Source organism: Pseudomonas sp. GW821-FHT11G12 (genome assembly GCF_058808055.1).
The window spans coordinates 113,472-225,518 of record NZ_JBXARH010000009.1 but is presented as its reverse complement, the minus strand read 5'-3'; the positions used below and the strand labels follow the sequence as shown (position 1 = coordinate 225,518).

At 61.0% G+C, this 112,047-nt stretch carries 110 protein-coding genes, 1 tRNA gene and 1 pseudogene (2 of these 112 running past the window's edge); 50 read left to right on the top strand and 62 right to left on the bottom strand.

Annotated elements, in window-relative coordinates; genetic code table 11:
* Positions 1–5, top strand: partial view of a peroxiredoxin gene (locus tag AC1RR7_RS24280; protein ID WP_096819409.1) — the 3' portion only. It extends 469 nt beyond the left edge of the window; only the last 5 of its 474 coding nucleotides appear in the window; the start codon falls outside the window, past its left edge; it ends in the stop codon at positions 3–5.
* A 34-nt stretch (positions 6–39) separates the two neighbouring features.
* Here AC1RR7_RS24280 and AC1RR7_RS24275 read toward each other — a convergent pair whose 3' ends face one another.
* Positions 40–1,110, bottom strand: coding sequence for an AI-2E family transporter (locus AC1RR7_RS24275; protein WP_096819410.1), 1,071 nt, complete (start codon positions 1,108–1,110; stop codon positions 40–42).
* A gap of 32 nt (positions 1,111–1,142) precedes the next feature.
* Positions 1,143–1,382 carry a sulfurtransferase TusA family protein gene (locus AC1RR7_RS24270; RefSeq protein WP_007963279.1) on the bottom strand — a complete coding sequence of 80 codons (240 nt, stop codon included), beginning with the start codon at positions 1,380–1,382 and terminating at the stop codon, positions 1,143–1,145.
* 97 nt (positions 1,383–1,479) lie between these two features.
* On the opposite strand from AC1RR7_RS24270, the gene AC1RR7_RS24265 reads away from it, so the two are divergent.
* Positions 1,480–2,913, top strand: a complete 1,434-nt coding sequence (locus tag AC1RR7_RS24265; protein ID WP_493158598.1) for a M48 family metalloprotease — start codon at positions 1,480–1,482, stop codon at positions 2,911–2,913.
* Positions 2,914–2,992: 79 nt separating this feature from the next.
* On the opposite strand, the gene AC1RR7_RS24260 is transcribed toward AC1RR7_RS24265, so the two are convergent.
* From AC1RR7_RS24260 to rpoE, 4 genes are all read right to left on the bottom strand, one after another.
* The gene (locus AC1RR7_RS24260; RefSeq protein WP_102622210.1) at positions 2,993–4,441 is read right to left on the bottom strand and encodes a DegQ family serine endoprotease; all 1,449 of its coding nucleotides are present in this window, start codon (positions 4,439–4,441) and stop codon (positions 2,993–2,995) included.
* Between the two features lie 207 nt (positions 4,442–4,648).
* Positions 4,649–5,611, bottom strand: coding sequence for a MucB/RseB C-terminal domain-containing protein (locus tag AC1RR7_RS24255; protein ID WP_102622209.1), 963 nt, complete (start codon positions 5,609–5,611; stop codon positions 4,649–4,651).
* A gap of 8 nt (positions 5,612–5,619) precedes the next feature.
* Complete coding sequence (locus AC1RR7_RS24250) at positions 5,620–6,207, bottom strand: sigma-E factor negative regulatory protein (RefSeq protein ID WP_096819414.1); 588 nt, start codon at positions 6,205–6,207, stop codon at positions 5,620–5,622.
* Between the two features lie 31 nt (positions 6,208–6,238).
* The gene (gene rpoE / locus AC1RR7_RS24245) at positions 6,239–6,820 is read right to left on the bottom strand and encodes an RNA polymerase sigma factor RpoE/AlgU (protein WP_003172477.1); all 582 of its coding nucleotides are present in this window, start codon (positions 6,818–6,820) and stop codon (positions 6,239–6,241) included.
* Between the two features lie 558 nt (positions 6,821–7,378).
* On the opposite strand from rpoE, the gene nadB reads away from it, so the two are divergent.
* Entirely contained in the window at positions 7,379–8,995 is a 1,617-nt protein-coding gene (gene nadB, locus AC1RR7_RS24240) for an L-aspartate oxidase (RefSeq protein ID WP_493158597.1), read from the top strand.
* Here nadB and AC1RR7_RS24235 read toward each other — a convergent pair.
* Positions 8,964–9,416 carry a protein YgfX gene (locus AC1RR7_RS24235; protein ID WP_096819416.1) on the bottom strand — a complete coding sequence of 151 codons (453 nt, stop codon included), beginning with the start codon at positions 9,414–9,416 and terminating at the stop codon, positions 8,964–8,966. The genes nadB and AC1RR7_RS24235 overlap by 32 nt on opposite strands.
* Positions 9,400–9,654 (bottom strand): FAD assembly factor SdhE, encoded by a 255-nt coding sequence (locus AC1RR7_RS24230; RefSeq protein ID WP_007957989.1) that lies wholly within the window; start codon positions 9,652–9,654, stop codon positions 9,400–9,402. Before AC1RR7_RS24230 ends, AC1RR7_RS24235 begins: the two co-directional genes overlap by 17 nt.
* 149 nt (positions 9,655–9,803) lie before the next feature.
* Between AC1RR7_RS24230 and ygfZ the strand changes: the two genes are divergently transcribed.
* The gene (ygfZ, locus tag AC1RR7_RS24225) at positions 9,804–10,745 is read left to right on the top strand and encodes a CAF17-like 4Fe-4S cluster assembly/insertion protein YgfZ (protein ID WP_493158596.1); all 942 of its coding nucleotides are present in this window, start codon (positions 9,804–9,806) and stop codon (positions 10,743–10,745) included.
* 34 nt (positions 10,746–10,779) lie between these two features.
* The gene (locus AC1RR7_RS24220) at positions 10,780–11,601 is read left to right on the top strand and encodes an HDOD domain-containing protein (protein ID WP_096819418.1); all 822 of its coding nucleotides are present in this window, start codon (positions 10,780–10,782) and stop codon (positions 11,599–11,601) included.
* A gap of 3 nt (positions 11,602–11,604) precedes the next feature.
* On the opposite strand, the gene AC1RR7_RS24215 is transcribed toward AC1RR7_RS24220, so the two are convergent.
* Positions 11,605–12,990, bottom strand: coding sequence for a sensor histidine kinase (locus AC1RR7_RS24215; protein ID WP_493158594.1), 1,386 nt, complete (start codon positions 12,988–12,990; stop codon positions 11,605–11,607).
* Positions 12,983–13,654: a response regulator gene (locus tag AC1RR7_RS24210; RefSeq protein WP_192560019.1), complete on the bottom strand. Its 672-nt coding sequence runs from the start codon at positions 13,652–13,654 to the stop codon at positions 12,983–12,985. Before AC1RR7_RS24210 ends, AC1RR7_RS24215 begins: the two co-directional genes overlap by 8 nt.
* A 237-nt stretch (positions 13,655–13,891) precedes the next feature.
* Between AC1RR7_RS24210 and AC1RR7_RS24205 the strand changes: the two genes are divergently transcribed.
* Genes AC1RR7_RS24205 through AC1RR7_RS24185 form a run of 5 tightly spaced genes read left to right on the top strand, consistent with a single transcriptional unit; the run spans position 13,892 to position 19,261 of the window.
* On the top strand, positions 13,892–15,184 hold the full coding sequence (locus AC1RR7_RS24205) for an OprD family porin (RefSeq protein ID WP_493158592.1): 1,293 nt from the start codon (positions 13,892–13,894) through the stop codon (positions 15,182–15,184).
* Between the two features lie 39 nt (positions 15,185–15,223).
* On the top strand, positions 15,224–16,201 hold the full coding sequence (locus tag AC1RR7_RS24200; RefSeq protein ID WP_096819422.1) for a Bug family tripartite tricarboxylate transporter substrate binding protein: 978 nt from the start codon (positions 15,224–15,226) through the stop codon (positions 16,199–16,201).
* A 58-nt stretch (positions 16,202–16,259) separates the two neighbouring features.
* Positions 16,260–16,718: a tripartite tricarboxylate transporter TctB family protein gene (locus AC1RR7_RS24195; protein WP_273539142.1), complete on the top strand. Its 459-nt coding sequence runs from the start codon at positions 16,260–16,262 to the stop codon at positions 16,716–16,718.
* 1 nt (position 16,719) lies between these two features.
* Positions 16,720–18,234, top strand: coding sequence for a tripartite tricarboxylate transporter permease (locus AC1RR7_RS24190; protein WP_102622204.1), 1,515 nt, complete (start codon positions 16,720–16,722; stop codon positions 18,232–18,234).
* Complete coding sequence (locus AC1RR7_RS24185) at positions 18,227–19,261, top strand: AbrB family transcriptional regulator (RefSeq protein WP_493158591.1); 1,035 nt, start codon at positions 18,227–18,229, stop codon at positions 19,259–19,261. The genes AC1RR7_RS24190 and AC1RR7_RS24185 overlap by 8 nt, the downstream gene beginning before the upstream one ends.
* A gap of 136 nt (positions 19,262–19,397) precedes the next feature.
* On the opposite strand, the gene ung is transcribed toward AC1RR7_RS24185, so the two are convergent.
* Positions 19,398–20,093 carry a uracil-DNA glycosylase gene (ung, locus tag AC1RR7_RS24180; RefSeq protein ID WP_085605867.1) on the bottom strand — a complete coding sequence of 232 codons (696 nt, stop codon included), beginning with the start codon at positions 20,091–20,093 and terminating at the stop codon, positions 19,398–19,400.
* A gap of 132 nt (positions 20,094–20,225) precedes the next feature.
* Between ung and dspII the strand changes: the two genes are divergently transcribed.
* Positions 20,226–21,338 (top strand): enoyl-CoA hydratase/isomerase DspII, encoded by a 1,113-nt coding sequence (dspII, locus tag AC1RR7_RS24175; protein ID WP_493158590.1) that lies wholly within the window; start codon positions 20,226–20,228, stop codon positions 21,336–21,338.
* Between the two features lie 51 nt (positions 21,339–21,389).
* On the opposite strand, the gene AC1RR7_RS24170 is transcribed toward dspII, so the two are convergent.
* The gene (locus AC1RR7_RS24170; protein WP_096819427.1) at positions 21,390–21,791 is read right to left on the bottom strand and encodes a hypothetical protein; all 402 of its coding nucleotides are present in this window, start codon (positions 21,789–21,791) and stop codon (positions 21,390–21,392) included.
* Between the two features lie 177 nt (positions 21,792–21,968).
* Positions 21,969–22,232 carry a hypothetical protein gene (locus AC1RR7_RS24165; protein ID WP_493158589.1) on the bottom strand — a complete coding sequence of 88 codons (264 nt, stop codon included), beginning with the start codon at positions 22,230–22,232 and terminating at the stop codon, positions 21,969–21,971.
* A 207-nt stretch (positions 22,233–22,439) separates the two neighbouring features.
* On the opposite strand from AC1RR7_RS24165, the gene AC1RR7_RS24160 reads away from it, so the two are divergent.
* The 8 genes from AC1RR7_RS24160 (at position 22,440) to AC1RR7_RS24125 (ending at position 28,348) form a co-directional block, all read left to right on the top strand.
* Positions 22,440–23,927 carry a sensor domain-containing diguanylate cyclase gene (locus AC1RR7_RS24160; protein WP_096819429.1) on the top strand — a complete coding sequence of 496 codons (1,488 nt, stop codon included), beginning with the start codon at positions 22,440–22,442 and terminating at the stop codon, positions 23,925–23,927.
* Positions 23,928–23,931: 4 nt separating this feature from the next.
* Positions 23,932–24,150: a cysteine-rich CWC family protein gene (locus AC1RR7_RS24155; RefSeq protein WP_493158588.1), complete on the top strand. Its 219-nt coding sequence runs from the start codon at positions 23,932–23,934 to the stop codon at positions 24,148–24,150.
* Between the two features lie 33 nt (positions 24,151–24,183).
* Complete coding sequence (locus AC1RR7_RS24150) at positions 24,184–24,876, top strand: pseudouridine synthase (RefSeq protein ID WP_096819430.1); 693 nt, start codon at positions 24,184–24,186, stop codon at positions 24,874–24,876.
* Between the two features lie 315 nt (positions 24,877–25,191).
* Positions 25,192–26,076, top strand: a complete 885-nt coding sequence (locus tag AC1RR7_RS24145; protein WP_192560012.1) for an alpha/beta fold hydrolase — start codon at positions 25,192–25,194, stop codon at positions 26,074–26,076.
* A 169-nt stretch (positions 26,077–26,245) separates the two neighbouring features.
* Positions 26,246–26,319 (top strand) — tRNA-Gly (locus tag AC1RR7_RS24140).
* A 441-nt stretch (positions 26,320–26,760) separates the two neighbouring features.
* Positions 26,761–26,940 (top strand): type II toxin-antitoxin system HicA family toxin, encoded by a 180-nt coding sequence (locus AC1RR7_RS24135; RefSeq protein WP_095049193.1) that lies wholly within the window; start codon positions 26,761–26,763, stop codon positions 26,938–26,940.
* 36 nt (positions 26,941–26,976) lie between these two features.
* Positions 26,977–27,384, top strand: coding sequence for a type II toxin-antitoxin system HicB family antitoxin (locus tag AC1RR7_RS24130; RefSeq protein WP_493065433.1), 408 nt, complete (start codon positions 26,977–26,979; stop codon positions 27,382–27,384).
* Positions 27,385–27,619: 235 nt separating this feature from the next.
* Positions 27,620–28,348, top strand: a complete 729-nt coding sequence (locus AC1RR7_RS24125; RefSeq protein WP_493158587.1) for a class I SAM-dependent methyltransferase — start codon at positions 27,620–27,622, stop codon at positions 28,346–28,348.
* A 40-nt stretch (positions 28,349–28,388) separates the two neighbouring features.
* On the opposite strand, the gene tam is transcribed toward AC1RR7_RS24125, so the two are convergent.
* Complete coding sequence (gene tam, locus AC1RR7_RS24120) at positions 28,389–29,159, bottom strand: trans-aconitate 2-methyltransferase (protein WP_493158586.1); 771 nt, start codon at positions 29,157–29,159, stop codon at positions 28,389–28,391.
* A gap of 372 nt (positions 29,160–29,531) precedes the next feature.
* Between tam and AC1RR7_RS24115 the strand changes: the two genes are divergently transcribed.
* Both AC1RR7_RS24115 and AC1RR7_RS24110 read left to right on the top strand, forming a co-directional pair.
* Positions 29,532–30,035 carry an inclusion body family protein gene (locus AC1RR7_RS24115; protein ID WP_007957947.1) on the top strand — a complete coding sequence of 168 codons (504 nt, stop codon included), beginning with the start codon at positions 29,532–29,534 and terminating at the stop codon, positions 30,033–30,035.
* 123 nt (positions 30,036–30,158) lie between these two features.
* Positions 30,159–30,698: an AidA/PixA family protein gene (locus tag AC1RR7_RS24110; RefSeq protein WP_493158584.1), complete on the top strand. Its 540-nt coding sequence runs from the start codon at positions 30,159–30,161 to the stop codon at positions 30,696–30,698.
* A 36-nt stretch (positions 30,699–30,734) separates the two neighbouring features.
* Here AC1RR7_RS24110 and AC1RR7_RS24105 read toward each other — a convergent pair whose 3' ends face one another.
* Entirely contained in the window at positions 30,735–31,820 is a 1,086-nt protein-coding gene (locus AC1RR7_RS24105) for a type I restriction endonuclease (RefSeq protein WP_192560006.1), read from the bottom strand.
* 214 nt (positions 31,821–32,034) lie between these two features.
* Between AC1RR7_RS24105 and AC1RR7_RS24100 the strand changes: the two genes are divergently transcribed.
* Entirely contained in the window at positions 32,035–32,445 is a 411-nt protein-coding gene (locus tag AC1RR7_RS24100; protein ID WP_493158582.1) for a low affinity iron permease family protein, read from the top strand.
* 44 nt (positions 32,446–32,489) lie between these two features.
* Here the strand turns inward: AC1RR7_RS24100 and AC1RR7_RS24095 are convergent, their stop codons facing one another.
* The 8 genes from AC1RR7_RS24095 to AC1RR7_RS24060 all read right to left on the bottom strand — a co-directional run bounded on the left by AC1RR7_RS24095 (position 32,490) and on the right by AC1RR7_RS24060 (position 38,312).
* Positions 32,490–32,993 carry a DUF4142 domain-containing protein gene (locus AC1RR7_RS24095; RefSeq protein ID WP_493158581.1) on the bottom strand — a complete coding sequence of 168 codons (504 nt, stop codon included), beginning with the start codon at positions 32,991–32,993 and terminating at the stop codon, positions 32,490–32,492.
* Positions 32,994–33,068: 75 nt separating this feature from the next.
* Positions 33,069–33,224, bottom strand: coding sequence for a KGG domain-containing protein (locus tag AC1RR7_RS24090; RefSeq protein ID WP_077045875.1), 156 nt, complete (start codon positions 33,222–33,224; stop codon positions 33,069–33,071).
* 116 nt (positions 33,225–33,340) lie between these two features.
* The gene (locus AC1RR7_RS24085) at positions 33,341–34,690 is read right to left on the bottom strand and encodes a sensor domain-containing protein (protein WP_493158579.1); all 1,350 of its coding nucleotides are present in this window, start codon (positions 34,688–34,690) and stop codon (positions 33,341–33,343) included.
* A gap of 77 nt (positions 34,691–34,767) precedes the next feature.
* On the bottom strand, positions 34,768–35,406 hold the full coding sequence (locus AC1RR7_RS24080) for a LysE family translocator (protein WP_096819439.1): 639 nt from the start codon (positions 35,404–35,406) through the stop codon (positions 34,768–34,770).
* Between the two features lie 60 nt (positions 35,407–35,466).
* Positions 35,467–35,883 (bottom strand): fosfomycin resistance glutathione transferase, encoded by a 417-nt coding sequence (fos, locus tag AC1RR7_RS24075; RefSeq protein ID WP_102622190.1) that lies wholly within the window; start codon positions 35,881–35,883, stop codon positions 35,467–35,469.
* A gap of 4 nt (positions 35,884–35,887) precedes the next feature.
* Positions 35,888–36,607, bottom strand: coding sequence for a PA3715 family protein (locus AC1RR7_RS24070; RefSeq protein WP_493158578.1), 720 nt, complete (start codon positions 36,605–36,607; stop codon positions 35,888–35,890).
* Positions 36,608–36,642: 35 nt separating this feature from the next.
* Positions 36,643–37,380, bottom strand: coding sequence for a PA3715 family protein (locus AC1RR7_RS24065; protein WP_493158577.1), 738 nt, complete (start codon positions 37,378–37,380; stop codon positions 36,643–36,645).
* Between the two features lie 20 nt (positions 37,381–37,400).
* Positions 37,401–38,312: a LysR family transcriptional regulator gene (locus AC1RR7_RS24060; RefSeq protein ID WP_493158576.1), complete on the bottom strand. Its 912-nt coding sequence runs from the start codon at positions 38,310–38,312 to the stop codon at positions 37,401–37,403.
* Positions 38,313–38,390: 78 nt separating this feature from the next.
* Between AC1RR7_RS24060 and AC1RR7_RS24055 the strand changes: the two genes are divergently transcribed.
* From AC1RR7_RS24055 to AC1RR7_RS24045, 3 genes and pseudogenes are all read left to right on the top strand, one after another.
* A complete protein-coding gene (locus AC1RR7_RS24055) occupies positions 38,391–38,879 on the top strand; it encodes a DMT family transporter (RefSeq protein ID WP_493158574.1) in 489 nt (162 codons plus the stop codon).
* Between the two features lie 179 nt (positions 38,880–39,058).
* Positions 39,059–40,322: pseudogene (locus AC1RR7_RS24050) on the top strand (aminotransferase class I/II-fold pyridoxal phosphate-dependent enzyme).
* Positions 40,323–40,339: 17 nt separating this feature from the next.
* A complete protein-coding gene (locus AC1RR7_RS24045; protein WP_493158572.1) occupies positions 40,340–41,506 on the top strand; it encodes an MFS transporter in 1,167 nt (388 codons plus the stop codon).
* On the opposite strand, the gene yiaY is transcribed toward AC1RR7_RS24045, so the two are convergent.
* Positions 41,503–42,651: an L-threonine dehydrogenase gene (yiaY, locus tag AC1RR7_RS24040; RefSeq protein ID WP_096819447.1), complete on the bottom strand. Its 1,149-nt coding sequence runs from the start codon at positions 42,649–42,651 to the stop codon at positions 41,503–41,505. The genes AC1RR7_RS24045 and yiaY overlap by 4 nt on opposite strands.
* A 155-nt stretch (positions 42,652–42,806) precedes the next feature.
* On the opposite strand from yiaY, the gene AC1RR7_RS24035 reads away from it, so the two are divergent.
* The gene (locus AC1RR7_RS24035; protein ID WP_493158571.1) at positions 42,807–43,826 is read left to right on the top strand and encodes a DUF4917 family protein; all 1,020 of its coding nucleotides are present in this window, start codon (positions 42,807–42,809) and stop codon (positions 43,824–43,826) included.
* On the opposite strand, the gene AC1RR7_RS24030 is transcribed toward AC1RR7_RS24035, so the two are convergent.
* On the bottom strand, positions 43,827–44,369 hold the full coding sequence (locus AC1RR7_RS24030; RefSeq protein WP_085747256.1) for a helix-turn-helix domain-containing protein: 543 nt from the start codon (positions 44,367–44,369) through the stop codon (positions 43,827–43,829).
* Between the two features lie 108 nt (positions 44,370–44,477).
* On the opposite strand from AC1RR7_RS24030, the gene AC1RR7_RS24025 reads away from it, so the two are divergent.
* Both AC1RR7_RS24025 and AC1RR7_RS24020 read left to right on the top strand, forming a co-directional pair.
* Positions 44,478–45,260: an aldolase gene (locus tag AC1RR7_RS24025; protein WP_102622181.1), complete on the top strand. Its 783-nt coding sequence runs from the start codon at positions 44,478–44,480 to the stop codon at positions 45,258–45,260.
* A 26-nt stretch (positions 45,261–45,286) separates the two neighbouring features.
* Positions 45,287–46,168 carry a dihydrodipicolinate synthase family protein gene (locus AC1RR7_RS24020; RefSeq protein WP_102622180.1) on the top strand — a complete coding sequence of 294 codons (882 nt, stop codon included), beginning with the start codon at positions 45,287–45,289 and terminating at the stop codon, positions 46,166–46,168.
* A 73-nt stretch (positions 46,169–46,241) separates the two neighbouring features.
* On the opposite strand, the gene AC1RR7_RS24015 is transcribed toward AC1RR7_RS24020, so the two are convergent.
* Positions 46,242–46,586 carry a YegP family protein gene (locus AC1RR7_RS24015; protein ID WP_096819450.1) on the bottom strand — a complete coding sequence of 115 codons (345 nt, stop codon included), beginning with the start codon at positions 46,584–46,586 and terminating at the stop codon, positions 46,242–46,244.
* Positions 46,587–46,742: 156 nt separating this feature from the next.
* Here AC1RR7_RS24015 and AC1RR7_RS24010 point away from each other — a divergent pair, with 156 nt between their 5' ends.
* From AC1RR7_RS24010 to AC1RR7_RS24000, 3 genes are all read left to right on the top strand, one after another.
* Positions 46,743–47,279, top strand: a complete 537-nt coding sequence (locus AC1RR7_RS24010; protein WP_493158570.1) for an RNA polymerase sigma factor — start codon at positions 46,743–46,745, stop codon at positions 47,277–47,279.
* Positions 47,276–48,235 (top strand): FecR family protein, encoded by a 960-nt coding sequence (locus AC1RR7_RS24005; RefSeq protein ID WP_493158569.1) that lies wholly within the window; start codon positions 47,276–47,278, stop codon positions 48,233–48,235. The genes AC1RR7_RS24010 and AC1RR7_RS24005 overlap by 4 nt, the downstream gene beginning before the upstream one ends.
* Positions 48,236–48,357: 122 nt before the next feature.
* The gene (locus tag AC1RR7_RS24000) at positions 48,358–50,916 is read left to right on the top strand and encodes a TonB-dependent receptor (protein ID WP_096819453.1); all 2,559 of its coding nucleotides are present in this window, start codon (positions 48,358–48,360) and stop codon (positions 50,914–50,916) included.
* Positions 50,917–50,964: 48 nt separating this feature from the next.
* Here the strand turns inward: AC1RR7_RS24000 and AC1RR7_RS23995 are convergent, their stop codons facing one another.
* Entirely contained in the window at positions 50,965–51,546 is a 582-nt protein-coding gene (locus AC1RR7_RS23995; protein WP_493158568.1) for a DJ-1/PfpI family protein, read from the bottom strand.
* Between the two features lie 169 nt (positions 51,547–51,715).
* On the opposite strand from AC1RR7_RS23995, the gene AC1RR7_RS23990 reads away from it, so the two are divergent.
* On the top strand, positions 51,716–52,630 hold the full coding sequence (locus AC1RR7_RS23990; protein ID WP_493158567.1) for a DMT family transporter: 915 nt from the start codon (positions 51,716–51,718) through the stop codon (positions 52,628–52,630).
* Here AC1RR7_RS23990 and AC1RR7_RS23985 read toward each other — a convergent pair.
* The 4 genes from AC1RR7_RS23985 to AC1RR7_RS23970 all read right to left on the bottom strand — a co-directional run bounded on the left by AC1RR7_RS23985 (position 52,620) and on the right by AC1RR7_RS23970 (position 56,178).
* A complete protein-coding gene (locus AC1RR7_RS23985; RefSeq protein ID WP_493158566.1) occupies positions 52,620–53,846 on the bottom strand; it encodes a class I SAM-dependent methyltransferase in 1,227 nt (408 codons plus the stop codon). The genes AC1RR7_RS23990 and AC1RR7_RS23985 overlap by 11 nt on opposite strands.
* A 311-nt stretch (positions 53,847–54,157) precedes the next feature.
* Positions 54,158–54,775: a TPM domain-containing protein gene (locus AC1RR7_RS23980; protein ID WP_493158564.1), complete on the bottom strand. Its 618-nt coding sequence runs from the start codon at positions 54,773–54,775 to the stop codon at positions 54,158–54,160.
* A 28-nt stretch (positions 54,776–54,803) separates the two neighbouring features.
* On the bottom strand, positions 54,804–55,556 hold the full coding sequence (locus tag AC1RR7_RS23975; protein WP_493065417.1) for a TPM domain-containing protein: 753 nt from the start codon (positions 55,554–55,556) through the stop codon (positions 54,804–54,806).
* Between the two features lie 13 nt (positions 55,557–55,569).
* A complete protein-coding gene (locus tag AC1RR7_RS23970) occupies positions 55,570–56,178 on the bottom strand; it encodes a LemA family protein (protein WP_096819459.1) in 609 nt (202 codons plus the stop codon).
* Positions 56,179–56,438: 260 nt separating this feature from the next.
* Between AC1RR7_RS23970 and bglX the strand changes: the two genes are divergently transcribed.
* Positions 56,439–58,730: a beta-glucosidase BglX gene (gene bglX / locus AC1RR7_RS23965; RefSeq protein ID WP_192559986.1), complete on the top strand. Its 2,292-nt coding sequence runs from the start codon at positions 56,439–56,441 to the stop codon at positions 58,728–58,730.
* A 62-nt stretch (positions 58,731–58,792) separates the two neighbouring features.
* On the opposite strand, the gene AC1RR7_RS23960 is transcribed toward bglX, so the two are convergent.
* The 9 genes from AC1RR7_RS23960 to AC1RR7_RS23920 form a co-directional block, all read right to left on the bottom strand.
* The gene (locus tag AC1RR7_RS23960; RefSeq protein WP_493158562.1) at positions 58,793–59,950 is read right to left on the bottom strand and encodes a phospholipase D-like domain-containing protein; all 1,158 of its coding nucleotides are present in this window, start codon (positions 59,948–59,950) and stop codon (positions 58,793–58,795) included.
* A gap of 1 nt (position 59,951) precedes the next feature.
* Positions 59,952–60,542 carry a YceI family protein gene (locus AC1RR7_RS23955; RefSeq protein WP_273540071.1) on the bottom strand — a complete coding sequence of 197 codons (591 nt, stop codon included), beginning with the start codon at positions 60,540–60,542 and terminating at the stop codon, positions 59,952–59,954.
* A gap of 81 nt (positions 60,543–60,623) precedes the next feature.
* Positions 60,624–61,394, bottom strand: a complete 771-nt coding sequence (locus AC1RR7_RS23950; protein ID WP_102621458.1) for an IclR family transcriptional regulator — start codon at positions 61,392–61,394, stop codon at positions 60,624–60,626.
* A gap of 59 nt (positions 61,395–61,453) precedes the next feature.
* Positions 61,454–62,911 (bottom strand): amidase, encoded by a 1,458-nt coding sequence (locus AC1RR7_RS23945; protein WP_273539164.1) that lies wholly within the window; start codon positions 62,909–62,911, stop codon positions 61,454–61,456.
* Positions 62,908–64,218, bottom strand: a complete 1,311-nt coding sequence (locus AC1RR7_RS23940) for a citrate-proton symporter (protein ID WP_493158559.1) — start codon at positions 64,216–64,218, stop codon at positions 62,908–62,910. Before AC1RR7_RS23940 ends, AC1RR7_RS23945 begins: the two co-directional genes overlap by 4 nt.
* Before the next feature lie 79 nt (positions 64,219–64,297).
* Positions 64,298–65,473, bottom strand: coding sequence for a M20 aminoacylase family protein (locus tag AC1RR7_RS23935; RefSeq protein WP_493158557.1), 1,176 nt, complete (start codon positions 65,471–65,473; stop codon positions 64,298–64,300).
* Positions 65,474–65,617: 144 nt separating this feature from the next.
* A complete protein-coding gene (locus AC1RR7_RS23930) occupies positions 65,618–65,920 on the bottom strand; it encodes an amidase (RefSeq protein WP_096819467.1) in 303 nt (100 codons plus the stop codon).
* Positions 65,917–66,996 (bottom strand): serine hydrolase domain-containing protein, encoded by a 1,080-nt coding sequence (locus tag AC1RR7_RS23925; RefSeq protein ID WP_102621462.1) that lies wholly within the window; start codon positions 66,994–66,996, stop codon positions 65,917–65,919. Before AC1RR7_RS23925 ends, AC1RR7_RS23930 begins: the two co-directional genes overlap by 4 nt.
* Positions 66,997–67,027: 31 nt before the next feature.
* Positions 67,028–67,933, bottom strand: coding sequence for an acyl-CoA dehydrogenase middle domain-containing protein (locus AC1RR7_RS23920; RefSeq protein ID WP_493158555.1), 906 nt, complete (start codon positions 67,931–67,933; stop codon positions 67,028–67,030).
* 153 nt (positions 67,934–68,086) lie between these two features.
* Between AC1RR7_RS23920 and olsB the strand changes: the two genes are divergently transcribed.
* Both olsB and AC1RR7_RS23910 read left to right on the top strand, forming a co-directional pair.
* Positions 68,087–68,842: an L-ornithine N(alpha)-acyltransferase gene (gene olsB / locus AC1RR7_RS23915; RefSeq protein WP_493158553.1), complete on the top strand. Its 756-nt coding sequence runs from the start codon at positions 68,087–68,089 to the stop codon at positions 68,840–68,842.
* Complete coding sequence (locus AC1RR7_RS23910; RefSeq protein WP_096819471.1) at positions 68,842–69,636, top strand: lysophospholipid acyltransferase family protein; 795 nt, start codon at positions 68,842–68,844, stop codon at positions 69,634–69,636. The genes olsB and AC1RR7_RS23910 overlap by 1 nt, the downstream gene beginning before the upstream one ends.
* Positions 69,637–69,650: 14 nt before the next feature.
* Here the strand turns inward: AC1RR7_RS23910 and AC1RR7_RS23905 are convergent, their stop codons facing one another.
* Positions 69,651–70,223 carry an acyl carrier protein phosphodiesterase gene (locus AC1RR7_RS23905; RefSeq protein ID WP_096819472.1) on the bottom strand — a complete coding sequence of 191 codons (573 nt, stop codon included), beginning with the start codon at positions 70,221–70,223 and terminating at the stop codon, positions 69,651–69,653.
* A gap of 171 nt (positions 70,224–70,394) precedes the next feature.
* Here AC1RR7_RS23905 and AC1RR7_RS23900 point away from each other — a divergent pair, with 171 nt between their 5' ends.
* From AC1RR7_RS23900 to AC1RR7_RS23890, 3 genes are read left to right on the top strand one after another with little or no spacing between them, the layout of a single operon-like run.
* The gene (locus AC1RR7_RS23900; protein ID WP_007957866.1) at positions 70,395–70,697 is read left to right on the top strand and encodes an ArsR/SmtB family transcription factor; all 303 of its coding nucleotides are present in this window, start codon (positions 70,395–70,397) and stop codon (positions 70,695–70,697) included.
* A gap of 33 nt (positions 70,698–70,730) precedes the next feature.
* On the top strand, positions 70,731–71,894 hold the full coding sequence (locus AC1RR7_RS23895) for an MFS transporter (RefSeq protein WP_096819473.1): 1,164 nt from the start codon (positions 70,731–70,733) through the stop codon (positions 71,892–71,894).
* 32 nt (positions 71,895–71,926) lie between these two features.
* Positions 71,927–72,976 carry an alkene reductase gene (locus AC1RR7_RS23890; protein WP_493158552.1) on the top strand — a complete coding sequence of 350 codons (1,050 nt, stop codon included), beginning with the start codon at positions 71,927–71,929 and terminating at the stop codon, positions 72,974–72,976.
* Between the two features lie 251 nt (positions 72,977–73,227).
* Here AC1RR7_RS23890 and emhR read toward each other — a convergent pair whose 3' ends face one another.
* Positions 73,228–73,860, bottom strand: coding sequence for an efflux system transcriptional repressor EmhR (emhR, locus tag AC1RR7_RS23885; RefSeq protein ID WP_102621467.1), 633 nt, complete (start codon positions 73,858–73,860; stop codon positions 73,228–73,230).
* A 267-nt stretch (positions 73,861–74,127) separates the two neighbouring features.
* On the opposite strand from emhR, the gene emhA reads away from it, so the two are divergent.
* From emhA to emhC, 3 genes are read left to right on the top strand one after another with little or no spacing between them, the layout of a single operon-like run.
* Positions 74,128–75,282: an efflux RND transporter periplasmic adaptor subunit EmhA gene (emhA, locus tag AC1RR7_RS23880; RefSeq protein ID WP_085712979.1), complete on the top strand. Its 1,155-nt coding sequence runs from the start codon at positions 74,128–74,130 to the stop codon at positions 75,280–75,282.
* 3 nt (positions 75,283–75,285) lie between these two features.
* Complete coding sequence (gene emhB / locus AC1RR7_RS23875; RefSeq protein ID WP_102621468.1) at positions 75,286–78,435, top strand: efflux RND transporter permease subunit EmhB; 3,150 nt, start codon at positions 75,286–75,288, stop codon at positions 78,433–78,435.
* Entirely contained in the window at positions 78,432–79,892 is a 1,461-nt protein-coding gene (gene emhC, locus AC1RR7_RS23870) for an efflux RND transporter outer membrane subunit EmhC (protein WP_102621469.1), read from the top strand. Before emhB ends, emhC begins: the two co-directional genes overlap by 4 nt.
* Positions 79,893–79,954: 62 nt before the next feature.
* On the opposite strand, the gene AC1RR7_RS23865 is transcribed toward emhC, so the two are convergent.
* The 4 genes from AC1RR7_RS23865 to AC1RR7_RS23850 form a co-directional block, all read right to left on the bottom strand.
* Positions 79,955–81,904: a multinuclear nonheme iron-dependent oxidase gene (locus AC1RR7_RS23865; protein WP_493158550.1), complete on the bottom strand. Its 1,950-nt coding sequence runs from the start codon at positions 81,902–81,904 to the stop codon at positions 79,955–79,957.
* Positions 81,905–81,919: 15 nt separating this feature from the next.
* On the bottom strand, positions 81,920–83,080 hold the full coding sequence (locus tag AC1RR7_RS23860) for an aKG-HExxH-type peptide beta-hydroxylase (protein WP_493158548.1): 1,161 nt from the start codon (positions 83,078–83,080) through the stop codon (positions 81,920–81,922).
* A 15-nt stretch (positions 83,081–83,095) separates the two neighbouring features.
* Positions 83,096–83,572, bottom strand: a complete 477-nt coding sequence (locus tag AC1RR7_RS23855) for a GNAT family N-acetyltransferase (RefSeq protein ID WP_493158547.1) — start codon at positions 83,570–83,572, stop codon at positions 83,096–83,098.
* A gap of 99 nt (positions 83,573–83,671) precedes the next feature.
* Positions 83,672–83,932 (bottom strand): Os1348 family RiPP precursor, encoded by a 261-nt coding sequence (locus tag AC1RR7_RS23850; RefSeq protein WP_096819482.1) that lies wholly within the window; start codon positions 83,930–83,932, stop codon positions 83,672–83,674.
* 586 nt (positions 83,933–84,518) lie between these two features.
* Here AC1RR7_RS23850 and AC1RR7_RS23845 point away from each other — a divergent pair.
* On the top strand, positions 84,519–85,775 hold the full coding sequence (locus tag AC1RR7_RS23845; protein ID WP_493158545.1) for an OprD family porin: 1,257 nt from the start codon (positions 84,519–84,521) through the stop codon (positions 85,773–85,775).
* A gap of 167 nt (positions 85,776–85,942) precedes the next feature.
* Here AC1RR7_RS23845 and pcaC read toward each other — a convergent pair whose 3' ends face one another.
* The 11 genes from pcaC to pcaR all read right to left on the bottom strand — a co-directional run bounded on the left by pcaC (position 85,943) and on the right by pcaR (position 97,012).
* The gene (gene pcaC, locus AC1RR7_RS23840) at positions 85,943–86,335 is read right to left on the bottom strand and encodes a 4-carboxymuconolactone decarboxylase (protein ID WP_025110738.1); all 393 of its coding nucleotides are present in this window, start codon (positions 86,333–86,335) and stop codon (positions 85,943–85,945) included.
* 10 nt (positions 86,336–86,345) lie between these two features.
* A complete protein-coding gene (gene pcaD, locus AC1RR7_RS23835) occupies positions 86,346–87,137 on the bottom strand; it encodes a 3-oxoadipate enol-lactonase (RefSeq protein ID WP_493158544.1) in 792 nt (263 codons plus the stop codon).
* 11 nt (positions 87,138–87,148) lie between these two features.
* Positions 87,149–88,513 carry a 3-carboxy-cis,cis-muconate cycloisomerase gene (locus AC1RR7_RS23830; protein WP_493158543.1) on the bottom strand — a complete coding sequence of 455 codons (1,365 nt, stop codon included), beginning with the start codon at positions 88,511–88,513 and terminating at the stop codon, positions 87,149–87,151.
* Positions 88,514–88,559: 46 nt separating this feature from the next.
* Positions 88,560–89,855 (bottom strand): MFS family transporter, encoded by a 1,296-nt coding sequence (locus tag AC1RR7_RS23825; RefSeq protein ID WP_096819486.1) that lies wholly within the window; start codon positions 89,853–89,855, stop codon positions 88,560–88,562.
* 244 nt (positions 89,856–90,099) lie between these two features.
* On the bottom strand, positions 90,100–90,666 hold the full coding sequence (gene pcaG, locus AC1RR7_RS23820) for a protocatechuate 3,4-dioxygenase subunit alpha (protein WP_493158541.1): 567 nt from the start codon (positions 90,664–90,666) through the stop codon (positions 90,100–90,102).
* 1 nt (position 90,667) lies between these two features.
* Complete coding sequence (pcaH, locus tag AC1RR7_RS23815; protein WP_493158539.1) at positions 90,668–91,372, bottom strand: protocatechuate 3,4-dioxygenase subunit beta; 705 nt, start codon at positions 91,370–91,372, stop codon at positions 90,668–90,670.
* Between the two features lie 36 nt (positions 91,373–91,408).
* Complete coding sequence (gene pcaF, locus AC1RR7_RS23810) at positions 91,409–92,614, bottom strand: 3-oxoadipyl-CoA thiolase (RefSeq protein WP_493158537.1); 1,206 nt, start codon at positions 92,612–92,614, stop codon at positions 91,409–91,411.
* Entirely contained in the window at positions 92,611–93,393 is a 783-nt protein-coding gene (locus tag AC1RR7_RS23805) for a CoA-transferase subunit beta (RefSeq protein ID WP_493158634.1), read from the bottom strand. The genes pcaF and AC1RR7_RS23805 overlap by 4 nt, the downstream gene beginning before the upstream one ends.
* Positions 93,390–94,247: a CoA transferase subunit A gene (locus AC1RR7_RS23800; RefSeq protein ID WP_003222404.1), complete on the bottom strand. Its 858-nt coding sequence runs from the start codon at positions 94,245–94,247 to the stop codon at positions 93,390–93,392. The genes AC1RR7_RS23805 and AC1RR7_RS23800 overlap by 4 nt, the downstream gene beginning before the upstream one ends.
* 281 nt (positions 94,248–94,528) lie before the next feature.
* Positions 94,529–95,875, bottom strand: a complete 1,347-nt coding sequence (pcaK, locus tag AC1RR7_RS23795) for a 4-hydroxybenzoate transporter PcaK (protein WP_096819490.1) — start codon at positions 95,873–95,875, stop codon at positions 94,529–94,531.
* A gap of 294 nt (positions 95,876–96,169) precedes the next feature.
* Positions 96,170–97,012, bottom strand: coding sequence for a pca regulon transcriptional regulator PcaR (pcaR, locus tag AC1RR7_RS23790; protein ID WP_096819491.1), 843 nt, complete (start codon positions 97,010–97,012; stop codon positions 96,170–96,172).
* A gap of 642 nt (positions 97,013–97,654) precedes the next feature.
* On the opposite strand from pcaR, the gene AC1RR7_RS23785 reads away from it, so the two are divergent.
* Entirely contained in the window at positions 97,655–97,855 is a 201-nt protein-coding gene (locus tag AC1RR7_RS23785; protein WP_007957826.1) for a hypothetical protein, read from the top strand.
* Positions 97,856–98,230: 375 nt separating this feature from the next.
* On the top strand, positions 98,231–99,706 hold the full coding sequence (locus AC1RR7_RS23780) for an inorganic phosphate transporter (protein ID WP_096819492.1): 1,476 nt from the start codon (positions 98,231–98,233) through the stop codon (positions 99,704–99,706).
* A 562-nt stretch (positions 99,707–100,268) separates the two neighbouring features.
* Here the strand turns inward: AC1RR7_RS23780 and ccoM are convergent.
* Both ccoM and AC1RR7_RS23770 read right to left on the bottom strand, forming a co-directional pair.
* Positions 100,269–100,382, bottom strand: a complete 114-nt coding sequence (gene ccoM / locus AC1RR7_RS23775; RefSeq protein ID WP_003222396.1) for a cytochrome c oxidase subunit CcoM — start codon at positions 100,380–100,382, stop codon at positions 100,269–100,271.
* A gap of 145 nt (positions 100,383–100,527) precedes the next feature.
* Positions 100,528–100,689, bottom strand: coding sequence for a hypothetical protein (locus AC1RR7_RS23770; RefSeq protein ID WP_096819493.1), 162 nt, complete (start codon positions 100,687–100,689; stop codon positions 100,528–100,530).
* Positions 100,690–100,872: 183 nt separating this feature from the next.
* Between AC1RR7_RS23770 and AC1RR7_RS23765 the strand changes: the two genes are divergently transcribed.
* The 3 genes from AC1RR7_RS23765 to AC1RR7_RS23755 all read left to right on the top strand — a co-directional run bounded on the left by AC1RR7_RS23765 (position 100,873) and on the right by AC1RR7_RS23755 (position 103,507).
* A complete protein-coding gene (locus AC1RR7_RS23765) occupies positions 100,873–101,739 on the top strand; it encodes a LysR substrate-binding domain-containing protein (RefSeq protein WP_102621480.1) in 867 nt (288 codons plus the stop codon).
* Between the two features lie 89 nt (positions 101,740–101,828).
* The gene (locus AC1RR7_RS23760; RefSeq protein ID WP_102621481.1) at positions 101,829–102,299 is read left to right on the top strand and encodes a RidA family protein; all 471 of its coding nucleotides are present in this window, start codon (positions 101,829–101,831) and stop codon (positions 102,297–102,299) included.
* Positions 102,296–103,507, top strand: coding sequence for an aminotransferase class V-fold PLP-dependent enzyme (locus tag AC1RR7_RS23755; protein WP_493158536.1), 1,212 nt, complete (start codon positions 102,296–102,298; stop codon positions 103,505–103,507). The genes AC1RR7_RS23760 and AC1RR7_RS23755 overlap by 4 nt, the downstream gene beginning before the upstream one ends.
* On the opposite strand, the gene AC1RR7_RS23750 is transcribed toward AC1RR7_RS23755, so the two are convergent.
* Entirely contained in the window at positions 103,477–103,818 is a 342-nt protein-coding gene (locus tag AC1RR7_RS23750) for an aspartate-semialdehyde dehydrogenase (RefSeq protein ID WP_096819497.1), read from the bottom strand. The two genes, AC1RR7_RS23755 and AC1RR7_RS23750, sit on opposite strands and share 31 nt — an antisense overlap.
* A 241-nt stretch (positions 103,819–104,059) precedes the next feature.
* Between AC1RR7_RS23750 and rapA the strand changes: the two genes are divergently transcribed.
* Positions 104,060–106,906 (top strand): RNA polymerase-associated protein RapA, encoded by a 2,847-nt coding sequence (rapA, locus tag AC1RR7_RS23745; RefSeq protein ID WP_096819498.1) that lies wholly within the window; start codon positions 104,060–104,062, stop codon positions 106,904–106,906.
* A gap of 101 nt (positions 106,907–107,007) precedes the next feature.
* Here the strand turns inward: rapA and AC1RR7_RS23740 are convergent, their stop codons facing one another.
* A complete protein-coding gene (locus tag AC1RR7_RS23740) occupies positions 107,008–108,357 on the bottom strand; it encodes a spinster family MFS transporter (protein ID WP_192559965.1) in 1,350 nt (449 codons plus the stop codon).
* A gap of 302 nt (positions 108,358–108,659) precedes the next feature.
* Here AC1RR7_RS23740 and AC1RR7_RS23735 point away from each other — a divergent pair, with 302 nt between their 5' ends.
* Both AC1RR7_RS23735 and AC1RR7_RS23730 read left to right on the top strand, forming a co-directional pair.
* Positions 108,660–109,013 carry a YkgJ family cysteine cluster protein gene (locus tag AC1RR7_RS23735; RefSeq protein ID WP_102621484.1) on the top strand — a complete coding sequence of 118 codons (354 nt, stop codon included), beginning with the start codon at positions 108,660–108,662 and terminating at the stop codon, positions 109,011–109,013.
* Between the two features lie 164 nt (positions 109,014–109,177).
* Entirely contained in the window at positions 109,178–111,460 is a 2,283-nt protein-coding gene (locus AC1RR7_RS23730; protein ID WP_493158535.1) for a putative bifunctional diguanylate cyclase/phosphodiesterase, read from the top strand.
* Here the strand turns inward: AC1RR7_RS23730 and AC1RR7_RS23725 are convergent.
* Positions 111,351–112,047, bottom strand: the 3' portion of a protein-coding gene (locus tag AC1RR7_RS23725; protein WP_273537273.1) for an NAD(P)-dependent oxidoreductase. 200 nt of this gene lie beyond the right edge of the window; the window shows 697 of its 897 coding nt (coding positions 201–897); its start codon lies beyond the right edge, outside the window — the gene reads right to left on this strand; its stop codon occupies positions 111,351–111,353. The two genes, AC1RR7_RS23730 and AC1RR7_RS23725, sit on opposite strands and share 110 nt — an antisense overlap.

The window sequence follows — 112,047 nt, the reverse complement described above, 5'->3', positions numbered from 1 at the left end:
CCTGATCCTTTCGGCGCCCTGGCGGGCGCCGAATCGCTTTCAAAGCAGTGGCGCCACCACCGGCTCCTTGCGCGGCCACGCATCAAGCACAGCCTTGAACAGCGTCGCCAGCGGAATCGCGAAGAACACGCCCCAGAAGCCCCACAACCCGCCGAACAACAGCACCGCGCAGATGATCGCCACCGGGTGCAGATTGACCGCTTCGGAAAACAGCAACGGCACCAGCACGTTGCCGTCCAGCGTCTGGATGATCCCGTAGACTGCCATCAGATAGATGAACTGATCGCTCCAGCCCCACTGGAACAGTGCAATCAGCATCACCGGCACAGTCACCACCACCGCCCCGACATACGGCACCACCACCGACACGCCCACCAGCAACGCCAGCAGCGCCGCGTAGTTCAGCCCGAGGGCGACGAAGGCGATGTAGGTCACCCCGCCACAGATCACGATCTCGATGACCTTGCCACGAATGTAGTTGGCGATCTGCCGGTTCATTTCCTCGGCAACCCGAGTGATCAGCGCCCGCTCACGCGGCAAATAGCCGCGCACCCACTCGCCGATCATCACCCGATCCTTGAGGAAGAAGAACACCAGGATCGGCACCAGGACCAGGTAAATCATGATGTTCACCAGCAGCGGCAGGCTCGACAACGAGAATGTCAGTGCCCACTGGCCGAATTTGCCGATTTCCCCGCGCGCGGCTTCGATGGCTTGCAGCACCTGCTCGTCGGACACCAGATGGGGATAGCGCTCCGGCAGCAGCAACAGCAGCGATTGCCACTTGGCGAGCATGCCGGGCAACTCATTGAACAGTGTGATCAATTGATGCCAGAGCAGCGGCAGTACGACGACGATGAACAGCATCAGCACGCCCATGAACAGCGCAAACACCAGCCCCACCGCTGCGCCACCGGGCATGCGCAGACGCTCCAAGGTAACCACCAGCCCCTGCATCAGGTACGCCAGCACCATCCCCGCCAGCACGGGCGCGAGCATTCCACCAAGGGTAAGCACGGCGGTGAAGGCGAGAAACAACAGCACCGCCAGCACCACGGCTTCCTCATCGGAAAAGTAGCGCTGAATCCAGTCGCGTAACACTTTGAACATCAATAATCCTTAGGTCTTTTACGCTGTCGGTTTCAGGCTTTTTTCAACCAGTAACGGTAGACGCCCGCCTCGTCTTCTTCACGCAGCAGCGTATGACCGGCCAACCGGGCAAAGGTGCGAAAGTCGCGTTGCGAGCCGGCGTCAGTGGCGATCACCTTGAGTACCGCGCCGCTGGGCAGCTTGTTCAATTCCATCTTGGCCTTGAGCAACGGCAACGGGCAATTCAGGCCGCTGGCGTCCAGTTCACAGTCATGGGCTACAGCGTCGGTCATGCGTTACTCCGGTTCAGAGGGTCAGGCTGCCTAGAATATCTGGTCGCAAGCCCGGTGTCCGGCTACAGTAAGGTCTTTGTCGACTAAGGCTTTGTGCATGACATTTTTGCGCCCTACCCTGCTGACGCTCGCTTGCCTGCTCGCCTCACCGGGCTTTGCCGACGACCTGCCGTCACTCGGTGACGCCAGTTCTGCCATCGTCTCGCCACAACAGGAATACCAACTGGGCCGCGCGTGGTTGGCGCTGCTGCGCAGCCAGGTTTCACAGCTCAACGATCCACAGCTCAAGGACTACGTCGAGTCCAGCGTCTATAAACTGGTGGAAACCAGCCAGGTCAACGACCGACGCCTGGAATTCATCCTGATCAACAGCCCGCAGCTAAACGCCTTCGCGGCACCGGGCGGGATTGTCGGGGTCAACGGCGGTCTGTTCCTCAATGCCCAGACCGAAGGTGAATATGCCTCGGTACTGGCTCACGAACTGGCTCACTTGTCCCAGCGCCACTTCGCCCGAGGCGTCGAGGCGTCCCAGCGGATGCAGGTGCCGATGATGGCCGCGTTGCTGGCCGGGATCGTCATTGCGGCCGCCGGTGGCGGCGAGGCCGGGATCGCGACCATCGCAGGTACCCAGGCGGCGGCGATCCAGTCGCAACGGACGTTCTCGCGCCAGAACGAACAGGAAGCCGACCGCATCGGCATCCTCAACCTGGAGAAGGCCGGTTACGACCCACGTTCCATGCCGACCATGTTCGAACGCCTGATGCGCCAGTACCGCTACGACGCCAAGCCGCCGGAATTCCTGCTGACTCACCCGGTGACCGAATCGCGGATTGCCGACACCCGCAACCGTGCCGAGCAGGCCAAACCCGGCGGGATCGAAGACAGCGTGCGCTATCAACTGATTCGCGCGCGGGTGCAACTGATCTACGAGGAAACCCCGGGGTTGGGCGCGAAGCGTTTCCGTGCACAGCTGGATGAAAACCCGAAAAACGACGTGGCCCGTTATGGTCTGGCGATTGCCCAGATCAAGGGTGGCCAGTTGAATGAGGCGCGGGAGAATCTCAAGCAACTGCTGGAGAGATCGCCAAACGAGATCATCTTCAATCTCGCGCAGGTCGATCTGGATATCACCAACAATCACCTGGCGGAGGCGCAGTCGCGGGTCGACCGCATGCTGACGCAGTATCCGGGCAACTACCCGTTGAATCAGGTGCGAGTCGATCTGTTACTGAAACAGAATCGCACCGCCGATGCGGAAAAAGCCCTCGAAGGTCTGCTCAAATCACGCCCGGACGATCCGGACGTCTGGTATCAGGTGGCTGAAACGCGCGGTCTGTCGGGCAATATCATCGGTCTGCATCAAGCTCGCGCCGAGTACTTCGCGCTGGTTGGCGACTATCGTCAGGCCATCCAGCAACTGGACTTCGCCAAACGCAAGGCTGGCAGCAACTTCCCGCTTTCGTCGCGTATCGATGCGCGTCAGCGCGAGCTGATGGAGCAGGAACGCATGATCAAGGACATGATGGGATAAGCCTGATCCAGGAAAAACGCCGGACACAAAAAAAACCGCCTCTTTCGAGGCGGTTTTCTTTTACTCAACCGCTATTGAATCATTCAGCCAGCTTGAACGTGATGAAGCTGGCACGACCCTGACGCAGAACCCGCATCGACACGGAGCGATTCTTCGGCAGTGCCTTGGCGATCTCGGAGAACTCCTTGGCCGAACCAATGGCCTGGTTGTTCAGGTGAGTGATGATATCGCCTGGCTGCAGGCCGATCAGGGCGGCAGGACCGTCCTGCACCTCCTTGATCACCACACCACCCTTGAGGTCGTAGGTTTTCTTCTGCTCGGCAGACAGCTCAGCGACCGAAACACCCAGACGATTGCTGTTGGTCTCGACACCGGACTTCGGCAGGGCATCCAGCTCCTTGTCTTCGTCAGGAATCGCGCCGACGGTCAGCTCGACATTCTTGCGCTTGCCTTCACGAATCACTTCCAGGTTGGCCTTGGCGCCAGCCTTCAGCGCGCCGACCAGATGAGGCAGGTCAGCGGACATGACAATCGGCTGACCGTTCATGCTCAGGATCACGTCACCTACTTGCAGGCCGCCCTTGGCTGCCGGACCGTCATCCTGGATCTGCGCCACCAGCGCACCGGCCGGTTTTTCCAGACCGAACGACTCGGCCAGATCCTTGTTCACTTCCTGAATGACCACACCCAGCCAGCCACGGCTGACCTTGCCACCGCTTTTCAGCTGGTTGGATACGTCCATGGCAACGTCGATCGGAATGGCGAACGAAACGCCCATGAAGCCACCGGAACGGGTGTAGATCTGCGAGTTGATCCCCACCACTTCACCGTTCAGGTTGAACAGCGGACCACCGGAGTTGCCCGGGTTGATCGGCACGTCGGTCTGAATGAACGGCACATAGTTTTCGTTTGGCAGGCTGCGGCCAACGGCGCTGACGATGCCTTGGGTCACCGTGTGATCGAAGCCGAACGGCGAGCCGATCGCCACGACCCACTGGCCTGCTTTCAGATCCTGGGATTTGCCGAGTTTGAGTACTGGCAGATCCTTGCCTTCGATTTTCAGCAGGGCCACGTCGGAGCGTGGGTCGGTGCCGATCAGCTTGGCTTTCATTTCACTGCGATCCGCCAGACGAACGAGGATTTCGTCGGCGTCGGCAATCACGTGGTTGTTGGTCAGGATGTAGCCATCCGGCGAGATGATGAAGCCCGATCCCAACGATTGAGCTTCACGCTGGCGATCACCCCGGGGAGAACGCTGTTGCGGCGGCATCCCGCGCTCGAAGAACTCGCGCAGCATCGGCGGCAAGCCTTCCAGGTCCGGCATCTGCTGGTTCACTTTGCGATCCGGCAGCTTTTGCGTGGTACTGATGTTCACCACCGCAGGCGAGGCCTGTTCGACCAACTGGGTGAAATCCGGCAGGTTGGCCGGGCTGGCCGCTTCAGCCGCCTGGGCTGCAGGAACAGCCTGACCGAGCACCAGCACGGTGGCGACGATGGAGAGATAAGACTTCAAGCTTGGTATCGACATACAGCTCCCGTTACGACGAGCAGGGTTAAGCGATATGGAGCAAGGAACACCGGGAACTACAGGCCGGCATTTTTGTTCCGGGAACAACAAAACAAGGCCAGAGCCGTGAGGCTCTGACCTATAAAAAATTTTCGGATTATTTGCAAATGAAAATGCTCAGCAAACATTTCACGTCTCGAAAACGAGGTGGAAACAGCTGGAATCAGCTCACTGCTTGCTGGTTGCAGCGCCATCATTGCGTATCGACAAGGCAATCCGCTCAGCGGTGCCGATTGGAATCTCGCCGACAACCGTCACCATCACTTCACCTTGAGGCGTGGTCAAGCGACGGGATACGGCAACGGTAGGGCCCAACTGAGTCCGGGTATCGGTGACGGTTGCACCGTTCAGCGGCTCGAGGAATACAGAGAAACGCGCCAGACCATCGTCATACAGCAGGCTGTTGACCTGCGTCTTGGTCTCGGGATCCTTGTGCGAAGAACTGCTGGTGAGTTCAAAGCCAGGAGGCAGCCAGTCAGAGCGCCAGACCTGAGCGGTCTTGACGGCAGAAGCCTTGTCGCCTTCAAGGTTCACAGGCTTGCAATCGGAATCGGCCTGGAGATCCTTGTCGGACGGAACCTCAGAAGTCTCCAGTCGAGTGAACTGGAACCTTTCAAGCAATTGCCCGTTGTCGTTGAGCAGCAATGACTTGAGCGGCAAGCCCGTTTCCTTGTCCAGATGCAGCTCGAATCCATAGCGATGCTGATCGCGTGGCGTCAGCGACACGATCACCGCCTCACGCCCGGCCACACGCGACTTGCCGATGACGGCAAGGTCATACCAATTCTTCAGCTTTTGAGGATCAAGAGGACGAGCGGCAGAGCTGGGAGAGTCCCCCAGTCCCGCAATCAGGGTGCCGCTGACGCATTGAGTATGCCCATCAACGCGCACGACTTCCTGAGCCGAGCCGTCGAGCTGAAGCAAACGCTCGCGGACCTGACCATTCTGGACACGATGCCAGATGTTATGGGTAGAGAAACTACCGTTACGCTCGTAAACGAATGTGCCGTGAAAGCTTTGCTGCTGCTCGGCCTGGCCCAGACGGGTGAGCCAATCCTGGGCCTCATCGGCGTGGGCTGGAACGATGAACCAGCCACTGAGCAGAAGCGAAAGTAGAGGTATGGCGCGCATGATCCTCCTTAACGGTTTTCCAGGCTTGCTGCACGCGCGTAAGGCAATGCGCTTTCAGTACCTTTCAGCGCAGCTTGTTGAGCGTGTTGGCGCAGGTAACCTGGTAGACGCTGATCGTGCCAGCCTGGCTGGCCTTGCAGCACACCATTGGCCATAGGGCCGGTGGCTTCCGAACTCTCATTGTAGCCTGCCAATACAGCCGGGCCTTTGACTTGAGGAACGGCCAATGCAGGCTGATTGGATTGCTGCGCCAGTTCAACACCGGCAATTTCGTCGTGGTTGTACAGACGAACACCCGCCAGAACGGCAACGGTCACCGAGGCTGCAACGGCCAGACGACCCAGGCTGCGCCATGGACCGCGGGACACTTTGGCTGGAGTGGCTTCGTCTTCCAGCGCAGCAGACACTGCCGCAGCGAGATCCAGGCGTGGAAGCAGCAGATCCTTGTGCATGGCTGCCCGAGCGATCTGATAACGAGCCCAGGTTTCACGGGTTTCAACATCGTCCAGTGCATTGAGCACCCGACGCAATTCCAGTTCGTCCGCTTCGTTATCCATCACTGCGGACAGCGATTCCTGCAGGGCTTCACGACTCATGGCGTTCCTCTCTTGGCTGTCGCCGCTGTCTTTAGTTTTCCTGCAACAACGGCTGCAGGGCTTTATCGATGGCCTCCCGGGCGCGGAAAATCCGGGAGCGCACGGTACCAACCGGACATTGCATGACGCTCGCGATGTCCTCGTAACTCAGACCGTCGAATTCGCGCAAAGTTAAAGCCGTGCGCAAATCCTCTGGCAGTTGCTGAATGGTTCGATGGACGGTGCCTTCGATCTCATCCCGCAGCAATGCGCGTTCAGGAGATTCGAGATCCTTCAGGCCGTGATCGCCGTCATAGAACTCTGCATCTTCGGAACTGACATCGCTATCCGGCGGCCGGCGGCCGCGTGAAACCAGATAGTTTTTCGCCGTGTTGATGGCGATGCGGTAAAGCCACGTATAAAACGCACTGTCTCCGCGGAAATTTCCTAGTGCCCGGTAAGCCTTGATAAAGGCTTCTTGAGCAACATCCTGGGCTTCATGGGTGTCGTGCACGAAACGCACGATCAACCCGAGAATTTTGTGTTGATACTTCAACACGAGCAGATCGAAAGCTCGCTTGTCACCGCGCTGAACGCGCTCGACCAGCTGCTGATCCTCTTCCTGGGTTAGCATGAACACTCCTCGATAAACTCGGAGGAAGCTTGCATGACTAAACGACCGGACTTGCAAACATAGACTCGGGCTTTTCGCAAAAGTTCTCCCCCTCCAAGCAAGTTTCCTGCGGGCTCTGATTTGGCACGCACGAAAAACGCAGCGCGGGATAAACCGGCTGCGCGAATAATCTTTTAATCGGCTCGCCGGCTAGAACCCAACCGCAGGTTCCGCATTGAAGCCGACACTGTCCCTTGTTTCGGGCAACTGTCTATTGATCTTGGCCCTCTGGCAAAAGTTCCAAATATTTATAGACGCGCCACGCCGACATTGGGCAACCGTGAGCGGAAAAAGCGTGTTTCATCTGCGATACAGTCGCTTTTTCCCAAAACCGGCGAAAAAAACATCCGACAAAGCGTCCGTATTTTTCCGTCACGGTAGTTTCACAATGCCATATCGGCCCGGCTATTGTGCCGCCCCACCCCTCTATATACTAGTGGGCTGTGTGGCTGTCTCGACTCGCCCATCCGCCTGTCTTGCGCCAACCCCGACCCGGGTCGCTTTGAGCGGAATCCTGAAATGAGCCAACAGTTTCAACACGATGTTCTGGTGATTGGCAGCGGCGCTGCCGGTTTGAGTCTCGCGCTGACCCTGCCCGGTCACTTGCGCATCGCCGTATTGAGCAAGGGCGATCTCGCCAACGGTTCGACCTATTGGGCCCAGGGTGGCGTCGCGGCCGTGCTGGATGACACCGACACTGTCGAATCCCATGTCGACGACACGCTCAATGCCGGTGGCGGCCTGTGCCATGAAGATGCGGTACGTTTCACTGTCGAGCACAGCAAAGAGGCGATCCAGTGGCTGATTGACCAGGGCGTGCCGTTCACCCGAGATGAGCAGTCCGGCACAGAAGATGGCGGCTTCGAGTTCCATCTCACCCGCGAAGGCGGCCACAGCCACCGCCGCATCATTCACGCCGCCGATGCCACCGGTGCTGCGATCTTCACAACCTTGCTGACCCAAGCCAAACAACGCCCGAACATCGAGCTGCTGGAACAGCGCGTCGCCGTCGATCTGATCACCGAACGACGCCTGGGACTGGACGGCGACCGCTGCCTCGGCGCCTACGTGCTCAACCGCAAGACCGGCGAAGTCGACACCTACGGCGCCCGGTTCGTGATTCTGGCTTCTGGCGGCGCCGCCAAGGTCTACCTCTATACCAGCAACCCCGACGGCGCCTGCGGTGATGGCATCGCCATGGCCTGGCGTTCGGGCTGCCGGGTGGCGAACCTGGAGTTCAATCAGTTCCACCCCACTTGCCTGTATCACCCGCAGGCCAAGAGTTTCCTGATCACCGAAGCCCTGCGCGGCGAAGGCGCGCATTTGAAACTGCCGAACGGCGAGCGCTTCATGCAGCGTTTCGACCCGCGCGCCGAACTGGCACCACGGGACATCGTCGCTCGGGCCATCGACCATGAGATGAAGCGCCTGGGTGTCGATTGCGTGTATCTCGACATCAGCCACAAACCCGAAGCCTTCATCAAATCGCACTTTCCGACCGTCTACGAGCGCTGCCTCGGATTCGGCATCGACATCACCAAGCAACCGATCCCGGTCGTCCCGGCGGCGCACTACACCTGCGGCGGCGTCATGGTGGACCAACAGGGTCGCACCGACGTGCCCGGGCTGTACGCCATCGGCGAAACCAGCTTCACCGGCCTGCACGGCGCCAACCGCATGGCCAGCAACTCGCTGCTGGAATGCTTCGTCTATGCCCGTTCCGCAGCCGCGGACATTCTCGAGCAGTTGTCCGATATCGGCATCCCCCGCGCCCTACCCGCCTGGGACGCAAGTCAGGTGACCGACTCCGACGAAGACGTGATCATCGCGCACAACTGGGACGAGCTACGGCGCTTCATGTGGGACTACGTCGGCATCGTGCGCACCAACAAACGCCTGCAACGCGCACAACATCGCGTGCGTCTGTTGCTGGACGAAATCGACGAGTTCTACAGCAACTATAAAGTCAGTCGCGACCTGATCGAGCTGCGCAACCTGGCGCAAGTGGCGGAATTGATGATCCGCTCAGCCATGGAGCGCAAAGAGAGCCGAGGCCTGCATTACACCCTCGACTACCCGGATCTGCTGCCCGAAGCCCTCGACACTATTCTGGTGCCGCCCACCTACGCCGGCTGAACTTGAGGCGTACTCGCAGGCGTCGATGCAAATCCGCCGCCTGCGAGTCCCGGGGCACGCAGATCGACCTGACCCGCCACTCCCCACGCAATCGAAAGCGCAAAACCACGATCAATGGCAGCGCCAGACTGTCCGGGCGCAACTGCACCGGCTGCCAGCCATCGGCCTGATTCCACAACTGCCAGCCATCGGCGTCACGACGCAATCCGCAGAATGCATCGGGATGACTCAACAGAATCTGGCGGGGCAACACCCATGCAGCATGGCTCAGACAGGCTACCGCACCAAGCAGACTGACCCAGAAAGGCAGGACAAGCAGAAACAGAGCGCACAGGGCGAACGCCTGGGCCAGGAGATACGCCGCCAGCAATTGCCGTGAGGCCTGCCAGCGGCATTCGAACGTGTTACTTGGGCTGGACACGATCCAGAATCATGCGAACCATGCGTTGCAGCTCGGGGTCTTCAGACTCGCTGCGCTCCATGAACCAGCCGAACATGTCCTGATCCTCGCACTCGAGCAGGCGGACATACAGCGCGCGATCCACCTCGTTCAGATTCGCGTAGACCTCTTTCACGAACGGCACCAGCAGCACGTCAAGTTCAAGCATGCCGCGACGGCTGTGCCAAAAGAGGCGATTCAGTTCAACTTGTTCGACCATGGAGCCCTCCTCAAATAGGCGGCAAGTATACAGGCCCGACACGGGGCGAACAGTCGGCTTTGGTCGGGCACCACCGATCCTTTATGAACTACCCATTTCAACACCACCCCCTTATGATGTGCCCCAGTCTATTTACCCTGCGATGACCCATGGCCGATTCTGCTTTTTTCTGCACCCTGTCTCATGAAGGCGTTCTCGCGGTTCGCGGCGCGGATGCCGGCAAATTCCTGCAAGGCCAGCTGACCTGCAACATCAATTACTTGAATGATACCCAGGCCAGCCTCGGTGCCCGCTGCACGCAGAAAGGCCGGATGCAGTCGAGTTTCCGCATCGTGCTTGAAGGCGACGGCGTGCTGCTGGCCATGGCCGGTGAGCTGCTGGAGCCGCAACTGGCGGATCTGAAAAAGTACGCGGTGTTCTCCAAATCGAAACTGACCGACGAAAGCGCCTCCTGGGTGCGCTTCGGCCTCGATCATGGCGATGCTGCCCTGAGCAGCCTGGGTCTGGAACTGCCGGCAGAAACCGACAGCGTGGCCCGCCACGAAAGCCTGATCGCCATTCGCGTCTCCCCGAACCGTGCCGAACTCTGGGTGCCGGCCGATCAGTCCGACAGCATCAAAGGCAAGCTGTCCGCACAACTGAGCGAAGCCGAACTCAATCAATGGCTGCTGGGCCAGATCCGCGCCGGTATCGGTCAAGTCATGCCGAGCACCCGTGAGCTGTTCATCCCGCAGATGCTCAACCTGCAAGCCGTCGGCGGCGTGAGTTTCAAGAAAGGCTGCTACACCGGCCAGGAAATCGTCGCGCGCATGCAATACCTGGGCAAGCTCAAGCGTCGCCTGTACCGCGTGCAACTGGACGCCAGCGAATTGCCGGAGCCGGGCACCCCGCTGTTCGCCCCGAGCCACGGCAGCTCCATCGGCGAAGTGGTGCTGGCCGCCCGTACCGAAAAGAATATTGAACTGCTGGCGGTGTTGCAGGCCGAAGCTGCCGAAGCGGGCGATTTGCATCTGGGCACGGCCGAAGGTCCGACGCTGCACTTGCTCGACCTGCCTTACGAACTGGATCGCGACCGCGAAATCCAGCGTTGATCGCAGTATTTGTGCAACACCCTAGAGAAACGACATGAGTGAGCTGGCGGATAAGGTCCAACAGGATTTGGTTGAGGCCATCGATAACGATGACCTGGTTCTGCCAACGTTACCGGAAGTGGCCCTGCAGATTCGCAAGGCCGCTGAAGACCCGGATATCAGCGTCAGCGACCTGAGCAAAGTGATCGGCCGTGACACGGCGCTGTCGGCGCGGCTGATCAAAGTGGTCAACAGCCCGTTGCTGCGCGCGACCCAGGAAGTCACCGACCTGCACACCGCGATCACCCGGCTGGGCGTCAACTACAGCAGCAACCTGGCGATCGGTCTGGTGATGGAGCAGATCTTCCACGCCCGTTCCGACGTGGTCGAACAGAAGATGCGCGAAGTCTGGCGCAAGAGCCTGGAAATCGCCGGGGTCAGCTACGCACTGTGCCGCCGCTATACCCAGCTCAAACCCGACCAGGCCGCGCTGGGCGGACTGGTGCACCAGATCGGTGTGCTGCCAATCCTGACCTATGCCGAAGACCACTACGAATTGCTGTCCGACCCGGTCAGCCTCAACCATGTGATCGACCACATTCATCCGCTGCTGGGCGACAAATTGCTGCGGGTCTGGGAATTCCCCGAGCGGCTGGTGGAGTTGCCGGGGCTGTATCAGGATCTGAAACGCGATTCGTCGCAGATCGATTACGTGGATCTGGTGCAAGTGGCCAGCCTGTATTGCCACAAGGACACTGACCACCCCCTCGCCCGCATCGACCCTTTCAGTGTGCCGGCCTTCCGCAAACTGGGGATCGATCCGGACAACAAAGTGCTGTGTGCCGATCTGGAAGAATCGCGGTCGATGTTTTACTGATTCTTAGCCGGCAATAAAGCTCACCCGCACCTTCAACCCCGCCTGCTCGCCGTCGTGTAGCGTGATCTGCGCCAGATGCGCGCGGCAGATTTCCCCGACAATCGCCAGCCCCAGCCCGGAACCGGCGACCTGCTGGTTGCGTCGGTAGAAACGCTCGAACACCCGGTCACGCTCATCCTGCGGAATGCCCGGACCGTCGTCTTCAACCTCCAGCACTGCCGGCGACAGCACCCGCAAGATCACGTTACCGCCCGACGGCGTGTGCGCCAGCGCGTTGTCCACCAGATTGCTCAGCAGTTCGTTGAGCAATGTCGGCTCGCCGCGCAGCCAGACCGGTTCGTCCGCTTCCAGCGCCAACGCCACGCCGCGAGCATGGGCCAGCGGCGCCATGGCCATGCCCAGCTCCCGGGCCAATTGGCTCAGATCAAGCAACTGCGCGCCGCCTTCGGCAATCGCCCGGGCGCCGTTTTCCACCCGGGCCAGCGACAGTAACTGGTTGGCCAGATGGGTCAGCCGATCGGTGCTTTGCGCCGAAGATTCCAGAGTGTCACGCCAAGTCTGCGGCTCGCTTGAGCGCAGGCCCAACTCAAGTCGCGCCTTGAGCGCCGCCAGCGGCGTGCGCAGTTCGTGGGCCGCATCGGCGATGAATTGCGCCTGACGCTCGAACTGCCCGCGCAAGCGCTCGGTGAAGTGATTGAGCGCCCGCACCAACGGCCACAGTTCGTGCTGCACCTCCACCAACGGCAAGGGCCGCAGATCGTCGGGCTGACGCTCTTCGACCGCGGTGCGCAAACGCTCGATCGGACGCAACGCCGCGCTGACCGCAAACCACACCAGCAACAATGCGCCAATCGCCAACATGCCCAATCGCAGCAAGGTGTCGGCCGCCAGACTGCGGGCCATGCTGACGCGTGCTTCGTCGGTTTCGGCGACACGGATTTCCGCCATGCCGTTCATGTTCGGCTCGGTCACGGCTTTCAACAGACTGACGACGCGCACGTTCTGGCCCTGATACGTGGCGTTGTAAAAACGCGCGAGCGCCGGGTAGCTGTCGGTTCTCGGTGTTCCCGGCGGTGGGCCCGGCAGGTTTTCGTAACCGGAAATCAGCTTCTGATGGATGTCGTTGACCTGGTAATAGATGCGTCCCGCGCTGTCGTAGGCGAAGGTGTCGAGGGCCACGTAAGGCACGTCGGCGCTGAGGCTGCCGTCTCGCTGCGAGAGGCCGGCGGCGATGGTCCGCGCCGACGCCAGCAAGGTGCGGTCATAAGCGGTGTCGGCAGCTTCGCGACCGTTCCAGTAAGCGCTCAAGCCGCTGGCCAGCATCAACACCACCAGCAACAGCGCAAGGTTCCACAACAACCGCCAGCGCAGGCTGCTGGGCTTATGCATCACGGCTTTCCAGCAGGTAGCCGAGGCCACGGAAGGTCACGATGGCCACCGCATGGCCGTCGAGCTTCTTGCGCAGACGATGCACGTAGATTTCGATGGCGTCGGGGCTGGCCTCTTCGTCGAGACCGAACACTTGCGACGCCAGTTGTTCCTTGCTCATCACCCGGCCCGGGCGCGCGATCAGCGCTTCAAGCACCGCTTGCTCGCGGGAGGTCAGCGTCAGCAGTTCTTCGCCGAGAGTGAAGCGTCGGGTATCCAGATCGTAAGCCAGCACACCACAACGCTGCTGCCGTTCGCCGCCGAGCACACTGCGGCGCAGCAGGGCTTTGACCCGCGCCTCAAGCTCGGTCAGTTCGAACGGTTTGGCCAGATAATCGTCAGCACCGAGGTTGAGCCCATGGACCCGATCCTTGACGTCGCTGCGGGCCGTGAGCATCAGCACCGGCAGGTTCTTGCCCCGGGCCCGCAGACGCGCCAGCACTTCAAATCCGTCCATGCGCGGCAGGCCGACATCGAGAATCGCCATCGCGTACTCCTCGCTGCCCAAGGCCAGGTCAGCGGCCACGCCGTCGTGCAACACGTCCACGGTCAGACCGGTGCTCTTGAGCGCCTGGGCGACACTTTCGGCCAGTGGCAAATGGTCTTCGACGAGCAGAACACGCATGGATCTCTACCTCATTCAGGGATGGCCGACGCCATTCTTTGCCGCGGAGTTTACAGCCGCAACCGCCGCTGTGAAGCCCGAAATCCGGGAAAGTCAGCTGAAAGGTTAGCGAAAGGTTAGGCCGTTAGAGTCGGCCCACGGACAGTTCCGACTGCCGTCGCTGATGCCACACAGCGATAAGAAAAACGCCTCGAAGCGTTTTCGACCAATAAGAACAATAAACGGAGTACACCTCGCATGCCGTCCTTGCAGACCAAGGCTCTTACGCCTGTTCGTCCTTCCCGTTTCAGCCACACCGCCATTGCCAGTGCCGCCGCCCTCGCCGGTTTCGCGCCGATGAGCTACGCCGATTTCATCGAAGACAGTTCCGCCACCTTCGAAACCCGCAACATGTATTTCAACCGCGACTTTCGCGACGGCACCAGTGCCCAACAGTCCAATCGCGACGAGTGGGCACAGGGGTTCATGCTCAACCTGCAATCGGGTTACACCGACGGCACCGTGGGGTTCGGTGTCGATGCGCTGGGGATGCTGGGGGTCAAGCTCGATTCGAGCCCGGACCGCACCGGCACCGGCCTGCTGCCGACCCACGATGACGGGCGCGCGGCGGACGAATACTCCAAGGTCGGCCTGACCGGCAAAGTGAAGATCTCCGCCACCGAACTGAAGATCGGCAGCCTGATTCCGGAACTGCCGATCCTCAAGCCGAACGACGGGCGCATCCTGCCGCAGACCTTCGAAGGCGGCTTGCTGACCTCCAAAGAGATCAAGAACCTGACCTTCACCGGCGGGCGCCTGGACAAGGCCAAGGACCGCGACAGCACCGATTTCGAGGACATTGCCCTCAACAACAAGAACGGCCGTTTTGCTGGCACCGTTGCCGGCAAGCACTTCGATTTTGCCGGCGTGGACTACAAGTTCACCGACAAGATCACCGGCAGTTACCACTTCGCGCAACTCGACGAAGTCTACAACCAGCACTTCTTCGGACTGGTCGCTTCGCGGCCGATGGGCCCGGGCACTTTCGCCACCGACCTGCGCTTCGCCGTCAGTGACGATCAGGGCGCTGCCCGTGGCGGCGAGATCGACAACCGCTCGCTCAACGGTCTGGTCAGCTATGCCCTGAGCGGCCACAAGTTCACCGCCGGTTATCAGCACATGTCCGGCGACAGCGCGTTCCCGTATGTCGATGGCAGCGACCCGTACCTGGTCAACTTCGTCCAGATCAACGACTTCGCCGGCGCCGAAGAACGCTCCTGGCAGGCGCGCTACGACTTCGACTTCGCCAAACTCGGCATCCCCGGCCTGAGCTTCATGAGCCGTTACTTGAGCGGTGACAACATCAAGCTCAAGAACGGTGACGAAGGCAAAGAGTGGGAGCGCAACACCGAGATCAAATATGTAGTACAAAGCGGCGCCCTGAAGGACGTTGCCGTGCGTTTGCGTAATGCCACTTACCGTTCCAACTACTCCGCTCGCGATGCCGATGAAGTGCGTCTGCTGGTGAGCTATAGCGTTGCCCTTTGGTAATTCAGTACGTCCATAACAACAACTCCCAAGGAGACATAGATGAACTTATCACTGCGTAAAGTTGCTCTAGCCGCTGGCGTCATGCTGTTCGCCGGCCAACTGATGGCCGAACCCAAGCGCCCGGAATGCATCGCCCCGGCCTCCCCCGGCGGCGGTTTCGACCTGACCTGCAAACTGGCGCAAAGCGCGCTGGTCAACGAAAAACTGCTGACCAAACCGATGCGCGTGACTTACATGCCCGGCGGTGTCGGCGCAGTGGCGTACAACGCGGTGGTGGCCCAGCGTCCGGCGGATGCGGGCACGCTGGTGGCGTGGTCCAGCGGTTCACTGCTGAACCTGGCGCAAGGCAAGTTCGGCCGCTTCGATGAAAGCAACGTGCGCTGGCTCGCGGCGGTCGGCACCAGTTACGGTGCCATCGCGGTGAAAAGCGATTCGCCCTACAAGAACCTCGACGATCTGGTACAGGCGCTGAAGAAAGATCCGAGCAAAGTGGTGATCGGTTCCGGCGGCACCGTTGGTAGCCAGGACTGGATGCAGACGGCACTGATCGCAAAAGCCGCCGGGATCAACCCGCGCGACTTGCGCTACGTCGCCCTCGAAGGTGGCGGCGAGATTGCCACCGCCCTGCTCGGTGGCCACATCCAGGTTGGCAGCACCGACATCTCCGACTCCATGCCGCACATCCAGAGCGGTGACATGCGCCTGCTGGCAGTCTTCGCCGAAAACCGCCTCGACGAACCGGAAATGAAAGGCATCCCGACCGCCAGGGAACAAGGCTACGACATCGTCTGGCCGGTGGTTCGCGGTTTCTACCTCGGGCCGAAAGTCAGCGACGAAGACTACGCCTGGTGGAAGGACGCCTTCGACAAACTGCTGGCCTCCGAGGACTTCGCCAAGCTGCGTGATCAGCGTGAACTCTTCCCGTTCGCCATGACCGGCCCGGAGCTGGACACCTACGTGAAGAAGCAAGTCGCGGACTACAAAGTGCTGGCCAAAGAGTTCGGCCTGATCCAGTGATCGTCTCTGTCTAGCGGTCATGGCCTCGCGCATCGAGGTCATGGCCCAGGAGTTCCTCATGCTGATTCAACGCATTTTTGCCTCGGTGTTGCTGCTGGCCTGTGCCGGCCTGGCACTGATGGCCTGGCCTTATCAGGCTGCGTTTTCCTACGAACCGGTCGGCCCGCGGGCATTTCCTCTGCTGATGCTCGGCCTGATGAGCCTGGCGCTGCTGTACATGGTGTTTCGCCCGGCACCGATCAAACACAGTGAAGACGAGCCACCGCTGGACCGCGAAACCCTGACCAAGATCGGCACCTGCGTGCTGTTGCTGCTGGTGTTCGCCGGTCTGTTCGAGCCGCTGGGTTTCATCCTCAGCAGTTGCCTGATCGGCATCCCGATGGCGCGCCTGTACGGCGGCCGCTGGTTGCCCAGCATCGTGGTGACCACGCTGATGGCCATCGGTCTGTACCTGCTGTTCGACCGTCTGATGGACGTACCGCTGCCCCTCGGCCTGCTCGACGTTCTGGAGAACTGATATGGATACGCTCGGATATTTGGGACAGGGCTTCGGCGTCGCGCTGAGCCCGTACAACCTGGTCACGGCGCTGACCGGCACGCTGATCGGCACCGTGGTCGGGCTGTTGCCGGGCCTGGGCCCGATCAACGGTGTGGCACTGCTGATTCCGATCGCCTTCGCCCTGGGTCTGCCGCCGGAGTCAGCGCTGATCCTGCTGGCGGCGGTGTACCTGGGCTGCGAATATGGCGGCCGGATCAGTTCGATCCTGCTGAACATTCCCGGCGAAGCCTCCACCGTGATGACCACCCTCGACGGCTACCCGATGGCGCGCCAGGGTCTGGCCGGGGTCGCGTTGTCGCTGTCGGCATGGAGCTCGTTCATCGGTGCATTCATCGCCACCTGCGGCATGGTGCTGTTCGCCCCGTTACTGGCGAAATGGGCGATTGCCTTCGGGCCCGCGGAATATTTCGTACTGATGGTGTTCGCAATTGTCTGCCTGGGCGGCATGGCCGGTGACCGACCGCTGAAGACGTTTATTGCGGCGTTGATCGGTCTGTTCCTGTCCAGCGTCGGCATCGACGCCAACAGCGGTGTGTACCGTTTTACCGGCGACAACATTCACCTGACTGACGGCATTCAGTTCGTGGTGCTGGTGCTGGGCCTGTTCTCGATCAGCGAAATCCTTCTGCTGCTGGAGAAAACCCATCGCGGCCAGGAAGCGGTGAAAGCCACCGGGCGGATGATGTTCAACTTCAAGGAAGCGGCGTCGGTGTTCGTGGTGAACATCCGTTGCGGCCTGCTCGGCTTCATCATGGGCGTATTGCCGGGCGCCGGCGCGACGTTGGCCAGTGCCGTGGCCTACATGACCGAGAAGCGCATCGCCGGTGCCGACGGCAAATTCGGTGAAGGTGACAAGCGCGGTCTCGCCGCCCCGGAAACCGCCATCGGCGCATCCGCTTGCGGCGCGCTGGTGCCGATGCTCACCCTCGGCGTACCGGGCTCGGGCACCACGGCGGTGATGATCGGCGCGCTGTCGCTGTACAACATCACCCCGGGCCCGCTGTTGTTCCAGCAACAACCGGACATCGTCTGGGGGCTGATCGCCTCACTGTTCATCGCCAACATCATGCTGGTGATCCTGAACATCCCGATGATCCGCATCTTCACCCGCATCCTCGCCGTGCCGAACTGGGCGCTGGTGCCGGTGATCGCGATCATTACCGGGATTGGCGTGTACGCGGTGCATGCAACCACGTTCGACCTGTTCCTGATGGTCGGCATCGGCATCTTCGGCTACATCCTGCGCAAGCTGGACTTCCCGCTGTCGCCGGTGCTGCTGGGGTTCATCCTCGGTGGTCTGATGGAGCAGAACCTGCGCCGTGCGCTGTCGATCTCCAACGGTGCGCTGGAAATCCTCTGGTCGAGCCCGATCACCTTCGGCGTCTGGGTGCTGACCGCGATCATGTTGCTGATGCCGCTGCTGCGTATCTGGCGCAAACGTTCGGTCGCGCGGCGTGCTGTGGCCGATGTTTGATCGGTCTTTCAAAACCTGGTGGGGAACCCCGCTGGTCGGTCTGCTTGGCGGTTTCATCGCCAGCCAGATCGGCTGGCCGCTGCCGTGGATGGTCGGCTCGTTGCTGGCGATCATCCTGGTGCGCTGCCTGACCCCGTGGCAATTGACGGAAATCCCTGGCGGCCGCAAGTGCGGCCAGTGGATCGTAGGGATCGGCATCGGCCTGCACTTCACCCCGCTGGTGATGGAGCAGGTGCTGAGTCATTTTGGCCTGATCTTCTTCGGGGCGCTGGTCACCAGCCTGTCGGCGGTGGTCGGCGTGTGGCTGATGCGCCGCACCGGCGAAGACCGCGCCACAGCGTTTTTCTCCAGCATGCCCGGCGGCTCCGGCGAGATGGTCAACCTCGGCGCACGCAACGGCGCGATGCTCAGCCATGTCGCGGCCGGGCAAAGCTTGCGAGTGCTGGTGGTGGTGCTGTGTGTGCCGGCGGCGTTCAAATATCTGCTGGGCGATGACAATCCGATTTCTCACGCTGGCAGCGTCGACTGGCGCTGGCTGGCGATTCTGTTTCCAGCGGGCGGCTTGCTCGCGTGGCTCTGGCAACGCCTGCGTCAACCCAATCCATGGCTGTTCGGGCCGTTGCTGGTCAGCGCGGCGGTGAGTATCGGTTGGGATCTGCACATCGGTCTGCCCAATGGTGGCAGTCAGATTGGCCAGTGGCTGATCGGCAGCGGTCTGGGTTGTCACTTCAACCGGCAGTTCTTCCGCCGCGCGCCGTCGTTCATGGGGCGTACGTTGATCGGCACGGCGCTGACCATGTTGATCGCAACGCTGGCGGCGTTGGGACTGAGTGCAATGACGCATTTGGATCTGCGATCGTTGACGCTGGGCATGATGCCCGGCGGGATCGCAGAGATGAGCCTGACGGCGGAAACCCTGCAACTGTCGGTGCCGCTGGTGACGGCGATGCAGGTGATGCGGCTGTTGTTTGTGTTGTTTCTGGCGGAACCGTTGTTCAAATACTGGAACCGTAATCCCGAAGCCTGATCCGGTTACTGATCGTTCCCACGCTCTGCGTGGGAATGCAGCCCGGGACGCTCCGCGTCCCAAAGCGGACGCAGAGCGTCCATAGAGGCGTTCCCACGCGGAGCGTGGGAACGAGATTAGCCGCCACCCCAGAGCATCAGACCACCGACGGCAAACGCCACTCGATCGGCGCTTCGCCATTCTGCTCAAGGAACTTGTTGGTACGGCTGAAGTGCCCGCAGCCAAGGAAACCGCGATAGGCCGACAGCGGCGACGGGTGCACCGACGTCAGCACCAGATGCTTGGTGGCATCGATCAGCTTCTGCTTGCTCTGTGCATGCGCGCCCCAAAGCATGAACACCAGATGCGGTTGCTGCTGGCTGACCACCTCGATGATCCGGTCCGTAAAGAACTGCCAGCCCTTGTCCTTGTGCGCATTGGCGTTGGCACGCTCGACGGTCATGGTGGTGTTGAGCATCAACACGCCCTGATCGGCCCAGCTCTGCAAGTAGCCGTGGTTGGGAATGTCGATGTTCAGGTCGCGTTTCAACTCTTTATAGATGTTGACCAGCGACGGCGGCGCCGGCACGCCCGGTTGCACCGAGAAGCACAAGCCGTGGGCCTGGCCCGGGCCGTGGTAAGGGTCCTGGCCGAGGATGACCACTTTCACCTTGTCCAGCGGCGTCGAGTTCAGCGCGTTGAAAATCATCGGGCCCGGCGGATAGATTTCCTTGCCGGCCGCCCGCTCCTGCTGCAGAAAAGTGCGCAACTCTGCCATGTAGGGCTGGTCGAATTCGGCACGCAGTGCCTCCTTCCAGCTCGGTTCGAGTTTGATACGGTCGTCAGCAGTCATGGTCATACCCGGCAAAAACAATGGGGCGAACCCTAGGAAAGCCGACCACGCTTGTCAATTGATCTGACGCAGATCCGGCACTTTCCCACACAGCGATCATACTGATCGTTCAAATTCCCGATCGAGGTCACGATGAATCTGCACTTCGAAGAACTCACCGGCACCGACGGCGCGCGCATCGGCGTGGCCAGTCTGGATGCCGAAAAGTCGCTCAATGCGCTGTCCCTGCCAATGATCCATGCCCTGAGCGACAAACTGAACGCCTGGGCCAAGGATCCGCAAATCGTCTGCGTGCTGCTGCGCGGCAATGGCGCCAAGGCCTTCTGTGCCGGTGGCGAGGTGCGCAGCCTGGTGGAGGCCTGTCGCGCACACCCCGGCGAAGTGCCGCCGCTGGCCGCACAGTTTTTCAACGCTGAATACCGTCTGGACTACAGCCTGCACACCTACCCGAAACCGTTGATCTGCTGGGGTCACGGTTATGTGCTCGGCGGCGGCATGGGCCTCTTGCAGGGCGCGAGCATCCGGATCGTCACGCCAAGCAGTCGTCTGGCCATGCCGGAGATCAGCATCGGCCTGTACCCGGATGTCGGCGCCAGCTGGTTTCTGTCACGCCTGCCGGGCAAGCTCGGTTTGTTCCTCGGCTTGACCGGCGCACACATGAACGGTCGCGATGCGATCGATCTGGATCTGGCCGACCGCTTCCTGCTCGAAGAACAGCAGCAGGAACTGATCGATGGCCTGCTGCAACTGAACTGGCAGGAACAGACCGCCATGCAACTCAACAGCCTGCTCAAGGCGTTGCAGCAGGAAGCGGTGGCGCAGATGCCGGAAGCGCAGTGGTTGCCGCGCCGTCGGCAGATCGATGAACTGCTGGATGTCAGCGACGTGACCTGCGCCTGGAAAGCCATCAGCCTGCAACGGGACAGCAACGATCTGTTGATTGCCCGGGCGGCGAAAACCATGAGCGAAGGCTCGCCGCTGACCGCGCATCTGGTCTGGGAGCAGATTGTCCGCGCCCGCCACTTGTCGCTGGCCGAAGTCTTTCAGATGGAATACACCTTGAGCCTCAATTGCTGCCGGCATCCGGAGTTCAGCGAAGGGGTTCGGTCGCGTTTGATCGACAAGGATCACAAACCGCACTGGCATTGGCCGGACATCACACGGGTGCCGGATGCGGTGGTCGAGGCGCACTTTCACAAGGTCTGGGAGGGGCGGCACCCGTTGGCGGACCTCTCCAGTTACTGAAATCCGGGCACAAAAAAAGCGGCGCTCAATGCGCCGCTTTTTTGCGGGTAGTTACCAGCGGTTACCGCGCCAATGGTCGCCGCGTCCGCTATGGCGGTCATAGTCGCCACGACCCCGGTGGTCGTCCCAACCACCGCGACGGTGGCCATCCCAGCGTCCGCGATCATCGCCATGCCAGCGGCGGCTCTCATAATAGCGCGGGGCCGGTTGGTAGTAACGAGGCGCCGAGTAATAACGTGGAGCCGGTTGGTAATAGCGTGGCGCTGGCTGGTAGTAACGCGGGGCCGAATAGTAGGTGCTGCCGCCGCTGTAATAAGTGCCACCGCTGTTGTAGTACGAAGGAGACTGGGAGGTGTAGACCTCTGAGGTGTAGTAGCCATCTCCATAGGAATAAGGGACGCAACCGCCAATCGAAAAAAGCATCACGGCAAGCAGAAGAATTCGGCGATACATGGCGGCCTCCTGGACCGCGGGTAGCCACACCAGCGACGCTGGCAGGCGTCAGTCTTTCATTCGGCGACTGACGAAATATCTGACAGCGTTTTCCGAATCTGGTGCGTTTCAGTAACAACTTGATACAAGTGATTCATGAAATCTTGTTCATCCGCAACGCCGCCATTCAGCCGCTGATTAGTGGTGGCCGCCGTGGTATCCACCGCCGTGATAACCCCGTCCGTAACCGCCGCGATAGCCATAGCCGCCGTAGTAATAGCGGCCGCCACCGTAGTTGCGCGGCCCGTAATAGCCACCGTAGTAATAGGGCGAGTAGTAACCGGGGTAGTAGTAAGGCGGGGAGTAAACATCGTAGCCGCCACCGTAGTAGTAACAACCGGACAGCCCAAGACCGAGCACTGCTCCCAGCAGCACCCGACGCAGCCATTTTGAAATACGCATGACGGCCTCCTGAAAGACCTGCGACAGCAGTCGGCACAGACCGGCTGACAAGAGTTTTGACTGGCAAACCGCTACCGAGTGCCAACTTCCAGCGCCCTTCGGATCAGCGGCGCAACAGGCGGCTCATTTCAGACCAATATGCCGCAACCTTTTCCCCGTCACTGCCACTAGAATGCTGCCATCGGGCCACCGTCGACGGAATTGCCAATGCCGCTCAGATCTGCGTTTTACTCCCAACGTTCGCTGGTACTGACGCTGGTCGCCCTCCTCGGCGCAGGCTTCCTCGCCACCTCGCTGCTCAGCTACTACGCCTCGCGGGCGTCGATCCGCGACAACATCGTCAACACCGAACTGCCGCTGACGTCCGATACGGTGTATTCGGAAATCCAGAAAGACCTCGTCAGACCGATCCTTATTTCCTCGATGATGTCCCGCGACACCTTCATGCGCGACTGGGTGGTGAACGGCGAGAAAGACAGCGACCAGATGACCCGCTATCTCGACGAGGTCATGACCCATTACGGCGCCTACACGGCGTTCTTCGTCTCCAACAGCAGCCACACCTACTACCACGCCAAGGGTGTGCTCAAGCAGGTGAAAATCGACGAGCCGCGCGACGCCTGGTACTTCCGTGTGCGCGACATGAAGGATCCGTACGAGATCAACGTCGACCCGGACCTGGCCAACAAAGACAACATGACCTTCTTCATCAACTACAAGGTCTACGACTACAACGATCGCTTCATCGGCGCCGCCGGCGTGGGGCTGACCGTGGATGCGGTCATCAAGCTGATCGACAAGTACCAGCAGCGCTATCAACGCAGCGTTTACTTCGTCGACACCTTCGGCCGACTGGTACTGACCGGCGCCGAGGGCGGGCCGGAAGGTGCGCGGGTCGGGAAAAGCCTGACGGATCTCGACAGCATGAAAAGCCTGGTCGCCCAGTTGCCCAAACCTCACAGCGGCAGCTACGAATATTCCGCCCACGGCCAGGGACATTTCCTCAACGTGCGGTTCATCCCGGAGTTGAACTGGTACCTGTTCGTCGATAAACGCGAAGACGGCGCGCTCAGTGAAATCCGCCAGTCGCTGTACCTCAATCTGCTGATCTGCCTGCTGGTGACGCTGATCGTGCTGGCCCTGGTCAACCGGTTGATCCGGCGCTATCAGGAAAAGATCCAGGCCCAGGCCACCCTCGACAGCCTGACCGAACTGCCCAACCGGCGCGGCTTCGACCTGCTAGCCGTGCAAGCTCTGCACGAAGCTCACCGCGAGCCGAAACCATTGACGGCGTTGCTGCTGGATCTCGATCACTTCAAGGTGTTGAACGACACCTACGGGCACATGGCCGGCGATCAGGTTTTGATCGGTTTTGCCCGGGACCTGCAAAGCTGCCTGCGCCATTCCGACATCGTCTGCCGTTGGGGCGGTGAGGAATTTATCGTTCTGCTGAAGGACACCGACGGCGAGACCGGTCAGAAGATTGCCGAGAAGATCCGTCAACACGTCGAACAGCAGGACTATGCCTACAACGGTCACACCCTGAATCTGACGGTCAGCATCGGCGCCACCACCCTGCAACGGGATGACACCTTGCACAGCCTGCTGTCCCGGGCCGATCATGCGATGTACCGGGCCAAACAGACCGGCCGCAACCGCACCTGCGTGGAAATGCACCAATCGACCTATGCCTGACAACATGAGCAAACCTGACCTCTGCCCGGCCTGCGGCGCCCGCAACGACTGCACCCTGGCCGACCCGCGCACCGCCGACCGTGCCTGCTGGTGCTACGGCGTGAGCATCGACCCGGCAGTGCTCGAAGCCCTGCCGCCGGAACTGCGCGACCAATCCTGCCTGTGCCCGCGTTGCGCCCAGGTCGAGGCGCAACTGCAAGCGGCCAGGCCGTCGATCCCGTAAGATGCGCGCCCCGCTACCTGCCGATTCCTGATCATGCGCGTCGACCGTTTCCTCAGTAACCTGCCCCGCTACAACCGCAAGCAGGTTCGCCTGTTGCTGGTGGAAAAGCGCGTGCGCATCGACGGAAAAGTCGTCAGCGACCCTCACAGCGAAGTCCTGGAATTCAGCCGCGTCGAAGTCGACGACGAAGTGCTGCAAAGCGGCAAACCGGCGCGCTATTTCATGTTGTACAAACCGCAGGGCTGCGTCAGCGCCACACGCGATCCCGAGCACCCGACCGTCCTCGACCTGATCCACGAACCGGACAAGGACGACCTGCACATCGCCGGGCGCCTGGACTTCAACACCACCGGCCTGATGCTGATCACCAACGACGGCACCTGGTCCCGGCGCCTGACCCAGCCGCAGACCAAACTGCCGAAGGTCTATTACGTCGAGACCGAACAGGACATCGGCCCGGAATATGCGATCAAGTTCGCCGAGGGGATCTACTTCGCCTTCGAGGACCTGACCACCCAACCGGCGCAGTTGGAGCTGCTCGGCCCGCGAACGGCGCGACTGAGCATCGTCGAGGGACGCTACCACCAGGTGAAGCGCATGTTCGGCCACTTCAACAACAAAGTGCTGCGCCTGCACCGCGAATCCATGGGCCCGCTGCCGCTGGATCACGCGCTAAAACCGGGCGAGTACCGCGCCTTGCGCACCGAAGAGATTCATTTGTTCTAAGCAGCCGACCGCTCAGCAGAAGTTGTCGAACAATTTACCAACGGCACTTGCGCGATCCGGATCCCCCTGCTTGAATCAGGACGTCGGCCAAATTGTGACCGATGAGTCACACATAACTTCTAAGAAACTTTTTGTCGGTAGAGAGCCTCAAGGCTCCGCCTCAGCCGACAGACTGCCCGCCAATAACAATACCCGTCGACCTGCCGTAACGGATCGACATGGGCTCCAAAATTCCAGGCGTATGCCTACCTGTCACAAAGCTCGTGCAATCTCTATTTGCGCGCATACCCGCTTGCTTGCCAGGAGTCTTATGACATGAGGCCAGAAATCGCTGTGCTGGATATACAGGGTCAGTATCGGGTTTACACGGAGTTCTATCGCGCAGACGCCGCAGAAAAGACCATCATCCTGGTCAACGGCTCGATGGCCACGACTGCGTCGTTTGCACAAACCGTGAAAAATCTGCACCCGCAATTCAACGTGGTCTGCTACGACCAGCCCTACGCGGGCAAGTCGAAAGTCCACAACCGCCACGAGAAACATCTGACGAAAGAAGTCGAAGGTCTGATCCTGCTGGAGCTGATCGACCACTTCGCGGCCGAACATGTGCTGTCGTTTTCCTGGGGTGGCGCCGCGACCATGGTCGCCCTTGCGCACCAACCCCGGCGCATCGAAAAAGCCGTGATCAGCTCGTTCTCTCCGGTGGTCAACGCGCACATGCTCGATTACCTTGAGCGCGGCGTCGAATGCCTCGGTAAACGCGACGGCGACCGGGTTGGCCATTTGGTCAACAACACCATCGGCAAACACCTGCCGTCGCTGTTCAAGCGCTTCAACTATCGCCATGTCAGCAGCCTCGCCGAGCACGAATACGGGCAGATGCACTTTCACATCAGCAACGTGCTGCACAGTGATCGCCAGTGCTATTTGAACGCGGCGAAGAAAATCAACGTACCGGTGCTGTTCATGAACGGCGAATGGGACGAATACACCGCCGCCGAAGATGCGCGCCTGTTCGGCAACCATGTGGCGCAAAGTACCTTCACCACCCTGCAAGCCACTGGTCACTTCCTCGACATGGAACACAAGTCAGCCTGCCGTGACAGCCAGAACGCCCTGCTCGGTTTCCTGAAACCGGCGCAACAGGCCAGCCGAACGCGTTACCCGTTAGTCCAGGATCACCATGCATTGGCCATTTGAAACAGTGTCGTCGCGAGCAAGCCTGCGAGGCTGAGATTCAGCCGTCCTCCAGCCCGTAGCGCTTGCCCGCGATTGACCGATCTGGCTCTGATTCAGGCTTTTCCGCTCGCCACACGCAAAGAAAACTTCAAATCCGTGGCCGAGTCTGGTACAAAGTCAGCCGCTCTGAGCGGGTGTCGTATAATGGCATTACTCCAGCTTCCCAAGCTGATAACGAGGGTTCGATTCCCTTCACCCGCTCCAATCGAATTTATGTCCTGCGTCGTGGTTTGACGGGGGATGCGGAAACAGAAAAAACCGGCCTTGATGGCCGGTTTTTTTGTGTCTGGGATTTGGAGCGAATCCCCCCAATACGCCGGGGGCGGACATTACTTCGACTGCTTAACTCCATTTAACTGTGGGTTATCGCGCCCAAATCGGGATAAGCCCCAAAATATTGGAGTTAGAACCTGCCTCAAAAATTTACTTTGATCAGGGACCCACGTCTGTTCAGCCTCAACACCAACCCATTGGATTTCATGGAAACGGCCCGCAATACACTCCCAATCCTGCTGAAGTATCCCCGCCTAGACTCCTTCGTGAACACCAGCTCCATCAAAGGATGATGACCGCTCGGTGGTTATAGTGTTGATCGAGAAAAAATCGTGGGTATAGTACCCACCAAGCACACCACAAGGAGGTGTTGTGAATAGCCGTTTTCTAATTGGCCAACTCGTCGCAGACGGTTGGTATCTGGTGCGGATCAAGGGTAGTCATCATCACTTCAAGCATCCGACCAAACCTGGTCTGGTTACGGTGCCTCACCCGAAGAAAGATCTGCTCAAGAAAACGGCCATCAGTATTTTGCAGCAGGCGTTGCTTTGACTCGCTCGGTCAGCAGCGTCCAGGAGGACAACACATATGCTTTATCCGATCGCGATTTCAATGGGTGATGAAGGACATGCCTGGGGAGTGGAGGTGCCGGATATTCCGGGCTGCTTCTCCGCTGGAGATGATCTGGACGACGCAATGGCCATGGCCCGAGAAGCCATCGAAGGCCACTTCGAGATTCTGGCCGAAGACGGTTCACCGATCCCGCCCGCCAATAAGGTCACGCTGCATGCTGCCAACCCTAAATACGCCGGCTGCACTTGGGCGGTGGTGGATATCGATGTGACCAAATACCTGGGCAAAGCTCAGAAACTCAACATCACATTGCCGGGATATTTGCTCAACCGTATCGATGAGTACGTGTTGCACCATCCGGAGGAAAAAAGCCGCTCCGGGTTCTTGGCTTCGGCGGCGCTCAAGGTGTTGCAGCAGAGTTGATCTGAATACTGAAAGCCGGTCTTGATGACCGGTTTCTTGCTTCTACGAAAAACCGCGATTACAGATCCCCAACACTCCGCCTGTTCTCACCCTCACTACGACCCGCTAGCATTTCCCCATCGCCCACCACCCTCCCCCGGCGCGGCCATCGACGAATACGCGCCATCACCTTTCGAGGGATTCAAAACCGTGGCCTCCAAGCCACCCATATCAAATTCAAAAGAGCACCAAACCCATGACCCAGAACATCTACGACAACCCCGAGTTCTTCCAGGGCTACAGCCAGATGAACCGCTCCATCGGCGGCCTCGACGCCGCGCCGGAATGGCCCGCGTTGAAAGCCTTGTTGCCTTCCCTGCACGGTTTGCAGGTGGTGGATCTGGGCTGCGGCTACGGTTGGTTCTGTCGCTGGGCCAGCGAACAGGGCGCAGCCGAGGTGCTGGGGCTGGATGTCTCGGAGAAAATGCTCGAACGGGCGAAGGAAACCACCTCAGCCACGAACATCCGCTACGAACGTGCCGACCTGGAGCACCTCGACTTGCCTACGTGCACTTTCGATCTGGCCTACAGCTCGTTGGCCCTTCACTACATCAAAGATCTCTCGGGTCTGTTCGCCAAACTGCATGCGGCGCTTAAACCGGGTGCACATTTTGTGTTTTCCATCGAGCATCCGATCTTCATGGCGCCGCGCAATCCGGGCTGGCTGATCGACGGCGAAGGCAACAAGCGCTGGCCGCTGGACAGTTATCAGATGGAAGGCGAACGGGTGACCAACTGGCTGGCCGACGGCGTGATCAAGCAGCATCGTACGGTCGGGACGCTGCTCAACGCGTTGATTGGCGCCGGGTTCACCATTCAACACCTCAATGAATGGGGCCCGAGCGATGCTGAAGTGGCCGCGCAACCGGCGCTCGCTGAAGAGCGGGAGCGGCCGATGATGATGCTGGTTGCCGTACAGCGCTGACCGAAAAAGAAAGGGCCGATCAAATCGGCCCTTTTTCGTATCAACGTGTGGCGACAATGAACAACCGAGGGAACGGCAACAACACCGAACCATCCGCCAACGCCGGATAAGCCTTGGCAACCTCCACCAGATATTGCGCCAGATACTCCGCCCGCTCCGTTTCCGTCAGCGGACTGAGGAACGGAATCAAACCGCTGCCCTTGAACCATTCAACGACGCCTGAAGCCCCGCCCGCCAATTGATGGTGATACGTGGTGCGCCACACATCGACCCGCGCGCAATGCGGGCGCAGCATCGAGAAATAGGCACTGGCATCCGCCATTTCGGTCCGTTGCCCCGCCGCACCCGCCAGTTTGCTGGCCCACGGTCCATTAGCGGCCACTTCGCGCATCAATCGGTGAGACGGCTCGTTGAGGTTGTCCGGCATCTGGATCGCCAGACTGCCACCCGACGCCAACTTGCCCGCCAGTGCTGGCAGCAACGTCGCGTGATCCGGCACCCACTGCAACACCGCGTTGGCGAAGATCACATCGAATGGCCCTTCATCGGCCCATTTATCAATGTCCGCCACCTCGAACTGCAACTGCGGCAGACGCTTGCGCGCGGCGTCGATCATGTCCGGCGAACTGTCGAGCCCCTGCACTTTCGCCCCCGGAAAACGCTCCACCAGAAGCTCGGTCGAGTTGCCGGGGCCACAACCGATATCAACCACGGAACGCGCCTCGGGCGTGGGAATCGCCGCCAGCAAGTCGCGGGCCGGGCGGGTGCGTTCATCTTCAAAAGCGACGTATTGCTTGGCGGACCAGGTCATTGCGTTCTCCTGTCGAGGCATTCCAGCGGTTCGTTACGATACAGGCTGGGCAGCACTCAGCTCCAGACCGACAGATTGCAAACCATGTCCGGCGTTTCGATGCTTATCGCCAAATCGCTGGGACTTATCACTCAGTTGACCGTCCGTCGAACTGATTAAGCGCAATTTTGACAGCCTAAAATACCTGCCTATAGTCAATTTGCGGCAATCGGAAGGAACCCGATCTATCAGTTGTCCTGCAGGGAGCAGGTCCGCTCATCTCTCGTGACCGATGGGTTCCGGCAGTAGTGTGCTCGCAACGGCCGAATGGCAAGCAACGTTGTCGTGCCTGAAAAAAACATCAGGCAATCACTATGAACAAGGAGCTTTACCATGTCTCGAGTCACGGATGTGCTGGTCACGATCGACACCGAAACCATTCTGAAAAAGTATCCCGGCATCAGCAAAGACCCGAAGAACCCGACGCTGATCGACTGGCATCATGTGTACATGGTCACCAACCAGGACAACGTGGTCAGCGGCCAGGCCGGTGGTGAACTGGACCTGAAGGCACAGGTCGGCGATTTGATTCGCTGGCGTGAAACCAGCCTGTCGCAAAGCTTCGAAACCGCCGTGATCTTCTACAAATTCATCGGCAACCAGGGCGCCGACCTGATCTCCCCACCCTCGCCACGCAAGGCTACGGCCTGTGTTGCGGTGCCAAACACCAGCAATCCATCGGTGCCCAGCTGCCAGAAAGTCGATAACCACTACTGGTCGTCGGAAACCCTTTCGTGCGGTCGTGTGACCTATCACTTCCACTTCCTGATCGTTGACCGCAACTGCCAGATCATCGGCTGCTGCTCGTGGGATCCGTTCATTTCCATTCACAACTGACGTTGCCTCGGGCTCCTTGGCGACAAGGGGCCCGACGGATTCGCTACCGCCTCGGCCATACCAGGATGCACGGCCGGCCGAAGCGGTTGGCGTCTTGCGCCAACATCATGAAAGGAATCCATGATGACCTCCGAACCGATCCCCTCACCGTCTTCCGTCACCGAGAATGCGCACAATATTCTGTTGATCGTCGATGCCGAATCAATACGCTCGCGCTATCCGGCCCCCAGTCTGGATGCCAGTTCACCGACGAGTATCAGCGATGGGTTCATCTTTTTCGCTACAGATGACAGCTCTCAAAAAAAAGCCAAAAATGACAGCAATATAACCTTGCCTATCGACATTGGTCGTATTGTTCATTTGCGCGGGAGAACGGTCAGCCTCATCGCCGAGTACAGCGTTGTGGTCTACGACATGACAATCGATACCAGCAACGTCCTTTCAGGGCTTCACCTGGAAGTTCACCCGAACCTCACCATTCCCGCTCCCAACCCCAGCGCTCCAACCGAACCCGTTAGCCAGAAGGCCCACGATCATTTCTGGGCGTGCACGACCAAGGCATCGGGCATGACCAGACTCGAAATGAACTTCATGCTGGTCAATCAGCAATGTGAGGCCGTGGGGTATTTCAGGTGGGTTGCAAACATAGAGGTGACGAACTAGTCGTAAAAAACCGGCCACTTGGGCCGGTTTTTTTTGTCAGTCGTAGTAGCCAACTGTCTTTTTCAGATGATCCGAGTACTCGTAGATGTCATCGACTGAGTTAATCGGATGGCGCGTTTCGTTTTTCTCTTCATCGAAGATACCGATGTACTTCTGCGAACGATTGAAATGCAGACGGCAAATCGGCTTGCGGTTGTTATCGTCCAGCAGAATGCCAAAGTAGCTCTGAGTGTCGCGTTGAACGATTCGCTTGGCATCGACCACGGATCGAACCAATGCACGAACGATGTGGTAACCCTCCAACTCCTCCAGAGTCGTCAGAACCTTATCGTCCGACTCATCCCGCGTATCGACGGGATCAGTTCCCGCAGAAGCCGACGGCAGTGAAGCCAGCGCCGGCTGGATAGCACCGCTCATTGCAGACTTCAGGCGATCATTGATCTGATCGTTGAGGAACTGCACGACCGCTTTCTTCGTCAGTTCATGGAACTGATCCCGCACCTTTTGCGTAATGACTCCATCGTAGACTCGCGAAGCAAACACTTTGACGAAGTCGTCATCCGGTTTGCTGACCTGCGATGCGATGACTTTCTTGATCTGGCTGACGTACTTCAATTCACCCGCAGCGTTGATGATCGAATCGACGTCGAACGCGGACTTGGTGAGTTTGATGAGTTCAGGCACCGAATATTCATCGATATCCAGAAGATCCAGTTCAAGGAATGGCTTCTCATCCATTTTGTTCGGCGCATCCAGGTCAGTGAAGAACTTGTAGACCTGGCCGTTGGTGAGAATCGAAATTCGGGCGCTGGTAACGTGGAAATAACGAAACAGTTGCGAGGCGTGATTGATGTGCAGTGGCTCGCCGATTTTCTTGCACTCGATGAGGATCTGCACTTCGCCTTCTTTCATGATGGCGTAATCAATTTTTTCGCCCTTCTTCGTACCGACATCACAGACAAACTCTGGAGTCACCTCTGTCGGGTCAAACACGTCGTAACCCAGAACGGTACTGATGAAAGGCATGACAAACGCGTTTTTCGTCGCTTCTTCTGTCTGGATTGCAGCACTCTGCAACCGGACTTTGGCGGCAAGACTGGCTAACTTTTCGAAGAATTCCATGAGCGGCCTCTGACTGATTTTCTATCCGTGTACTCGCATACTGGCAAATTGACTGCCATCTGATCCTAGACGCAAACCAACACAATGAAAGTTTCTCCACTAAAACCGTGATGCAGAACAATCAATCCCCTGAGGCATCAAGCATCGATAAGCAGAATTTTCACACCCGCCCCGCTGTCTGAATTTCAAGCGCTCCCCTACAAGGAACACAGCCATGAAATTCGCAAAGATTTCGCAAACGCTGGCACTCTTGGCCGGCAGCCCCAAGACGTTCATGGGGGCTTTGATTCTGATTGGGTTGTGGGGGTTGAGCGGGCCGTTTTTTCACTTCAATGACACCTGGCAGCTGATCATCAATACCTCGACCACGATCATCACGTTTCTGATGGTGTTTCTGATCCAGAACACCCAGAACCGCGACACCGACATTCTGCATTTGAAACTCGATGAGTTGCTGCGGGTGAACAAGGAGGCGCAGAACGCGATGCTCGGGCTGGAGTCGCTGGACCTCAAGCAACTGGAAGCGTTGCGCAGGCACTATCGGTCGCTGGGGGAAAACGAAGTGTTTGAATTGGAGGGGCTCGGCCACAAGAGCAAACCGAAGCAGGACTTGAATGAATGCTGAGCAGAAAAAACGGCGCCTGAGCGCCGTTTTTATTTAACCCGATATCAGCGGCTAGCCTGTAGAGCCCGGGCCATCTGCAGGTGATTTTGCAGTTTCGGCAGGGTCTCGTCGGCGAAGGCCTTGATCTCCGGCACATCGGTAGTCTGGACTTCCTGCTGGATCTGCTCGATGGCTTCTTCCGTGGCCTTGACTTGGCTCGCGGCGTAAGCCTGATCGAAAGACGCGCCGTCCTTCACCTCCGGAATCAGCGCCTTGGCCTTGTCGGCGATTTCTTCACGAGGGGCGACCGGCAGATCCAGCTTCTTGGCGATTTTTGCCAAATGCTGGTTGGCGGTGGTGCGGTCGTTGATGACGACGATGGTGTAATCCTTGACCTCTTTGGACTCGGCCTTGCTGTGCGCCAGCCGACTGGCCTCGATGTCGGCCATGCCTTTGGCCGAAGCTTCGTTGATGAAGTCGGCGGGCGACTGGGCAAACGCGCTGCTGGCAAACAATCCCAGCAGGCTGACAAAACTGATGTGGCGTATTCGGGTGGCCATCCGGCTCATGGTCGCGCCCTCCTTCTAAGCAAATTCAAGCGGGAGCTTGCGCCCCCGCCTCTCAATCAAAACAACCTTCGCCGACTACTTCGATTTCTGAGCGGGCTTGCGGCCCATGTCGGTTTTTGGCTCTTTGTCGACCGTCGTGGTGGTGGTTTTCCCACCTTTGCGACCGGCTTCAGACGCCTTGGTTCGATCGTTGGCGAAGTTTCCCGAGTTCGAGTTTCTTGAGTTAGGCATGATTCTCTTCCTCTTGGTGTTGATCGTGGCGAGCAGGTGCCCGCCTGGATTGAGAATTCGTCAGCCGCCAAAGGTTTAGAAAAGTTGCCGTTGCCGCGACGAACGGATGATGTCAGTCAGATATCCCGCGCCCGGTGATTCTGCCGTTTGGCGGCATACATGGCCTGGTCGGCGTGACGGAACAGTTGCTGTTCTTCGCTGCCGTGCTCGGGATAACGGGCGACGCCGATGCTCGGTTCGATGTTCAGGTTGTGCCCGTCCAGACGCATCGGTTGCACCAGAATCTGTCGGATTTTTTCCGCCACGCTGTCGGCATCTTCGGCGGCGTGAACGCTGTGCAGCAGCACCACGAATTCATCGCCACCAATGCGCGCCACGGTGTCGGTGTCGCGTACGCAGCCCTTGAGGCGGTTGGCCACGGTTTGCAGCAACATGTCGCCAACGGCGTGGCCGAAGGTGTCGTTGACCTGTTTGAAGCGATCCAGATCGACATACAGCAGCGCCATGAACCCCGACTGCTCCCGCGCGCCGGCCAGCGCAGCCTTGAGCCGATCACGCAGCAATTCGCGGTTGGGCAACTGGGTCAACTGATCGTATTGCGCCATGCGCCGCAGACGGGCGTGCAATTGCTGGCGCTCGATGGCCGTGGCGACCTGGGCGCAGACGTATTGCAGCAGTTCCTTGTCGCGCTCGGTGTAGCGCTCGCCGCCGGCCAGGCTTTTGACGATCAGCGCGCCGATGGTGCCGTTCTTCGAGTTCAGCGGTACACCCAGCCAGCACGGCGATTGCTGCCCCGCCACCAACGCTTCGAAACCTGGCGGTGCGTGCGGGCAATCCGGGGTCAGCAGGATCGGCTGGCCGCTGCGGATCACTTCGGCGCACAGCCGACCGGTCACGGTGCCCGGCTGCTCCGGTTGCAACTCGTCATCGTCGACGTGATAGGGAAAATTCAGCTGTGCGCAGTGTTCGTCGTACAGCGCCACGGAGAAATTCAGCGCCGGCAGCCATTCGCCAATAATCATGTGGATGCGCTTGAACAACGCCAGCAAATCCTCCGCCGCATGCGCCGCTTCGGAGATCGCATACAACGCCGCCTGACGGGATTCGGCGAGTTTGCGCTCGGTGATGTCCCGAGCCACGGCAATGCGCAGTTGATCGACTTCAGACCAGCGCGCCGACCACAGAATGTGCACGAGGCTGCCGTCCTTGCGCACGTAGCGGTTTTCGAAATTGTGCTTGGGCTCGCCGCCCATGATGTCGCTGGCGGCGGACAGGGTGCGTTCACGGTCGGCGGGATAGACGTAGTCGATCATCGACTGGCCGATCAGTTCGTCAGGCGTATAGCCGAGAATCCGCTCGCAGGCCGCGCTGACAAAAACGAAACGGCCCTGCTTGTCGACTGCGCACACGGCGTCCAGCAACAGATCGATATAACTCGCCAACGGTGCAGAATTTCGACTTTCCATGGTTCAGCGTGGGTGTCCGGGCAATGCAGCACTGATCAACCGTCCCTGACCTCGACCTCGCATCCCAGCGATCACATTCAAGTCTTGTTCGGCATCAGCCCCGGTAGCGCATGCACCAGGGCGTTGATGGCGAAACCGATAAACATTACCCCGCACAACCGGGTGATGGCCAGTTCATGGCGCTGATACAGCGTGCGCACCTGTCGGGCGCCAACAATGCCAATGAGAATAGCGTAGGCGAGCAATCCACCGAGGAAGCTCAAAGCGATCAGCATCGGCAGCATCGACCAGTTGAGCAGTTCGGCGCGGCTCGACAGCAGCGCGGTGAACGTCGCCACCGCCACCGGGTAGGCCTTGGGGTTGGTCAGCCCGAACAGGATGCCGTGCCAGAACGGCTGACGCGCCGCACCCTGTGGCTGATCGCCGTTGCTGCGTTTGGCCCGCACGGCGCGCCAGCCGAGCCAGAACAGGTACAGACCGCTGAGTACACCGAGCACATCGAACGCGGTGCTGCCGATTTCCCGGGCGCCGACAATCGCGATCAACGCCGTGCTGCACCAGATCACATCGCCCAGCAGATGCCCGCACAGGAACCCCGCCCCGGCCCGCCGGCCCCGCGCAGCACCGATGCCAAACACCGCCAGCACACCCGGCCCCGGCGTGATGCCGTAGATGAAACCCGAGGCCAGCACGGCCATAAGCAACGATGGAGTCATGGAAAACCTGCAAGCGCCGGAAAACGTGGCCGCCAGTCTATCCCAGCGGTTTGTGAATATTCACGACTCGTTGAAAAAACGCATGCCTGCGTAGGGCTTTTGCCGACATGCGGCCAGTCGCGAGGCCAGATCGCCAACATGCGCTTCGAGCTTGTGGCCGTCCGGATCGAGGAAGTAGAACGACGCACCTTCGCTGCGGTTGTCGCGCCATTCCTGCACGTTCGCGGCGCGAAGCTTTTGCACGAACCGTGGAAAGTCCGCGGCGTCGAGGCTGAAGGCGTAATGGGTGTAGTCGGCGGCGGGTTCGGATTTGCGTTGCGCGTCGAGCGACAGGCACAACCACAATCCAGGGAGCGACAGGTAGGCACCGGCGTCCCACGTGGCCTCAACCCGCAGATGCAGCACGTCGCGGTAGAACGCGAGGCTGCGATCCAGGTCGCTGACGGCGAGGGTCAGGTGGTTGAGGCCGGTGAGCATCGGGTCAATAACCTCGGAGGTCTTCGGGGACGAGGTATTGCTTGCCATCGTAGGTCAGGGTGATTTGGGTGTTCTTCAGGTTAGTGGTTTTGGAAACGCACTCTTTGCCTGACTGGGTCGATGTGTACACCACGCCACTTGAGGAAACGATCAGATCAGCGAAACCGTTATGGCTGGACGAGCCGATTTCCACGCTTCTGAGGATTTTCGTGTCCTTGGTGTCGCACTCACCGCTACCCTCGCCAAACTCCTTGCGAATGACCAGACCTTCCAGCACCGGCCGCAACTTGCTGCCTTCGCGTACATACAGCGCCAGATCGGTTTTCGCGTAGGGATTGGCTCTTGAGAGACGGTCGGCGAAATCCGAACGCAAGCCAAAGGCGCGAACGTCCGGCGCCAGACGGTATCGAGCGGTATCGATCTTCAAGTCATTGAAGCTGATCGCGTCGGAATTGTAGGCGCCAGGCTTTACGTAAGTCGCCAGCGGTTTGGCGTCGGAAGCGTTGAGGAGCGACAGCTCCAGGTCGAACACACCGTCGTGGTCACCTTCGGAGTCGGACACGAACGTGGACTTCGCCGAGATCGCCTTGTCCGGGAAGGCCGGCCACACTTTGCAGCGTGACATAGAGTGACCATCGAATTTCTTTACCTCACAAGCGGAGTGGGCCTGAGTGGTGATGGCCAGAAAACCGAGGGCGATGAAAAGTCGGGTTGGGTTGAGCATTGTTCTTCCTTGATAAGAGTCGCGTTGGTTCTGTATCACTCGATGGCTTTGAAACCTTTAGGCAAGACGTATGATTTTCCGTCGTAGCGAAGGGTTGTCAGCACAGGTTTACCGGTTGTGGTTTTCTCTTCACAAGTGTCTGGATCACCTTTTCCAACAACGCCCGTCGTCACCGATTTGACGATCAGATCGGCGTAACCATGAGAACTGGTCTTTCCAATTTCGATAGTGCGCAGGGTACTGGCGCGTTCGCCCGCACAATTTCCATCCCACTCTCCGTTGTAGCGATACATCACAAGCCGATCCAGAACTGGCCGTAACGTGTCGCCCTCTTTCACGTAAAGGGACAGCGAAGTCTCATCCATGGGATTGACGCGGGAAGAGCCTTTGAAAACGACCCGTACACCAAAAGCCCGAATTTCAGGGGTCAATTTGTAGCGCGCGGTATCGAACTCCACACTTTCCAGCGCGAAGGCATCGGACAAGAATGCAGAAGGCTTGTAATAGGTGGCCAGAGGTTCTGAAACTTCGACCGAAACGACAGAAAGAGCAAGGTCGTAACTACCGACATCACCGGCTTTGCCATACACCGGATCCGGCTCAAACTTCGAAACCGCATTCAGCGTCAGTCCGGGATAAGCCGGCCAATCCTTGCAAACAGAAAAATCCCGCTCGTTCGCCACCGGCGCAGGCACACAATCAGCCAACACCTGCCCCGCCATCAACGCGCCGCAAAGCGCCAGACACCCCATCATCCCAGACTTCACTGTCACGCCCCGCTCCTTGATGTTTTTCAGCCGCGCACTATCCCCTCCCCGATCCGCCGATTCAACCAGTTCAACGCCTGATCCCCACCCCGCCGCTTGTGCCACGCCGAGACAAAGGTGAACGGTGCGATCTCGAACGGTGGCGGCACAAAGATCAGCGCCTCTTCATCAATATCGTTCAACGCCCGAGAGGCCACGGTCAGGATCAGATCCGTGCCGCTGATGAACTGCGGCGCAACGCTCCAGTGCGGCAGGCTGCTGGCGACACGGCGGCGCTCACGCAGAGCGGTCAGGGTGCGTTCGATTTCCGGGGTGCCGCTGCCGCGCATTTCCAGCAGAACGTGGGGACGGGAAAGGTAGGTTGGCAGGTCGAGAACACCTCTGGCGGGTAGGCTCTGGCGATCCAGCAGGCAGACGTAGCGCTCCTCGAACAGCGGCGTGCTGTGCAATTCGCCGGGGAGTTCCGGGAGCACACCGGCAGCGAGGTCGATGTCGCCGTTGAGCAAACCTTCGACCATGCCTTCGCGGCTGGCATGGCTGATTTGCAGGTCGATGCCCGGCGCTTCCGCGCGCAATGTACGAATCAGGCGAGGCAGGATGATCGCCGCGCCGTAGTCCGACATCGCAAGCCGAAAGGTCCGGCGCGCGCTGGCCGGATCGAAGGTGTTCGGCGCCAGCAACGATTGCACCTGGGCCAGGGCCTCGGTCAGCGGCGCAACCAGCTCCAGCGCCCGAGCGGTGGGCACCAGCCCCGAACCGGCCCGCACCAGCAATGGATCACCGAGCAAGTCACGCAGTCGGGCCAACGCATGGCTGACCGCCGGTTGACTCAAGTGCAACCGCTCGGCGGCGCGGGTGACGTGCTGCTCGCTGAGCAAGGCGTCGAGGATCACCAGCAGGTTGAGATCGATGCGCCGCAGATCATTCATCTGATGCATGTTCCGGATGACAAAACAGAATTTAAATCTGCGCGACGAATACCCTAGAGTCCAGCAAAACCTTGCTGGAGAACGATCATGAGTACGTTGCAGTGGGCCGGCCTATTGTTGCTGACGGCATTGGCCGGGGCCGTCGTGCCCTTTCAAAGTGCGATCAACACCAATCTGGCCCGGGGCCTGGGCCATCCGTTGTGGGCGACATTGGCGTCTTTGCTGGTCAGCGTGCTGGTGTTGTTGCCGGTGATTGTCGCGCTGCGACTACCGCTGCCGTCGCTGGCTTTCATCGGCAAGGCACCGCTGTGGATGTGGGCCGGTGGCGCGTTCGGGGTGTGCTTTGTGGCATTGGCGGTGATGCTGGTGCCGAAACTCGGGGCATCGGGGTTTGTCGCGCTGGCGCTGGCCGGGCAGGTGCTGGCTTCAATGTTGCTGGATCACTTCGGATTGTTCGGGCTGTTGGAGAAGCAACTCACATTGTCTCGGGTATTCGGCGCGGTGCTGTTGATGGCGGGCGTGGTGCTGATCCAGTTTTCCCCGGCGCTGGAAAAGAGCGCCGCAGCCGTTGGATAACAGGGCAAAGGTAAGCCCTTCACTACAAGGGTTGTCGGGCATTTCATCGCCTTACAACCCGGCAAGGCATCGCCCTACAAACAAAACTCCAGCAGCCCTCAGCACTATCGGATACAGCCGATTCTGACCCTGCAAAGCTCTCTGTAAAGTCTGGCAACACACACAAATTGAAACACCCAATGGATTGCCATGCTCAAGGAGAGCTGCCTGTGAATCATCTGCCGGAATCCGCCAACACCTTCTCCAACTATCGCAAAGTCATCTCGCTGGCAGACCACGACTGGGAGGCTGCCGAAGCCGGAAAAATCGCTGCTCTCAACGTCGAGGTCAAAGGCTGCAACCACTTGCTCGATCAATACGGGCGCCAGTTCCATCACTTTTGCACCACGTCCTATCTGGGCCTCGACCATCACCCGCCTGCTTGAAGGTGCCATATCGGCCCTGCGGGAAACCGGCACACTGCGCGTTGCCAACTCGAAAAACCGCTGCAAGCTGGCACTGCTCGATCAATACGAAAGCGAGCTGTCGCAATTGTTTGGCGCGGTGTGTCTGAGCAGTCTGTCCTGCAGCGCCGCGAGCGCCGGTATCCTGCCGCTGCTGGCCAGTGGCGTGTTCACCCAAAACCGCCCACCAGTGATGGTGTTCGATCACCTGGCCCACTATTCGATGCATCACTTGAAAGCCAGTTGCGCCGATGAAACCCAGGTACTGAGCAGCCCTCACAACGACATGGATTTTCTCGAATCGGCGTGCCAACGCCACACCTGCGTCGCCTATATCGCTGACGGCGCCTACAGCATGGGTGGCGTGGCAAATCTGGACGGTCTGCTGTACCTGAAGGAACGTTATGGCTTGTTTCTATATCTCGATGACTCCCACGCGTTGTCGGCGGTCGGCAGCAACGGCGCCGGCCTTGTACGGCCAAGAATGCCGGCGCTGGAAGAGGATTGCCTGATCGTCGCTTCGCTGGCCAAGTCGTTCGGCGCCAGCGGCGGGCTGGTGATGCTCGGCAATCAGCGCCAGAAAAAATTGATCCAGCGTTACGGCGGTCCGAGCAACTGGTCGCAAAGCCTCAATTGCGCGGCCATCGGCGCTGGCCTTGCCTCGATTCAACTGCATCGCAGCGCAGAACTGCGGGTCTTGCAGGTTCGGCTCCAGGCCAATATTCGCCTGTTCGACAGCCTCCTGAGCACCGAACAGCACGGCAGCCCCATGGCCATCCGCCTGATCAACTGCGGCGAGGCCGCCCTGGCCACTCGAATCGCCATTGAACTGGCCGAACACGGCTTTTTCACCAGCGCGGTATTTTTCCCGGTGGTGGCTCAAGGTAAAGCCGCAATCCGCGTTACCCTGCGTGCCGACATGGAAACCCCATTGATCCACCAATTCTGTGATCTGATCATCGAACTGTTACTGACTCACGGCGGCCATCGCGACCGCTGAACCTTCACGGACGACTCATGAACCCCAGCCTCATCCTGCTCATCACCTGCTCCACCGTGTTCCTCGCCCAACTGGGCATGAGCATTTACCTGCCGGCGTTGCCACAGATCGCCGGGCACTTGCAGGTCGATGCAACGCAAGTGGCCTGGGGCTTGTCGCTGTACCTGATCGGCATGGCGCTGCCGATGCTGCTCTGGGGCAGTCTGGCGCAGCGCATCGGCCGTAAACCGGTGCTGTTGGCGGCGCTGGGGATTTATGGGTTGGCGAATCTGGCGCTGCCGCTGGGCTCGACACTGGAGTCGTTCCTGCTGATGCGCCTGCTTCAGGGGATCGGCGCCAGCGGCATTTCGGTGATGGCGCGGGTGTTGATTCGAGACAGTTTCCGGGGCGATCTGCTGGCGAAGGCGCTGTCGTGGATTTCGATTTCGTTCGTTGTCGCGCTCGGCATCGGGCAATACGCCGGCTCGCTCATTCAGGTGACGCTGGGCTGGCAGGCGATCTTCTATTTGCTGGGCGCGGCCAGCCTGTTGATGGCCGCGATTGTCTCGCGCCTGAGTTTTCCAGAACTTGTCGAAGCGCCTACAACAGCTTCGCCCTGGGCGGTCTATCGAATGATTCTGGTCCATCGAGCGTTTCTTCTGCCGGCGCTAGCGGGCGGTCTGGGTTATGGCGTGATCATCGCGTTCAACAGCGCCGCGCCGTTGATTCTGCAAGGCCCGTTCAATTGGTCGACGACCGAATACGGGCTGTTGGGCTGGCCGATCAGTGCGGCGTATTTTCTGGGGGCGCTGGCGGTCAATCGCTTTGTCTTGCGCACGGGTCAGCACTGGTTGATGGCATTGGGGGTGGGGTTGGTGTTGGCCGGCACTGGCGTGATGCTGGCTGGCAGCCTGTTGGCCAGCTCGATGGCCTGGTTGCTTTGGCTGCCTTACTGCGTCGCCGTGTTCGGCCAGTCGCTGAACTACCCGATCAGCCTGTCACGGGCCAACGATGGAGCACCGATTGCCGGCGCCTACGCGATGGCCCTGAGCGGTTTCATCCACCAGTTGATGGCCGCACTGATCGGCGCTGTGGCCAGCCTGTTCGCCAGTCCGCAAGCGTGGCCGCTGTCGCTGCTGTGTTGCGTTCTGGCGTTGGGCGCGGTGCTCTGCGTGAGGTTCGCGCCCGGTCGCCATCGCGCTTAAAACGCGCTGCGGAAAATCTCTTCGATCTGCCGTTGATCCGCCGCCCGCGGATTGGTCAAACCACAGGCGTCTTTCAGGGCATTGGCGGCGAGCACCGGGATGTCGGTGCATTTGGCGCCGAGGTCGCGCAAACCACCGGGGATGTCGACGTCTTTGGCCAGACAACGGATTGCGGCAATCGCGGCTTGCGCGCCCTCCTCCGGGCTGAAGCCGCGAATATCGGCACCCATAGCGTGGGCCACGTCAGTGAGGCGGTCGGCGCAGACCAACGCGTTGAACGTCTGCACATGCGGCAACAGCACCGCGTTGCACACCCCGTGAGGCAAATCGTAGAAACCGCCCAACTGGTGCGCCATCGCATGCACAAAGCCAAGCGATGCATTGTTGAACGCCATGCCGGCGAGGAACTGCGCATACGCCATGTTTTCCCGTGCGGCGAGGTCGCTGCCGTCGCGAACCGCCAGGCGCAGGTTGTTGCTGATCAGGGTCATCGCCTTCAACGCGCAGGCGTCGGTGATCGGGTTGGCGGCGGTGGACACATAGGCTTCGATCGCATGGGTCAACGCGTCCATGCCGGTGGCGGCGGTCAGGCTTTTCGGCATGGCGACCATCAGCGCCGGGTCGTTGACCGACAGCAGCGGCGTGACGTTACGGTCGACAATGGCCATTTTCACATGGCGGGTTTCATCGGTGATGATGCAGAAACGGGTCATCTCGCTGGCCGTGCCGGCGGTGGTGTTGATGGCGATCAGCGGCAATTGCGGCTTGGTCGATTGATCGACGCCTTCGTAGTCACGGATCTGCCCGCCGTTGGTCGCGCACAGGGCGATGCCCTTGGCGCAGTCGTGGGGCGAGCCGCCGCCGAGTGACACGACAAAATCGCAGCGGCTGTCCTTGAGCAGCGCCAGCCCGGCCTCGACATTGGCGATGCTCGGATTCGGCTTGGCGCCGTCGAAGATCACCGAATCAATGTCCTGCATCGCCAGTTTCTCGGCGATCATGGTCGCCACGCCGGCCTTGGCCAACCCGGCGTCGGTGACAATCAGCGCCTTGCGAAAACCGTAGTTGCGGATGGCATTCATGGCTTCGTCGAGGCAGCCGCTGCCCATGATGTTGACCGCGGGAATGAAAAAGGTGCTGCTCATGGTGCGTCTCCTGACAGGGGCCGAATCGACTCCTGCGATTCGGCGGATGCATACAGGATCGACCGATCGGTCACGGCGGATGTTGATCTGGCTCAATGCCCGCTCGTGATAAAGTCGCCGCCCATCTGCCCCTTAGTTTTGAGACGTGCCCTGCAATGACCGATTTTCTGGATGTCGACGCCACACTCGAAGACTGGAACGCGTTGCGCGCCACCACCGACTTCAGCGGTTTGCTGGTGGGCAACGGCGCCAGTCGCGCGGTGTGGGACGATTTCGGCTACGACTCGCTGTTCGAAAGCGCCCGCACGGTGGAAGAAAAACCCTTGAGCCCGTCGGAACTGAGCGTGTTCGACGCCATGCAGACGCGCAGTTTCGAACAGGTACTTGGCGCCCTGAAAACCACCAGCCGGGTCAACAAGGCATTGGCCGTCAGCTCGGCCGCGCCGCGCAATCGCTACTACGCGATCAAGGAAGCGCTGATCAATGCCGTCCACGATTTGCACATTCCGTGGCGACTGGTCGACGCCTCGACCCTGAGCATTCTGAACCGTGAACTGGCGAGTTACCGCACGGTGTTCACCACCAATTACGACCTGCTCAATTACTGGGCCCTGCAACACCAGAGCGAGGCCATCGACGACCTGTTCAACGGTCCCGACGCCAGTTTCGACTTGTGCGAAAGCCACACCGAAAAACCGCGTCTGCTGTACCTGCACGGTGGCCTGCATCTGGTGCGCAACCTGAACGGCAGCGCCCGCAAAATGACCGCCACCGAAGGCACGCTGCTGGGCAGTTTTGCGATCAACAACACGATCAAGACGCTTGATGATGTGCCGCTGTTCGTCAATGAAGGGCCGAGCGTGGACAAGCTCAAGACCATCCGCAGTTCCGATTACCTGTCGTTCTGCTACGACCAGCTACTCGCGCACGGCGACAGTCTGTGCATCTTCGGCCATGCCCTGGGCGAGCAGGACGATCACATCGTCCGCGCCCTGCGTCTGGCCAGACCGAAGACCGTGGCGATTTCGATCTATCCGCGCAGCGCGGCGTTCATCCAGCACCAGAAGCGCCACTACGCGAAGGTGTTCGAAGGCACGGGCGCCGAGTTGCGGTTCTTTGATTCGAAGAGCCATGCGCTGGGCCATCCAAAGCTGTCGGTGCCAGTCGAGGACTGATCACTCCTCGCTGCTGTGCACCACCACCAGCAACTGCGCCTGCACCTCGCCCACTGAGCGGATGCGATGGGGTTTCTGCGCATTGAAATGCAGCGCATCGCCCCGCTCCAGCAACACCCGTTCGTTCACGAAGTCCACTTCGACCCGGCCTTCGTGGACGAACAGGAACTCCTCGCCCAAGTGTTCCTTGAAGGTCTTGTCGGTGAATTCGCTCGGCGGATAGATGATGAACGGCAGCAAACTGCGCTCGCTGACCTGATGGGCTAGCACCGCATAACCAGGGCTGTGGTCGTTGGCCGCCAGCGACTGGCGCTCGTGGCTGCGCACCAGGCTGTAGCTGTCGAGGCTGACGTTGTCTTCGGAGAACAATTCCTCGACCTTCACGTTCAGCGCTTTCGCCAGTTTCAACGCGGCGGCAATCGACGGCGTGTTCAACCCGCGTTCGACTTTCGACAGGTAACTCTTGGTCATGCCGGATTTCTCGGCCAGTGCCTCAAGGGTTACGCCAAGTTTTTTTCTCAATAATTTCAAACGGATAGACATGCGAAGCGATTAATCCAGCAAAGGAAAGACGATTTGTCCTTGCCAATGACACAAAGTGTCATATAGCCTCTTAAGTGTCATCCATGGCAACCACCACAGGACACGGATATGGCGAAGACATTAGCACTACCCAAAGACGAACTGGTCAAGCAAGCGCTGACCCAGATGCAAAAAAGCCTGGCGGATAATACGTGGACGGACCGGCAAAAGCTGGCCCTGACCTGCCGGATCCTCTTCGAAAGCGGCCACGATTCGGGCCTCGCCGGGCAGATCACCGCTCGTGGCCCGCAGCCGGGCACTTACTACACTCAGCAACTGGGGCTGGGCTTCGACGAAATCACCGCGAGCAATCTGCTGCTGGTCAACGAAGACCTGGAAGTGCTCGAAGGCCACGGCATGGCCAACCCGGCCAACCGTTTCCACAGCTGGGTGTACCGCGCACGGCCGGACGTGAACTGCATCATCCACACTCATCCGACGCACATTGCCGCACTGTCGATGCTCGAAGTACCGTTGCAGATTTCCCACATGGACCTGTGCCCGCTGTATGACGATTGCGCGTTCCTTGAAGGCTGGCCGGGCGTGCCGGTCGGTAACGAAGAAGGCGAATTGATTGCCGGCGCGTTGGGCGATAAACGGGCGATCCTGCTTTCCCACCACGGGCAACTGTCCACCGGCACGACCATCGAGGAAGCCTGCGTCATCGCACAACTGATCGAGCGCGCCGCCAAACTGCAATTGCTGGCGATGGCCGCCGGGACGATCAAACCGATCATTCCCGAGCTGGGTCGCGAGGCCCATGACTGGGTGTCGAAACCCAAACGCCACGCCGCTGCATTCAACTACTACGCCCGGCAGAACCTGCGTCAGCACGCCGATTGCCTGAACTGAACACCTCATCCTTGCGGAGCACTCTCATGTCCAACATTCACGGCATCATCGGCTACACCATCACCCCGTTCGGCGCCAATGGCGAAGGTCTTGATCTCCCGGCCCTGGGTCGTTCGATCGATCGGCTGATCGACGGCGGCGTCCATGCCATCGCGCCGCTGGGCAGCACCGGCGAAGGCGCTTACCTGAGCGATGCGGAGTGGGACCAGGTCGCCGAATTCAGCATCAGGCACGTGGCCAAACGCGTGCCGACCGTGGTCAGCGTGTCCGACCTGACCACCGCCAAAGCCGTGCGTCGCGCACGTTTTGCCGAAGCCCACGGCGCCGATGTGGTGATGGTGCTGCCGGCGTCCTACTGGAAGCTGACCGAGGCGGAAATCCTCGCCCATTACCGCGCCATCGGCGACAGCATCGGCGTGCCGATCATGCTCTACAACAACCCGGCCACCAGCGGCACCGACATGTCGGTGGAACTGATTCTGCGCATCGTCAACGGCGTGGAAAACGTGACCATGGTCAAGGAGAGCACCGGCGACATCCAGCGCATGCACAAGCTGCAACTGCTCGGCGAAGGCCAGGTGCCGTTCTACAACGGCTGCAATCCACTGGCGCTGGAAGCCTTTGCGGCCGGGGCCAAGGGCTGGTGCACGGCAGCACCGAACCTGATTCCGCAACTCAATCTGGATTTGTACGAAGCCACACTGGCGGGGGATCTGGGCAAGGCGCGGGAACTGTTCTACCGCCAGTTGCCGCTGCTGGATTTCATCCTCAAGGGCGGGTTGCCGGCGACGATCAAGGCCGGTCTGCGTGACACCGGGCTGGAAGTCGGCGATCCACGCTTGCCGGTGTTCCCGTTGAGCGAGGCCGGGCGCAACCAGTTGCAGGCCATTCTCAAAACCCTGCGCTGATCGTCAAGCACGATAAAAAACCTGTGGGATCGGCGCGCTGCCGGTCCCACAGTTTTTTGTGCTGGTGGTGAACTCAGAGCACCGGCAACGTCTTGTCCTTGATCACTGTCGTAGGCCCGTTGGCCTTCACGGCGGCGATGCCTTTGGCGCACGCTGCCTCGGACGAATAGGATTCGCTGCTGCCGATGATCTGGTGATTGGCCGCCTTGAGGTTGAAATACGGATGCCCGTCCTTCGTCGATTTCTTCTCGTAGCGCTCGTCCAGCGGGCTGTTGACCTGCACCGAGGCGATGCCGTTGTCGGCGGCGCTGCGGGTGGTGTACAGCTCGCTGGTCAGAATCGTTTCGGCGTTTGCCGCTTTCAGCACGAACCTGAACTGGCCGTTGCTGCTTTTACTCAACTCGTACCATCCGGACATGTCGCTGCTCCTGTCGATTGAATCCCCGCAAGTAAAGACCGTTTCGACGGTTTAGCCACTCCGCACTGACAGGCGCGAATGCGAACATGACAAATGACAATCATTCTCATATCATCCGCGACTTTCTGCACCCCCGCTTCGTCGAGAAGGATAGTCATGCCCCGCCTCACGCCCGATCCTCTGTCGGCCGATTCGTTTCGCCGGTTTTACGGGGACATCCTGCATTACCTGCGCAAACGCACGGACAATCCCAGTGACGCGGCGGACATGACCCAGGACGTGTTCACCCAATGGCTCGACTATCGCGACCGGGCCAAGGTCGAGCAACCGCGGGCCTTTCTGTTTCAAATGGCGCGCAACCTGCTGCGTGACCACTGGCGCCGCCAAAAGGTGCGGCACATCGTGCAGCCCACTCAACACAACGATGCCGAACCACTGACCGATGAGCATCACGATCCGATGGCGGCCGCGCAGCGCCAGCAACGGCTGGAGCAACTCAAAGCCGTGCTGGGCGAACTCTCGCCACGTCGGCGCGAGGCGCTTGTGCTGCACCGCTTCGAAGGCCTGAGTCAGGCGCAGATTGCCGAGCGCATGGGGATTTCGCTGAGCATGGTGGAAAAACACATCGCCTTCGCACTGCTGCATTGCAAGCAACGCCTGGATCACGACAACGGCATGGAGCAGCCAGAATGAACCGTTCTCACGACTTCACCGGGGAACTGCCCGACGACAGCATCGACGCTCAAGCCGCGGCCTGGTTTACCCGCAATCGTCAGGATCAGCAGCCCGCAGAGCGCCAGGCATTCGAACAATGGCTGCGCGAGCCGGCGCACGCCAGCGCCTATCGTTCATTTGAAGTGTTGTGGGCCGAGCTTGGTGAATTGCAGCAACTGAACCGGCCAACGCCGCTGCCGGTAAATCGCTCAAAAAACCGCTGGCGACCCGCGCTGGCGATGGCCGCCGCGCTGATCGTTGCGGTACTGGCTACGCCTCTGGGCACGTCACATGAGGTCTATCAGCAGCAGATTGCTGCCCACGCCAAAGGCCTGCGCACCTTCGAACTGCCCGACGGCAGCACCTTGTCGGTGAACGCCAACACGCAACTGCGTGTCGACTTCGACAGCCACCAGCGCCGGCTCACGCTTGATCGCGGACAGTTCTACATCGACGTTGCGCCGGACAAGGAACGGCCGCTGTGGGTGCAGACCGGCGACGCCACGATCCGCGTGGTCGGCACCGGGTTTGATGTGCGGCGCAGCGAGCGACAACTGGTGGTCAGCGTCGCCCACGGCCAGGTCGCGTTCACACCGGACAGCCGCGCACCGCTGCTGCTCGGCGCACAGCAACAAGTCGCGGTCGACCTGGCCAGCGGCGCCTTGCAGCAACACAGTCTTGCAGCCAGGCAGGTCGCCGACTGGCGCACCGGGCATCTGTCCTTTCGCAACCGTGAGCTGGCCAGTCTGGTGGATGAGCTGAACCTCTATCGCCCGCGTCCGGTGCTGCTGGCCAACGCAAAACTGGGGCAGATCAAGGTCTCCGGCAACCTCGACGTTGAGGACCCGGACGCGCTGATCAACGCCCTGCCAGCCCTGGTACCGGTGAAAACCGTCGCGCTGGCCGATGGCAGTATCCGCCTCGAAAACCGCTGACAAAAACTCACATGAGAATATTTTGCATTCGCATGTGAGGTTTTTTTTACCTGCCGCGTCTTCCTCCGGTCTGCGCTTCGTACGCAGGCCTTTCTGGCCTTTTCGCCGCCCTGGGGGATTCCATGTTTCGCGTGTTTTCGCCGTACCCGCTCACCTGCCTTCGACCGACCCTGCTCGCCACTTGCCTTGCGTTCAGCGTACAAGCCCATGCCGCTGACCTGAGCCTGCATTTGCCGGCGCAACCCTTGGCAACGTCGCTGAGTCAGGTCGCCCAACAGGCGAAGATCCAGTTGCTGTTCGATGAGGCGCAACTGCGCAACCTCAAGGCCCCGGCCCTCGACGGTGAATACAGCGCGGAAGCGGCGATTCGCACGTTGCTCGACAACAGCCAGTTCGGCCTGATCAAGGTCAACCAGACCTACGTCGTGCGCCCGGAAGAGCCGGTCACCAGCAGCGGTGACGGCATCCAGCTCGACGCCCTGAGCGTGATCGGCAGCGGTACCGAAGTCGACTCCAGCACCGTCGGCCGCTCGACCCTGACCCAGGCCGACATCGACCGCCACCAGCCAAACAACATTCCCAGCCTGCTGGCGACCCTGCCTGGCGTGAGCATGGGCGGTTCGATGAAACCGGGCGGCCAGACCATCAACATCTGGGGCCTGGGCGATGCCGAGGACGTGCCGTTGACCGTCGACGGCGCCACCAAAAGCGGTTTCGAGCGCTACCAGCAAGGCACGATTTTCATCGAACCGGAGCTGATCAAACGCATTGAAGTGGAAAAAGGCCCGCACTCGATGCTCACCGGCAACGGCGGTTTCGGGGGCACCGTGCACATGGAAACCAAGGACGCCCCGGACCTGCTGCAGGAAGGTCGCAACAGCGGTGCGATGGTCAAGTACGGTTACGCCAGCAACGACCATCAGCAAACCTACACCGGTGCCGTGTTCGGTCGCACCGATGACGGTCGCGCCGATGCGCTGGTGTACCTGACCAAGCGCGATGGCGGCGACATGAAGCTGGCCGGCACCCCGCCCGATCCGGACAATCAGTACCCGATCAACCCTCGGCGCCTGCCCAACAGCGCGCTGGATCTGGACGGCCAACTGCTCAAGTTCAACCTGCACCTGAACGACGAACACAGCGTCGGCCTGTCGTATTCGCGTTCGCAAAGCGAGCGCTGGGCGCCGTTTTCGTCGGCCAGTTATCCGACCCCGCCGACCCGCGCCAACATCAAGCAATACGGCTACGAAAACGCCCTCAAGCGTTTCCTCGCCAACCGCGAGACCACCGACACCACGTGGTCGGCCAAGTATCAGTACCAGCCGCTGGACAATCGCCTGATCGATTTCAAGCTGAGCTATTCCGAGTCCAACACCGATCAGACCGACGAGCGCGATGCCACGGCGTTCTTCCAGACGTCCACCGGCGGACGCAAGATGGACACCGCCTACAAGGACCGCATCGTCGAGGCGAGCAACATCAGCCTGTTCGAAACCGGCGTGCTGTCTCACGCGGTCACCGGCGGTGTGCAAATCCGCAAGCACAGCCGCGACACCGAAATGTGGATGCCGGGCAAGACCTACGAAGTGCCGAAGTACAACTACGGCTACTTCCAGCCGAGTTTCATGCCCCAGGGCAAGGTCGACACCAACAGCGTCTATCTGCAAGACGCCATCACACTGGGCGATTTCACCCTGACCCCGTCCGTGCGCTACGACCATGTGCGCAATCGCGGCGAAGCCAACGACGCGCCTTACTACGACAACCCGGACCCGAGCTTCGGCCACGACTACAGCGACCGCACTTACACCGGTTGGTCGCCGCGCCTGTCGGCGTTCTGGCGGATGACCCCGGACGTCGGCTTCTTCGTCGACTACAGCAAGACCTGGCGCGCGCCGGTCATCGACGAGCAGTACGAAGTGCAGGGACTGGGCAGCCGCACCGCCACCAGTGTCGACCTCGACCCGGAACGCATCACCGGTTGGCGTGCCGGTAATATCAGCCACTTCGCCAACGTGTTCACCGACCACGACAACGTGCAGGTCCGCACCACGCTGTTCCGCAACAAGATCGACGACGAGATCTTCAAGGCCACCGGCATCGGCTGCGAGAACCAGGCCATCAAGGGCGGCAGCATCGCCTCGGACTGCAAGGGTTCCGGCCCCATGGGCAACTACCGCAACATCGGCGGGCTGACCATCAAGGGCTTTGAAGTCGAAAGCTTCTATGACTCGACGTACCTGTTCGGTTCGCTGTCCTACTCGTGGATGACCGGCAAGCACGAAGGCGCCTACACCAATCCATGGGGACCGGACGTCTGGGTGCGGGACGTTCCACCGAGCAAATGGATTGCCGTGCTCGGCGTGAAGATTCCGAGCTGGGATGCCCAGGTCGGCTGGCAAGGGGAGTTCGTGCGCCAGACCGATCGCCTGCCGAGCGACAAGTACGGTTCGAGCAAAAACACCCTGGGTGACGTGTTCTACGACCAGTACGCCAACGACCGCTACAACGTGCAGGGTCTGTTCGCCAAATGGAAACCGCAGCAGCCGTACCTCAAGGGCACCGAGGTCAACCTCACCGTCGACAACCTGTTCAACGAGGATTACCGCCCGGCGCTGAGCGGTGATCGGGCTTACAGTCAGGGACGCAATGCCAAGGTCAGCGTGACGCGGTTCTTCTGATCCGTCCGGGCTTGCCCATCGCGAACACGCTCGCGATGGGCCTCACGCTCACAGGGTGATTTTGGTTCCGAGCAACCCGAGGAAACCGGCCAGCCAGTTCGGATGCGCCGGCCAGGCCGGGGCGGTGGCCAGATTGCCCTGGACGTGGCCCTCGGTCACCGGAATATCGATGTAGGTGCCACCGGCCAGCCGCACTTCCGGGGCACAGGCCGGATAGGCGCTGCACTCGCGGCCTTCGAGAACCCCCGCCGCCGCCAGCAGTTGCGCGCCATGGCAGACAGCAGCAATCGGCTTGCCGGCCTTGTCGAAGGCTCGCACCAGTTCCAGGACTTTTTCGTTCAGCCGCAGGTATTCCGGCGCACGACCACCGGGCACCAGCAACGCGTCGTAGTCTTTGGCATCGACCTTGGCGAAATCGAAGTTCAGGGCAAACTGGTGACCGGGTTTCTCGCTGTAGGTCTGGTCCCCTTCAAAGTCATGGATCGCGGTGCGCACGGTCTTGCCGGCGGCTTTGTCCGGGCACACGGCGTGCACGGTGTGACCGACCATTTGCAGGGCCTGGAACGGCACCATCACTTCGTAGTCTTCGACGTAATCGCCGACCAGCATCAGAATCTTTTTCGCGGCCATGGGCAGGACTCCTCTGGTAAATGCACAGGAGTATTCAAAGTAGTCCAAGGACCGCGATGGCGTCCGCAAACTGTATGGATAACTCTGCGCCTGACTGTAACAGCACGATGCGCAGGGTTTGTGGCTAGATGAAGCCACCTCCCTGCCACCTTCTAATCGGGTTGCCCTCATGTCTTCGCGCGAAAACACCGGCATGGCCCTCGGCCTGCTCGGCGTGGTGATTTTCAGCCTCACCCTGCCCTTCACCCGTATCGTGGTGCAGGAACTTCACCCACTGCTCAACGGCCTCGGCCGTGCGTTGTTCGCGGCAATTCCGGCGGCGTTACTGTTGCTATGGCGACGGGAAAAGTGGCCGACCTGGCAACAGGTCAAAGGCCTGAGCCTGGTGATCGCCGGGGTGATTCTCGGATTCCCGGTGCTGTCGGCGTGGGCCATGCAGACCTTGCCGGCGTCCCACGGCGCGCTGGTCAACGGTTTGCAGCCACTGTGCGTGGCGCTGTACGCCGCGTGGCTGTCCCATGAACGACCGTCGAAAGCCTTCTGGGCCTGCGCCGCGTTGGGCAGTGCGCTGGTGCTGGGTTATGCGTTGTACACCGGCGCCGGCAGCATTCAGGCCGGGGATTTGCTGATGCTCGGCGCGATTGCGGTGGGCGGTCTGGGTTATGCCGAGGGCGGACGCCTGGCCCGGGAAATGGGCGGCTGGCAGGTGATCTGCTGGGCGCTGGTGCTGTCGACGCCGTTGCTGATCGGCCCGGTGCTGTATCTGGCGATCCAGCATCAGGGCGCGGTGTCGACGAAAACCTGGTGGGCCTTCGGTTACATCGCGCTGTTTTCGCAGTTCCTGGGTTTCTTCGCCTGGTACGCCGGGCTGGCCATGGGCGGCATTGCCCGGGTCAGTCAGATCCAGTTGTTGCAGATCTTCTTCACCATCGCGTTTTCCGCGCTGTTCTTCGGCGAACACGTGGAGCCGATCACCTGGCTGTTCGCCTGCGGGGTGATCGCGACAGTGATGCTCGGACGCAAGACGGCGGTGCGCCCGGCTCAACCGGGCACGTTACCGGCCGGAGTTCAGCTCAAGCCTTGAGCGGCAGCAGGCCATCGGCGAGCAGCAGGGTTTCCAGGCAGTGCTCGCTGATGTGGTAGAACGCTTTGAGCTCCTGAATCTTCACCAGCAACTGGGCCGGGTCCACCGGCTCGGCGCGCTTCACGGCGAGGATCATCTTGTTCTTGTTGGTGTGGTCCAGCGAGATGAACTCGAACACCTTGGTCTCGTAACCACAGGCTTCGAGGAACAGCGCACGCAGACTGTCGGTGACCATTTCCGCCTGCTGCCCCAGATGCAGGCCGTATTGCAGCATCGGCTTGAGCAGCGCCGGGCTCTGGATCTGCAAGCGGATCTGTTTGTGGCAGCACGGCGAGCACATGATGATCGATGCGCCCGAGCGGATGCCGGTGTGGATCGCATAGTCGGTGGCGATGTCGCAGGCATGCAAAGCGATCATCACTTCCAGCTCGCTCGGCGCCACGCTGCGCACATCGCCGCACTTGAACACCAGCCCTGGGTGTTCCAGCTTCGCGGCGGCGGTGTTGCACAGATTGACCATCTCTTCGCGCAATTCAACGCCGGTGACTTCGCCCTCGGCCTTCAAGGTGTTGCGCAGATAGTCATGGATGGCAAACGTCAGGTAACCCTTGCCCGAACCGAAATCCGCCACTCGCACCGGTTTGTCCAGAGCCAGCGGCGAGGACGTCAGGGCATGACTGAAGACTTCGATGAACTTGTTGATCTGCTTCCACTTGCGCGACATCGCCGGGATCAACTCGTGTTGCGCGTTGGTGACGCCCAGATCCTTGAGGAACGGTCGGTTCAGATCAAGGAAGCGATTCTTCTCACGGTTATGCTCGGCGGACGGCACTTCACGCAATTGCTGGGGTTTGCTCATGAACAGCGAACTCTTGCCCTTTTTGCTGTATTCGAGCTGGGCTTCGTCGGTCAGCGTGAGCAAATGCGCATTTTTGAACGCCGCCGGCAGCAGCTCGGCGATCGTCGCTACTGCTTCGTCCAACGGCAGGTTCTTGGTGATGTCGCGGGTCTTGTAGCGATAAACGAACGACAGGCACGGCTGCGCCTTGACCGTCACCGGTTTGATGATGATCCGCTGCAGGTCCGCTTCTTCGCCGACGTACTTGGCCAGCACCAGTTTGATGAAGCCGTTCTGCTCGAGGCTGGTTTGCAGCAGCTCGATGAACTGGGCGTGGTGATCGGGCGCCGGTTTGGCAGATGGGGCGGTAACGGACATGAGAAAAAGCGGCCTCGGACGGGCAAATCGGGAATGGTGGGTAGTTTAGGGGGGATGGGGATTGGGGACACGCTCTTATTTACCGAACGGCTTTTAAAAGCGGCCCTCACCCCAGCCCTCTCCCGGAGGGAGAGGGAGCCGATTGCGGGATATTGAGGAGATACGCCGACTTGAACGATTGGCTTTGAATCCATAATCGACTCGATATTTCAGGTCGATGGATCGCGGCAGACAACTCGGTCGGCTCCCTCTCCCTCCGGGAGAGGGCTGGGGTGAGGGCTGCGATCTCAAGTCCTATAAAACTGCCGAAACTACCCCAACACCACCAACCGATTCGGCAACTCATTTCTCACCTGCGTCACCGGCACATGCACCTTGAGCAACTCGCCGCACGCCTCGATGCAGGTGACAAATCCCTGCAACGTCTGCCCCTGCCGCACCTGCTCGGTAAACACCGCGACAATCGAATCCCAGCTCTTGTTATCCAGTTTTTTGGAAATCCCTTCGTCCACCAGGATCTCCACGTAGCGCTCCGCCTCGCAGACAAAAATCAGCATGCCGGTGCTGCCCACCGTGTGATGCAGGTTCTGTTCGAGAAACTGCCGCCGCGCCAGGTTCGAGGCACGCCAGTGGCGGACGTGGCGCGGAATCAGATGGGTGGTGACCTTGGGCAAACGAAACACCAGGCACAGCACGACAAAACTGACCCACTGCACCAGCAGCAGACTGTGCATCGTCAGCCAGCCGGTCAGGTAATGCACGATACCCGGCACCACCAGCGCCAGCAGGCTGGCCCACAGCAGCGGGATGTACGCGTAGTCGTCGGCGCGGGCCGCCAGCACCGTCACCAGTTCGGCGTCGGTGTCGCGCTCGACCCGGGCGATGGCCTCGGCGACCTTGCGTTGTTCGTGTTCAGTCAGTAATGCCATGTCGTGAAGTGCCTGCTCATTATTGTTATCACCAGCCGCCGGAAGACCCGCCCCCGCCGAAACTGCCACCGCCGCCGCTGAAGCCCCCGCCTCCACCGCCGCCGCCAAAACCACCGCCACCAAAGCCGCCCCCTCCTCCGGAGCCGCCCCGGCCGGCGGGAAGGATACCGAGCATCTGGCAGATAAAAACAGTCAGGATGAACAACATCACCAGAAATACGAACAACGCCGGGTGCCGCGAGACGAAATCGTCCGACGGATCGCCGGCCGATTCATACACCGTGGAAGGTTCGTCCAGTGGATTGCCGCCCAGCACCACCAGCATCGCCGCCACGCCGTCGCTGATGCCCTTGCTGAAATTGCCGGCCTTGAACGATGGCGTGATCACCTGATGAATGATCACCGAACTCTGGGCATCGGTCAGGCGATCCTCCAGCCCGTAGCCGACTTCGATGCGCAATTTGCGCTCGTCCCGGGCGACGATCAACAGTGCGCCGTTGTTCTTGTCCTTCTGGCCGATGCCCCAATGCCGGCCCAGTTCAACGCCGTAGTCCTCGATGGTAGTGCCTTGCAGGTTCGGCAACGTCACGACCACCAACTGCTCGCCGGTCGCCTGTTCGTGGGCCTGCAACTGCTGGTTCAGTTGCACGCGCACCGAGGGCTCGATCATCTGCGCGTCGTCCACCACCCGCCCGGTCAGCGCCGGAAAGGTCAACTCGGCCCGGGCGCTGACGGCGAACAGCCACAGCATCAGCACCAGGCCCATCTTCAACACACGCATGGGCATCCCCGGCTCAGAACTTCACTTCCGGGGCCTTGTCCGCGCCGGGGCTGGTGGCTTCGAAGGTCTCGCGGATCGGCAGGTCGCTGTACATCACGCTGTGCCACAAGCGACCGGGAAAGGTGCGGATCTCGGTGTTGTATTTCTGCACCGCCAGAATGAAATCGCGGCGGGCCACGGCGATGCGGTTTTCCGTGCCCTCAAGTTGCGATTGCAGGGCGAGGAAGTTCTGGTTGGCCTTCAGGTCCGGATAACGTTCGGACACCACCATCAATCGGCTCAAGGCACCGGTCAGTTGATCCTGGGCCTGCTGGAACTGCTTGAGCTTTTCCGGGTTGTCGAGGGTGCTGGCATCGACCTGGATCGACGTCGCCTTGGCCCGGGCTTCGACCACCGCCGTCAGGGTTTCCTCCTCGTGCTTGGCATAACCCTTCACGGTTTCCACCAGGTTGGGGATCAGGTCGGCGCGGCGCTGATACTGGTTCTGCACCTGGCCCCAGGCCGCCTTGGCCTGTTCGTCGAGGGTGGGGATGTTGTTGATACCGCAGGCGGTCAACAGCGTGGCCAGCACCAGCAAGGTGGCGACCTGCAAACGCGAGCGGTAGACAGGACTGACATTCATCGGACGGGTGCTCCCTTGCACATTTCATGAATAATGACTCGCGAAACATTCTCAGCCGGCGGTTGGGGCATAATCGCCCGCGCCACTGGATTGCGGCGGGCCGATGGGCTAAAAAGAGGCCCTGCGCGATCACGTCGTCGAAACTGACGATGTACATTCGGCTGTCGTTTTCTGAATCAGCACCCGAACAACAATAGTCGCTCCCTAAATTTTGGCTGGCCGGCATTGCAACGCCGTTTAGGCCCTTGAGAAAACTATTCATGAAGAAGCTGTGTTTGCTGGGCCTGTTCGTCAGCCTGGCCAGTCATCAAGTACTGGCCGCCACGACCCCGGTACCCCTGGAAAACAAGGATGCGTTCATCAGTAACCTGATGAAACAAATGACCCTCGACGAGAAGATCGGCCAGTTGCGCCTGATCAGCATCGGCCCGGAGATGCCTCGCGAACTGATCCGCAAAGAGATCGCCGCCGGCAACATCGGTGGCACCTTCAACTCGATCACCCGCCCGGAAAACCGGCCGATGCAGGACGCTGCCATGCGCAGCCGCCTGAAGATCCCGATGTTTTTCGCGTACGACGTGATCCACGGCCACCGTACGATTTTCCCGATTCCATTGGCCCTCGCATCGAGCTGGGACATGGACGCCATCGGCCAGTCCGGGCGCGTTGCCGCCAAAGAGGCCGCAGCCGACAGCCTCGACATCACCTTCGCGCCGATGGTCGATATTTCCCGCGACCCGCGCTGGGGCCGCAGCTCCGAAGGTTTCGGTGAAGACACCTACCTGACCTCGCGCATCGCCAAAGTCATGGTCAAGGCCTATCAGGGCGACACGCCGAGCGCGGCCGACAGCATCATGGCCAGCGTCAAGCACTTCGCCCTGTACGGCGCGGTCGAGGGTGGTCGCGACTACAACACCGTCGACATGAGCCCGGTGAAGATGTACCAGGACTATCTGCCACCGTACCGCGCCGCGATTGATGCCGGCGCCGGTGGCGTGATGGTCGCGCTGAACTCGATCAACGGTATCCCGGCCACCGCCAACACCTGGCTGATGAACGACCTGTTGCGCAAGGAATGGGGCTTCAAGGGCCTGGCGGTCAGCGACCACGGCGCGATCTTCGAGCTGATCAAGCACGGCGTGGCAGCCGACGGTCGTGAAGCGGCGAAGCTGGCGATCAAGGCCGGCATCGACATGAGCATGAACGACACCCTGTACGGCAAAGAACTGCCGGGGCTGCTCAAGTCCGGTGAAATCGAACAGAAAGACATCGACAACGCCGTGCGCGAAGTGCTCGGGGCCAAGTACGACATGGGCCTGTTCAAGGACCCGTACCTGCGCATCGGCAAGGCCGAAGACGATCCGGCCGACACCTACGCCGACAGCCGCCTGCACCGCGCCGACGCTCGTGACGTCGCCCGTCGCAGCCTGGTGCTGCTGAAGAACCAGAACGAAACCCTGCCGCTGAAGAAATCCGCGAAAGTCGCGCTGGTCGGTCCGCTGGCCAAGGCCCCGATCGACATGATGGGCAGTTGGGCCGCTGCTGGCCGTCCGGCGCAATCGGTCACCCTGTTCGACGGCATGAGCAGCGTGATCGGCGACAAGTCGAACCTGATCTACGCCCGTGGCGCCAACATCACCAGCGACAAGAAGGTCCTCGACTACCTGAACTTCCTCAACTTCGATGCGCCGGAAGTGGTCGATGACCCGCGCCCGGCCAACGTGCTGATCGACGAAGCGGTGAAAGCCGCCAAGGACGCTGACGTAATCGTTGCAGCCGTGGGCGAATCCCGTGGCATGTCCCACGAATCGTCGAGCCGTACCGACCTGAACATCCCGGAAAACCAGCGTGAGCTGATCCGTGCCCTGAAAGCCACCGGCAAGCCGTTGGTGCTGGTGCTGATGAACGGCCGTCCGCTGACGATCCTTCAGGAAAAGGAACAGGCTGACGCGATTCTGGAGACCTGGTTCAGCGGCACCGAGGGCGGCAACGCCATCGCCGACGTGCTGTTCGGCGACTACAACCCGTCGGGCAAACTGCCGGTGACCTTCCCGCGCTCCGTGGGCCAGATCCCGACCTACTACAACCACCTGAGCATTGGCCGGCCGTTCACGCCGGGCAAGCCGGGCAACTACACCTCGCAGTATTTCGATGACACCACCGGGCCCCTGTTCCCGTTCGGTTACGGCCTGAGCTACACCGATTTCAGCCTGAGCGACATGGCGCTGTCGTCGACCACCCTGAACACCACCGGCAAGCTCGACGCCAGTGTCACGGTGAAAAACACCGGCAAGCGTGACGGCGAAACCGTGGTGCAGCTGTACATCCAGGACGTCACCGGTTCGATGATCCGTCCGGTCAAGGAGCTGAAGAACTTCCAGAAGATCATGCTCAAGGCCGGCGAACAGAAAGTCGTGCACTTCACCATCACCGAAGATGACCTGAAGTTCTACAACGCCCAGCTCAAGTACGCGGCAGAGCCTGGCAAGTTCAACGTGCAGATCGGCCTGGATTCCCAGGACGTGACGCAGCAGAGCTTTGAATTGCTGTAACTGTTAAAGCTAACCGATCGTTCCCACGCGGAGCGTGGGAACGATCAATCGGGGGTTGGCGACTAGCCGCGTCTATCCAGCAGGTTGACCACCACCCGATCCACCCATCCCCAGATCCGCTGTTTCACTCGCCGCCACAACGGCCGGCGCTGCCATTCCTCCAGACTCACCTGCTGACTCAGGCCGAAGTCCTTCTCGAAACTCGCCACCACCGCTGCTGTCAGTGACGGATCCAGCGCCTCCAGATTCGCCTCAAGGTTGAAGCGCAAATTCCAATGGTCGAAATTGCATGAGCCGATGCTCACCCAATCGTCCACCAGCACCATTTTCAGGTGCAGGAAACACGGCTGATATTCGAAGATCTTCACCCCGGCCTTGAGCAGGCGCGGGTAATAGCGATGCCCGGCGTAACGCACCGAGGGATGATCGGTACGCGGCCCGGTCAGCAGCAGGCGCACATCGAGGCCACGGGCGGCGGCTTTGCGCAGGGAGCGGCGGATTTTCCAGGTCGGCAGGAAGTACGGCGTGGCCAGCCAGATGCGCTTCTGGCCGCCGTTCAGTGCGCGGAACAGCGATTGCAGAATGTCGCGATGCTGGCGGGCGTCGGCGTAGGCCACACGGCCCATGCCCTCGCCGGTGTCGGGTACGCGCGGCAATCGCGGCAGGCCGAAATTCGCGTGAGGCTTCCAGGCCCGGCGATGGCGGTTGGCGATCCATTGGCGGTCGAACAGCAATTGCCAGTCGAGCACCAAGGGGCCTGTGATCTGCACCATCACTTCGTGCCATTCGCTGGTGTCGTGGCCCGGCGTCCAGAATTCGTCGGTCACCCCGGTGCCGCCAACCACCGCCAGACGCTGATCGACCAGCAACAGCTTGCGGTGATCGCGATAGAAATTGCCGACCCAGCGCCGCCAGTTCAGGCGATTGTAGAAACGCAGCTCGACACCGGCGAGGGTCAGGCGCTGACGCAAGGTCAGGGTGAAGGCGAGGCTGCCGTAATCATCGAACAGGCAGCGCACCCGCACGCCCCGCTCGGCTGCCAGCACCAACGCCTGAACCACGGTTTCGGCACAGGCGCCGGCCTCTACCAGATACAGCTCCAGTTCAATCTGCTCACGGGCGCGGGCGATTTCCTCAAGCATGCGCGGGAAGAATTGCGGGCCGTCGATCAACAGTTCGAAGCGGTTGCCGTCACGCCACGGGAACACTGCGCCGCGCATGTCAGCGCGCCGTGAAGATCAGCACCGCACCCACCGGCACCGATAGACTGATGGCCGACAGGCCGGCCATTTTGCGCAAGCTTTCCAGCCCTGGCAGCAGATCGAAATCCTCGGCGTTGATCACCAGCGGCTCCAGCGTCACCACTTGAAAGCGTCGGTCATCAAGGCGCGTGGCGAGCAGTTCAGCGGGGTATTCGTGCTGTTTGCCGTGCAGGTTGACGGTCAGCGGCAGGCGCAACTCAAGTTGCGCGCCGGGGGCCAGATCGTTGATCGGGCGCAGGTCGATTTGCGTGGTGATGGTCGCCTCGGGAAATTGCTCGATCTGGAACAGTTCCTTGCGCATGCGTTCGTCGCGCAGCGGGATGCCGCTGTTGATCGAGTCCAGCTCGACCTCGACTTCGGCGCGGCCATCGGGATCGACCTTGCCGTGCAGCACCAGAAAGCGCTGCACTTCGGACACGTTGGCGTTTTTCGTGCTGACGAATGACAGCCGCGACGACTCGCCGTCCAGATACCAGTTGGCCTGGGCCGGCAGCGCGACGGCGCCCAGCAGCAGGCCGGCGAAGGCGTTGCACAGAGAACGGTTGAACATTGAAGACTCGTGGGGCCGATAAACCTGCACGAACCTTAACTGGCCGTGGCGCTATTGCAAACTGTCAGTCTGTGCAAACGCTCAGACCAACGCCTGCTGCACCTGGCCAATAGTCGCCGCGAGGCTGTTGAGGTGCAGGCTCAGCACCCGCTCCACCGGCGCCTGATCCATCGGCCAATGCAGCGCCATGCTGCCGACCAGTTGCCCCTGCGCACGAATCGGCAACGCCACCGCGCGAATCAGGAACGGCAGGCGCACCGGGTATTCCCAATAACCTTCGGTGCGCTGACCGAAGCCCTGATGCAGGGCTTGCTCGGTGGCCTGCAATGCCCCGTCATCCGCCAGTTGTTCGCGCTCGGCCAGGCGCCGCACGTCCTGGCTGTCGAGCTCTCCCAGACAGGCCCGGCCCATCGCCGAATGAAACAGGCTCGCGTGATGACCGACGATCTGACAGTTGTTCGGATAGCGTTTGCGCAGCACTTGCGGGATCGCGCTTTCCATCACTTCAACCCGCTCGCCGTCGAAGCACGACAGATCCGCCACCAGCCCGGTGCGCTCGCTGAGTTCGAGCAGCATCGGCGCGGCGCTTTCCACCAGATGGCGCTTGAAGCGTTGCTGACGATCACCGAACAGCCGCTTGGCGCACAACCGGTAGCGACGGTCGCTGAGGCCGCGATAGATCCAGCCCTGCTCCTGCAAGGTGGCGAGCATCCGCGACACCGTGGCTTTGGGCAGGGTGGTCAGGTAGTGCAACTCTTCGAGTCCCAACGCCTGATGCTCGCCGAGCAACTCGACGATGGCCAGCGCCCGTTCGACCGAGCGCACGCTGCCGGTGTCTGCCTTGCTGCCCATGTGTTCGACCTCCGTGGATGCGGGTGAAAGATCACTTCGTGCAGCAAGATGCGGGCCGCTCAGGCCGATTGCAGGCACGCCGGCGGTCGCCGTTCGACCCAGCGCGTCAGTTGCTCATGAGCATAGGCCAGTTGCAGCACCGCCCGATCCGCCTGGGCCGGGCCGATGATTTGCAAGCCCATCGGCAACCCGGCCGGGTTGAAACCCACCGGCACGCTGATGCTCGGAAGCCCTGCCAGTGTCGGGCCGATCACCACCTCCATCCAGCGGTGATAGGTGTCCATGGTCTGCCCGCCGACGACTCGCGGCCACGGTTGCTGTGCATCAAAAGGGAACACTTGGGCGGTGGGCAGCAGCAGGAAATCGTAACGCTCGAACAACTCGCTCACCGCGCGATACCACTCGCTGCGCGCGACCGATGCCTGATAGACCTCGGCAGCGGTCAGACGCAAACCACCCTCGATTTCCCACTGCGCTTCGGGTTTGAGCAGCGCCCGTTTTTGCGGGTCGGCATACGCCGCGCCGAGGCTGCCCTGCACCAGGAAATGGCGGTGCGTGAGCCAGGTCTGCCACAAGCGCTCCATGGAAAACTCCGGCTGACAGGCTTCGACGTGGCAACCCAATGCACTGAAATCCGCCAGCGCCGATTCGCACAGACTCAACACGCCATCGTCCATCGGCAGATAGCCGTTGTAATCGCCGAGCCAGCCGAGGCGCACGTCGGTGAAGTCCTGTTGCAGATCCAGCCCGAAATCCCGTGGCTCATCAGCCAGCGACAGCGGCACGCGCGGATCGTAACCGGCCTGGGTCGAGAGCAATCGCGCGACGTCGGTGACCGTGCGCCCCATCGGCCCTTCGGTGGCCAGTTGCTGGACGAACACTTCCGGCGCCGGTCCATGGGGCACGCGGCCCTGGGACGGGCGGAAACCGAACACGTTGTTGAACGCTGCCGGGTTGCGCAGCGAGCCCATCATGTCGCTGCCATCGGCCACAGGCAGCAGGCGCAGGGCCAGTGCCACCGCCGCCCCGCCGCTGCTGCCGCCGGCGATCAGGTTCGGATCGTAGGCGTTGGTGGTGGTGCCGAACACGCTGTTGTAGGTCTGCGAACCGAGGCCGAACTCCGGGACGTTGCTCTTGCCGATGATGATCGCCCCGCAATCGCGCACCCGCGCCACGCTGATCGCATCGTGCTGCGGCACTTGCTCGGCAAACAACGGCGAACCCAGGGTGGTGCGCAACCCGGCGGTGGCCGCCAGGTCCTTGATCGCCTGGGGCATGCCATGCATCCAGCCCCGGGACTCGCCGCGATCCAGTTGCCGGTCACATTCATCGGCTTCGCGCAACAGCACGTCCTGCGGACGCAACGAGACCAGCGCGTTGACCGCCGGATTGAAGCGATCGATGTGCGTCAGATACGCCTGCATCACCTCGCGGCACGACACCTTGCGGGCATGAATCGCCCGGGACAACGCATCGGCGTCGAGGGCGACAATCGGATCGATGGCTAACAGACTCACGGTTTCACTCCCAGGTTGAGCGCAACGGATTTCTTCGCACGCGGGGCCTCTTGCAAACAGTAAGTACCGAGCAGGGTCAGCAGGCAAGCGAACAAGACATAGAACGACGGCGCCACCGGGGTGTTCAGAACTTTGCTCAGCCAGGTGACGATCAGCGGCGCGAAACCACCGAACACCATCACCGCTACGTTGTAGGCCACCGACACGCCAGTGGAGCGCACTTCAATCGGGAACTGCTCGGCCAGCGCTGTCGGGGCCGGGCCGAAGAACCCGCCAATCGCCGTGCACAGCAGCAGTTGCATCACCAGCAAGCGCTCGATCGAAGGCGCCGCCGCGACCCACACATAGAGCGGATAGACCATGACGAAAAATGCCAGGGTGAAGGCCATCAGCACCGGCCGCCGACCGAGGCGGTCCGACAGTACGCCCGACAGCGGAATTACCACGGTCATCAGCCCCACCGCGAGCATCTGCACCAGCAACACCTGATCCAGCGGCAGGCCGAGGTTTTTGTGGGCGAAAGTCGGCATGTTCACCAGCACCACGTAGAACGACACTGTTGCCCCACACGCCAGGCCCATCGATACCAGCAGGCTGCGGCGATGTTCGCGCAGCACTTGCCAAAGGCCGGGCGCGGCGCCTTTGGCTTTTTTGCGCGCTTCGAGAAATTCTTCCGGTTCTTCCATGTGTTTGCGAATCCACAAGCCCACCGGGCCGATCAACAGACCGAGCACGAATGGAATCCGCCAGCCCCAACTGTCCAGCGCTTCGGGGGAAAACAGGTGCGTGACCAGCGCCACCATCGCCGCACCGCTGAACACCGCCAGGCATTGCCCGACCAGTTGCCACGAGCCATACAAACCCTTGCGATGGGCCGGCGCGCTCTCCACCAGAAACGCCGTGGCGCTGGCGTATTCGCCGCCCGTGGCAAAGCCCTGCAGCATCCGAGCTACCACGATCAGCAACGGCGCGCCCATGCCGATGGCGGCGTAGTTCGGCGCAAACGCGATCAGGGCGATGGACACGGTCATCAGGCGGATGATCATCTGCATCGCGGCCTTGCGCCCTTTACGGTCGGAGTAGATGCCGAGCAGGATGCCGCCCACCGGGCGCATGAAAAAGCCGACGCCGAAAGTCGCCAGCGCCATCAGCAGCGAGGCGTAGTCGTCGTCGGACGGGAAAAATTGCCGGGCGATGATGCTCGCCAGAAAGCCGTAAACGATGAAGTCGTACCATTCCAGGGCGTTGCCGATGACGGCGGCGACCACTTGCCGGGTGCGCGAAACGCCTGCGTTCGAAGTCTGCATGGGGATTCTCCAGAAGCTGTGGGTTGACCACGCAGGCACGTGCGCACCTGCGCTTCAGCGGCAGCAAAAAGTGAAGAAATCAGGCCGGCTTGAGCCAGCTCTCGGTGAGCGCGCCCCAATACGCTGCGCCGGTCAGCAGAATGTCGTCGTTGAAGTCGTAGGCCGGGTTATGCACCATCGGCCGCGCCACGCCGTTGCCGATGAACAGGTAGGCGCCGGGGCAGCGCTGGAGCATCCAGGCGAAGTCCTCGCTACCCATCAGTTTTGGTGTGTTGCCATCCACGGCGTCGGCGCCGACCAGTTCGACGCCGACCTGACGGGCGAACTCGGTTTCGGCGGCGTGGTTGACCAGCACCGGGTAGGCCGGGCGGTGTTCGATGGATGAGGTGCAGCCGAAGCTTTCGGCCTGGGCTTCGATGATCGAGCGCACGCGGTCCAGTGTCTGTACGCGGACTTCGGCGTTCAGCGCACGCAGACTCAGGCGCAGGATCGCCTGTTGCGGAATCACGTTGGCGGCCTCGCCGGCCTGCAACGCGCCAACGGTCACCACCGCCGCCTGCTGCGCATCGATGTTGCGCGCGACCACGGTTTGCAAAGCCATCACCACACTCGCTGCCGCCACCAGCGGATCCACCGCCAGATGCGGCATCGATCCGTGGCCGCCGACGCCTTCGATGGTCACCGTGAGCAGATCCTGCGAAGCCATCATCGGCCCTTCGCGAAAGCCCAGGTGCCCCGCCGGCAGGCCCGGCATGTTGTGCATGCCGAACAGCGCATCGCACGGGAAGCGTTCGAGCAGGCCATCGGCGAGCATCGCTTCGGCCCCGCCCTGCCCCTCTTCGGCGGGCTGGAAAATCAGCGTCAGGGTGCCGTCGAACTGACGGGTCGCCGCCAGATAACGCGCGGCGCCGAGCAGCATCGCGGTGTGCCCGTCGTGGCCGCAGGCGTGCATGCAGCCCTGATGACGACTGCTGTAGGCGACACCGGTATTCTCGATGATCGGCAGCGCATCCATGTCGGCCCGCAGCCCGAGTTTGCGTGTGCTGCTGCCGTTGCGCAGCACGCCGACCACCCCAGTCTTGCCGACGCCAGTGTGGACTTCATAGCCCCACTCTTCGAGCGAGCGGGCGACCAGCGCCGAGGTGCGGCTTTCCTCGAAACCGAGTTCAGGGTGGGCGTGAATGTCCTGGCGGGTGGCGTGCAGGTCGCCAGACACGTCGTTGAGCCAGGCCAGAATGTGCTGATGTCGGGGCATGACGGTTCTCCTCGCGCGGGTGTTTCCCGGTCTTGTTGTTCGGTGTTGTTTCACGACACATGAACGGCAGGTCGTGCTCACCGCCAGATAACCGCGAGACACGCGAGAGGACAATCGAATGTGGTTCCGCAGGGTGGAACCGGATCAGGGTTGCAGGCGACAGCCTTGGCGTTCGCCTTGCCACCGGGCGCTGTTGCTGCGCCCCATGCCGCTGGCGGTAACCAGTTTTTGCGTTCGGTCATCGGTCAGTTCGCTGGGCAACCATTGCTTCACGTAGCCACGGCAATACTCGGCGTCGTTGTTCATGACGTAGCGGCACGAACAATATTCCTTGGCGGTGTAGGCGCTGATGATGTCCGGGAAGGCCCACAGATTCTCGCGCTCGTGCCAGCCCCAGCCCAGCAGCACGACAAGCAGCACCAGCAGGATTCGTCTGAACAACTTCATGGCCGCACCGCCCCGAGCACACGCTTGAGCAATTCGTTATGGCGATAGCTGCCGTCGCGGTCATCGCCGTAGCGCACGATCACCAGTTTTTCGCTCGGGATCACGTACAGCGCCTGGCCCCAGTGGCCGAGGGCGGCGAAGGTGTCGGGGGGTGCGTCGGGCCATGGCGAGGGGGCACCGTCTGCCGGTCGATTGAGCCACCACTGGCCGCCGGGCACGGCTTCGTCCTGATTAGCCTTGTAGCCGGCGAAGGGCTGGCGATTGAAGGCGACCCAATCCTTGGGCAACAACTGCCGGTCGTTCCAGCGTCCGTCCCGTTCCATCAGCAGGCCGATTCGCGCCAGATCCCGCGCCGTCAGGTAAGCGTATGAAGACGCGACGAAGGTGCCCGTGGCATCGGTTTCCCAGGTGGCATGGCGGATGCCCAAGGGATCGAAAAGTGCCGTCCATGGATAGTCGGGATACCGCTGCGGGCCGACGATGGTTTTCAGCGCCGCTGCCAACAGATTGCTGTCGCCGCTGGAATAGCGGAACGCCTGACCCGCTGGTGCGTAGCTGTCGTGGTCGGCGGTGAAGGCGGCCATGTCGCGATGACCACGGGTGTAGAGCATGGCCACCACCGAGGATTTCAGCGGGGCGTATTCGTAGTCTTCCTGCCAGTCGATACCCGAGGCCCAGTGCAGCAGATCCTGGATCGTGATGGCCGGGTGTTTTTCCAGCACCGGGTAAAACTTCGCGACGGGATCATCGAGCTTGAACAAGCCTTCGCCGTACGCCACGCCGAACACCGTGGCCATCAGGCTTTTGCTGATCGACCAGGTCAGGTGCGGCGTGTCGGCGGTGGTCGCAGCGGCGTAGCGTTCGTAGATGAGCTGACCGTCGCGGATCACCAGCAAGGCGTCGGTGCGGATGCCCTGGCGGGTGTTGTCATCGCGGGTCGGGAAGGCGTAGGCCTCCATTGCATCGACGGCCGGGCCGGTGAGTTTCGGGCCACTCGGCCACTGCTCGCCCGGCCATTGTTCGGCCTGAACCGTGAAGCTGATCAGCAGCAGAAACAGAGACAGGCCTTTGAACATGGTGAGGGCTCTGGGGATGAACCTGACAAGACTAGCCGGCGTTCATGACAGATGTGTTTTGACTTGCCGCCAACGCCTTGGCCAGACGCTTGGCCCGCGCACCTGCGGCCAGTTGCATGACCGACTGATCGCGCTGCCACATCGCTGCCCATTCCGGATTGCCGTCGAGCAGCGCCTGATCGACTTCCGCTTTAAGCCCGTCGAACTGCGCAAACAAGCCACCGAGCAACACATGCCCCGCCGGATTGTTCGGTGGCTGCCGACTGACCTCCGCGCAACCGGCCAACAGCGCCAGCAAGCGCAATTGCAGCGGCTGCGGCCAGCCGCTGTCCTGACCGACGCCGTACAGCCACGCGGTCATTGCGCTGAGCACATAGACATCTTCAAGACTGCGGAACGGTTTGACGTAGGCATCCCAACCGTCCCCGGCGAGCAACTCACACAGAGCCTCATCGAGGTACAAGCGGCCATGGCTGATGTCCGGCATCAACGGCAGCGCCGGGAGTTTTTCCACGCGCACGCCGGATTCGCCGGGGTACACCACCGCCAGGCTCAGGCGCGGCGATTCGCCGGGTTGCTCACTGCGGGCGGCGATCAACAGCCAGTCCGCCGCATCGCCGGCGGTGACGAAATCCTTTTGCCCGCTCAGGCGCAGATCCGTGAGCCGGGTCTGCATGTCCGCCGGTCGCAGGCTGCGCTGTTCGGTCGCACACAAAGCACCCAGGCTCGGCGGCGCGCTCGGCCAGAGCATCCGCAACGCCGCCTGATAGCCCACCAGAAACGCCAGCCCCGGCGTCGCCATCCGCCGCCCTCCCGCCACCGCCAGTTCGAACGGCGTAACGCTGCCCAGTTGATGCAGCAGCGTGGCGAAACCCTCCGCCAGATCGGCAACGGCGGGCAGGCGTTCGCGACATTCAAGCAGGGTCGACCAGGTCATCAGAGGCTCCTCGTGGGCTGTCATATAAGCATCACCAAACATTCATGGCGATGACACCGGGGCTACATAGCCTGACTTTGCACAACACGGCTGCATAAAGAAAGTCGATCGGCTGTAACCCACGACGGGTTAAAGGCCCGTACGGAGATTCAAATGACTCAGATCGCCCACATCAGCGACACCGGCAATGAACGCCGTCTGCAAGCCGAACGCCTGATCGGCGCCGAGGCCTTGCAGCAAGCCCAGGCCTTGCGTTTCAACGTGTTCAGCGGCGAGTTCAACGCCAAGCTGAAAGGCGCGGAACTGGGTCTGGACATGGATGACTATGATGTTCACTGCAGCCACATCGGCGTGCGTGACCTGAACACCGGCCGCCTGGTGGCGACCACCCGTTTGCTCGATCACACCGCCGCCAGCAGCCTGGGCAAGTTCTACAGCGAAGAAGAATTCAGCCTGCACGGCCTCGCCGGTCTGCAAGGCCCGATCCTGGAAATCGGTCGCACCTGCGTCGACCCGGCCTACCGCAACGGCGGCACCATCGCCGTGCTCTGGGGCGAACTGGCCGAAGTCCTCAATCAGGGCGGCTACAGCTATCTGATGGGTTGCGCGAGCATCCCGATGCAGGACGGCGGCGTGCAGGCCCACGCGATCATGCAGCGCCTGCGCGAACGTTATCTGTGCACCGAACACCTGCGTGCCGAGCCGAAGAACCCGCTGCCAACCCTGGATATTCCGTCGAACGTGATTGCCGAAATGCCACCGCTGCTCAAGGCCTACATGCGCCTGGGCGCGAAGATCTGCGGCGAGCCGTGCTGGGACGAAGACTTCCAGGTTGCCGACGTGTTCATCCTGCTCAAGCGCGACGAACTCTGCCCGCGTTACGCCAAGCACTTCAAGGCGGCCGTGTGATGAGCCGGCTGCGGGTGTACGCGCGGATCGCGCGGGTGCTGCTGGTGGTGACGCTGGGTTTGAGCATGGCCAGTGTCTTCGGAGTTTTCGAGCGTCTGGGCTTGGCCCATTCGATGCAACGCCGGCAGCGCTGGTCGCGGTTTTTCATGGCGCGCCTGAGCAATGCCCTGCCCTTTCGCGTAACCGTCCACGGTGAGCTGCCGAAACAGCCGATGCTGTGGGTCAGCAACCATGTGTCGTGGACTGACATTCCGCTGCTCGGGATGCTCACGCCGCTGTCGTTTCTGTCCAAGGCCGAAGTGCGCACCTGGCCGGTGGCCGGTTGGCTGGCGGCGAAGGCCGGCAGCCTGTTCATCCGTCGCGGTTCGGGCGACAGCCAGTTGATCCGCAAGCAGATGACCCGTCACCTGCAAACCGAACATCCGCTGCTGATGTTCCCGGAAGGCACCACCACGGATGGCCGTTCGCTGCGTACCTTCCATGGTCGTCTGCTGTCGGCGGCGATTGATTCGGAAGTGAAGCTGCAACCGGTGGCGATCCGTTATCTGCGCAATGGCGAGATTGATTCGCTGGCACCGTTCATTGGCGACGACGATCTGCTGTCACACCTGATGCGCCTGTTCAGCAACGACTGCGGCGATGTGGAAGTTCATCTGCTCAAGCCGATTGCCTGCCAGGGTCGGGAACGCGCGGCGCTGGCGTACGAAGCCCAGCAAGCGGTGCAGAAAGCGTTGTTCGGCGAGGTGGCCAAACCGGCCGAACCGCGTCGTGCAGGCGAGCTGATCGCTGCCTGATCGTCAATATCTGCCTACAGCTGCCGGCCTGCGAAGTCCTGCAGCTGTGGGTAGAACAAGCGAAAGTCGTCACTGAGCGGTTCGTACAAACGCCGCAATTCCTGCATCGCCCCCGCCAGTTCTTCAGGTTTGCTCAGGCGCCGGGAAATCCCGCGCAGCACCTGCTCCAGCACTTCAAATTCCTGATACGAACCCAACCAATCATTGGCCACCATATGCGGGGCGATCTTCGCCAGGCGCTCGGGCAATTGCCGCTCGCTGGACAGCACTCGGTATACGTCAGTGGTGAATTGCGCCAGCGGTCGGTCGGCGTAGAGCGCCCAATCGCGGGCCAGGCAATGGTCGAAGAACACGTCGAGGACGATGCCGGCGTAACGGCGACGGGTCGTGGAAAAACGCGCCAATGAAGCGTCCACCAACGGGTGGCGATCGGTGAACACATCGATCTGACGATGCAGGGCAATCGCCGCTTCGATCTCCGGATCGAACTGCCCTTGCAGCCGTCCTTTGACGAAATCGCCATACAGACTGCCGAGCCATTGACCGGGACGCTGGCCACCGAGGTGCAAATGTGCGAGATAGTTCATGGGCGCAGCTTAGCACCGCGCCCGCGTTTGTTTACACCTCACATATCGTTATAACCCGATATACCGATTTATGCGGTCGTCAGATCGAATTCATATTGGTATATCGCGAAATACCGATTTAAAGTTCGCCTCATCGCGATATAGCGCTACATACATCACGAGCAACCAGCCATGAACATTGACCTCGACGAAATAATAAAAGCCCTGGCACACCCAGTACGGCGAGACATCCTCAACTGGCTGAAAGACCCGAAAGCCCAGTTTCCGGAACAGATCCACAACCACGAGTACGGCATCTGCGCCGGGCAGATCGATCAACGCTGCGGCCTGTCGCAATCGACCGTCTCCGCGCACCTGGCCACCCTGCAACGCGCCGGGCTGATCAGCAGCCAGAAAGCCGGCCAGTGGCACTTTTTCAAACGCAACGAGGACGTGATCCAGGCGTTCCTCAGCACCCTCAGCAAAGAGCTCTGACCCTTAACGTCAGCCAGCCAAAAGGACTAAACGATGCCCCTCTCGCTCCTCATACTCGCCTTGAGCGCCTTCGCCATCGGCACCACCGAGTTCGTCATCATGGGCCTGCTGCCCGATGTGGCGGCCGACCTCGGTGTGTCGATTCCCGGCGCCGGCTGGCTGGTGACCGGTTACGCCCTGGGCGTGGCGATTGGTGCACCGTTCATGGCGATGGCCACCGCAAGACTGCCGCGCAAGGCTGCACTGGTCGCGTTGATGGGCATCTTCATTATCGGCAACCTGCTCTGCGCCATCGCCACTGACTACGAAGTGCTGATGTTCGCCCGAGTCGTCACCGCCCTCTGCCACGGTGCGTTCTTCGGCATCGGTTCGGTGGTCGCGGCCAACCTGGTGGCGCCGAACAAACGCGCCTCGGCCGTGGCCCTGATGTTCACCGGCCTGACCCTGGCCAACGTACTCGGCGTACCGCTGGGCACCGCACTCGGTCAGGAAGCCGGCTGGCGCTCGACCTTCTGGGCAGTGACCGTGATCGGTGTGATCGCGCTGATCGGCCTGATCCGCTTCCTGCCGGCCAAGCGTGACGAAGAAAAACTCGACATGCGCGCCGAACTGGCCGCGCTCAAAGGCGCCGGGATCTGGCTGTCCTTGAGCATGACCGCACTGTTCGCCGCCTCGGTGTTCACCCTGTTCACTTATGTCGCACCGCTGCTGGGCGATGTCACCGGCGTCTCGCCCCGTGGCGTGACCTGGACTTTGATGTTGATCGGCCTGGGCCTGACCGTCGGCAACATCATCGGCGGCAAGATGGCCGACAAAGGCCTGGCCGCGACGCTGATCGGCGTGTTCATCGCCATGGCCGTGACCTCCACCGTACTGACCTGGACCAGCATCGCGCTGATCCCGACCGAGATCACCCTGTTCCTCTGGGCCACCGCGTGTTTCGCCGCCGTGCCAGCCCTGCAAGTGAACGTCGTGACCTACGGCCAGGCCGCACCGAACCTGGTGTCGACCCTGAACATCGGCGCCTTCAACGTCGGCAACGCCCTCGGCGCCTGGGTCGGCGGCAGCGTCATCGCCCACGGCTACGGCCTGACCAGCGTACCTCTTGCTGCTGCGGCGCTCGCGATCCTGGCACTGCTGGTCACCCTGATCACCTTCCGCCGGAACGGCAATCCCGAGCTGGCCACCGCTAACTGATTCACTCACTTACTTCACGAGGGTTGTATCTCATGGCAACAATTTTCGATCCGATCAAACTGGGCGATCTCGAACTGTCCAACCGCATCATCATGGCGCCGCTGACCCGCTGCCGCGCCGACGAAGGCCGCGTACCGAACGCGCTGATGGCCGAGTACTACGTACAACGCGCCTCGGCCGGCCTGATCCTCAGCGAAGCCACTTCGGTGACCCCGATGGGCGTCGGCTACCCGGACACCCCGGGCATCTGGTCCAATGATCAAGTGCGCGGCTGGACCAACGTGACCAAGGCCGTTCACGCGGCAGGCGGCAAGATCGTCCTGCAACTGTGGCACGTCGGGCGGATTTCCCACCCGTCGTACCTGAACGGCGAAACCCCGGTCGCACCGAGCGCCATCCAGCCTAAAGGCCACGTCAGCCTGGTTCGCCCTTTGGCCGATTTCCCGACGCCTCGCGCGCTGGAAACCGCTGAGATCGCCGACATCGTCGACGCCTACCGCGTCGGCGCAGAAAACGCCAAGGCTGCCGGTTTCGACGGCGTGGAAATCCACGGCGCCAACGGTTACCTGCTCGACCAGTTTCTGCAAAGCAGCACCAACCAGCGCACTGACAACTACGGCGGCTCCCTGGAAAACCGTGCCCGCCTGCTGCTGGAAGTGACCGACGCGGCCATCGAAGTCTGGGGCGCCGGCCGTGTCGGCGTGCACCTGGCACCACGCGCCGACTCCCATGACATGGGTGACGACAACCTCGCCGAGACCTTCACCTACGTCGCTCGTGAACTGGGCAAGCGTGACATCGCCTTCATCTGCTCCCGCGAGAAAGAAGGCGCCGACAGCCTCGGCCCGCAACTGAAAGAAGCCTTCGGCGGTGCTTACATCGCCAACGAACGCTTCACCAAGGACAGCGCCAACGCGTGGCTGGCCGAGGGCAAGGCTGACGCTGTGGCATTCGGTGTGCCGTTCATCGCCAACCCGGACCTGCCGGCCCGTTTGAAGGCCGATGCGCCGCTGAACCAACCGCACCCGGAAACCTTCTACGGCAAAGGCGCGGTCGGCTACCTCGACTACCCGACGCTGTAAGGCACACTGCAGAAACGCAAAAAGCCCCCGACTCGTGAGAATCGGGGGCTTTTTCATGGGTCGCGGGACAGGTGGGCCGCTCACATTCGTTCACAGGCTCGACACAAAATCCCTACAAAATACGTAGTTCGCTACGTATCAACTCGATGGGTTGAGGTATATAAAAGCAATCCACTGCGGCGAGGCGAACGAACAGGGATCTTCATCCGCCTCCTTCGTTGACATAACCTGATCCAAATACGCATTTTGTTTCATTTGCGCAGGCTGGGGCTCCAGCGCAGCATATCCAGCCCGGTATCGACCCAGCGCTCGGCTTCGGCATACAGCTCGAAACTGTCCGGGGCCAGCAGCCATTGATACAGGATGCCATCGATAAAGGCGTGAATGCTGATGGCCGCGCGGGCGGTGTCGAGGTCTTGCGGCAACTGCCCACGATTGACTGCATTACTCAACGTCAGCGCGATCCGCACATTGCAATCGAGGCTGGCCGTCCGACGCTGTTGGCGCAGGTCGCACATTTCATCGGTGAACTCGCACTTATGAAACAGAATTTCGTTGATACGCCGGGTTTTCGGGTCCAGCGCAACTTGATGAAACAAATGAATCAGCAATTTGCGCATGCAGCCCAGCGGGTCTGGCTCGTCCTCGCTTTCGCTGGCCTTGGCCAGCTCGTCCAGCGGCTCGTGCAGCGTATCGAGCATCGCCTGCAACAAGTCGGCCTTGTTGCTGAAGTGCCAGTAGATGGCGCCACGCGTCACGCCGGCCATCGTCGCGATGTCCGCCAGCGTCGTGCGCGCAACGCCCCGCTCATAAAAAGCTTTCTCGGCCGCTTCGAGTATCTGGCTTCGTGTCTCTTGAGCTTCCTCTTTGGTACGACGGACCATGGCAGTAAAACCTCAAACAGGATGTTTCAGGGATGGCTGAATATCCGCTGAATAAAAAGGGGTGGATCTCTCGCGGATCGACTCCCCCGGCCTACAATTTCAGACCTTGCGACGACTTTTGTAACCAGGTGGGTACGCGGCAAAGGTATTTACAAACAACCATGAACGTAAGTATATTCCTTAGCAAGCTACTTATCCACCCGGTACCCTATTTTTACCCTTCCACACTTCTTGTGCGCTTTTCGCGCGCCTGACCCGAGGATCTTCATGCAATTCAAGCCAGCTGTTACCGCTCTGGTCACTGCCGTCGCCCTGGCATCGCTGCTCAGCGGATGTAAAAAGGAAGAGGCGGCTCCCGCCGCACCACCTCCTCAGGTCGGCGTCGTCACCCTGCAACCACAGGCCTTTACCCTCACGTCGGAACTGCCGGGGCGCACCAGTGCGTTCCGCATTGCTGAAGTCCGTCCGCAGGTCAACGGCATCATTCTCAAGCGTCTGTTCAAGGAAGGCGGCGATGTCAAAGCCGGCCAGCAGCTGTATCAGATCGATCCGTCGGTCTATGAAGCGACCCTGAAAAGCGCCGAAGCCAACCTGCGTTCGACCAAGTCGATCTCCGACCGCTACAAGCAACTGGTCGACGAGCAGGCCGTGAGCCGTCAGGAATACGACACGGCCGTGTCCAACCGCCTGCAATCGGAAGCTTCGTTGCAGAGCGCGCAGATCAACGTGCGTTACACCAAGGTCTACGCGCCGATCTCCGGGCGTATCGGTCGTTCTTCGGTGACCGAAGGCGCACTGGTCAGCAGTGGCCAGGCCGATGCGATGGCAACCATCCAGCAACTGGACCCGATCTACGTCGACGTCACGCAGTCTTCGGTCGAATTGCTGGAGCTGCGCCGCGAACTGGAAAGCGGCCGCCTGCAGAAGGCCGGCGACAATGCCGCAGCGGTCAAGCTGACCCTGGAAGACGGCAGCCAGTACAAGCTCGACGGTAAGCTGGAATTCTCCGAAGTGTCGGTCGACCCGACCACCGGCTCCGTGACCCTGCGCGCCGTGTTCCCGAACCCGGATCACACCCTGTTGCCAGGCATGTTCGTCCGCGCCCAGCTGCAGGCCGGTGTCAACGCCGCCGCCATCCTGGCGCCGCAACAAGGCGTGACCCGTGACCTCAAGGGCACGCCGACCGCGCTGGTCGTCGGTGCGGACAACAAGGTCGAACTGCGTCAGCTCAAGGCCAGCCGTACCGTCGGCAGCCAGTGGCTGATCGAAGACGGCCTGAAAGCCGGCGATCGCCTGATCACCGAAGGGCTGCAATTCGTCCGCCCTGGTGTTCAGGTCAATCCGACCGAAGCGACCAACGTAGCCAAGAACCCGGCACCCGCCAAGGCAGCTGACAAAGCCTACGGCGGCAAAGGGGAGTAACTCATGTCGAAATTTTTTATCGACCGTCCGATTTTCGCCTGGGTAATTGCCCTGGTGATCATGCTGGTCGGGGCTCTATCGATCCTCAAGTTGCCGATCAACCAGTACCCGAGCATTGCGCCACCGGCCATTGCGATTTCCGTGACCTACCCGGGTGCTTCGGCACAAACGGTTCAGGACACCGTGGTGCAGGTGATCGAGCAACAGCTCAACGGTATCGACAACCTGCGTTATGTGTCGTCGGAAAGTAACTCCGACGGCAGCATGACCATCACCGCGACCTTCGAGCAAGGCACCAACTCCGACACCGCGCAGGTCCAGGTCCAGAACAAGCTGAACCTGGCCACCCCGCTGTTGCCGCAGGAAGTGCAGCAACAGGGTATCCGCGTGACCAAGGCAGTGAAGAACTTCCTGCTGGTAATCGGCGTGGTATCGCGTGACGGCAGCATGTCCAAGGACGACCTGTCCAACTACATCGTGTCGAACATGCAGGACCCGATCTCCCGGACCGCCGGTGTCGGTGACTTCCAGGTCTTCGGTGCCCAGTACGCGATGCGCATCTGGCTCGACCCGGCCAAGCTGAACAAGTACAACCTGACCCCGGCCGATGTCAGCGCCGCGATCTCGGCGCAGAACGTGCAGATTTCCTCCGGTCAGCTCGGCGGTCTGCCGGCGCTGCCAGGCCAGCAACTGAACGCCACGATCATCGGCAAGACCCGCCTGCAGACGGCCGAGCAGTTCAAGGCGATTCTGCTGAAGGTCAACCAGGATGGCTCGCAAGTACGTGTCGGCGATGTCGCCGACGTCGGCTTGGGTGGTGAGAACTCCAGTATCGCGGCGCAGTTCAACGGCAAACCGGCTTCCGGTCTGGCGGTGAAACTGGCCAACGGCGCCAACGCCCTCGACACCGCCAAGGCCCTGCGCAAGACGATTGACGACCTCAAGCCGTTCTTCCCGCAAGGCATGGAAGTGGTGTTCCCGTACGACACCACCCCGGTGGTGACCGAATCGATCAAGGGTGTGGTTGAAACCCTGGTCGAAGCGATCGCGCTGGTGTTCCTGGTGATGTTCCTGTTCCTGCAGAACTTCCGCGCCACTGTCATCACCACGATGACCGTGCCGGTGGTATTGCTCGGTACGTTCGGCATCCTCGCGGCCGCCGGTTTCAGCATCAACACCCTGACCATGTTCGGTATGGTGCTGGCCATCGGCTTGCTGGTGGACGACGCCATCGTCGTGGTGGAAAACGTCGAGCGGGTGATGGCCGAAGAAGGCCTGTCACCGAAGGAAGCGACCAAGAAGTCCATGGGCCAGATCCAGGGCGCACTGGTCGGTATCGCCCTCGTGCTCTCGGCGGTACTGCTGCCGATGGCGTTCTTCAGCGGTTCCACCGGTGTGATCTACCGTCAGTTCTCGATCACCATCGTCTCGGCCATGGCCCTGTCGGTAATGGTCGCGCTGATCTTCACCCCGGCACTCTGCGCCACCATGCTCAAGGCTATTCCGAAAGGCGAGCACGGCACGCCGAAACGCGGCTTCTTCGGCTGGTTCAACCGCAACTTCGACCGTAGCGTTCGCAGCTACGAGCGCGGTGTCGGCAACATCCTGCAGCGCAAGGCGCCGTACCTGCTGGCCTACATCCTGATCGTGGTCGGCATGATCTGGCTGTTCACCCGCATTCCGACTGCGTTCCTGCCGGAAGAAGACCAGGGCGTACTGTTCGCCCAGGTACAGACGCCTGCTGGCTCCAGTGCCGAACGCACGCAGGTGGTGATCGATGAAATGCGTACCTACCTGCTGGATAAAGAATCCAGTTCGGTAGCCTCGGTGTTCACCGTGAACGGCTTCAACTTCGCCGGTCGCGGCCAGAGCTCGGGTCTGGCGTTCATCATGCTCAAGCCATGGCACGAGCGTGACGCGAACAACAGCGTGTTTGCCCTGGCCCAGCGTGCCCAGCAGCACTTCTTCAGCTTCCGCGATGCGATGGTGTTTGCCTTCGCCCCGCCGGCCGTACTGGAGTTGGGTAACGCCACCGGTTTCGACGTGTTCCTGCAGGACCGCGCCGGTATCGGTCACGACAAGTTGATGGAAGCCCGTAACCAGTTCCTCGGCATGGCCGCGCAGAGCAAGGTGCTCTACCAGGTCCGTCCGAACGGCCTGAACGACGAGCCGCAATACCATCTGGAAATCGACGACGAGAAGGCCCGTGCCCTGGGCTTGAGCCTTTCCGACATCAACAGCACCCTGTCGATCTCCTTCGGTAGTAGCTACGTCAACGACTTCATCGACCGCGGTCGTGTGAAGAAGGTTTACGTGCAAGGTCAGGCCGGTGCTCGCATGAGCCCTGAAGACCTGAAGAAGTGGTACGTGCGCAACAGCGCCGGCACCATGGTTCCGTTCTCCGCGTTCGCCAAGGGCGAGTGGATCTACGGTTCGCCGAAACTGGCGCGCTACAACGGTGTAGAAGCGATGGAGATCCTCGGTTCTCCGGCGCCGGGCTACTCGACCGGTGAAGCGATGGCCGAAGTCGAAGCGATTGCCGCCAAGCTGCCGCCAGGTGTCGGTATCTCCTGGACCGGTCTGTCCTACGAGGAACGTCTGTCCGGCTCGCAAGCGCCAGCGCTGTACGCTCTGTCGCTGCTGATGGTGTTCCTGTGTCTGGCGGCGCTGTATGAAAGCTGGTCGATTCCGATCGCGGTCATGCTCGTGGTGCCGCTGGGGATCATCGGTGCGCTGATGGCCACCAGCCTGCGCGGCCTATCGAACGACGTGTACTTCCAGGTAGGTCTGTTGACGACCATCGGTCTGGCGGCTAAAAACGCCATTCTGATCGTCGAATTCGCCAAGGAGCTGCACGAGCAAGGGCGCAGTCTGCGCGATGCAGCGATCGAAGCCTGCCGCATGCGTCTGCGACCGATCATCATGACGTCGCTGGCCTTCGTCCTCGGTGTTGTACCGTTGGCGATCTCCACCGGCGCAGGCTCGGGCAGTCAACACGCGATCGGTACCGGCGTGATTGGCGGTATGCTCACGGCCACGATCCTGGCGATTTTCTGGGTCCCACTGTTCTTCGTCACTGTGTCGTCCATGGGCCAGCGCAAAAACGCCGGCAAGGATGACGCCATAGAAACTCCTAAAGAGGCTGGCCAATGAGCAAGTCGCTACTCTCCATCGCAGTCGCCGCCTTCGTGCTGAGCGGTTGCTCGCTGATACCGGATTATCAGCAGCCGCAAGCACCGGTGGCCGCGCAATTCCCACAGGGCCCGGCGTACTCGCCGGCCCAGGCACCGGCGCAGGCCGCTGCCGAGCAAGGCTGGAAGCAGTTTTTCCATGACCCTGCCCTGCAACAGCTGATCCAGGTCGCCCTGGAAAACAACCGCGACCTGCGTGTCGCGGCGCTGAACATCGACGCCTATGCCGCTCAGTACCGCATCCAGCGTGCTGATCTGTTCCCGGCAGTGTCGGCCAATGCCAGCGGCAGCCGTCAGCGGGTTCCGGCCCGTGCGTCGCAGACCGGTGAAGCGAACATCACCAGTTCGTACACCGCCACCGTCGGCATCAGCGCCTACGAACTGGACCTGTTCGGTCGGGTTCGCAGCCTGAGCGAACAAGCGCTGCAACAATACTTCGCCACCGAAGAAGCGCGCCGCAGCACCCAGATCAGCCTGGTGGCCAGCGTGGCCAACGCCTACCTGACCTGGCAGGCCGACAAGGAACTGCTGAAGCTGACTCAGGACACCCTCGGTGCCTTCGAGGAAAGCTACAAGCTGACCAGCCGCAGCAACGAAGTCGGTGTGGCTTCGGCGCTGGACCTGGCGCAGTCGCGCACCTCGGTTGAAAACGCCCGTGCACAACTGGCGCGCTACACCCGCCAGGTGGCTCAGGACGAAAACAGCCTGACCCTGCTGCTCGGCACCGGCGTGCCGGCCAACCTGCAAGCGGCCAAACCGCTCTCGGATGACCTGCTCAGCGATGTGCCGGCCGGTCTGCCGTCGGATCTGCTGCAACGTCGTCCGGACATCCTTCAGGCCGAGTACAACCTGAAGGCCGCCAACGCCAACATCGGCGCGGCCCGTGCAGCGTTCTTCCCGAGCATCAGCCTGACCGCCAACGCGGGCAGCCTGAGCCCGGACCTGTCCGGCCTGTTCAAGGGCGGTTCGGGCACGTGGCTGTTCCAGCCGCAGATCAACCTGCCGATCTTCAACGCCGGCAGCCTGCGCGCCAGCCTCGACTACGCCAAGATCCAGAAGGACATTGGCGTGGCGAACTACGAGAAGTCCATTCAAACGGCCTTCCAGGAAGTCGCCGATGGCCTGGCCGCGCGCCAGACCTACACCGAGCAGTTGCAGGCGCAGCGTGACTTCGTTCAGGCCAACCAGGATTACTACCGTCTGGCCGAACGTCGCTACCGCATTGGCGTCGACAGCAACCTGACCTTCCTCGATGCCCAGCGTCAGCTGTTCAGCGCCCAACAGGCCCTGATCACCGACCGCCTTGCGCAACTGACCAGTGCGGTCAACCTGTACAAGGCACTGGGTGGTGGCTGGAATGCGCAAACCGCGCAGAACGAGCCGCTGAAAGAAGAAGCGCCGAAGATGAAGTTGTTCTGATCGTCTCGCGATAAACAAAAAGCCCACCATTCGGTGGGCTTTTTGTTGTCTGCGCAACGCCTTCAGCCGCCGACACCGTTGAGCAGAAACACCGGTTCTTCCAGATAATCGAGCCCCAGGCGGTTTTCGAACATTTCATCGCGCAGAGCCGCCGTGGTGAAACACCCGAGGTTCAGCGCGGTGGCCACCAGTGAAAACGTCTGGCTCAGGTGCCCGGCATCCATCAACGCCACCCTCAGTGCCCGGCTGAACTCGTACTTCCAGGACAACCGCTCGACCCGCGCGGTGGACACGAACACCGCGGCCGCGTCCTTCACCCAGGGTTGCCCGCCGCTGGCCTCGCTGATCCAGGTTCTAGGATCCTCCCGCGACAGCAATTCCAGTCCGTGACGACGTACGGAGTAGTGATAAAGCCCCCGCTCGAAACCCTGCACATTCATCAGCACCGCGTACACCTCGGTGGCTTGCAGCGAGCCGCCGGAGGGCGAGGTTTTCTTCAGAAAATAGTCGCCCATACCGTTCGGTTCCATCGCCGTCACGCCCCAGGTGTAATAGAGCAGCAGGGACAATTGCGTCGGGGTCAACGGCTTGCCGCTGAACGCCCGAGACGTACGCCGGGCGCACAGCGAATCAAGCAGTGTCGTTTCGGCGAGGGTCTCGCCGGGCACCAGCAGCGGGTTTTCCAAGGCAATGAAAGGATGAGAGTGATAGTCCTTGAAGGATGACGGCTGACGCTGCTGCGAGGCCTTCTGTTCAAGCTCGGCCTCAAGCTCGACGACGCTGACATAGGGTGTCTGCAAACCGGTGCGGGTGCTGAGGTAAAACTCCAGCGCCGCCTCCCAGCGCGACCAGAGCTTGAGCGGTTGCCTGTGCACCCTGTCCCGCGGACCTGCGGCAGACTGCACAATCCCGTGACTCACCAGCGCCTGCAAAAAAGCCAGATGACTGCCCTGCTCCGGGCTATTCAAGACGCCCGGCAGCATCAGCGCACTCTCAAGCGAATGCGGGGTCATGAAGTGGTTCAACAACGGCAGCAACGTCAGACAGAAGTCCAGACTCAGGCCCGACTGCCGATCCCGCAGCACAAAGGATGAAGACCCGACACTGAACCACACGCTTTCCCTGAGTTTGAGCAACGAGCCGGGCTCGAGGGCCGGAGTGTCCGGCGCTGGTGGCGGCTCGCGGCCCTGCCAGAACATATCCCTGGGCTTGAGACGCTTGATGTCGCGAATCAGGACCTCCAGTTGTGCATCGTCGGCTCTGTCGGCGATGTCCCACTCCAGCGTCACCGCCCTGACCGGGGACACCGCAAACAGCTGCGCCAACAGGTCCCAGTCCCGACGCGGATGCCCGGTGTGGATTTCAATCAATCGATCCAGCGGCAACGAACGCAGATAATCCTTGAAGTCGTAACCCAGCGCTTTGGCGGTGGTGATGGCGCTGTCCAGATCCAGCAGAAACCCCGCACCGCTGCGCTGCACCACGCTTGAAATGAATTCGCCTTCCGACTGCTCGGGAGAGTCGGCCAATGAAAACAGACGCGGAGCATTTTCCAGCACCAGCGGTGTCGCGGTCAGCGCTTGCAGCTCAAGGGCGTTGGCAACCACTGTGTCGGCCACTTCCGCTGCCAGAGTCGGCAAGATGAAGTGCTGGGTGTCGCCGCCGTGAAACCGCGACCAGGAAATGTGCTCGGCCAGCCAGGGTGATCGGGTTCTGTCGCACAGCCGTCGGGTCATCTGCAGAAACTCGCGATCCATCGCGATGCCCACACTGCCGAGAGACAGGCTGGAGGAATGCAACAGACTGGGCGTCTGCTCCCCGACTTCGAGCAGTCGCGGCTCGAGGATGCTGTGGGTCGGCTGAAACTCCAGGTAATCGAAATATGGCAGGCCTTCGGCGAGGATCCGCTCCAGAGTCGGATCGACTGCATGATCCGCAACCCGGTGCCGGGGCAAGTGATACTCCAGCCCTACCCCGGCCTCGGGAAACCGCGAAGCATCAAACATCGTCATGATTGCCTCCCGGGCTCAGGCCGTTGCACCCAATACCGGTGGCGTCGTGGTCAATGGCGCCGCAGCGGCGAGCCGTCCGGAGTATTTGCTCTCCATGGCCCGCACCTCGGCGGCAAGGTTTTCCAGTAACTGGCGCCCGTGGGGCGTGAAATCTTCACTGCCTTGAAGGTCCGGCAAGGCCCGGATCAACCCCCGCAGAATGAACAGCAGACGGTTCTGCGCCCGCTGCAATTCCTCGTCGGAACGCGACCGCACCCGTTCCATGTACTTGACCAGCGCGATGTACACGTAAAACGCATGAAAGTAGCCATACAGGTCACGCTTCTGGCCCGACCACGGCAAGCTGAATGACGCCTCCTGCGAAGCATCGGGGTCGACGACCGCCGACACCTCGACGACGTGATAAAGCAACTGATGAGTCGCCTCATGCACCAGGGATTCCTCAAGATCGAGAATCGAGTCGTCCCGGCTCGCCAGAAGGATGACGCCGGTGTAGCGCGAAGCCGAACAACTGCGAAAGGTACCATCCGGCAGGTAACAAATGGATTTGATCAGAGACTTCATCTGTTCACGGCAGGCCGGCCAGGTGTGCTCAATCCGCAACAGAGCAATCTTCACCACGTCAGCGAAGAACCGACTGGAAACACCGCCGCGCTCCAGACGCTTGCGGGTCGCCTCGTCTTCCGGGAATTGATAACTGGGCGGCGTGGCCTGCATGATCAGCGGATCGGCGTCGAACCGGTAGACCGGCGGGTCGTTCTGAACCACGACCGACTGGCTCCGGGCCTTGACCCTGTCGAGCATCTCGGGAAACTCGAATAATGTCTTTTCCAGTTCGGCAGTACTCTCTGACTTTCCGACCAGAAAGTGATTGGTTAAACGAAACGCCTGCCCGGTCCATATCTGAAAGACCGGGTCATTGATAATCGAAGCCTGCTCACGGGGTGGCAGCAATACAAGTTCCACCGCCTGATCGAAAAACACCGAGCACCGCGACTCCCCGGAAAACAACTTGAATAATTCGGCATATAAAACCATGAAGATGGTGAAACGATTGCGACTGACATGTTCAAGTAATATTTCAAATCTTGAATATCTGGCATCAGCAAGAAAGGTGTTCCCTTTAAACAAGTCATCAACCGTCGAATCAAATTCGCCGTGGTTTCCAATATCCATTTTTCAACCATCCTTTCAGGCAGGCGGCAATGGTTTCGCCATGGTCAGACTGGCGATGTCATAGCCCAATTGTTCATAAAGACCACGCGCCGGCAGGTTGCGGCCAAACACATGCAGACGCATTTCCTCGCAGCCGTTCTGACGCGCCCAGGTTTCGGCGGCCAGCATCGATTGTCGGGCATGCCCCTGACGGCGCTCGCCGGGTTCGATGTAGATATCCAGGATGAAGGCAATCGGCTTCGTGCCGACATGTCGGCGGGCAATCCACAACTCGCCGATGCGTCGCTGGCTGTCCCGGATCACCCAGAGCTGATGGTTTTCGGTCAGCCGTCCCTTGTCCAGCAACTGCGCGAAAGCCGTGGCGGATCGGTGCGAGGCTTCTGCCTGGCTCCATTCTCCCGAGGCGACCATGCCTTGGGCATACTCGTCGACCGCCCTTTCGGTGAACGTCACAAAGTCCGCGTCGTCCATGGGAATCAAGGTGACTGACATACGTCGCTCACTCCCTCTGCATGCACTTTGCAATCGGGCCATTTGGCGCGCACAGAGCCGGATCGCCGCTCCACGACACGCCAAACAGCCCCCCGGGCATCAGTCCATCCGTGCCTGAATCTGTTGTTGCTGGTCAAAGATCGCAGCCGTTCCCAGTTTGTCGCGAATACCCGCCCCCGCGGTGCCCAGTTTTGCCACATCAATATTCTTGACGGCGCTCAGTTCGGTTGCGCTCAAGTGCACACCAATGCCCTTGGCCGCGCCTTCAGCATCCTTGTGCAACTGTTCCGCAAAGTCCTTATCAATAAGGGCACGACCAACCACCGTCGCGAGACGTTCCTGATTCACTTTTGCAGGCATGTTATCTCTCCTTGTTATCAATAATTAATTCTCTCGAGAGCGACAACAAACCTCCCTGCCCCTTTCGAGAATTTTGAATATAGCAATGCCTGTTTCCTTTGCCAGTTACAACGCAGCTTCCCGTTAAACCTTTTCACGATAAGCGATAACGCCAATTATTAAGTTGAACCCGCGATGATTGAGAGAGCCTTTATTACAACAATTACTGTAGGTAATTTCCTACAACCAAAGAAATAAGCACATCCACAATCGCCATTAATAGAACGCCGCCGGAACAACTCGTTAAGACGAAACATAAACACGGGATTTCATTAAGAATGCGCTGAGAACGGAAAATAAAACCCTCGCCGATTAGCGTTCGATAATCGCACAAAACCCTGTTTACCCCGATTGAATCCCCGTGCCGATCCCCCTCACCATTGCCCACACCAACAAAACCAATAAAAACAGGTTCATCCCCATGACCACGCGTCCTCCCCGCTCGGGCTGATCCCGCCCTTCGTTTCATCGAGTCCGTTTCTTGTCTGCAACCTCCGGTTGCGGCTGCGAACTGCTTCATCCCAAACAATTAGAGAGACCCGAGCCCATGACACGTTCCACAACACCTTATGCACTCAGCCTGATCGCCCTGGCACTGGCCGGCGCCGCTTTGCCCGTCGTGGCCGAAGAAGCCGGTTTCGTCGAAGGGGCCAAGGCCGACCTGAACCTGCGCAACTTCTACATCAATCGCAATTTCACCAACCCGACCAAGGCTCAGGGCAAGGCCGAAGAGTGGACGCAAAGCTTTATCCTCGACGCCAAGTCCGGTTTCACCCAGGGCACCGTCGGTTTCGGCATGGACGTGTTGGGGCTGTACTCGGTGAAACTCGATGGCGGCAAAGGCACCGGCGGCACGCAACTGTTGCCGCTGGATCATGACGGTCGCCCGGCGGACAACTTTGGTCGCACCAACGTGGCGTTCAAGGCCAAGCTGTCGCAGACCGAAATCAAGGTCGGCGAATGGATGCCGGTGCTGCCGATCCTGCGTTCGGACGACGGCCGCTCGCTGCCGCAGACCTTTCGCGGCGGGCAGATCACCTCGAAGGAAATCGCCGGTCTGACCCTGTATGGCGGCCAGTTCCGCGCCAACAGCCCCCGTGACGACAGCAGCATGAGCGACATGTCGATGTTCGGCAAAGCGGCGTTCACCTCCGATCGCTTCAACTTTCAGGGCGGCGAATACGCGTTCAATGACAAGCGCACCCAGATCGGCCTGTGGAACGCCGAACTCAAGGACATCTACAGCCAGCAGTACGTCAATCTGATCCACAGCCAGCCACTGGGCGACTGGACCCTGGGCGCCAACCTCGGTTTCTTCTACGGCAAGGACGACGGCAGCGCCCGGGCCGGCGAGCTCGACAACAAGACCTGGTCGGGGATGTTCTCCGCGCGATACGGCGGCAACACCTTCTACGTCGGCCTGCAAAAACTCACGGGCGACAGCGCCTGGATGCGGGTCAACGGCACCAGCGGCGGCACCCTCGCCAACGACAGCTACAACTCAAGCTACGACAACGCCCGGGAACGTTCCTGGCAACTGCGCCACGACTACAACTTCGCCGCCCTCGGCGTGCCCGGCCTGACCCTGATGAACCGCTACATCAGCGGCGACAATGTGCACACCGGCACCATCACCGACGGCAAGGAATGGGGCCGCGAATCGGAACTGGGCTACACCGTGCAGAGCGGCACGCTGAAGAATCTGAACGTCAGATGGCGCAACTCGACCATGCGTCGCGACTTCAGCAACAACGAGTTCGACGAGAACCGGTTGATCATCAGTTACCCGATCAGCCTGCTCTAGGTCGCTGTGCCATCCGTCAGGATTAATGGCACGCCGCCAGCCGCCGAGTAGAGAGGGAGCACCTGAAGGACTCAGGTGACCCACCCTCTTCGCTTCCCAGGGTTTGATTGATCAGAGCCACGGCCGCCATCGCGAACCGGCTAGCGATGGCGTCCGCTTGAACGCTTTCACTCTCGGGATTCGACACCCAACTCATCCCACACCGACTCGGCCAGATGGAAGGTCGCATTCGCCGCCGGAATCCCACAGTAGATCGCGCTCTGCATGATCACTTCCTTGATCTCGCCACGGCTCACGCCATTGTTGGCCGCTGCGCGCAGGTGCAACTTGAGTTCGCCTTCGCGGTTCATGCCGATCAGCATGGCGATGGTGATCAGGCTGCGGGTGTGGCGCGGCAGGCCCGGACGGGTCCAGATATCGCCCCAGGCGTGACGGGTGATCATCTCCTGAAATTCCGAGTTGAACTCGGTCAGCGTGGTCAGGCTGCGATCGACATGGGCGTCGCCGAGGACCGCGCGGCGCACTTGCATGCCGTCGTCGTAACGTTGTTTCTCGTCCACGGAAATCCCCTCAAGCGGCCAGCAGAAATGTCAGCACGCGGTCGCTGAACGCGTTGCCGGCCTGAACGTTGGAAAGGTGTGCGGCATAAAACTCGGCGTACTCGGCGCCGCGCACATGCTCCTGAATGAAATGTCCGCCGGACGGCGGCGTCACTGCGTCTTCAGTACCGGCGATCACCAGTAGCGGCGCCTTGATCGACGATAACTGCTCACGGAAATCCGCATCGCGCACCGCCGCGCAGTTGGCGGCGTAACCTTCAGGATTGGTCGCGGCCAGCATGTCGGTGATCTGCTTGGCCGCTGCCGGATTGGCCGCCGAAAAATCGGGCGTAAACCAGCGGGCAATCGATGCATCGCGCAACGCGACCATCGCCGCCGGGCCGTCGCGCAGCACGGTTTCGATGCGCGGGTTCCACACCGACGGATCGCCGATTTTCGCCGCCGTGTTGCAGACGATCAGTTTGTTCAGCCGCTGACCGGCATTGATCCCCAGCCACTGACCGATCAAGCCGCCCATCGACAGACCGCAGAAATGCGCACGTTCGATGTGCAGCGCATCCAGCAGTGCCAGCACGTCGCGGCCCAGTTGCTCGATGCTGTAAGGGCCCGGCGTCACCAGCGACTGGCCGTGACCACGGGTGTCGAAACGCAGCACGCGAAAGTGCTCGGTGAACGCCGGCATCTGGGCGTCCCACATGTGCAGATCGGTGCCCAGCGAGTTGGACAGCACCAGCACCGGCGCATCGACCGGGCCTTCCAATGAGTAATGCAGTTCGCCATCGGCGAGTTGAACGAAAGCCACAGCCCTCTCCTTCAGACAGATAACGCGTGATGTTCGGCCACCGCACGCTCGACCCAGACCTGCGCCTGACCGAGGTAACGGGCAGGATCGAGCAGATGATCCAGTTCGGTAGCGCTGAGTTCGGCGGTCACTTGCGGTTCGTCGCCGAGTACCGCACGCAGATGGCGTTGTTCAGCCACCGCCCGTTTGCAGCATTGTTCGAGCAGATGATGCGCGGTGTCGCGGCCGACCCGTTGCGCAAGGACGATGCTCACCGCTTCGGCCAGCACCAGACCTTGGGTCAATTCCAGGTTGCGGGCCATGCGCGCGGCATCGACTTCCAGACCGTCGGCCAGCAGCCGCGCCTGTTGCAGCGCGCCCGACACCAGGCAGCAGATGTCCGGCAGGGTTTCCCATTCGGCGTGCCACAAGCCGAGGCTGCGCTCGTGCTCCTGAGGCATGGCGCTGAACAAAGTCGAGACCAGGCCCGGAACACGGGTGGCCGCGCCGATCAACACCGCCGCGCCTACCGGGTTGCGCTTGTGCGGCATGGTCGAGGAACCGCCCTTGCCCGGCGCTGAAGGTTCAAATACTTCAGCCGCTTCGGTCTGCATCAACAGGCTGATGTCGCGGCCGAATTTGCCGAGGCTGCCGGCGATCAACCCGAGCACCGCGCCGAACTCGACGATGCGATCACGCTGGGTGTGCCACGGTTGTTCCGGCAGGGTCAGTTGCAGTTCTTCGGCCAGCGCATGGGCAATCGGCAATGCCTGTTCGCCCAGCGCCGCGAGGGTGCCCGAGGCGCCGCCGAATTGCAGCACCAGCAGGCGCGGCTTGAGTTCGCGCAGACGCTGACGGCTGCGGGTGACCGCGCCGAGCCAGCCGGCGATCTTCATGCCGAGGGTCACCGGCGTCGCGTGTTGCAGCCATGTCCGCCCGGCCAGTGGCGTCGCCGAGTAGCGTTGAGCCTGGGCCGCGAGGGCGTCGGCCAGTTGCGCCAGCTCCCCTTCGATCAGTTCCAGCGCCTGACGCAATTGCAGCACCAGCCCGGAGTCCATCACGTCCTGGCTGGTGGCACCCAGATGCACATAGCGCTCGGCCTCGACATCGGTTGCGGCAATCCGTTTGCCCAACGCCTTGACCAGCGGAATCGCCGAATTGCCCGCCGTGGCGATGGCTTCGCCCAATGCGGCGAAATCAAACAGCTCGGCGCGACAGGCGTTTTCGATGGATGCCACAGCACTCGCCGGAATCACCCCGACCCGCGCTTCGGCCCGGGCCAGCGCCGCTTCGAAGTCGAGCATCGCCTGCACCCGGCCCTGATCGCAGAACACGTCGCGCATATCGCGGGCAGTGAAATAGGCATCGAACAATTGATTGCCCGGTCGCTGAGTCATAAACAGTCCTTGCAGGCGCGGGCCGTTGTGGCCCGCGCACTTCGGTTTAGAGATCGTGGTGCAAGTAGGCGGCCTGTTTCGGCAGACGCAGGCTGAACAGGAACGCCACCGCCATCATCACCGTGACGTACCAGTAGAAGGCGTTTTCCATGCCCCCGGCTTTCAGGCTCAGGGCCACGTATTCGGCCGAACCGCCGAAGATCGCGTTAGCCACCGCGTAGGCCAGGCCGACGCCGAGGGCGCGGACTTCCGGCGGGAACATTTCGGCTTTCACCAGGCCGCTGATCGAGGTGTAGAAACTGACGATCGCCAGCGCCACGGTGATCAGCACGAAGGCCAGGAACGGGCTGCTGACGCTTTTCAGGCTCAACAGGATCGGCACAGTGAACAGCGTGCCGAGGGCACCGAACCAGAGCATCGAGTTACGCCGGCCGATCTTGTCGGCGAGCATGCCGAACAGTGGCTGCATGCACATATATAAGAAGAGCGCGCCGGTCATGATGAAGCTCGCGGTCTTGGCGTGCATGCCGGCGGTGTTCACCAGGTACTTCTGCATGTACGTGGTGAAGGTGTAGAAAATCAGCGAGCCACCGGCGGTATAGCCGAGGACGGTGATGAACGCAGCCTTGTGATCGCGGAACAGCGCACGGATGCTGCCGGCGTCTTTGTGTTCGCGTATTTCCTTGTTGGTGGTTTCTTTCAAGGCGCGACGCAGGAACAACGAAATCAGCGCCGCCACCGCCCCGACCACGAACGGAATCCGCCAGCCGTAGGCCCGCAGTTCATCTTCAGAGAGGAATTGCTGCAGGATCACCACCACCAGCACCGCCAGCAGTTGACCGCCGATCAGGGTCACGTACTGGAAGGAAGCGAAGAAACCGCGCTGGCCCTTGAGTGCCACTTCGCTCATGTACGTCGCGGTGGTGCCGTACTCACCGCCCACCGACAAGCCCTGCAACAGGCGCGCGAACAGCAACAGCACCGGCGCCCAGACCCCGATGCTGTTGTAGGTCGGCAGACAGGCAATGAGCAACGAGCCGAAACACATCATCAGAATCGAGATCAGCATCGAGTTCTTGCGCCCGTGCTTGTCCGCCACCCGGCCGAAGATCCAGCCGCCGATCGGTCGCATCAGGAACCCGGCCGCGAACACGCCTGCCGTGTTGACCAACTGCACCGTGGGGTTGTCAGAAGGAAAAAACGCTGGGGCGAAATAGATCGCGCAGAAGGCGTAGACGTAGAAGTCGAACCATTCGACCAGGTTGCCGGACGAGGCGCCGACAATGGCGAAGATGCGCTTGCTGCGCTCCTCGCCGGTGTAATGAGCTGTGGTGGTTGTCATTGTTTTTCACTCGATAGGGACAGTGAGAGTCTAGACACACTTCGCAACAGTCCCGTTCCACATCCTGTATTGATCGTTCCCACGCAAACGCATTCGGCGCCTCGACGTTGATCGTTCCCACGCTCTGCGTGGGAATGCCGCCATGGACGCTCTGCGTCCACTGTGACGCGGAGCGTCACGGTATGCATTCCCACGCGGAGCGTGGGAACGATCAGTACTCTGCGCGGGAAGGTGCAGTGTTCTTTCAATAATCGAAGAACACGGTTTCCGCGTCAGTGCCCTGCAGGATCACATTCCACTGATAAACGCCCGCCGCATCCGGCTTGGCCAGCAACGTGGTGCGGCGCTCGGCCGGTACGCATTCGAGCAGCGGATCATTGACGTTCGCCGGATCGCCCTCGAAATAAATCCGCGTCAGCAAGTGCTTCACCAACCCGCGCGCGAACACCAGCACCACCAGGTGCGGCGCCTGGGTCGAGCCTTTCAGGCCTTCGACCGTGCCCGGTTTGATCGTGGTGAAACGGAAGCGCCCTTCGGTATCCACCGGCACCCGGCCGAAACCTTCGAAATTCGGGTCCAGCGGTTTGGCCTGTTCGTCTTCCGGGTGATCGTATTTGCCGGCGGCGTTGGCCTGCCAGACTTCGAGCATGGCGTCGTTGACGACATCGCCGTTGCCATCCACCACTTGTCCGGTGATCGCCACGCGCTGGCCGAGGGTCAGTTCGTTGGCGAGGTTCTCGCGGTTCAGCCAGGTCAGGCCGATGTGGTAATACGGCCCGACGGTGTGGGACGTGGTCGCAGTCAGGGTCATCTCATTTCTCCATCGGCGTGGCTTCGCGGCCGCGCAGCACGATGTCCCAGCGATAAGCGAGGGCGTAGGACGGAATGGTTTTTTCCAGATCGAAAGCGGCGATCAGGCGTTCCTTGGCCGAGGTGTCCGGCACGCAGTTGTAGATCGGGTCATACGGCAGCAATGGGTCGCCGGGGAAATACATTTGCGTGACCAGACGCGTCAGGATGCTCGGCCCGAACAGCGAGAAATGCACGTGCGCCGGGCGCCAGGCGTTGTGGTGGTTACCCCAAGGATAGGCGCCGGGCTTGATGGTCTGGAACTGATACCAGCCGTCGGCGTCGGTCACGGTGCGGCCGGTGCCGGTGAAATTCGGGTCCAGCGGTGCGTCGTGCAGGTCGCGGGCGTGGTTGTAGCGACCGGCGGCGTTGGCCTGCCAGATCTCCACCAGAATCCCCTGCACCGGCAGACCGTCCTCGTCGAGCACACGCCCGTGAATGATGATCCGCTCGCCGAGCGGTTCACCCTGATGCTGGGCGGTCAGATCGTTATCTGTATCGGCCACACGCTCGGCACCGATGGTCGGGCCGGTGATTTCCGACAGCGAATGCGGCAGGAACACCAACGGCTTGGACGGCGAGCGCAGATTGGTGGATTGATAATTCGGGTGCAGGTATGGCGGCTGGGTGCCTTCCTGCGGGCGGCGGTAACCAGGCTTGTCAGTCATTTCGCTTTCCTCTGTTCTTGTTCGTCACGGCTTGCGTCAGACGCGTTCGATGGCCAGGGCCAGACCCTGGCCGACACCGACGCACATGGTCGCCAGACCTTTCTTGCCACCGGTCTTTTCCAGCTGATGCAGGGCGGTCAGCACCAGGCGCGCGCCGCTCATGCCCAGCGGATGACCGAGGGCGATCGCGCCGCCGTTCGGGTTGACTTGGGCCGCGTCGTCCGCCAGTCCCAGTTCGCGTAATACCGCCAGACCTTGGCTGGCAAACGCTTCGTTGAGTTCGATCACATCGAAATCGCTAACTGCCACGCCAAGGCGTTCGGTGAGTTTGCGCACCGCCGGCACCGGGCCGATGCCCATCACCCGTGGCGCGACGCCGGCACTGGCCATCCCGAGCACTTTGGCGCGGGCGGTCAAACCATGTTTTTTCACCGCTTCCGCCGAGGCCAGAATCAGCGCGGCGGCACCGTCGTTGACGCCCGAAGCGTTGCCGGCGGTGACAGTCTTGTCCGGGCCGTTGACCGGTTTCAGCTTGGTCAGGGCTTCAATCGTGGTGTCGGCGCGAGGGTGTTCGTCCTGGCTGACCACGGTTTCACCCTTCTTGTGGGCGATCCGCACTTCGACGATTTCCTCGGCGAAGTAGCCGGCAGCCTGGGCGGCGGCCGTCCGTTGCTGACTGCGCAAGGCGAAAGCGTCCTGATCCTCGCGCGACACTTCATAGTCGTCGGCGACGTTGTCGGCGGTCTGCGGCATTGCGTCGACGCCGTACTGCGCCTTCATCAACGGGTTGATGAAACGCCAGCCGATGGTGGTGTCTTCCAGTTTCATGTTGCGCGAAAACGCCGCGTCAGCCTTGCCCATCACGAACGGCGCGCGGGACATCGACTCGACGCCGCCGGCAATCGCCAGCTCCATTTCGCCACTGGCGATGGCGCGGAACGCCGTGCCGATGGCGTCCATGCCCGACGCGCAGAGACGATTGAGGGTGACGCCAGGCACGCTGTCAGGCAGCCCCGCCAGCAGCAGCGCCATGCGCGCCACGTTGCGGTTGTCTTCGCCGGCCTGGTTGGCGCAGCCGAGGAATACTTCGTCGATGGCGCCCCAGTCCACCGATGGGTTGCGCTCCATCAGGGCCTTGATCGGCACGGCGGCCAGGTCGTCGGCACGAACAGCCGCCAGACCGCCACCAAAACGACCGATGGGGGTACGAATCGCATCGCAGATATAAACGTCGCGCATCATGCTTCTCCCGGTGCCTGGCCGTGGGCCGCGGCGGTACGCGCTTCGAGATCGCGCAGGGCGGTCAGCTCCACTTCGGTCGGTTCAGCGGTGGTGGCAACGTTGTCGGCAAAACGGATTGCCCAACCGGTGGCGGCGACCACTTGCTCGCGGGTCACACCCGGGTGCAGTGCGGTGACCACGAATTCGTGGGTGCCTTCTTCCGGCTCCATGATGCACAGGTCAGTGATGATCCCGACCGGCCCGGCACCCGGCAGGCCCAGACGTTTGCGCGAATCGCCGCCCTCGCCATGGCCGACCGAGGTGATGAAATCGAGCTTGTCGACAAACGAGCGCGCCGACTGCTTGAGGATGATCAGCACGCTTTTCGCGGAACCGGCGATCTCCGGCGCACCACCGGCCCCCGGCAGACGCACTTTCGGCTGGTGATAATCGCCAACCACGGTGGTGTTGATGTTGCCGAAACGGTCGACCTGCGCTGCGCCGAGGAAACCGACGTCGATGCGTCCGCCCTGCAGCCAGTAGCGAAAAATCTCACCGGTCGGCACGACGGTGTCGGCGGTTTCCGCCAGTTCGCCGTCACCGATCGACAGCGGCAGTACGCTGGGTTTGGCACCGATCGGGCCGGACTCGTAGATCAGCACCACGTCCGGCGAAGAGGTCAGCCGCGCCAGGTTGGCGGCTTTCGATGGCAGGCCGATGCCGACGAAGCATACCGAGCCGTTCTTCAGGCGACGGGCCGCGGCGACGGTCATCATTTCATTGGTGGTGTAAGTCATTATTTGGCCTCCGAAGCAGCGGCCAACTTGGCCTGGAACTCGCTGAAGTCAGCGCAGCCATGGATGTATTCGTTGATCCACGCGGTAAACGTCTCACGGTCGCGGGCGATCGGGTCCCACGCCTGATAGAAGCGGTTGTCCCGCTCGGTGTAACCGTGGGCGTAGGACGGATGCGCGCCACCGGGCACATGGCAGACCGCGCTCAAGGCCCAGGTCGGCAGCACACAGGCGTTCATCGGCGCGTTGAGGTTGTCGACGATTTCTTCGACGGTGACGATGCAACGCTTGGCGGCCAGCGCGGCTTCTTTTTGCACACCGAGGATGCCCCACAGCAACACGTTGCCCTGACGGTCGGCTTTCTGGGCGTGGATCACGGTCACGTCCGGACGCACCGACGGCACCGCTGCCAGCACTTCACCGGTGAACGGGCACGTCACGGACTTGATCAGCGGGTTGACCTTCGGCAGGTCAGAACCGGCGTAGGCCCGCAGTACCGCGAACGGTAGGCCGGAGGCGCCGGCGACGTAGGCATTGGCCAGGTCGGCGTGGCTGTGTTCTTCGATTTCCAGCGCATGCGGCCATTGTTTCTCGACCGCGTCGCGCAGACGGTGCAGCGAACCCACGCCAGGATTGCCGCCCCAGGAGAAGATCAGCTTGCGTGCACAGCCGGCGCCGATCAGTTGGTCGTAGATCAGGTCAGGCGTCATCCGCACCAGGGTCAGATCTTTCTTGCCCTGACGAATGATTTCATGACCCGCCGCCGTAGGGATCAGGTGAGTGAAGCCTTCGAGCGCGACGGTGTCGCCGTCGTTGACGAATTGCTTCACCGCGTCGTGCAGCGAAAGGATCTCAGCCATGGAGCGGGCTCCCGTTTTTGTAGTGGATCGCCAGTGATAAAAAGGCGCGAGGTTGTGCGCCGGAGTCACTGAAGATTAAGCCGCTGATTTTCGCCAAACAATCCGATAATCGACTGAGTGTTCGTTTATCGAACAGATTGTTATCAACCTATCGTTCCGTCACTGATCGTTCCCACGCTCTGCGTGGGAATGCAGCCCGGGACGCTCCGCGTCCCTTCCGGAGCCGAACACGGAGCATCCTCTGAGGCCGGTTCGACGTGGGAACGATCCTGCAATGAAACTCAGGTCGCGTCCGCGTGACTGACCAGGCCCTTGATCACCACCGCTGCCGTCGCCAGCCCGGCCGGGATCACCAGCGCTGTCAGCACCTGTTCGAAATTCCAGCCCAGGCCCAGCAGGGTCGCGCCCATCCACGCCCCGAGAATCGCACCGAACCGGCCGATCCCGAGCATCCACGAGACACCGGTCGCCCGGCCTTGAGTCGGGTAAAACCGCGCCGCCAGCGACGGCATCGCCGATTGCGCGCCGTTGACGCACATGCCCGCCACCAGCACCAGCGTCGCCAGCAGCGTGATGTTGCCCAGGCTCTGCCCGACCGCGTAGGCAAACACCCCGGCCAGCAGGTAGAAAATGCCGATGACCTTGTGCGGATTGAAGCGGTCCATCGCCCAGCCTACGCCGACCGCGCTCAACACCCCGCCGAACTGGAACAACGCGCCGATGAACGCCGCTTGCTCCATGCTCGCACCGCTGTCGCGCATCAGGGTCGGCAGCCAACTGGTCAGCAGGTACACGATTACCAGGCCCATGAAGTAGGTCAGCCACAGCAACAGCGTGCCGGTGCTGTAGGTGCCAGAGAAAATCACCGCGAACACGTTGCGTGCCTTGACGGTTTTCTGTTCCGGCACGCTGAAACTCGCTGCCTGGGCGACGGTGGCCGGGTCGATCGGTGCGAGGGTCTTGCGGACTTTGTCGGTACCGCGATTACGCACCACCAGGTAACGCGCCGACTCCGGCAGCCAGACCAGCAACACCACGGCGAGGATCAGCGGCAGAATCCCGCCGATCAGCAACAAACTGTGCCAGCCGAACGCCGGAATCAGCTTGGCCGAGATAAACCCGCCGCCGGCCATACCGAGGTTGAAACCGCAGAACATGCTGGTCACCAACAGCGACTTTTTGCGCTCCGGGGTGTATTCCGACAGCAGCGTGGTGGCGTTCGGCATGCCCGCGCCCAGTCCCAGACCGGTCAGGAAGCGCAGCACCAGCAATTGCTCGACGTTGGTGGCGTAGGCCGACGCCAGGCTGAAAGCACCGAACAGAAAGACCGCACCGACCAGTACGACCTTTCGCCCGAAGCGGTCAGCCAACGGCCCGGAGCCCAAGGCACCAAAGACCATGCCGATCAGCGCGGCGCTCATCACCGGGCCGAGGCTGGCGCGGTCGATGCCCCAGTCCTGGGACAGGGCCGGTGCGATAAACCCCATGGCCGCGGTGTCGAGACCATCGAGGAACACAATCAGGAAACACAGAATCACCACGCGCCACTGATAGCGCGAGATCGGTTGGGCGTTGATGAAGGACTGCACGTCGAGGCAGTTACCCACAGCGGACTGAGGCTGGTTCATTATTTTTATTCCAAGCAAAAAACGCAGTCGAACGGCGACCGGCCAAAGACTGGCACGGACACAAGCATATAAGGAGGGAATCAGGCGTTGCGCTAAAACCGGCAACAGGAACGGGAGCGGCGACAGTCGGGGAACGTGCGCATGGGAAGTTGCCTCTTGTCATTATTATGGGAGTCGACGATCCGGCGGGCTCATTCACAACAGCGCCGGATGACGCTGCCGCGACATTAATGATCCGGGGGTTTTAGCGTCAATTCGATAAACGCAACTCTGTGCGTTTATCGAACAGCTTCATCAGGCGAACAACTGCGCGCTGAGGTCGCGGCTGGCACTCAACAGGCCCGGCAGAAAACGCTGCTCAAGCTCGGTACGGCTGACGCGACCGGCGTGGGTGCTGACGTTGAGCGCGGCCACCACCTGGCCGGAGGCGTCGTACACCGGCACCGCAATCGAACGCAGGCCTTGCTCCAGTTCCTGATCGACGATGCACCAGCCCTGCTGCCGCACTTCCTGCAAACACTCGAGCAAGGTGTCGGGGGTGTGGAGCGTACGGCTGGTCTTGGCCACCAGTTCGGCGTGGTCGAGGTATTCGCGCAACGACGTGTCGTCCAGCGCCGCCAGCAGAATCCGCCCCATGGACGTGCAATACGCCGGCAGACGCCCGCCCACCGACAGGTCTACCGAAATCAGGCGCTGGGTGGTGGCCGAACGCGCGATGTAGAGAATGTCGTCACCTTCCAGCGTGGCCATGTTGCAGGCCTCGTGGAGTTGCTCGCTCATGCGGTCGAGGTAAGGCTGGGCGGAAACCGCCAGCGGCGTCGAAGACAGATAGGCGTGACCGAGGGTCAGCACTTTGGGCAGCAACGAATAAGTACGGCCGTCGGTGGTGGCGTAGCCGAGCTTGATCAGCGTATGCAGGCAACGGCGCACGGCGGCACGGGGAATTTCCGTACGGTGGCTGATCTGGGCGATGGTCAAGTGACGCTTGCGCTCCTGAAACGCCTGGACCACCGCCAGGCCACGGGCCAGAGAGGTCATGAAGTCCGGATCGCCGGTCAGGGCCTGGATGCGTTTGGCCGGTGAAGCAACGATCGGCGGCGCCACCGACGTAAAGGAATTGCGCATTTGATCGTTCATGTCAGGTCCTTTTTCCTGTACGGATCGACGGCTATACAAGCGGCTCGCAGACAGATGCACAAGCGCCAGATCGCCAACACCGGGCGATTATCGAACCGTCGACCGATAATCGCAACGACCCCTGCGTCCCGGCGGGAATCGCTCACGACCGTTTTAAACTCGGTATCACCTCATGCACCTGGCGCCTTAGTTGTTCGGCTAAATGGCGCCAGAAACACAACACCCGACAACAACGATGCAACTATGGGTAAAAGTTGCGAGTCACAAAACAATCACACATCCGGAACCGTTTTTAACTTGGCAAAGATAGTCAATCCCGAATCGGCCGCTATAATGCACCTCAGTGGCGCCGCACTTTTATTTGCCGTCGACGCCATTCGCTGAGGCGATGTCCATTGCCTTCAGCCCCGGCCAGCGCCTGATGATCATCACCCATGCACCGCCAGCGCGCTCGCTGAAACAGGAAACTGATGCTGCGTCAGTTTTAATCTGGTGCCGTAGCCGCCTGTAACATGGAAGTCTTGACCGCCCTGCCGATAACACCGCTGCCTGTTCAGGCCGTGGCTTGTTGGCGAACCGGTTCAATCGATTCGTTGCAGTGCGTTTCACCAGACATTTATCTCAACTCATACAGGTAGCACTGTGACGAAAGACGAACTGCGCGCGGAACTTGAGCGCCAGGAACAACGTTACAAGGAAGTTTACGGCGGGGAAGTCACCACCTACGCCGCCCAGCCCGAACCGGAACGCAAAGCCTGGCGTAAACGCCCCACCGTTCAGGATCAGGTCTTCCAGCAAGAACTGAAAAAAATGGAAGAGGAACTCAAAGCCGAAGAGCCTTGACGCCTTCCTTTGAGACTTTCGAGGGTAAGCGTACTCACCGGGTTACAAGCACGGTGGACTGACGATGCCTTGCGCGCCCGCTACCCGCGGGCAGCGGCCAACTCCCCTGTATTGCACAGGTTTGGAGCATGTCAGACACGTTTCTCAGATATTTCATACACGCTTCTGCCCCCTCTCGCACACCGGCCAATCCGCCGACGCTTCGCATTTTTTCCAATTGAATCAACACCTTGCAAAACCCTGTAAAAAGCTTGGGTAATGCACCTTGATACAAATTAATTTGGCGAAGAAGGTTACCGATGAGCAGGTAGGGGATCGATTTCCAGTCTTTTCTGGCATAATCGCGCCCCCTTATGACCGGGTCAGAAAACCTTCATGATCGATTTATTCAGCGGACTGGATGCCTGGGTGCTTGTGAGCCTCCTGCTCGCCCTGACATTTGTCCTCGCCTTCGAGTTCATCAATGGATTTCATGACACCGCTAACGCGGTAGCCACTGTTATCTACACCAAAGCGATGCCGCCTCACCTGGCGGTGTTCTTCTCGGGCGTGTTCAACTTCCTCGGCGTACTGCTGGGCGGCGTTGGCGTGGCTTATGCCATCGTCCACTTGCTGCCGGTAGAACTGCTGATCAATGTGAACACCGGCCATGGTCTGGCAATGGTGTTCTCGCTGCTCGCCGCCGCCATCGCCTGGAACCTGGGCACCTGGTACTTCGGTATCCCGGCCTCCAGCTCCCACACCCTGATCGGTTCGATCCTCGGTGTCGGCCTGGCCAACGCCCTGATCAACGAGATTCCACTGGCCGACGGCGTCAACTGGCAGAAAGCGATCGACATCGGCGCTTCGCTGGTGTTCTCGCCGATGGCCGGTTTCCTGATCGCCGCGCTGATCCTGATCGGCCTGAAATGGTGGCGCCCGCTGTCGAAAATGCACAAGACGCCTGAACAGCGCCGCAAGATCGACGACAAGAAGCACCCACCGTTCTGGAACCGTCTGGTCCTGGTGATCTCGGCCATGGCCGTGAGCTTCGTGCACGGTTCCAACGACGGCCAGAAAGGCATCGGCCTGATCATGCTGGTACTGATCGGTATCGTGCCTGCGCAGTTCGTACTCGACCTGAACAGCACCACTTACCAGATCGAACGTACTCGCGATGCGACCCTGCACCTGAGCCAGTTCTACAAGCGCAACGCCGATACCCTGGGCGAGTTCCTGGCGCTGGGCAAAAGCGTGGAAGGCGACCTGCCGGAGAAATTCCGTTGCAACCCGCAACAGACCGAACCGACCATCAACGCCCTGCTCGACACCCTCAAGGGTGTGGCGGACTACCACTCGCTGTCGTCGGAAAGCCGCATCGAAGTGCGTCGCTACCTGCTCTGCCTGGACGACACCGCGAAGAAAGTCAGCAAACTGCCAGGCCTCGCCGCTCGTGAAAAAGCCGACCTGGACAAACTGCGCAAAGACCTGACCACCACCACCGAATACGCCCCGTTCTGGGTGATTCTGGCGGTCGCCCTGGCCTTGGGCCTGGGCACCATGGTTGGCTGGAAACGCGTGGTACTGACCATCGGCGAGAAGATCGGCAAGCAAGGCATGACCTACTCGCAAGGCATGTCGGCACAGATCACCACCGCCAGCCTGATCGGCCTGGCCAACATCTTCAGCCTGCCGGTGTCTACCACCCACGTCCTCTCCTCGGGCGTGGCCGGCACCATGGTCGCCAACAAAAGCGGCCTGCAAGGCGGCACGGTGAAAACCATCCTGCTGGCCTGGGTCCTGACCCTGCCAGCCACCGTGGCCCTGTCGGCTGGTTTGTTCTGGCTGGCGTCGAAGGCGCTGGGTAGCTGATAGATTGATGTAGTGAAGAAGGCGTGATTCGAGAGGATCACGCCTTTTTTGTTGCTTCCAGAAATGGAACGCGGAGCATCCCGGGCTGCATTCCCACGCAGAGCGTGGGAACGATCAAGCTGTTAGCTTCCGCTTCCCACCACTCAACACGATGAGCGTTAGCTCGAGTACCGCTTTTGACGTGCCGGCCCCTTCGGCAGGCTGAGTGGAGGGATTCATCCGGGGGTGGGCGCGTAGCGCCGTTCGACGGAGTCGAACACATCGAGAGGAGGTGCAGCGAAGCAAACCGGAGGCGATGCCCCCGGATGAATCCCGGAGCGAAGGAACGCCGAGCCTCAGCGAGGCGCCGAACGCCGGGGCCCAGCGTTTTGGTTACTTTGGGGCGTTTGCCAAAGTGACTCGCCGTAAGGGCGAAACCGCCAGCGGCAGCACCCGAAGCAACGGATATTCACAAAGAACACCCAAAGCATGGTCGGCCCAGAGGCCGCCAAGAAGGCAAAAAAAAGGGCAACCGAAGTTGCCCAAAATGCCTTGCGTGCTCATCAATCCAGAAAGCGCTCTTCTACTTCTTGCGCTTATTCGCATCTTTCCAGATAAAAAATCCAAACCCTGCAAAAAACAGAACCATCAGGCCCACGGTCAGGACCCCGGCAAACACCACGTTATCGAAAAACATGACTGGCCTCCTGGCCCCTGCTCTGCTGCGATGGAACTAAGTTAACCAATCAGGCAGGCGCAGGAATTGACCGGGATCAATGCCGGTCAACACGCGGGAGAAAGGAGGGGAAATAACTGACCTGCATCAACGGATGCAGGGGAGATCAACGCTTTTTCGGTTTGTTTTTCGACTTTTTCTTCGGTTTACCCAACGGCATGGCCTGCTCGAACGCCTGTCGCACTTCATTCAGGCGCTTCTCGTTGAGGTCATGAACCCGCTTGGCGCGTTCGGTGCTGAGGTCGATCAGTTTGTCGTCTTGGCTCATGGCGTTCGGTGCATCGCTTGGACTGAATCACAACTGCCGGATCACCGACAGGACTGCGCCAATAATGCGGCCTCGCGCCGGCGCTGACCAGCCATCGACGCAGGCGCTATACAACAAATCGTGTACCGGCCAGCGCTTTTGCCCGCACACTCTGCGCTTTGCACTGTTCCGAGGATGTCTGCCGTGCCCTTGCATCAGGATCTGCCGCCGCTGATGGCCCTGCGCGCCTTCGAGGCCGTGGCCCGTCACTTGAGCTTCATCAAGGCGGCCGACGAACTGTCGGTGACGCAAAGTGCGATCAGCCATCAGGTGCACAAACTCGAGGAGTTCCTCGATCAGCCGCTGTTCGTGCGACGCACCCGGGCGATCGACCTGACGCCGGCCGGCGAACAATACTACCGACAGATCGAGCCCGCCCTCGCCGCGATTGCCGCCGCCACCCACGACTTGCGCGGCGAGCGCCCCACCACCCTGCGCATCGGCCTGCTGGCTTCCTTCGCGACCTTGTGGCTGGCGCCGCGCCTGGCGGACTTCAACACCAAATACCCGAACATCCACGTCGAGTTGCTACCCGCCGTGCAACTGGCCGATGTCGACGGCGGCGAGGTGGACTTGGCAATCCGCTACGGCAAGGGCGGCTGGCCGAAAGTCCAGGCACGCCGGTTCATGACGGAAACCCTGACGCCGGTGTGCAGCCCGGCCTTCAAGGCCCGCGGCATGCAGAACGGCCCGCTGTTGATGGCCAAGTCGCACCAGCCGTTCGAATGGATCGACTGGCAGCAACACAGCGGCATCGACCTGGCGCAAGTGCCCAGCGTCATGCTCCACGACTACAACATCGTGGTCGAAGCGGCGGTGGCCGGCCAGGGCATCGCCATGGGTCGCCAATGCCTGATTGATCGTCGATTCAAGGAAGGCGCACTGGTGCCGGCCTTCGATACCCCACCAATGTCCGGCGAAATCGGCTATTGGCTGGTCACTCCGGAGCGCCCACCAAACCCCGCGGCACAGGCGTTCAGCCAATGGCTGGAGCAAATCGTCGACGCATGAGTTTTTTGGATACGTCGAATCAAATCTATCCGTTTGTCGCCCACCCTCCTGCGCCAACATGCTGGAGTCCTCACTCAGGAGGACTCCGCATGAGCGACTCAATCAAACAACGCGTCCAGCAACTCGGCCTGCAACTGCCTGCGCCAAGCCAGCCGGTGGCCAACTACGTCAGCCACGTGATCAGTCAGAATCAGTTGTACATCGCCGGGCAGATTCCCATGCTCGATGGCAAACCTGCATTCCTCGGGCGCCTCGGCGAAGCGATCTCCGACGAAGAAGGTGTCAACGCCGCCGAACTTGCCGCATTAGGCCTGCTGGCCCAACTCGCCGATGCCTTGGGCGATGACCTGTCAAAACTGGTGCGGATCATCCGGCTCGGCGCGTTTATCGCCAGCACCCCGGACTTCCCGCGCCAGGGCGTGATCGCCAACGGCGCCTCGAACCTGCTGGTCAACGTCCTCGGCGACAAGGGCCGCCATGTGCGCACCGCCGTCGGGGTGTCGAGCCTGCCGGCCGGCGTGGCGGTGGAAGTCGACGCGATCTTCGAGCTCAAGCCGTGAACGTCGACGAAGTCCTGCGCCTGCGCGACGCCACGCCCGGCTGCGCGCAGGTGATCCATTTCAATCACGCCGGGGCCTCACTGCCGAGTCAGGCCACCCTCGACGCGGTGATCGGGCAACTGCAACGCGAAGCGCTCGGCGGGCCGATGGAGACGGCGGACATACAAGTGCAGGAACGCGCGCGCAGTGCCGCAGCCGCCCTGCTCAACGCCCAACCCGAAGACATCGCCTTTGCCAGTAGCGGCTCGGCGGCCTGGAGTCAGGCATTCAATGCACTGGGACCGTGGCACTCGGGCGAGCGGATTCTGGTCGGTCGCCATGAATGGGCCGGCAACTTGGCCTGCATGGCCGAAGCGGTGAAGGCCGGTGCGCGACTGGAAGTGATCCCTTGCGATGCCCGTGGCGCCGTCGATCCACAAGCTCTGGCGCAAATGATTGACCGCCATGTGCGCCTGATCGCCCTGACCTGGCTACCGGCCAATGGTGGCCTGATCAACCCGGCGACGCAGATCGGAGCGATAGCCCGACGTCACGGCATCCCCTATTTCATCGACGCCGGCCAGGCGCTGGGGCAATTGCCCTGTGACGTCCAGGCCTTGCAGTGCGACATGCTCAAGGGTGCGGGGCGCAAGTTCCTGCGCGGGCCGCGCGGTACGGCGTTGATGTACATCCGGCCGCAATTCCTGCAACGACTGTTGCCGGTGCAGCGCGACGTGCTGTCGGCACCGTGGGATGGCCAGCGCTTTACCTTGCGCGACGACGCCCGCCGCTTTGAAACCAGTGAAGTGTCGCTGGCGCTGCTGGCCGGGCTGGCCAATGCGCTGGAGGAACATCAGCGCATCGGGCCCATCGCGATTCGGCAGCGGATCGTTGAACTGAGCCAACCACTGCGCCGGCGTATGAAGGAGATTCCCGGGCTGACACTGCTAGATCTGGGGTCGGCCAACGAACAATCCGGACTGATCGCCTTCACGCTGGAAGGCTGGGATTGCGTGGCGCTGAAGCAGGCGCTGGCCGAGCGGCGAATCAACATCGGCGCCAATGGCGTGGCCTACACACCGCTGGACATGCAGGCGCGCGGGCTGAACTCGATTGCGAGGGTGTCGGTGAGTTATCTGAATACCGCAGAAGAAATCGACATATTGCTGACGAATCTGGCTGAACTGGCCGCGCAGCCTCAGATCTCGATGTCGACCCACAAGCCCTGACGCGGCTGGTCTTCCATGAGCGGCACCACCGGCACGGTGTTGTCGGCATTGAGTTCGGTGCCCGGTACGGCGAGGTGCGCTTCGGGGTCGTCGTCGGCTTCACGGCGGCGACGATCACGCTCCTGCTGGCGGCGCTGCTCTTCGCGCAGCAGATAACCGTCTTCTTCCGGATCGCGCTTTTGCAGGTCGATCGTGCTTTCGTTGGAGCTTTCCTGCACCGGCACCACCGGAGGAATGTCCGGCCGCTGGCGGATCGGGTCCTGCTGGGAAGTGATCGGCACGGCGCTCAAGGGGAGCATCGGTGGCAGCATATGAAGGGTCTCCTGTCAGCAGGCTATCGGCTGCGGCATCGGCGCCTTGAGCCATCGGTCGCAAACTTGTGACCGGATCGGCACTCGGTTGTGCCGCAATCGCTCGTAAAACCGACGCATGACCTAATCTTCCTTCAGTTGGCCGTCGGCATTTAATAGCCGCACGCGACGCCTAATCCTTTGGCCTCAGGGCCTCATTCCGTTAAGATAGCCCGCTTTTTCAAGGTGGGAGTCAGGCAGCATGGCGCAGCAGTATCAACCGGGGCAACGCTGGATCAGTGACAGCGAAGCAGAGCTTGGTTTAGGCACCGTTCTGGCACAGGACGGCCGCTTGTTGACCGTGCTTTACCCGGCCACTGGCGAAACCCGCCAGTACGCGCTAAGGAATGCGCCCCTGACCCGCGTGCGATTCTCGCCGGGCGACTCCATTACCCACTTCGAAGGCTGGAAGATGACCGTGCGCGAAGTCGAGGATGCCGATGGCCTGCTCGTCTATCACGGTCTGAACGCCGAGAACGAAGCCGTCACCCTGCCGGAAACCCAACTGTCGAACTTCATTCAGTTCCGTCTGGCCAGCGACCGTCTGTTCGCCGGCCAGATCGACCCGCTGTCGTGGTTCTCCCTGCGCTACCACACCCTGGAACACACCAGCCGCCAGTTGCAGTCCGCGCTCTGGGGCCTGGGTGGCGTGCGTGCACAGCCAATCGCTCACCAGTTGCACATTGCCCGTGAAGTCGCCGACCGCATCGCGCCACGGGTTCTGCTGGCGGACGAAGTGGGTCTGGGCAAGACCATCGAAGCCGGCCTGGTGATCCATCGCCAACTGCTGTCGGGTCGCGCCAGTCGCGTGCTGATCCTGGTGCCGGAAAACCTCCAGCACCAGTGGCTGGTGGAAATGCGCCGCCGCTTCAACCTTGAGGTCGCGCTGTTCGACGAAGAACGCTTCATCGAAAGCGATGCCGTCAACCCGTTTGAAGACACCCAGCTTGCCCTCGTGGCGCTGGAGTGGCTGGTCGACGACGAAAAGGCCCAGGACGCCCTGTTCGCTGCCGGCTGGGATCTGCTGGTCGTCGACGAAGCACACCACCTGGTCTGGCACGAAGAAAAAGTCAGCCCGGAATACTCGCTGGTCGAACAGCTGGCTGAAGTCATTCCCGGCGTGCTGCTGCTCACCGCCACCCCGGAACAACTCGGCCAGGACAGCCACTTCGCCCGTCTGCGCCTGCTCGACCCGAACCGTTTCCATGACCTGGCCGCCTTCCGCGCCGAAAGCGAGAACTATCGCCCGGTGGCCGAAGCCGTTCAGGAGCTTCTGGACAAGGGGCGCCTGTCGCCTGCCGCACACAAGACCATCCATGGTTTCCTCGGCAACGAAGGTGAAGCCCTGCTGACCGCCGTCAACGATGGCGACACCGAAGCCAGCGCCCGCCTCGTGCGTGAACTGCTCGACCGTCACGGCACCGGCCGCGTGCTGTTCCGCAACACCCGCGCCGCCGTGCAGGGTTTCCCGGAGCGCAAGCTGCATCCGTACCCTCTGCCGTGCCCGGACGAATACCTCGAACTGCCACTGGGCGATCACGCCGAGCTGTACCCGGAAGTCAGCTTCCAGGCCCAGCCGGACGCCAGCGAAGAAGAACGCTGGTGGAAATTCGACCCGCGCGTCGAGTGGCTGATCGATCAGCTGAAAATGCTCAAGCGCACCAAGGTACTGGTGATCTGCGCCCACGCCGAAACCGCGATGGACCTGGAAGACGCCCTGCGCGTACGTTCCGGCATCCCGGCCACGGTGTTCCATGAAGGCATGAACATCCTTGAGCGTGACCGCGCCGCCGCCTACTTCGCCGACGAAGAGTTTGGCGCACAGGTGCTGATCTGCTCGGAAATCGGCAGTGAAGGTCGCAACTTCCAGTTCGCCCACCACCTGGTGCTGTTCGATCTGCCGTCGCACCCGGACCTGCTGGAACAACGCATTGGTCGTCTGGACCGGATCGGCCAGAAACACATCATCGAACTGCACGTGCCGTACCTGGAAACCAGCCCGCAAGAGCGTCTGTTCCAGTGGTATCACGAAGCACTGAACGCGTTCCTCAACACCTGCCCGACCGGCAACGCCTTGCAGCATCAGTTCGGCCCGCGCCTGCTGCCGCTGCTGGAAGAGGCTGACGATGGCGAGTGGCAGACGCTGATCGACGAAGCACGCACCGAGCGCGAGCGTCTGGAAGCCGAGCTGCACACCGGTCGTGACCGCCTGCTGGAACTCAACTCCGGCGGTGCCGGCGAAGGTGAAGCGCTGGTCGAGGACATCCTCGAGCAAGACGATCAGTTCGCGCTGCCGATCTACATGGAAACCCTGTTCGACGCGTTCGGCATCGACAGCGAAGACCATTCGGAAAACGCCCTGATCCTCAAGCCGAGCGAGAAAATGCTCGACGCCAGCTTCCCGCTGGGCGACGACGAAGGCGTGACCATCACCTACGACCGCAACCAGGCGCTGTCGCGCGAAGACATGCAGTTCATCACCTGGGAACACCCGATGGTGCAGGGTGGCATGGATCTGGTGCTGTCCGGTTCGATGGGCAACACCGCCGTCGCGCTGATCAAGAACAAGGCACTCAAGCCAGGCACTGTCCTGCTGGAACTGCTGTACGTCAGCGAAGTGGTGGCTCCGCGCGCCCTGCAACTGGGCCGCTACCTGCCACCGGCCGCCCTGCGCTGCCTGCTCGATGCCAACGGCAACGACTTGTCGGCCCGTGTGGCGTTCGAAACCCTGAACGATCAACTGGAAAGCGTGCCACGCGCCAGTGCCAACAAGTTCATCCAGGCCCAGCGCGATCAGCTGACGCCACGGATCAACGCCGGTGAAGAAAAGATCACCCCGCGTCACGCCGAGCGCGTGGCCGAGGCCCGCCGTCGTCTGGCGGCCGACACCGACGAAGAGCTGGCACGCCTGACTGCGTTGCAAGCGGTCAACCCGACCGTGCGCGACAGCGAACTGGTTGCCCTGCGCAAACAGCGCGAGCAAGGCCTGGCCATGCTCGACAAGGCGGCGCTGCGACTGGAAGCGATCCGGGTGCTGGTAGCGGGTTAAACCGCCCTGCTCCTCCGCCACACATGAAAAGGCCCGCAGCGATGCGGGCCTTTTTTGTACACCGTAGATCGTTCCCACGCAGAGCGTGGGAACGATCATCCTCAGGCCGTGACCGCTGCCACCTCAGGCTCAACCACCGCGACCAGCCCTTCCTTCATCCGCTTCGCATCCCGCACAAAACACCGCGCCGCCAGAAACAGAAACACCATGGTCAGGAACAGTGCCACCGGGATCAGGTACATCGCGTCATGCAGGCCGACCGCCTTGAACGCCTCGGTCATCTGCTCGGCACCCGCCGAAATCATGGCCGACTTGGCGAAGTGATCGGACAAACCACCGACCACCACCGGCCCCAGACCACCGCCCAGCAAATACAACCCGGCAAAGAACAGCGCCATCGCCGTGGCCCGCAGGCGCGGTTCGACCACGTCCTGAATCGCCGTGTAGACGCAGGTGTAGAAGTTATAGGCAAACAGCCAGCCGACACTGAACAGCGCGACAAACACACCGATCTCGATCCGCCCGGCGTGCAGTGCCCAAGCGGTGCACACGGTGGAAATGATCAGGCTGAACGCCGCAAACAGCAGCCGCCCGTTAGCCACGCGCTGATGGATCTTGTCGGCGATCCAGCCGCCGAGCGTCAGGCCGATCAGTCCGGTCACGCCGACGATCAGCCCCGTGGCCACTGCCGCTTCCTGCAACGGCATCAGAAAATAGCGCTGGAGCATCGGCACCAAAAACGAGTTACAAGCATAGGTGGCGAAGTTGAAGCACAACCCGGCCATCACCAGCCACAGAAAAGTCGGCACCGCGAGAATCCGGCGGATCGGCTTGTCGACTTTCTCCTGCGACACTTGCACGGTCTCCGCCGCGCCGCGCTTGGGTTCCTTGATGAAAAACATGAACACCGCCAGCAGCAACCCCGGCACGGCAGCAATAAAGAACGGCGCACGCCAGCTGTCGAACGCCTTGACCATCGCGCCGATGGTGAAAAACGCCAGCAGCAGGCCCAACGGCAAGCCCAGCATGAAGATGCCCATGGCCCTCGCGCGACGGTGCGCCGGGAACAGGTCGCCGATCAGCGAGTTGGCGGCGGGCGCGTAACTGGCCTCACCGATGCCGATGCCCATGCGCACCAGCAGGAAACTCCAGAAACTGCCGACCAGGCCGTTGACCGCCGTCAACGCGCTCCAGGTCGCCAGCCCCCAGCCCATCAGCTTGCTGCGCGAGCCGGTGTCGGCCATGCGCCCCAGCGGCAGGCCGGCGATGGCATAGACGATGGTGAATGCGGTGCCGACGATCCCCAGCTGAAAGTCGCTGAGGTGCCATTCCATGCGGATCGGCTCGATGATGATCGCGGGGATGGTGCGATCGAAGAAATTGAACAGGTTGGCGAGGAACAGCAGGAACAGAATGCGCCAGGCATTCGCCGCTTGGGTCGAGTTCTGCATGGGTCCGTCTCTTTTATTGTTATAGGGCTTCACTGCCGACGCATCCGAGCCCGGAACCTGCAATCTAGTCACGCTCGTCGGGACTGTCTGTGATCATTCGTCAGCCTGATGACGGGCCATGGCCGTGTAACGAAACGTAAGCCCTTGAAATGCTTCGAATCCCCCGAAAACCGGGGGTTTTGCGGAAAAATCCGGCAATGAAAAAATACTTTCACGCCCCCCTTCCCAACGCCGTGGCAAAGCCTAGAATGGCCGCCGGATCCGTCCGGATCCTGCCGATCAATCCCTTTGATGCCCCCCTAATGTCCGAAGTCAGTCCGTGTCTGAGTTGCGGTGCCTGCTGTTCCCATTTTCGTGTTTCATTTTTCTGGGGGGAATGCGCATCCTCCGGCGGGACCGTGCCCGATGAACTGGTCACCCAGATCACGCCCAGCCGGGTCGCGATGATCGGTACCGACCGCAAGGCGCCGCGCTGCACCGCGCTGGAAGGCGACGTCGGAAAATCGGTGGCCTGCACGATCTACGACAAGCGTTCCAGCCCCTGCCGCGAGTTCGAGGCGTCGTGGGAAAACGGCGAGCAGAACACCGACTGCGACAAGGCGCGTGCCCGTTTTGGCCTGCCGCCATTGCAACCGCACTGGAACGAAGTCGCCTGAGCTACCGAGCGTACGAGGCTTAGCGCCAATCGCTATGACGCTCATGCCAAAATCATTAGAGCCAATGTGCCACCACCGCTTGCACCCCGAAATCGGCCTCTATACTGCATTCATTCGCCTGCGTTGATGACGCAGTAAGGAAGCACTCAGAGACGGGGCATGCTATGGAGTGGCTTGGTTTGCAGTTTGTTGCCGAGCTGCCGGAGAGCGGGCAGGTCATTCTCAATTGCACACACAATCCCTTGCTGGTGCTGATCGCCTATCTGGTGGCCTGCGCCGCAAGCTTCGCTACCCTCGACATGGCGGAACGCGTCGGCCATGCCGAAGATCCCGGATCACGCAGGATCTGGCGCTGGATCGGGGCCACCTGCCTGGCCGGTGGCATCTGGGCCATGCATTTCATCAGCATGCTGGCGTTCCAGACGCCGATCGACATCCAGTACGACCAGTCCATCACCCTGTTTTCCCTGCTGATCGCCGTGCTGGCCTCCTGGCTGGCCATGCACACGCTGAGCGAGCCGCAGCCCAGTCTGCTGCAATACCTCAAGACCGCCATCGTCATCGGCCTGGGCATCGCCGGCATGCACTACGTCGGCATGGCCGCCATGCAATCGGCGGCCACGGCCTACTACGACCCGACCCTGTTCGGACTGTCGATCCTGATTGCAATCGGTGCCAGTTTCGCCGCCCTGTGGGTGGCCGGGAATTTGCGTGAAGGCAGCGGCCTGCACAACCAGATGCTCAAATACGTGGCCACATTGATTCTCGGGGCCGGCATCATCAGCATGCACTTTACCGGCATGGCGGCGTTGCATCTGGTCCTCCCGGAGGGGAGCATTCCCACACTGAAGGTCGACTCCAGCCATCTGCAACTGGGGCTCACCGTCGCCTTTATCACCCTGCTGATCCTCGGCAGCGCCATCAGCGCCGCACTGGCCGACAAGAAACTGCAGAACAAGGAACAGGACCTGCGCCGGGTCAACATGTTGCTCAGCCAGCTCGATCAGGCGCGGATGTCGCTGCAGCAGGCGGCCAATTACGACGCCCTGACCAACCTGATCAACCGTCGCGGTTTCAACCAGCTCTTCGCTGAAAAGCTCAGCCAGAAATCCACCGAGGGCGGCATGCTCGCGGTGATGTTTCTCGACATCGATCACTTCAAACGCATCAACGACAGCCTCGGCCATGATGCCGGCGACGAGCTCCTCAAAGTCATCGCCCAACACATCAAAGGTTCGGTGCGCGGCCATGAAGACGTGGTCGCCCGTTTCGGCGGCGACGAATTCTGCATCCTGATCAGCCTGCGCGACCGCGAAGAAGCACGCAACCTCGCTCAGCGCATCATGCTCAAGATGAAGGAGCCGATCGAACTGGCCGGGCGGCGCATGGTGATGACCACCAGCATCGGCATCAGCCTGTTTCCCGAAGACGGCACCACCTGTGATGAACTGCTCAAGCACGCGGACCTGGCGCTGTATCAATCCAAAGGTGCTGGACGCAACGGCGTGCACTTTTTCGATTCCAACCTGAAAAACCGCGCAAGCCTGGAGCTGCAACTGGAAGAAGAACTGCGTCTTGCCCTGCGCGAAGAGAACGGGCTGATGCTGTATTACCAGCCGATCTTCGAACTGAAGACCGGCAAGGTCACCAAGCTTGAAGCGCTGATTCGCTGGCAGCACCCGGTGCACGGCCTGCTGACCCCGGATCGCTTTATCGCCATCGCCGAAAACAACGGCCTGATCGCCGAACTGGACAACTGGGTGTTGCGCAAGGCCTGTGAAGACCTTGGCGAATTGTCGCGCCATGGCTGTGATGACCTGAAGATCGCCTGGAACTGCTCACCGCTGAATCTGGCCCGGGAAGAACTGGCCAATGAAATCGAACACGCCTTGCGCAGCGCCGGCGTTTCCCCCGAACGGCTGGAGCTGGAGGTGACCGAGAACGCCCTGATGGGCAACATCGCCAACACGCTGGTGCTGTTGCGGCAGATCCGCGCCCTGGGCGTGTCGTTGTCGATCGATGATTTCGGCACCGGTTATTCGTCGCTGGCCTACCTCAAGCGACTGCCGCTCAACACACTGAAAGTCGACCGCTCATTTATCCTCGATATTCCCAAAGCCACCGCCGACATGGAAATCGTCCAGGCGATCATTGTCATGGCCCACACCCTGCACTTGCAGGTGGTCACCGAAGGCGTGGAAAGCCTGGAGCAATACGAATTCCTCGAACGTTCGGGCTGCGACTTCATTCAGGGCTACCTGCTCAGCCGTCCGGTGCCGCTGGACGAACTGCGCCCGGTCCTGGAAGAGATCAATCAGCGCAAACACTCCCACGCGGTCAATCCGCTGACGCTGGCTCGCGGTACATTTTCACCAGTGTTGATGGATCTTTCGCCAAAAAGCCCTGCGCCCCATGCAGGCGCATCAGTTGTGCGGCCAATCCGCTGATCGGCGTGGCCGAGCCCACTTCGCGAGAAAACTTCACCGCCGTGTCGAGATCCTTGAGCAGCGTGCGCACGTGCCATTTCACCGGTTCGAAACGGCTTTCGGCCATTTGCGGGGCGAGGATCTGCAGCGGCTTCGAATCGGCGAAACCACCGGCCAGTGCCTCGGCGATCAGACTGGCGTCGACCCCGGACTGCTCGGCCAGCGCGACCACTTCGGCAATCACCAGCGCATTGCACGCGACGATCATCTGGTTGCAGGCCTTGGTCACCTGGCCGGCGCCGACGCCGCCCATGTGCGTGACGCGCTGACCGAGGGCGAGCAACACCGGGCGTACGCGATCAAGATTCGCTGCATCACCGCCCACCATGATCGCCAGACTGCCAGCCTCGGCCCCGACCACGCCGCCGGACACCGGTGAATCGAGCCACGTCATGCCAGTCCTGTCGGCCAACTCAGCCGCCATCTCGCGAGTCGCCGTCGGTTCCAGGCTGGAAAAATCCACCAGCAACTGACCGCGCTTCGCCCCTTCGGCGACACCAGCCGGGCCAAACACCACCTCACGCACCACCGCCGTGTCAGCCAGGCAC

What these genes read in the sequence shown, in the direction of transcription:
- AC1RR7_RS23970 (WP_096819459.1), bottom strand. Translation starts at nt 56,178, where the DNA reads ATGAATGTCAGTCCTGTCTACCGCTCGCGTTTGCAGGTCGCCACCTTG.
- AC1RR7_RS24070 (WP_493158578.1), bottom strand. Translation starts at nt 36,607, where the DNA reads ATGCTCAACCCAACCCGACTTTTCATCGCCCTCGGTTTTCTGGCCATC.
- AC1RR7_RS24270 (WP_007963279.1), bottom strand. Translation starts at nt 1,382, where the DNA reads ATGACCGACGCTGTAGCCCATGACTGTGAACTGGACGCCAGCGGCCTG.
- AC1RR7_RS24170 (WP_096819427.1), bottom strand. Translation starts at nt 21,791, where the DNA reads ATGTATCGCCGAATTCTTCTGCTTGCCGTGATGCTTTTTTCGATTGGC.
- AC1RR7_RS24130 (WP_493065433.1), top strand. Translation starts at nt 26,977, where the DNA reads ATGCTTTATCCGATCGCGATTTCAATGGGTGATGAAGGACATGCCTGG.
- AC1RR7_RS24090 (WP_077045875.1), bottom strand. Translation starts at nt 33,224, where the DNA reads ATGCCTAACTCAAGAAACTCGAACTCGGGAAACTTCGCCAACGATCGA.
- emhR (WP_102621467.1), bottom strand. Translation starts at nt 73,860, where the DNA reads ATGGTCCGTCGTACCAAAGAGGAAGCTCAAGAGACACGAAGCCAGATA.
- AC1RR7_RS24220 (WP_096819418.1), top strand. Translation starts at nt 10,780, where the DNA reads ATGAGTGAGCTGGCGGATAAGGTCCAACAGGATTTGGTTGAGGCCATC.
- AC1RR7_RS24185 (WP_493158591.1), top strand. Translation starts at nt 18,227, where the DNA reads ATGTTTGATCGGTCTTTCAAAACCTGGTGGGGAACCCCGCTGGTCGGT.
- pcaH (WP_493158539.1), bottom strand. Translation starts at nt 91,372, where the DNA reads ATGACTGACAAGCCTGGTTACCGCCGCCCGCAGGAAGGCACCCAGCCG.
- AC1RR7_RS24100 (WP_493158582.1), top strand. Translation starts at nt 32,035, where the DNA reads ATGAAATTCGCAAAGATTTCGCAAACGCTGGCACTCTTGGCCGGCAGC.
- AC1RR7_RS23985 (WP_493158566.1), bottom strand. Translation starts at nt 53,846, where the DNA reads ATGTCCGTTACCGCCCCATCTGCCAAACCGGCGCCCGATCACCACGCC.
- AC1RR7_RS24145 (WP_192560012.1), top strand. Translation starts at nt 25,192, where the DNA reads ATGAGGCCAGAAATCGCTGTGCTGGATATACAGGGTCAGTATCGGGTT.
- AC1RR7_RS23960 (WP_493158562.1), bottom strand. Translation starts at nt 59,950, where the DNA reads ATGCGCGGCGCAGTGTTCCCGTGGCGTGACGGCAACCGCTTCGAACTG.
- AC1RR7_RS24095 (WP_493158581.1), bottom strand. Translation starts at nt 32,993, where the DNA reads ATGAGCCGGATGGCCACCCGAATACGCCACATCAGTTTTGTCAGCCTG.
- emhA (WP_085712979.1), top strand. Translation starts at nt 74,128, where the DNA reads ATGCAATTCAAGCCAGCTGTTACCGCTCTGGTCACTGCCGTCGCCCTG.
- AC1RR7_RS24105 (WP_192560006.1), bottom strand. Translation starts at nt 31,820, where the DNA reads ATGGAATTCTTCGAAAAGTTAGCCAGTCTTGCCGCCAAAGTCCGGTTG.
- AC1RR7_RS23930 (WP_096819467.1), bottom strand. Translation starts at nt 65,920, where the DNA reads ATGAAGTTGTTCAGACGAATCCTGCTGGTGCTGCTTGTCGTGCTGCTG.
- emhB (WP_102621468.1), top strand. Translation starts at nt 75,286, where the DNA reads ATGTCGAAATTTTTTATCGACCGTCCGATTTTCGCCTGGGTAATTGCC.
- AC1RR7_RS23845 (WP_493158545.1), top strand. Translation starts at nt 84,519, where the DNA reads ATGACACGTTCCACAACACCTTATGCACTCAGCCTGATCGCCCTGGCA.
- AC1RR7_RS24200 (WP_096819422.1), top strand. Translation starts at nt 15,224, where the DNA reads ATGAACTTATCACTGCGTAAAGTTGCTCTAGCCGCTGGCGTCATGCTG.
- AC1RR7_RS23825 (WP_096819486.1), bottom strand. Translation starts at nt 89,855, where the DNA reads ATGACAACCACCACAGCTCATTACACCGGCGAGGAGCGCAGCAAGCGC.
- AC1RR7_RS24195 (WP_273539142.1), top strand. Translation starts at nt 16,260, where the DNA reads ATGCTGATTCAACGCATTTTTGCCTCGGTGTTGCTGCTGGCCTGTGCC.
- AC1RR7_RS24265 (WP_493158598.1), top strand. Translation starts at nt 1,480, where the DNA reads ATGACATTTTTGCGCCCTACCCTGCTGACGCTCGCTTGCCTGCTCGCC.
- fos (WP_102622190.1), bottom strand. Translation starts at nt 35,883, where the DNA reads ATGCTCACCGGCCTCAACCACCTGACCCTCGCCGTCAGCGACCTGGAT.
- AC1RR7_RS24160 (WP_096819429.1), top strand. Translation starts at nt 22,440, where the DNA reads ATGCCGCTCAGATCTGCGTTTTACTCCCAACGTTCGCTGGTACTGACG.
- AC1RR7_RS24210 (WP_192560019.1), bottom strand. Translation starts at nt 13,654, where the DNA reads ATGCGTGTTCTGCTCGTCGAAGACCATTTGCCACTGGCCGAAAGTGTC.
- ygfZ (WP_493158596.1), top strand. Translation starts at nt 9,804, where the DNA reads ATGGCCGATTCTGCTTTTTTCTGCACCCTGTCTCATGAAGGCGTTCTC.
- AC1RR7_RS23940 (WP_493158559.1), bottom strand. Translation starts at nt 64,218, where the DNA reads ATGCAGACTTCGAACGCAGGCGTTTCGCGCACCCGGCAAGTGGTCGCC.
- AC1RR7_RS23975 (WP_493065417.1), bottom strand. Translation starts at nt 55,556, where the DNA reads ATGCGTGTGTTGAAGATGGGCCTGGTGCTGATGCTGTGGCTGTTCGCC.
- AC1RR7_RS23780 (WP_096819492.1), top strand. Translation starts at nt 98,231, where the DNA reads ATGATCGATTTATTCAGCGGACTGGATGCCTGGGTGCTTGTGAGCCTC.
- AC1RR7_RS23995 (WP_493158568.1), bottom strand. Translation starts at nt 51,546, where the DNA reads ATGGCCGCGAAAAAGATTCTGATGCTGGTCGGCGATTACGTCGAAGAC.
- AC1RR7_RS23855 (WP_493158547.1), bottom strand. Translation starts at nt 83,572, where the DNA reads ATGTCAGTCACCTTGATTCCCATGGACGACGCGGACTTTGTGACGTTC.
- AC1RR7_RS24000 (WP_096819453.1), top strand. Translation starts at nt 48,358, where the DNA reads ATGTTTCGCGTGTTTTCGCCGTACCCGCTCACCTGCCTTCGACCGACC.
- AC1RR7_RS24015 (WP_096819450.1), bottom strand. Translation starts at nt 46,586, where the DNA reads ATGTCCGGATGGTACGAGTTGAGTAAAAGCAGCAACGGCCAGTTCAGG.
- AC1RR7_RS23740 (WP_192559965.1), bottom strand. Translation starts at nt 108,357, where the DNA reads ATGCAGAACTCGACCCAAGCGGCGAATGCCTGGCGCATTCTGTTCCTG.
- AC1RR7_RS24085 (WP_493158579.1), bottom strand. Translation starts at nt 34,690, where the DNA reads ATGGAAAGTCGAAATTCTGCACCGTTGGCGAGTTATATCGATCTGTTG.
- AC1RR7_RS23925 (WP_102621462.1), bottom strand. Translation starts at nt 66,996, where the DNA reads ATGTTCAAAGGCCTGTCTCTGTTTCTGCTGCTGATCAGCTTCACGGTT.
- AC1RR7_RS24165 (WP_493158589.1), bottom strand. Translation starts at nt 22,232, where the DNA reads ATGCGTATTTCAAAATGGCTGCGTCGGGTGCTGCTGGGAGCAGTGCTC.
- bglX (WP_192559986.1), top strand. Translation starts at nt 56,439, where the DNA reads ATGAAGAAGCTGTGTTTGCTGGGCCTGTTCGTCAGCCTGGCCAGTCAT.
- AC1RR7_RS23860 (WP_493158548.1), bottom strand. Translation starts at nt 83,080, where the DNA reads ATGGATATTGGAAACCACGGCGAATTTGATTCGACGGTTGATGACTTG.
- AC1RR7_RS23750 (WP_096819497.1), bottom strand. Translation starts at nt 103,818, where the DNA reads ATGCTGCCACCGATGCTCCCCTTGAGCGCCGTGCCGATCACTTCCCAG.
- emhC (WP_102621469.1), top strand. Translation starts at nt 78,432, where the DNA reads ATGAGCAAGTCGCTACTCTCCATCGCAGTCGCCGCCTTCGTGCTGAGC.
- AC1RR7_RS23900 (WP_007957866.1), top strand. Translation starts at nt 70,395, where the DNA reads ATGAACATTGACCTCGACGAAATAATAAAAGCCCTGGCACACCCAGTA.
- AC1RR7_RS24190 (WP_102622204.1), top strand. Translation starts at nt 16,720, where the DNA reads ATGGATACGCTCGGATATTTGGGACAGGGCTTCGGCGTCGCGCTGAGC.
- AC1RR7_RS24205 (WP_493158592.1), top strand. Translation starts at nt 13,892, where the DNA reads ATGCCGTCCTTGCAGACCAAGGCTCTTACGCCTGTTCGTCCTTCCCGT.
- AC1RR7_RS23980 (WP_493158564.1), bottom strand. Translation starts at nt 54,775, where the DNA reads ATGGCATTACTGACTGAACACGAACAACGCAAGGTCGCCGAGGCCATC.
- rapA (WP_096819498.1), top strand. Translation starts at nt 104,060, where the DNA reads ATGGCGCAGCAGTATCAACCGGGGCAACGCTGGATCAGTGACAGCGAA.
- rpoE (WP_003172477.1), bottom strand. Translation starts at nt 6,820, where the DNA reads ATGCTAACCCAGGAAGAGGATCAGCAGCTGGTCGAGCGCGTTCAGCGC.
- AC1RR7_RS24005 (WP_493158569.1), top strand. Translation starts at nt 47,276, where the DNA reads ATGAACCGTTCTCACGACTTCACCGGGGAACTGCCCGACGACAGCATC.
- pcaR (WP_096819491.1), bottom strand. Translation starts at nt 97,012, where the DNA reads ATGAACGATCAAATGCGCAATTCCTTTACGTCGGTGGCGCCGCCGATC.
- AC1RR7_RS24045 (WP_493158572.1), top strand. Translation starts at nt 40,340, where the DNA reads ATGAACCCCAGCCTCATCCTGCTCATCACCTGCTCCACCGTGTTCCTC.
- AC1RR7_RS23905 (WP_096819472.1), bottom strand. Translation starts at nt 70,223, where the DNA reads ATGAACTATCTCGCACATTTGCACCTCGGTGGCCAGCGTCCCGGTCAA.
- AC1RR7_RS23950 (WP_102621458.1), bottom strand. Translation starts at nt 61,394, where the DNA reads ATGGGCAGCAAGGCAGACACCGGCAGCGTGCGCTCGGTCGAACGGGCG.
- yiaY (WP_096819447.1), bottom strand. Translation starts at nt 42,651, where the DNA reads ATGAGCAGCACCTTTTTCATTCCCGCGGTCAACATCATGGGCAGCGGC.
- AC1RR7_RS24150 (WP_096819430.1), top strand. Translation starts at nt 24,184, where the DNA reads ATGCGCGTCGACCGTTTCCTCAGTAACCTGCCCCGCTACAACCGCAAG.
- AC1RR7_RS23895 (WP_096819473.1), top strand. Translation starts at nt 70,731, where the DNA reads ATGCCCCTCTCGCTCCTCATACTCGCCTTGAGCGCCTTCGCCATCGGC.
- AC1RR7_RS24115 (WP_007957947.1), top strand. Translation starts at nt 29,532, where the DNA reads ATGTCTCGAGTCACGGATGTGCTGGTCACGATCGACACCGAAACCATT.
- dspII (WP_493158590.1), top strand. Translation starts at nt 20,226, where the DNA reads ATGAATCTGCACTTCGAAGAACTCACCGGCACCGACGGCGCGCGCATC.
- AC1RR7_RS23990 (WP_493158567.1), top strand. Translation starts at nt 51,716, where the DNA reads ATGTCTTCGCGCGAAAACACCGGCATGGCCCTCGGCCTGCTCGGCGTG.
- AC1RR7_RS23735 (WP_102621484.1), top strand. Translation starts at nt 108,660, where the DNA reads ATGTCCGAAGTCAGTCCGTGTCTGAGTTGCGGTGCCTGCTGTTCCCAT.
- AC1RR7_RS24215 (WP_493158594.1), bottom strand. Translation starts at nt 12,990, where the DNA reads ATGCATAAGCCCAGCAGCCTGCGCTGGCGGTTGTTGTGGAACCTTGCG.
- AC1RR7_RS23920 (WP_493158555.1), bottom strand. Translation starts at nt 67,933, where the DNA reads ATGACCTGGTCGACCCTGCTTGAATGTCGCGAACGCCTGCCCGCCGTT.
- AC1RR7_RS24010 (WP_493158570.1), top strand. Translation starts at nt 46,743, where the DNA reads ATGCCCCGCCTCACGCCCGATCCTCTGTCGGCCGATTCGTTTCGCCGG.
- AC1RR7_RS24025 (WP_102622181.1), top strand. Translation starts at nt 44,478, where the DNA reads ATGGCGAAGACATTAGCACTACCCAAAGACGAACTGGTCAAGCAAGCG.
- AC1RR7_RS24055 (WP_493158574.1), top strand. Translation starts at nt 38,391, where the DNA reads ATGAGTACGTTGCAGTGGGCCGGCCTATTGTTGCTGACGGCATTGGCC.
- AC1RR7_RS24035 (WP_493158571.1), top strand. Translation starts at nt 42,807, where the DNA reads ATGACCGATTTTCTGGATGTCGACGCCACACTCGAAGACTGGAACGCG.
- AC1RR7_RS24080 (WP_096819439.1), bottom strand. Translation starts at nt 35,406, where the DNA reads ATGACTCCATCGTTGCTTATGGCCGTGCTGGCCTCGGGTTTCATCTAC.
- pcaG (WP_493158541.1), bottom strand. Translation starts at nt 90,666, where the DNA reads ATGACCCTGACTGCGACCACGTCCCACACCGTCGGGCCGTATTACCAC.
- AC1RR7_RS23850 (WP_096819482.1), bottom strand. Translation starts at nt 83,932, where the DNA reads ATGCCTGCAAAAGTGAATCAGGAACGTCTCGCGACGGTGGTTGGTCGT.
- AC1RR7_RS24250 (WP_096819414.1), bottom strand. Translation starts at nt 6,207, where the DNA reads ATGAGTCGTGAAGCCCTGCAGGAATCGCTGTCCGCAGTGATGGATAAC.
- AC1RR7_RS24155 (WP_493158588.1), top strand. Translation starts at nt 23,932, where the DNA reads ATGAGCAAACCTGACCTCTGCCCGGCCTGCGGCGCCCGCAACGACTGC.
- pcaK (WP_096819490.1), bottom strand. Translation starts at nt 95,875, where the DNA reads ATGAACCAGCCTCAGTCCGCTGTGGGTAACTGCCTCGACGTGCAGTCC.
- AC1RR7_RS23890 (WP_493158552.1), top strand. Translation starts at nt 71,927, where the DNA reads ATGGCAACAATTTTCGATCCGATCAAACTGGGCGATCTCGAACTGTCC.
- AC1RR7_RS23830 (WP_493158543.1), bottom strand. Translation starts at nt 88,513, where the DNA reads ATGACTCAGCGACCGGGCAATCAATTGTTCGATGCCTATTTCACTGCC.
- ung (WP_085605867.1), bottom strand. Translation starts at nt 20,093, where the DNA reads ATGACTGCTGACGACCGTATCAAACTCGAACCGAGCTGGAAGGAGGCA.
- tam (WP_493158586.1), bottom strand. Translation starts at nt 29,159, where the DNA reads ATGACCTGGTCCGCCAAGCAATACGTCGCTTTTGAAGATGAACGCACC.
- AC1RR7_RS23955 (WP_273540071.1), bottom strand. Translation starts at nt 60,542, where the DNA reads ATGTTCAACCGTTCTCTGTGCAACGCCTTCGCCGGCCTGCTGCTGGGC.
- AC1RR7_RS23760 (WP_102621481.1), top strand. Translation starts at nt 101,829, where the DNA reads ATGAGCGACTCAATCAAACAACGCGTCCAGCAACTCGGCCTGCAACTG.
- AC1RR7_RS24110 (WP_493158584.1), top strand. Translation starts at nt 30,159, where the DNA reads ATGACCTCCGAACCGATCCCCTCACCGTCTTCCGTCACCGAGAATGCG.
- ccoM (WP_003222396.1), bottom strand. Translation starts at nt 100,382, where the DNA reads ATGTTTTTCGATAACGTGGTGTTTGCCGGGGTCCTGACCGTGGGCCTG.
- pcaF (WP_493158537.1), bottom strand. Translation starts at nt 92,614, where the DNA reads ATGATGCGCGACGTTTATATCTGCGATGCGATTCGTACCCCCATCGGT.
- nadB (WP_493158597.1), top strand. Translation starts at nt 7,379, where the DNA reads ATGAGCCAACAGTTTCAACACGATGTTCTGGTGATTGGCAGCGGCGCT.
- AC1RR7_RS24230 (WP_007957989.1), bottom strand. Translation starts at nt 9,654, where the DNA reads ATGGTCGAACAAGTTGAACTGAATCGCCTCTTTTGGCACAGCCGTCGC.
- AC1RR7_RS23800 (WP_003222404.1), bottom strand. Translation starts at nt 94,247, where the DNA reads ATGGCTGAGATCCTTTCGCTGCACGACGCGGTGAAGCAATTCGTCAAC.
- AC1RR7_RS24060 (WP_493158576.1), bottom strand. Translation starts at nt 38,312, where the DNA reads ATGCATCAGATGAATGATCTGCGGCGCATCGATCTCAACCTGCTGGTG.
- AC1RR7_RS23910 (WP_096819471.1), top strand. Translation starts at nt 68,842, where the DNA reads ATGAGCCGGCTGCGGGTGTACGCGCGGATCGCGCGGGTGCTGCTGGTG.
- AC1RR7_RS24030 (WP_085747256.1), bottom strand. Translation starts at nt 44,369, where the DNA reads ATGTCTATCCGTTTGAAATTATTGAGAAAAAAACTTGGCGTAACCCTT.
- AC1RR7_RS24260 (WP_102622210.1), bottom strand. Translation starts at nt 4,441, where the DNA reads ATGTCGATACCAAGCTTGAAGTCTTATCTCTCCATCGTCGCCACCGTG.
- AC1RR7_RS24255 (WP_102622209.1), bottom strand. Translation starts at nt 5,611, where the DNA reads ATGCGCGCCATACCTCTACTTTCGCTTCTGCTCAGTGGCTGGTTCATC.
- AC1RR7_RS24020 (WP_102622180.1), top strand. Translation starts at nt 45,287, where the DNA reads ATGTCCAACATTCACGGCATCATCGGCTACACCATCACCCCGTTCGGC.
- AC1RR7_RS23770 (WP_096819493.1), bottom strand. Translation starts at nt 100,689, where the DNA reads ATGAGCCAAGACGACAAACTGATCGACCTCAGCACCGAACGCGCCAAG.
- AC1RR7_RS24275 (WP_096819410.1), bottom strand. Translation starts at nt 1,110, where the DNA reads ATGTTCAAAGTGTTACGCGACTGGATTCAGCGCTACTTTTCCGATGAG.
- AC1RR7_RS23935 (WP_493158557.1), bottom strand. Translation starts at nt 65,473, where the DNA reads ATGCCCCGACATCAGCACATTCTGGCCTGGCTCAACGACGTGTCTGGC.
- AC1RR7_RS23865 (WP_493158550.1), bottom strand. Translation starts at nt 81,904, where the DNA reads ATGACGATGTTTGATGCTTCGCGGTTTCCCGAGGCCGGGGTAGGGCTG.
- AC1RR7_RS24125 (WP_493158587.1), top strand. Translation starts at nt 27,620, where the DNA reads ATGACCCAGAACATCTACGACAACCCCGAGTTCTTCCAGGGCTACAGC.
- AC1RR7_RS23730 (WP_493158535.1), top strand. Translation starts at nt 109,178, where the DNA reads ATGGAGTGGCTTGGTTTGCAGTTTGTTGCCGAGCTGCCGGAGAGCGGG.
- olsB (WP_493158553.1), top strand. Translation starts at nt 68,087, where the DNA reads ATGACTCAGATCGCCCACATCAGCGACACCGGCAATGAACGCCGTCTG.